Below are 115077 nucleotides of genomic sequence, written 5' to 3'. Positions count from 1 at the left end.
ATCGGGGGCAGTCGGTCGCGGCCCAGCTGATCCAATGCGCTGGCCTGCCAATAGGTTTCGGTGAGAACCACCGTCGCGGCCCGCTCGGTGGGCGCGAGCGCGTCATAGGCCGCGGTCACCTCGTCGGTCAGTTCGGGCCAGCCGAAGGAGCCGTAGGTGCCGATATTGAGCGCGGCCTCGACATCATCGCTGACCGGTGTGATGTCCTCGGGTGAGCGCCACGGGATCGCCGACCCCATGAGCAGCAGCGCCACGGCCGTGAGCAGCGCCGTGAACCCGATCAGCAGGCGTCGCCGCACCCGACTTCCGCTGCGCAGCACCGCCACCCAGCCGACCGCGCCCGCCGCGAGGACGACGCCGTACATTCCGGCGGGATAGTAGATCCGCCCGCCGGTGAGCATGAAGACCACCCACAGCAGCAGCATCGCGACGCCTAGAAAACGGTACGGCCGCAACGGCTCCCAGGCCAGGAGCGCCCATACGCCGCCGATCAGCAACAGCACGCCCAAGGGCCCGGCGATCGCTATGGACGCGGGGACGAACAGCAGGCGACCGCCCAACAGGCCCTGCTGTTCGCCGATCACCTGTCCCAGGGCCAGATACGGCCAGTCGCGCCCGGCCTGCCACACCAATTGCGGAATCGTCGTCACCACCACGACGGCTCCGCCCAGCCACAGCAGCGGCCGTCGTACCAGCTCGCGCGGTCCGCAGAGGAGGCTGGCCGCGACGGCACACAGCCAGAAGAACGGAATCAGCCACTTCACCTGCATATCGACCGCGGTGACCAGGGCGGCCGCCAGCAGCAGCCGGTCGTCGCGCACCCGCACCCAGCGCACCACCAGCCAGGTGATGATCACCCACAGGGCGGTGTCGACGGTATTGGTGGTGAGCATCGAGCCCTGCAACAGCAGGAACGGCGAGCTCGCGTACCCGCCCGCCGCCAACAGCTGCGCCGCGCGGCCGCCGCCGAATTCCCGGGCGGTCAGGGCGCACACCACGATCGCCGCCACCGTGAGCAGCACGGCGGGCAGACGCACCGCCCAGAACGAGCCCGGCGCGAGAGCGTCCATGAGCGCGGCCAGCAGCGGCACCAGCGGTCCCTGGTCGGCGTAGTCGACCGACAGTCGCCGTCCCGCCGCCAGGAAGTACAGCTCGTCGCCGAAATACCCGTAGCGCGAGGCGGAGTAGACCAGGATGCCCGCGCCGACCGCCGCGATGGCGGCGATACCGGGCCTGGCCACTGACGGTGGACCGGCCGTGCGGTGACGTTCTCGATCCAGTACCTCGGTCACAGCATTCCCCTACCGAATTCGGTCGATGGATATGCTCGAATCTAGTGCCGTGCCATCGGGTCGCGCGTCAGCCCAGAGGTCGATTCCGCACCCTCCGTGCGGCGTAGTTCAGCGCGCTGCGCGGGCCTGCACGTAGTACTCGGCCCGCAGCGCCACCAGGGCTTGGCGCACACCGAGCGGAGCCCAGCTCGCCGAGGCGTCCCGGCCCACCACGATCTCGGTGAGGGTGACGGTGCGCCCGCGGGTCTCGAAGTCGAATTTCCCGGCCGCGCGAATATTCTTGAGCCAGTCCACATCTCGGCCGTAGGTCAGGGCGATGCGGTAGCCGCCGTCGCGTTCGAAGACCGCGACCGGGGCCCGGTAGGTCCGCCCGGAATTGCGGCCGGTGTGCACCACGATCCCGAAACCCGGTGCGTAGCGCGCCATTACGCCGAGCACCGGATTGGTGACGCTTCGATTGAGTCTGGCCAGGGCCTGCGGCAGCGGCATGGCGGCGTCCTCTCCGACGAAAGCATGTGCGTCCCAGACGTTACGCCGCCGGGGCCCGCACGCGCACCCGCCACCGGCCGCGGCGATGATGGTGACGCCCAGGATGCGAGAGGAGCCCGCCATGTCGGAGATGATCGCCGTGTACGACGCCGCCGGTCACGAGGTCGGCGCGCGGGAGCGATCCGAGGTGTACGCGGAGGGCCTGTGGCATGCCAGCGCCGGGGTGCTGGTGCGCTCGGGCGACGGTTCCCGCCTCTACGTGCACCGTCGCACCGACACCAAGATGGTCTTCGCCGGAATGCACGACTGCCTCGCGGGCGGCGTGGTCGAACCCGGTGAATCCCCGGCCGAGACGGCGGTCCGGGAATTGGCCGAGGAGCTCGGCATCGTCGCCGATACCGAGCCGCGCCCCCTGTCCACGGCCTCCTGGGACGGCGAATGGGCGGGCCGCCCCATGCGCTGCCACCTGTTCGCCTACGAGGTGCGCTGGGACGGCCCGATCCGGCATCAGCCCGAGGAGATCGCCGAGGGCTGGTGGTGGACCGACGCGCGATTGCGCGCCCACCTCGACGACCCGACCTGGCCGTTCGTGCCCGACACCCGCGCGTTCATCACCGAACTGCTGCGCTGAGCAGCTTCTCGACGAGGTCGGCGGCACGCGCGGTACCGCCCTCGGCGATCGCCTCGGCCCGCAGTCGCGCCGAGCGGCGGGCGACCTCGGCATCGCCGACGAGATCCGTCAGCGCGGCGCGCAGCCGCTCGGCGGTGGCCTGGTCGGTGTCGATGCGCCGGGCCACGCCCAACTCGACCAGCCGATCGGCGTTCATGAACTGTTCGGCGGCCTGCGGTACGGCGATCATCGGCACTCCCGCCAGCAGGCCTTCGCCACAGCCTCCCATGCCCGCGTGGGTGACGAAGGCATCCGCCCGCGCCAGGATCGCGCGCTGCGGAACCCACTGGTGCACCTCGACATTGGCTGGGATATCGCCGAGTTCGCTCGGGTCGGTGTACTTGCCGATCTGGAGTACGACATGCCAGCCGGGCAGGTCGCCGTAGGCGGCCAGGCACCGGCGGTAGAACTCCGGCTGGCGGGTGTAGGCCGAACCGAGGGAAACGAGCAGGACCTTCTCCGCGTCCACCGGGCGTCTCCACTCCTCTACTCCGGCACGCGGGTCGAAGCAGGGTCCGACGAAGGTCACCACGTCGGTGTCCACACTGTCGGCCCGCGGTTGCATCGCCCGCGGAATCAGGGCGAGGGCCCGGTTGGGTACGCCGGAGAAGCTGTCCACGTCGAGCGTGGTCGCACCACAGTCGGCGAGCCACCGGGCGAACTCGGCCCGATAGGCGTCGGCTCCGGGGAGCTGTCGCAGGTGGGCGGCGACCTCCTGGTCGTAGCCGTCCCAGGCCACGAACGTCGGAGACAGTTGCAGCACAGGACGGTCCTGCGCTTCGGCGAGAGCGCGCGCGGCGTACGCGCCGATGTCGTACAGGTACAGATCCGCGCGGTCCTGGTCGTAGGCGGCGCGCAATTGCGGGAGTGCCGCCTCGGCGTCGGCGAGAAACAGGTTCATCGCGGCGATGGGGTCGTCGGGCCAGTCGTTGTCCGCGACCGGCAAACCCGAAGCGCAGGAGACGAATTCGGCCCCGGTCGCGGTGATCAGGTCGGCCACGGCCGGATCGTTGGCGTAGGTGACGCGGTGCCCACGGGCCACCAGTTCGCGAATGATCTCGAGGCTCGGCAGGACGTGACTGACGATGGGAATGCCGACCATCGCGATGTGGGCGGGATGACGAATTGGCATAGGAGTTCACTCGTTTCAGGTCGTGTGTGGTGGAGTCGGCTCACCGCCGACGGGTACGTACGCGCGCACCCACCGGCGGGCACCCAGCTCCGCGCGACGAGGCCCCTTCGGGGAGTGCGCATTCGGCGTCAGACGGTCGCGGTGGCCCGTAGGTCGAGGCGGGTTCCTGTCCAGCGCGCCCGCAGGCGGCGGTCGTGGCTGACCATGACCACCGCCCCGCGGTAGTCGGCCAACGCGGCTTCCAATTCCTCGACCACGGCGGGCGATAGATGGTTGGTGGGCTCGTCGAGCAGAAGGACATCGGCTGGTTCGGTGACGAGGCGCGCCAGGGCGAGGCGTTGACGCTGACCGGTGGACAGTTCCGCCACGCGAGTCGTGAGACGGTCGCGTCCGAACAGGCCCACCGACATCAGACGCTCGGCGTGGTGGTCCAGGGTGCCCGCGCGACCGCGCGCGAAGGCCTCCAGGAGGGTCTGCCCCGGTTGGGCGGGCGGTGGTTCCTGGGCGAGGTAACCGATTCTGCCGCAACGGGTCACGCTGCCGTGCTCGGGAGTGAGCGTGCCCGCCAGTACCCGCAGCAGGGTGGACTTGCCCGCCCCGTTCGGTCCGGTGATCAGCAGCCGATCGCCGCCCGCGACGGTGAGACTCGTCGGTTCGAGCCTGCCGGGCAGGGCGATGTCGGTGGCGTCGAGGACGGTGCCCCGAATCCGGTTGGCGCGCAGTGCGGGCGTGAACCGCAGTGGTTGCGGTGGTGCCGGTACCGGGTCCGCGAGCAGACGGCGCAGGCGTTCCTCGGCATTGCGCACCCGGCTGGCCAGGGACTGCTGCACCCGCCCTCCGGCCCGGTCGTAGGCCATCTTGTTGTTGTCCTTCATCGCCCGGCCCGGGGCGACCTGGCGGGCCGTGCTGGCGGCGGCCTCCCGCATGCGGTCGACGTCGGCGCGCCACTGCTCGTGCGCCAGCACCCACCGCTGCCGCGCGGCCGCCTTCTCGGCGAGAAATCCGTTGTAGCCGTTGCCATATCGGGTCACACACCGCCGATCGGCATCGACCTCCAGCAGGCTGGTGGCGACCCGCTCGAGGAAGGCCCGGTCATGAGAGACCGCCACCGTCGTCCCGCGACGGGCGCGCAGATGGTCCTCCAGCCAGGTCAGCGCGGCATCGTCGAGATGGTTCGTGGGCTCGTCGAGCAACAGCACCTCGGTACCGGCCGCCAGCACGGCGGCCAGCCGCAGCCGGACCTGTTCGCCGCCGGACAAGCCGCCGACCAGGCGATCGCGGGCCACCAGGCCCACGCCCAGGCCGTGCAGCGCACGCTCCACGCGGGCGTCGGCCTCGTAGCCGCCACGCAGCTCGAAAACCGTTGACAGCTCGCCGTATTCGACCAGCCCGGACTCGTCCCCGGACGCCATCGCGGCTTCGAGACGACGCATCCGCCGCTCGATCGACCGCAGCTCGCTGAGGGCTCGATCGATGACCTGTTGGACGGTCATCTCGGGCGGCAGCGGCTCGTCCTGCGCCAGATATCCGACACCGCCGTCGGCTTGTACGACGATCTCGCCGCTGTCGGGCAGCTCCCGCCCGGCGAACAGGCGCAGCAGGGTCGTCTTGCCGGAGCCGTTCTCCCCGATGATGCCGGTGCGCTCACCCGCGGCGAGCGCGCAGGTCACCTCATCGAGAACCGGACGACCGTGGAAGGACTTGGTGACCGCGAGCGCGGTGATCTGGGTTGGCATACGCACACTCCGAAGCATTCGAGGACGACACGGTCAGGGACCGCAGGGTCGGGTGAACACTTCGAATGAGCATCGGCAAACCTCACTAGTGCGACGACTGTTGCGTTAACATGGTTGCACATCTCCTCCCATCGAGCAAGAGGGACTTCCGTGAGTGCTCCATCACCGAGCGATACCCCCACACCCCGAACACGCCCGGGTGGCCGCACCGCCCGCAATCGCGAACAGGTCCTGGATGCCGTGCGCGCGGAATTGACCGAAAACGGTTACGACGCACTGACTGTCGACACGGTCGCCGCCCGCGCGGGCGTGCACCGGACCACGGTGTATCGCCGCTGGCGCGATGTCGGCGGCCTCATCGCGGACCTCTTCGCCGCCGCGCGCGATATCGACTGGCAGCCGCGTGACACCGGCACGCTGCGCGGTGACCTGGCCGCGCTCAACCACGAGATTCAGGACTCGCTCACCGAGGAGTCCTCGATCGCGATGGCGCTCATCGCGGTGTCGTTCCGCTCCGAGGAGGCCGCGCGGGCGCTGCGGCGACTATGGGAGGACCGCTACGCGCAATCCGAGATCGTGGTGGACCGGGCGATCCAACGCGGCGAACTCCCCGCCGAGACCGACGCGCGCGCTCTGCTGATCGCGGCTACCGCGCCGCTCTACCACCACGTGGTCCTGCTCCGAACCACATTCGACCCCGAGCTCCCCGATCGGGCGGCAGCCAGCGCGGCCCTCGCCGCCCAGTCCGGCGCGTTCACCCCTCAGGCGACCGCCGCCCTCTGACATCCCCCCGAATACGACAACAGCCCATCGAGCCCGCGCGACCCGATGGGCTGTAGTCGTGCAGCCCGCGACTATTTTCCGGCGCTACCGGTGAACAGTCCCTGAACGGCCTTGATCAGTACATCGGCCAGAAAATCCGAGGCGGATCCGGACACGGTTGTCTCCTCATCTTCGTAGTGTCAGACATCTGAAGCATGGCTGATTCACATTCTCGGCGAGGTTGGTTTCGGTTGTGACGCGCCTCACATTACCCCGAGGACGACGCCGAACCGATCCAGGCCGAGAACGCGCCCGGATTTCGCGTTTGCAGCAGCACCCGACCGGGGCCGACGAAGTCGAAGACGAAGCCCTCACCCGATTTGAGCGATTGCAGCGATCGACCCGAGACCGCGCGCCGGATGGTGAAGTTCATGGCGAGGTCGTAGGCGACCACATGTCCGGTGTCGATCGTGACGGGCTCGCCCGGGGCCAGGTCGATGACGTCGATGGCTCCGAAGACGCCGAGCACCACCTCGCCGTTGCCGTGCGCGCGCAGGCCGAAGCCGCCCTCGCCGCCGAAGAGATTCGCGAATCCGCCCCATTTGGCCTCGATCTCGACGCCGTGCGAATTCGCGATCCACCCGCCGCGGCTGATGAAGAACGGCCGGTCCTGGGTGATGGTGAGCGCCAGCATGTCGCCGGGCAGGGCGGGCGCGACGTCCACCCAGCCGCCCTGCTGCGGCGCGGTGAATGTGGAGACGAAGAACGATTCGCCCGCCAGGACCGACCGCTTGAGCCCCGCGAGGATGCCGCCTTCGGCCTTGGCCTGCAACGTGACTCCCGCCGAGTGCGCCACCATGGCGCCGCTCTCCACACGCATGGGCTCACCCCCGGCGAGGAAGCACCGCGCGATGGTCGACGACGGATTGTGTCGCAGTTGAACCTTCATAGCGGCGACGTTAGCAGCGAATTCGGGTGCGCCGCCCCCGATTACCGGCGCGTCCGGTACTCGGACACGCCGGTTCGGCTCCCGGCGTCACGGCTGGTGAAATCGGCTGCGGTGTACCGCTTTCCGGTCAGTAGGTGACCACCTGCCACGTTTGCAGCGAGAACGGCAGATCGCAGCTGCTCCAGGACTGCTGCGCGCCTACGGCCGGATTGCCCCAGCGCTCGTAGCTGGTCCACCAGTTCCACCACGCCCAGCAGGTGATGCGGACCTGATGGCGAATGCCGTCGCCGCACTGGGAGTAGGCCGCCGTGGCGGCGACCGGATTCACCGAACACCAATTGCCCGGTTGGGCCTGGGCGGCGGGTGCGCCCAGCAGCACACCGGCCCCGAGCAGTGCGGTGGCGGACGCGCTCACCGCCATGCGCTTCAGCATCGCGTTCATGACTACCTCCGGCGTGGGGCGTTTCGCCCCGACCCGCAACCGGCCCACGCGCTGTGATCCGAGCTCCGGCGGACGCCGTGACCAGCGGCCACCCTTACGTGAGCTACATCACCGATGCCATCGCTCCCGTTACGGCAAATGCCCAGCACATGGTCGAGACGCAACTCGCCCGAGCGGCGATGCGCCGGTAACGCGTGCATGATCGCGGTTCGATGGGTAGATCGATGCCGTACATCAAGTCGATCGGACCCGCGCGGACCGATCACCGATAGATGGGGAGCGAATGAATACGATCGCCCGAAGCGTCACCCGCATCGCCGCCACCGCCGCCGTCACCGGAGCCGCCCTCGCGCTGGGCACCGGCGTCGCCGCCGCCGACGAATGGCCGGTGCAGAATCCCAACAGCCCGGTCTCGGTCTACGAGGCCAGGGACATGCTGACCCCGACCGATCCGAACTACTGGAATCCGTTGGTGTCGCAGAACCGCCTCACCTCGCCCTACGGCAACAGCACGCGGGTCGTGTGCACCGCGTTCCACGGCGTGACCATGGAGTGCTACCAGGCCGACAAGGACGGCAACCCGCACAAGCTGAGCAGGCTGCCGTTCAACTTCCCGTCCATCACCGGCTGGAACCTGCCCGGCGGCGGGCCGAGCCACTTCGTCTGGCCGGGCTACATTCCGGGTGTGAGCTGATTCAACTCACCGCCAGCACCTCGTCGCGCGCGAGTAGATCCGCGTAGAAACCGTTGCGCGCCAACAGCTCCGGATGGGAGCCGCGTTCCACCACGCGGCCGCGATCGAGCACCACGATCTGATCCGCGGCGCGAATCGTGGAGAGCCGGTGCGCGATGGTGAGGGTGGTGCGCCCGGCGGAGAGGGTGTCGATGGCGTCCTGGACCTCGCGTTCGGTGCGGGTGTCCAGGGCGCTGGTCGCCTCGTCGAGCACCAGGATGGGCGGATTGCGCAGGATGGCGCGGGCCACCGCGAGGCGCTGTTTCTCACCGCCGGAGAACCGGTAGCCGCGCTCGCCGACGAGGGTGTCGTAGCCGTCGGGCAGGGCGGCGATGTGGTCGTGGATCTGCGCGGCCCGCGCCGCCGAGTGCAGCTCCGCGTCGGTCGCCTCGGGTTTCGCGAAGCGCAGATTGTCCGCCACCGAGGCGTGGAACAGGTACGTCTCCTGCGAGACGACACCGACGGTCGCCGACAGATCGGCGAAACTCAGGTCCCGCACATCGATGCCGTCGATGGTCACGCGCCCCGAGGTGGCGTCGTAGAGTCGGGCCACGAGGTAGCCGAGAGTCGTTTTGCCGGAACCTGTTTCACCGACGATCGCGAGACTGGTTCCCGCTGGAACGTCGATGTCGATATCGCGCAGCACCTTTCGGTCCGCGTCGTAGGCGAATCCCACATGCTCGAATCGCACCGCGCCGTTAATTCCCTTGGCGGGCAACGCGACCGGTTTCGCGGGCTCGGCGATATCCGGTCGCAGATCCAGGTATTCGAAGATGCGCGCGAACAGCGCCAGGGAACTCTGCACCTCCACACCGGTGGACAGCAGCATGACGGCGGGCCGCAGCAGCCCGGCCTGCAAGGTCGTGAACGCGACCAGGGTGCCGATGGACACCAGCGGAGTCCCCGCGGCGGACGACAATCCGGCCGCCCAGTAGACGACGGCGGGCATGGCCGCCATGACGATGGTGATGGTCGACTGCCGCCAGCGCCCGGCCATCCCGGATCGGATCTCGAGGTCGACGAGGCCGCGCGACTCCCGCGCGAAGTTCTCGACCAGCGCGGGTGAGCGACCCATGGTGCGCCCCAACAGAATTCCGCTCACCGACAGCGACTCCTCGACGATGGCCGACATCGCGGCCAACTGCTGCTGCCGCTCGCCGGTGATGCGACGCCGTTCGGAGCCGACCCGGCGGGAGATCCACACGAAGAACGGCAACATGGCCAGGGAGACCAGCGTGAGTCGCCAGTCGAGGGCGAACATGGCGATCACCGCGACCAGCACCGAGGTGAAGTTCGCGATCAGCGAGGTCGCCGTCGAGGTGACGGTGGACTGCATCCCGCCGATGTCATTGGCGATGCGCGACTGCACCTCGCCGGTGCGGGTGGCGGTGAAGAACGACAGCGGCATGGACTGTAGGCGCGCGTACACCGCGGTGCGCAGATCGTGCATGACCCGCTGGCCCACCGTGGTGGACAGGTAGGTCTGCCAGACGCCGAAGACCGAGGTCAACGCGGCCACGGCGATCATGCCGAGCGCGAGCAGCGTCAATAGACCGGTACGGCCGTACGGTAACGCGTCGTCGATGACGGCGCGCACCATGAACGGCGACGCCAATCCCACCACCGAGGACAGACCGACCAGTGCGGCGACCACCGCGAGCCGGGAACGATATGGACGAAACAGCCGGAGGATCCGGCGAAGTTCGGATCGGGCAGCCATAGGCACGCCTCCCTCCCCTCAGGAACGTCCCCTATAACTGAGCTTGGCTCACAATTGTTCCACGAAACAATGAGCTACGCTCAAAAATATGACGGAGGCCTCCGACCCCGACCTGCCCGAGCTGTTCCTGCGCACGGCCAAACGCATCCGCCGCGCCCAGCTCACCGAACTGGCCCCGCTGGGTCTCACCCCCGGTCAGGGCCGCGCCCTGCGCATTCTCGGCCACGCCGACGAACCCCTGCGTATGTCCGCTATCGCCGAGCGTCTCGGCATCGTCCCGCGCTCGGCCACCACGGTCGTCGACGCCCTGGAGTCGGCTGGCCTGATCGCCCGCACCACCGACCCGACCAATCGCCGCGCCACCCTGGTAACCCTCACCGACTCCGGCCGCGCCGCCCTCACCCGCATGGCGGAGGCCCGCCGCAAGGCGGCCCAGGACCTCTTCGCGACTCTCTCCCCCGCCCGCCGCGACCTCTTGCGCGAAATCCTCGCCGAACTCGACAGCACCCCACCCGCGCACCCGTAGACGGTGCCGCGCGCCGCTCGGACGTCAGTTCTTCTTCAGCTCCTCGGCGAGCATCACGATGATGCCGCTGGGACCGCGGACGTAGGTGAGCTTGTAGATGTCCTGATAGGTGGCCACGCCGCGCAGCGGATGGCATCCGTGTTTCGCGGCTATCTCGAGGGCTTCGTCGATGTCGTCGACGGAGAAGGCGACGCGGTGCATGCCGATCTCGTTGGGGCGAGTGGGATTCGATTCGATCGCTTCGGGATGGATGTACTCGAAGAGCTCGAGGCGACCGTGACCGTCCGGCGTTTGCAGCATCGCGATCTTGGCGTGGTTGCCATCGAGGCCGACGGCGGTGTCGGTCCACTCACCGCTCACCGTGTCGCGGCCGAGGACCGTGAGACCGAGGTCTGTGAAAAAGGAGATCGCTGCTTCGAGGTCGCGGACGGCGATGCCGACGTTCTCGAGTTTGATGGCCATGCGTCGCATGCTAGCGAGATGAGCTGGTCAGCGTCGCTGACGAGACGGAACTCGGTAGGGCACGTGGCACGCGGGCCGCGTCCGATCGGAGCCCGCGTGCGCAGGACGCGTCAGGCGGGGCCTTCGGGGCGTGGTCGGTCGGCGTCGCCGTGCGAGGTCGGGTCCTGGTCGCTGTCTGTGGCGGGACGGATTCTGCGGGGTCTGGCCATGCGCCGTCTGCCAACCGGGGCGTCGTCACCGGCTCGTTTACGGCGAGATGCGCCGAAATCGATGACATCGGCGTCGTTTCCAGTGCCCTCCGCGGCGTCCTTCGGCGTGGCGGGGCCGGGGGTGACGAGCCAGCCGGTCTCGCAGACCAGTTCCGAGCGTAGGACGGGGCGCGTGGGCGGGGGCTCGTTGATGCCTTCGGCGAGCCAGGCTTGGTGGGGACGGCGGTCGTTGACTTCTTCGGTGGTGCGGCGCGGGCGGCGGGGCAGGCGGATGAGCTTGGAGGAGCGGTCACCGGTGTCGGGCGAGCCTTCCAGTTTCCGGCGTAGGCGCTCCACCGCGTCGAAGCGGTGCCCGCCGGTGCCGGGCGCTCCCCGTCCGGGCATGTTCTGATCAGACATCGAACTCACCTGCCGACGGGCGCCGGGGCACCCGTCGGGGTCCCGGGGGCCGAGGCCCCGACTCGGTCTCTGGACTTCTTCATCGCGCCGCTCACGTCCGTATTGTCCCTTATCGCGTGGAGGGTTTGGCCGGAGCGGTCACACACCGTGCCTTCGTGTCGTCGAAGCGACCTCCGCATGCGAATTTCGACCGTTCCGGCCAACTCCCCTATTCCCCCAGCAGTCTAAGCACAACCGGCCGCGACAATGTACCCGCGACCTGCCGAGCGAGCTGGTTGGCCCCCGCACCGTCCGCATGGGCCGCTCGCAAGGCCGCCCCCAACTCTTCCCGCGCGGCATCGGCGGCAGCCTGCGCCTCCCGCAGCCGTCGAGCCGCCCGGTCCACGGCGTCCACGGGCGATTCATCCGCCACCTCGGACGAGCCGGTCAACTCATTGACCACTCCTGCGCCGTCCGTCTCCCGCCGCATCGCCGCCCGCGCGAATTCCTGCATGAACCGTTTGGTCGTGTCGGCGTCCTCGGCCGCCGCGCCCAACAGCAGCCGCGTCGTCTGCGGTACCGCGTGCGTCCAATTGGCCAGGCCACACAGCGCGAGCAATACCAAGCCCGCCCGGCGCTCGTCGACGTCGAACTGCTCCTGGGCCCGATCGAATTTGCGCACATAGTGTTCCGCGCGCCAGCCGTCGATATCGTGCGCGTCCGCGCCGCGGTGCAGGCCCTCCCACAGCAGCAGTCGCAACAACTGCGGATTGTCGTGGTGGTAGTCGAACAGCTTGCCCACGTACTCGCCGGGTTCGGTATCGGCGAGCGGCTGCACCACCTCGAAGAACTCGCTCATGGTGTCGATGAGGATGATGTCGAACAGCTTGTCCTTGCTGCCGAACAGGCCGTAGATGCGCTCCTTGTTCACCCCGGCCGCCTCCGCGATCCGGTCGACCCGCGCCCCGGCCAGACCGTACTGGGCGAATTCGTCACGGGCGGCGCACAGCAGCGCCCGCCGGGTCGCGTCGCTGCGTTTGATCGGAGCGGTCATGGCGGCGACTTTACCAGAATTTTAAACCAACTATTTGGTTGACAGTGCCGCTCGGCCGCTCGTACTGTCGTCGACATGACCACGCCGACACTCCACTCACCGGCCGCGACGCCCGTGGCGAACGCGTCGCAGCGCGCGCACACCGCACGCACCCTGCCGGTCTTCGTCCTCTCGGCGCTGTTGGCGACCGGGCAGATGTACATACCGATTCCCCTGTTCACGGCCATGCAGGCCGATTGGCACGTCGGCACCGGCGTGACCACCTGGATCATCAGCGCCTTCGCCTTCGGCTACGCGGGCGGCTTCGTGGCCTTCGGCCCGCTCTCGGACCGCTTCGGCCACCGCCGCGTCCTCATGACCGGCATGCTCGCCGCGGCGGTGGTCACACTGTTGACCGGACTCGCCCTCAGCGCGCCGATGGCCGTCGGCCTGCGCATCGTACAGGGCCTGGTCATCGGGTCGATTCCCCCCGCGATCATGGCCTACATCGGCACCCGCATCGATCCTCGCCACCGCGCGGTGGTGACCATGTCGGTGGCCACCTCGTTCCTGGCCGCCACGGTCCTCGCCCAGATCGCCTCGCAGGCGGTGGTGGCCGCGTTCCCGTGGCGCACCATGTTCCTCGGCTCCGCCGTCGCCTTCGCGGCACTGGCCTTCGCACTGCGCGCGGTCATGCGCGACGACGCTCCTACCGGCGCGGACCAACCGTTGCGGCACAGCTACGCCGCCATTCCGGCGGTGCTGCGCATCCGGCCGCTGCTGCCGATGCTCATCGCCGGTGCGCTGGCCATGTCCGTCATGGTCGGCATCTACACCGGCATCGAGATCACCGGCCTGGTGCACGGGTCCGGCGAACTGCTCACGCTGCGCGCGGGCGCGCTGCCGGTGATGCTCGCGCTGCCGCTGCTGGCCATCCCGCTCGCCCGGCTCAGCAAGCCCGGTCAGATGGTCCTCGGCGTGCTGGTGGCCGCGGTCGCCATGGTGGCCGCCACCTTCGAGGGTTCGCACATCGGCGTGCTGACCGTCCTGCTCGCCGCCCTGGTCGGCGGGCTCGGCGTCATCTCCCCCGCCGTGCTGCAGACCGCCGGTGAACTCGGCGGCGATGCCCGCGCCGCGGCCTCCTCGGTGGCCATGTTCAGCTTCTACGTCGGCGCCACCGTCGGCCCGATCGTGGCGTCTTCGGCCGCGCCGCACGGCTTTTCGGTGCTGGCGTGGACCCTGGCCGTGCTGCTGGTGCTCGCCCTCGGGCTCACTCTGTTGGGCGCACGCCTGCAACGCGCCGCGCAACCGGCCTGACAACAACGCCGAAAGGGCCGCGCTCCCAATGGAAGCGCGGCCCTTTCGCTGTGCGATTACAGGTACTGACCCGTATTCGACTCGGTGTCGATCGCCCGGCTGGCCGAGGCGTTCTTGCCGGTCACGAGCGTGCGGATGTAGACGATCCGCTCACCCTTCTTACCCGAGATCCGTGCCCAGTCATCGGGATTCGTGGTGTTGGGCAGGTCCTCGTTCTCGGAGAACTCGTCCACGATCGAATCGTAGAGATGCTGCAGGCGCAGACCCGGATTGCCGGTTTCCAGCACCGACTTGATGGCGTACTTCTTGGAGCGGTCCACGATGTTCTGGATCATGGCGCCGGAGTTGAAGTCCTTGAAGTACAGGACCTCCTTGTCACCATTGGCGTAGGTGACCTCCAGGAAGCGGTTGTCCTCGCTCTCGGCGTACATGCGCTCCACGACGTGTTCGATCATGGACTGCACGACCTTGCCGCGGTCGCCCGGGAATTCGGCCAGATCGTCGGCGTGCAGCGGCAGCGTATCGGTCAGGTACTTCGAGAAGATGTCGGCCGCCGCCTCGGCGTCCGGGCGCTCGATCTTGATCTTCACATCGAGGCGTCCGGGCCGCAGGATGGCCGGGTCGATCATGTCCTCGCGGTTGGAGGCGCCGATGACGATCACGTTCTCCAAGCCCTCGACACCGTCGATCTCCGAGAGCAGCTGCGGCACGACCGTGGTCTCCACATCGGAGGACACGCCCGAACCGCGGGTGCGGAAGATGGAATCCATCTCGTCGAAGAACACGATCACCGGGGTGCCCTCGGACGCCTTCTCGCGAGCCCGCTGGAAGATGATCCGAATGTGGCGCTCGGTCTCGCCCACGAACTTGTTGAGCAGCTCGGGGCCCTTGATGTTCAGGAAGAACGACTTGGCTTCCTTGGCATCCTCGCCACGCGCCTCGGCGATCTTCTTCGCCAGGGAGTTGGCGACGGCCTTGGCGATGAGCGTCTTACCGCAACCGGGCGGGCCGTAGAGCAGCACACCCTTCGGGGGACGCAGCGCGTATTCGCGGAACAGATCCTTGTGCAGGAAGGGCAATTCCACCGCATCGCGAATCTGCTCGATCTGGCGCGAGAGGCCGCCGATGTCCTCGTAGTCGACATCCGGCACTTCCTCGAGCACGAGATCCTCGACCTCGGCCTTGGGGATGCGCTCGAAGGCGAAGCCCGCCTTGGTGTCCACCAGCAGCGAATCACCCGGGCGCAGTTTGCGAATGGGCTGATCCGGATCCTCGAGATCGTCGACGTCGACCAGTTTGGCCAGCGGCCCGGCCAGCCAGACCACCCGCTCCTCGTCGGCGTGGCCGACCACCAACGCGCGGCGGCCGTCGTCGAGAATCTCACGCAGCGTGCCGATTTCACCGATGGATTCGAAGACCCCGGCCTCCACGACCGTCAGCGCCTCGTTGAGTCGCACGGTCTGGCCGTAGGTGAGTTCGGAGGTATCGATATTCGGCGAGCACGTCAGTCGCATCTTGCGCCCCGAAGTGAACACGTCGACCGTCTGATCCTCGTACACACCGATCAGAACGCCGTAGCCGCTCGGCGGTTGGCCGAGACGATCCACTTCCTCACGGAGAGCGACGAGTTGCTGCCGCGCCTCTTTCAAGGTGTCCATCAATTTGGTGTTGCGAATAGTCAGCGAATCCACCCGCGATTCCAATTCGCGTGTGCGATCCGGCGTGTCGGCGAGTTGCCTCCGGAGTGCAGCCGCCTCGGCGCGTACTACCTCGAGTTCCCTCCAGGCTGCCGAATCCGAATGTTCGATGGGGCTCATGATGCTGCTCCTCCCAGTCCCGGTCTATCAACGCTACCGGGCAAGACCCGTTCTCGCTTTCCGACATGGTTTCGTCGTGATCACATCTAGGCTGCGGTCAACCGGCCGGGCTGCCATGTTAGCCTGCCCTAACCTGTTTCCGGCGAGTTACCTCGCCGACCGAGCCGAAAGGGTGCAATCGATGCTCCTTCCCAGCAGTCGTACCCGTTACCAGGGCAACGCCACAAGGACGCTTCGTGTTTCCGTGGCTATCGTCGGGGCGGCCCTCGCCGTAACCGCGACCCTCGCGGGCTGCGGCTCGGAAGACAAGGATTCCACCGCCACGACGTCGTCGAGCAGTGTTTCGGCGACTACGACCACCGCGGCGGCCGCCGCCCCGGCCCCGACCGCCGAGCAGTTGCAGGCCACGCTCAACGCCTTCGCCGATCCGACCAAGCCCGCCAGCGAGAAGGCGACGCTGGTGGTCGACGGCGACAAGCGAGTGGCGCTCATCGAGCAGATGAACAAGGGCCTGGCCAACTACCAGGTCACCTTCGCGGTCAGCGATGTGCAGGCCACCGGCGACAAGGCCGATGCCAAGGTGGCGGTCACCAGCCCGCACGGCACCATGCCCAATCTGCCCATGAGCTGGCAGTACGTCGACGGCACCTGGAAGATCTCCGATGCCGCCGCGTGCTCGATTCTCGGTATGGCGCGCGCGGCCTGCCAGCCGTAAGCCGCGGCGACGCGAAACCCCTACGCTACGAACAGTTCCCGCCCACTTCCCGCACGGGAGGTGGGCGGGCTGTCTGCCGGGGATCCGCTATTCGGACTTCGCCGACACATCGGGCACCGACACCGGTTGCGAACCCTTGGCCAGTGAATCCGCGCCCGCGACGCCGACCAGCGAGGCGGCCACCGCGGCGCGCACCGGCACCAGCGGCGGCGCGCCGCGCTCGACCGTGGCGCGGAACGCCTCGAGAATGGCGACGGTGCCCTCGGCCATGCGGTCGATGGGTTCGCCATCGACCAGGTAGGGCCCCGGACTGCGGCGCGTCACGCGGGTCTGTCCGTCCGGTTGTGCCCAGCCCTCCTGGCGTACCCGGATCGACCAGGCGTGTTCGCCGGTGGCGCGGACGGATTCGGCCAGGCCGTGCGCACCGCGCACCGATACCCAGCTCCAATGGCTGTCGACCTCACCGGCGAGGAAACCGTGTCGGGTGAGGGCGAGGGTGCCGTCGGAGAGTCGGATGGTCATAACCATTGCGGCGGGCCGTGATTCGTTCGCGCCGACCGGGAAGGCCGACACCTCCACCGGCCACGCGCCGGTGAGCGCCAGCACCGGCGAGACGCTGTGGGTGCAGTACGCCGTGGGCGCGATGCGGCCGCGCCAGTGCGCCGGATCGCCGATCAACTCGGCGGTCTCCTCGGGCGAGAGGCTGTGCAGGTAGTCGGCCTCGACGAGCTCCAGGGGCCCGACCTCGCCCGCGTCGACGGCGTGGCGCAGCAGCCGCACATGCGGGTGCGCCACGTAGTTCTCCGCGAAAGAGTAGGTGGCCGTGGACCGCTCGGCGGCGTCGATGAGCCGACGGCCCTCCTCCTCGGTGACGCAGGCGGCGGTCTCGGAGAGCACGTGCACGCCGCGGTCGAGGAAGGCGATGGCCAGGGGCGCGTGCGCGTCGAAGTCGTTGGCGAGCAGCACGCCGTCGAGATCGGCGTCGAGGAGTTCGGTCCAGTCCTGCGTCACCCGCGCGGCCGGAAAGTCCGTGTGCGCGGCGGCCAGCCGGGCGGAATCACGATCACAGACCGCGACCACGTCGATACCGATACGCCGTGCCCACTCGGCCATGTACAGCCCACGCAGCAAACCCACGATTCCGATACGCATCCAGCCACACTTACGCTCGAATCCCGGGACTGGCAAACCGTTTTCAGCACATCGCAGGCCAGCGGCCGTGCGGGTCGGCCCGACCGGTATCCACCGCACGGCTCGAACGGTGGATACCCGGGGGCGTCGGAAGAGGTCAGCCCTTGGAGGGGCGGCGCTGCGGCTTCGGCGCGGTCACGCCGTCGGCGAGGCGGCGGGCGCTCACCAGGAACGCGGTGTGGCCCTGCATGCGATGCTCCGGGCGGACGGCGAGGCCGACCACGTGCCAGGGGCGGATGAGCGATTCCCAGGCGCGCGGCTCGGTCCAGCAGCCTTGGCGGCGTAGGCCTTCCACCACTTCGGAGAGCTGGGTGACGGTGGCCACGTAGACCATGAGCACGCCGCCGGGGATGAGGGCCTTCGACACCGTCTCGAGGACGTCCCAGGGCTTGAGCATGTCGAGAATGACGCGGTCGACCTGTTCGCCGGAGTATTCGGCGAGGTCGGCGACGGTGAGTTCCCAATTGGCGGGGCGTTCGCCGAAGAATTTCTCGACATTCTTGACGGCGTGCTCGGCGTGGTCGTCGCGGATCTCGTAGGAGACGACCTTGCCCTCGGGCCCGACCGCGCGCAGCAGCGAGCAGGTGAGCGCGCCCGAACCCGCGCCCGCTTCCAGCACCCGCGCGCCCGGGAAGATATCGCCCTCGTGCACGATCTGGGCGGCGTCCTTGGGGTAGATCACGGCGGCGCCGCGCGGCATGGACAGCACGTAGTCGGTGAGCAGCGGCCGCAGCGCCAGATACGGGGTGCCGTTGGCGGAGTTCACCACGCTGCCCTCGTCGGCCCCGATGAGGTCGTCGTGGGCGATCTGGCCCTTGTGGGTGTGGAACTCCTTGCCCTCCTCCAGGATCACCGTGTGCTGGCGGCCCTTGGCATCGGTCAGCTGCACCCGGTCGCCGCTGGTGAAGGGGCCGGTCCGTCTGGCCGTCATGAATCTCCCGTCTGGTTCGCCGCGAATTCGCCGCGTGGATCGTCGTGCGCACCTGTCGGTGCCTGGGTTTAGCCTGCCAGGTATGTCAGTGCCCGCGTCCACGGCCCCGGATTCGGCGGGCGGTATACCCGCGCCCGTCGAACCCTTCGTTGGGAGGCGGCTCGCGCTGTCCCCTTCGCGGGCAGTCGATTTCAAACAGTGCCCCCTCAAATACCGATTGCGGGCAATCGACCGGATACCGGAGCCACCGTCGCGAACGGCCGTGCGGGGCACCCTCGTGCACGCGGTCCTCGAGGCCCTGTTCGGGCTGCCCGCTACCGAGCGGCTACCCCAGCGGGCGGCCACGCTCATCGAGCCCGCGTGGGCCCGACTGCTCGAGGAACGGCCCGAGGTCGCCGCGCTCGTGGCCGACGGCAGTCTGCCGCGCTTCCTGGAGGAAGTACGCGCACTCGTGGGCGTGTACTTCACCCTGGAGGACCCGACCGCCGTCGATCCGGAGTCGGTGGAGTTCTTCGTCGAGGGTGAGCTGCCCGACGGTTCCCCGGTGCGCGGCATCGTCGACCGCATCGACCGGGCTCCGGACGACACGCTGCACATCGTCGACTACAAGACCGGCCGCTCGCCTGCGCCCGCGTACGAGGCGCGGGCGCTGTTCCAGCTGAAGTTCTACGCCCTCATGCTGCTGCACACCCGCGGCGTGGTCCCGGCGCAGCTGAAGTTGATCTACCTCGCCGATGCCGAGGTGCTCACCTACGAACCCGACGGCGAGGAGCTACGCCGCTTCGAACGCATTGTCTCCGCGCTGTGGACCGCGATCGAGGCGGCCACCCGGACCGGGGACTTCCCGCCCACCCGCAGCTGGCTGTGCCAGTACTGCGACTACAAGGCGCTGTGCCCCGAATTCGGCGGCACCACACCGCCGTACCCGCGCGAACCGGCGGCCGCGGCCCTCGACTCGGTCGCCGCGGACGATACCGCCGCGGCCGCCGACTCGACCGCAGCAGGCTCAGCCGCAGAAGGCATTGCCTAAGCTGTCCTCCTGTGCCCGCAGGCCGGGTGCGCAGGCCCGCACCGTCCACCGGCCGTTATCGCAGATGGCGTAGCTGGTGTAGTCCCAGATGACGGTCTGACCGAGGTCCTCGGCCGGACAGGGCACCTCCTCGGCGGCGGCGATCGGTGCGCGCACCGCGACCGAGCACAGCGCGGCGATGCCGAATCCGATTGCGAGACAGGATTTCCGCGGAATGAACATCTGGCCTCCGATGTCGTTCGAGTGGACCCGGGTGAGCAGATGACGCAGGGGAAGGCTAACAGTTGCGCCCGCCGTGGATATCCACGGCGGGCGCAACTGTTACTCGGACGTTGTTCAGAAGGCGCGGCAGGACCGGATATCGGTGGCCAGAATCGCCTTGGCCCCGAGGTCGGCGAGCCGGTCCATCAGGTCGTTGCCGTTCTTGCGCGGCACCAGCGCGCGCACCGCGACCCAGTCGGGATCGGTGAGCGGGGAGACCGTGGGCGACTCCAGGCCGGGCGTGATGCGCACGGCCTCGTCGAGCAGCGCCTTCGGGCAGTCGTAGTCCAGCATCAGGTACTGCTGGGCGAAGACCACGCCCTGCACGCGGGCGACGAGTTGGTTGCGGGCCTTGTCACGCTGGTCCGCGCCCTTGGCCTCGATGAGCACGCCCTCGGAATCGCAGAGGCTGTCGCCGAACGCGACGAGGTTGTGCTGGCGCAGCGTGCGCCCGGAGCCGACCACATCGGCGATGGCATCGGCCACGCCGAGCTGGATGGAGATCTCCACCGCGCCGTCGAGGCGAATCACCTCGGCCTCGATACCGCGGGCCTGGAGATCGGCGAGCACCAGATTCGGGTAGGAGGTGGCGATGCGCTTGTCGTAGAGATCCTCGACCTTCCATTCGCGCCCGGCGGGGGCGGCATAGCGGAAGGTGGAGCGGCCGAAGCCGAGCGCGAGGCGTTCCTGGACGGGCGCACCGGAATCCAGGGCCAGATCGCGGCCGGTGATGCCGAGGTCGAGCTCGCCGGAGCCGACGTAGATGGCGATGTCCTTGGGCCGCAGGAAGTAGAACTCGACCTGGTTGCCCGGGTCGAGGACGCTCAGTTCCCGGGAATCGGTGCGCTTGCGGTAGCCCGCCTCGGCGAGGATGGCGACGGCGGATTCGGAGAGCGCTCCCTTATTGGGGACGGCGACGCGAAGCATAGGGTGTCCTTTCCGGACGGGTGGTGGGGGGACGTGAGGACGGCGGACGGGTCGGGTTCGGCCGTACGGCGTGTACGGCGATTCGGCGCGTCACAGATGTCGGTAGACGTCCTCGAGCCGCAGTCCGCGGCCCACCATCAGCACCTGCACCCAGTACAGGAGCTGAGAAATCTCCTCGGCGAGGCTTTCATCGCTCTCGTGCTCGGCGGCCAGCCAGACTTCACCGGCCTCCTCCAGCACCTTCTTGCCCTGCGCATGCACGCCAGCGTCCAAGGCGGCGACGGTGCCCGACCCTTCGGGACGGTTGACGGCACGATCCTGCAGCTCGGCGAACAGGGCTTCGAAAGATTTCACGAGGAAACATTGTCGCAGACCGCGCGCCCCCAGCTACGCTGGCCCGCCTCTCCGCGCCTTCAGCGCCCGGCAGAGAGCCGTTGACCGTCGTATACGCGTGCCGACGGTCAGGTGCCAAAACGATCTTGGGCGTACCCGATGAGTTACCCCGAACCTTGCGAAATCAGTTGTCACGGACCTCGGTGTTGCCCGGTGGCGCGCCACCGGGCAACACCGCTCATTCCTGCGACGCGAGGAGGTTCGAGAGTTCGGTTACGGCCGACCGGAGGTTGCCCGCGAAGGTATGCATTTGCTCGGCAACGGTTTTCGGGGTGGCGAGGTAGAGGTTCCAGCGGTCGGGGAGCATGACGTAGGCGACGCCGATGCATTTCGGGCTGGTGGAGCCGAAGCCGAAGTACTGGATGTTCACCGACGGCGCGGAACTGGTGCTCAGGTAGTCGTCGCGGGTGATGCGCCAGCCGGGGCTGTCGTAGAACGGCATCGGGTCGGTCGCCCCGAGTTCCGCGCCGCGGCGACGCTGGATGAGTTGCAGTTCCCACAGGTGCTGTTCGGGGGCCTCCCCGCGCTGGCATTCCTTGGCCCGGGCCACGTGCGCGTCGGCGGCGGCGCGCACCGCACGCAGGCGCGTGGCCGCGTCGGCGTCCGGATTCTCCATGGCGGCAACGAATTCCAGGATCTCCGGAGTCACCACGCGCATGGCCTCGGTGCGGCCGTTGCGGAAATGTCGGGTGGCGATGGATTCGTAGGTGGCCCCGATCAGCCCCTTGCTGCGCTGATGGGCGAGCTGATAGCTGAGCTGCGCGAAGGCGTCCGGGGAGATGCCGAGCTGTTTGGCGCGGGTGGTGCCGAAGGTGTCGAAGGACACCGTGGAGGTCGCGGTGTCGGCGGCGTACTGCGCGAAAGAGGCGGCGGCGACGGCGACTTCGCGTTTGCGGTCGGCGTCGAGGGCGAAGACGATCGGCTCGATGGCGGGCATTCCCTGCGGTTGCGCGCCCGAGCGCGCGGCATGGTCGCCGACTGGGGTTTCCAGCAGCGTGTCGACGAAGGACAGGATGGTGGTGCCGTCCAATCCGCAGTGCTCCACATTGATTCCGGCCTGGCCGTCGGCGAAGACGATGAACGACACCGCCTTGTCGAACCACCGGTTGCCGCTGTCGCCGTGCAGCAGTTGATCACATGCGTGCAGGGTGTTGCGGGGCGCGAAATCCTCCAGACAGATGAGGAACAGCGCGGTTTCGATGGTCTCCAGCGCGGCGACATTGGCGGGAATCTCGCGCAGCGCGGTCCGAGTGGCGGCCCACTCGGCACGGGCCATGGTGGTGAGGTGCCCGGCGGAGGCGTTGATGGGGGTGCGCCGCGCGCCCGCCTTCATGACCGAGCGCAGCCCGTCGGCGATATCGCCGGGCGTGTAGGGCGCACCGGCGGAGCCGATGACGTCCATGCGGAACATATTGCCGCGGTAGCAGACCACGATGTGCCGCGCCCGCGACGGGCCGGGCCACTCGGCGCTGTAGGGCACGCGCACGGTGTCCTGCGGATCGCCCGGAATACGGGTCTCGGAGAACAGGAACTTGTTCTGCGCCATGTTCAGCCACTGGCCGCGCTGCTGGGCGGGCGGGATCTGTTCCTCGTCGAGCAGCAGTTTGTAGTTCACGGCGGCCGTGATCAGCGCGGCACTGCGCTCGGCCTGTTCCGCGCCGGTGGAGTCGGCGAGCACGGTGTCGTCGCGGAACAGGAAGAAGAAGTTGGCGTTCAACGCGATGCGGTCGCGTCGACCCAGGTAGCGCGACGGCCAGAATTCGTCCAGCCAGCTGCCCACACCCGGCTCGCTGTCGAACCGGCGCAGATCCGCGTGCAGGGTGCGGGCCGGACTGTCGGGGCGCAGCATGAGTTCCGCGGCGGCCGCGGTGGCGGCGTAGTCGTCGCTGCTGAGCAGGGGCGCGCACCAGTGCAGGAATCGCGTACAGCTGTCCTCCAGGGTGGGCAGCGGTACCCGGGGCAGCTCGTCGTCGTGCGCGAAGGTCCGTTCGCTCAAGGGGTGTCCTCGTGGTCGGTGGATAGGCGCGCCTCGGCGTCGGTGGAAAGGCGCGGGCGGGACAGGTAGAGCTGGGCGTAGAGCCATCCGTCGGATTCGTGCCCGGCGGTGTCGACACCCTGGGTCTCCAGGGTGTTCAGGACGGAGAGCCGTTCGTCGTCGGAGGCGAACCGGCGTTGCCGGAACGTCCCGGGTACGTGTTCGGTGCGGTAGCCGAGTTCACCGAGCCGCACCGCGATCGGGTCGAAGGAGAACATGCGCAGCACGAAATGCGCCATCCAGGGCAGTTTTCCGCCGTGGGCGCGGGCGACCCGCAGCAGCGTGCGGTCGGTGATGTAGCCGACGCAGCCGGTGGAGATGACCAGATCCGCGGTGGCCAGGGTGCGGCGCTGGTCCTCGGTGGGATCGGCCGCTTCCAGGTCGGCGTGCACGATATCGTGCAGCAGCCCGGCGCGCTGGGCGTAGTCGAGGGCGGGGCGGGAGGCGTCCATTCCGACGAAGCGGACCGTGGGTAGCTGGTCGGCGGCGAGCAGGGCCCGGTCGCGGGCGATGAGTTCCGCGGCGGCCTCGGCGCGCTCCGCGTCGGTCGGAGTACCGGTCTCACAATGGTTTTCGGTGTCGCCGAGGTAGTGCCTGGTCAGCTCGGGCATGGTGCGGTCGAGGCGCAGCAGGGCGGCGTTCACCCCGTAGGAGCAGCCGAGGTCGAGCACGGTGGGCGCGGCGATGCCGGTCGCGGCGCGGTAGTCGTCGATGAATTTCGCGAAATACGGTTTCGCCAGTTCCGGTATGCAGTAATCCAATTCGGCCATGCGCGCGTAGTACTCGCGCGGATCGGGCCGATGGTAGATGTCGTCGAACGAGGCTTTTCCGGTGCTGTGCAACGAAACCGGCACGTGCGCTCCTCTCAATCCAGCAATCTGTCGCCGCGCACGGCCTGGGCGCGGTCGAGGTGTTCGGGCAGGACGCGCCCGAACAATTGCCGACTTCTCTCCGCCGTACCGATGACGCCGGTGGTCTCGCTGTAGGCGAATATGGCGGTGTGCCGCTGGGTTTCGCCATGCACGGGTGACACGCGGTGCAGCGAGAACCGGCCCTGGAACAGCTGCAGATCGCCGGGGCGCAGGTCGAGGCGGCGGATCAGCCCCTCGCCTCGCCCCTCCAGCACGGCCCGCACATCGTCGAAGTTCTCCGCCTGTTTCGACCGAATGGCCGGGCAGTATTCGAAGACCCCACCCGCGTCGGGGAGTTGGGTGAGCATGCTGACGGTGAACTCGTTGGTATCGAAATGCCAGGGATGCGACATTCCGGGCGCGACGACATTGAGGCACAGGCCCGCCAGCGGATCGGTGAACTCGTGCAGTTCGGCCAGGCCGAAGCAGTCGGCGACGAACCGCTGGAACACCGTGCTCGTGTAGAGCCGTTGGATCAGCGTCTCGGCGGGAATGAGATCCCTTGCCACGAAGGCGTTTCCGCGCTCGAGCACAACGCGCCCGGGGTGGTCTTCGGGCAGTGCGGTGTCGAGGGAGATGTTGTAGGCGTTGACGCGTTCGACGGTGTAGTAGGCCCTGGGCGCGAGCGCCACACCCTCGGCGCGCAGCGTCTCCAGGGCGCTGTCGCGCAGGAATCCGCGCAGGACACAGCAGCCGTCCGCGGCCAGTTCCGCGCGTGCCCGTCGCACCGCGTCCACCCAGCGCTCACCCTCGGGCGCATCGAGCGGGTACCGCTCGGTATCCACCGCGGCGATCACCGAGTCCGCCGCGATCCCGTCACCATTGGCCGAACACGCGTCGGCACAGCCCCCTGCCACAACCATGGTGACCAATCTTGACAGGACAAGCGCCGACACGCCCGAGTTTCACAGAACGCGCGAACCTATTGATTTCCTGTGCGCCAACAGAATTCATGTGATCTTGGTGCGCGATCCGTCGGACGCAGGATAGCTGGCGCAGGATTGCGTTCGAGGGCGAATGCCGCAGGGCGCCCGGTACGCCCGCTCAGTCGGATTCGCTGGTGCGGGACAGCGCCGCCGCGACCTCCGCCGCGGAGAGGTAGTGCCCGGTCTGCTCGAAATCCCCTATGGTGTGCGCGATTCGGTCCGTGTAGCCCATGCGCAGGAAGTCGTCCCCGGCCAGTGCGTGCAGTGTCCAGTCGAACGCGGTGCGCAGGCGCGCCACGAAGGTGCGCAGGGCCAGCACGTGATAGGACCGCGCGACCACCTGCGCGGGGAAGCCGCGCAGGCCGATGCCGAGCGGGCGGGCGAGTGCGTCCCAGCCGCCGAGGTCGACGACCATGCCCATATCGCGGTGCTGGTACGGGGTGCGTTCGCGCCCGCGCAGGGTGGCGAGCAGGTTGCGGCCCAGGTGACGGCCTTGGCGGCTGGCGTGCTGGGCGGTGGGCGCGCAGAGGGCGTCACCGCCCTTGGTGAGGTCCGGGACGGCGGCGGCGTCACCGCAGGCCCATTCGCATGTCAGACCCTTGACGGTGAGGTCGGCCTCGGTGACCACCCGGCCTTTGACGGTGGTGGCTCCGAGGTGCTCGGCCAGCGGGCTCGGCGCGACCCCGGCGGACCACAGCACGGTGCGGGTCGGGATGACGCGCCCGGTGGTGAGGGTGACCGAGCGCTCGGTGACCTCGGCGGCCGAGGCTCCCGGGACGAATTCGATCTCGCGTTGCGCCAGTAGCTTTTTCGCGTTCTCAGCGAGCCGTTCGCCCAGTTCCGGCATGATGCGTTCGCCGTGCGTGATCAGATGCCAGCGCACCATCGCCGGATCGAGGCGCGGAAAGTACTGGCGCGCCGCCGCTTTGGTGAGCCGATTCAGGACAGCGGTGGTCTCGGTGCCCGCGTACCCCGCGCCGATGGCGACGAAGGTCAACCGCTCGCGGCGTTCGGCCTCGTCGTCGATGGTGGCCGCCAGATCGAGTTGCCGCAGCACGTGGTCGCGCAGATACAGGGCCTCCGCCAGCGTCTTGATCCCGAAGCCGTACTCCTTCAGCCCCGGCACGTCCATGATGCGGGTGATACTGCCCGGCGTCAGCACGAGGTGGTCGTAGTCGATGGCGTACTCGAGCCCCGACATGCGCCGCACCACACACCGGCGCGCCGCCGGGTCGACGCCCACCACCATGCCCGGCGCGATCCCGGTGCGCCGCAGCACCCGTCGCAGCGACACCGTCACCGCCCGCGCGGTCAGCACCCCGGAGGCCACCTGCGGCAGCAGCGGCAGGTACAGCGATCCGTCGTCGGGCGCGACCAGCGTCACCTCCACTTCGCCGCGCCGTGACTTGCGCTCCAGGTACCGCGCGCACTCCACCCCGGCGAATCCACTACCGACAATGACGATCTTCACGGGCGCCATGCGGCCACGGTAACAACGGCGGACACCCGGGCGTGGGAGGCGACGCTGGCGCTACCTCGCACGCGTGGCCGCGTCGCTCGAACCCTACCGTGTCGAGCGGGCGGCGAGGAGGCCGCCGAGGTCACTCACCGTCAGTCCGATGAGCGAGTCGCGGAAGGCCCGGCCCGGAGCCTCAGGGACTGGAATCTCGCACGGCACCACGAGCACCGCGCAGCCCGCGGCCTCGGCGGCGAGCGCGCCGGTGGGCGAATCCTCGATGGCCACACAGTGTTCCGGGGCCGCGCCGAGCAGTTCGGCGGCGCGGCGGTAGATATCGGGGGCGGGTTTGCCCTGCGGCACTTCGTCGGCGCAGACGGAGGCCTGGAAGTGCTGGCGGCCCAGCGTATCCAGCCCGAATTCGGTCAGCGAGCGCTTGGTATTGGTGACCAGCGCCATCGGGATCTCGGCACGGTGCAGCAGGGCGAGGGTGTCCTGTGCGCCTGGCCGCCAAGGGATCTCGCCGGTGGTGAACAGCTCGGTGACGCGGCGTTCGAGGAAGGCGGCGGCGTAGCGCAGCGCCTCGGGGGTGGGGTCGAGGCCCAGGCCGTTGAACAGGATGCGCAGCGCGTTGGGCCCGGACGCGCCGATCAGGGCGTGCCGGATGGCATCGGTCATCTCGCGGCCCAGATCGGCCGCGAGTTCCCGTACCGCCAGGTCCCAGAGCTTCTCCGAGTCCAGCAGGGTGCCGTCCATATCCCAGAGGACGGCGGCCGGGCGGGTCATCGGATAGCGCTCCTTCGTGGTCATAGGCCCGACGCGGTGATGAGCATCCGGCCGGTGCTGGAATCCACCTGGATCCAGCGGTTCTCGCTGGAGGTGGAGCCGTTCTTCAGGGTGTAGGTGAGCGAGACGACGGCCCGGTTGTCGCCCTGCGGGGTGACCGCGCCGACGCGCACGGCGGAGATCGTGCCCCAGAACTGGGCATAGGAGTTGTAGCCACCGGTCGCGGCCTGATACGACGGCGACAGCATGCCCCACGCGCCGCTGACATTGCCGGGCAGCATGCCGTAGTAGCCGTGCACGAACGAGGTGACATTGCCGGGATTCGGTGGGGCCGGGGTGGTGGGCGGCGCCGTCGTGGTGGTCGGCGGCGGGGTGGTCGTGGTGCTGCTGGGCGCGGCACTGGTCGAGGTCGGCGGTGCGGTGCTGGGCCGCCCGGTGTCCACGGGGGCTTGGGCGACAGCCGAACTCGGCGGGGTGTTGGGGTCGCCGGGCGGCGGCGCGACCACCGAGGTGCCGGTGGCATCCTGTTTCGGCTCGCCGCCACCGCGATTCATCGCCGTGGCGATGACCACCGAGACCAGCAGTACGGCGGCCACGCCGACGGCGATCAGTGCCAGCCGCCGGTTGCGATCCTTGTCACCTTGTCCCCCACCGGAATTCGGCGGGATCGGGGTGCTCGGCGTGCGCGCCGCGCTCATATCGACGTGCCGGGTGGCGTCGTCGGCATTGCCGACCGGAACGGTGCCGCGCGACTTCGACAGCACGGTGGTCTGCGCCGAGGTGTCCGCGGCGGCGGCCGCGGCCGCGGGCGGCAGGATCTTGGTCGGCGAGTGGACCAGCGGCGCGCTGCGCCCCTCGGCCACCGCCTGCAGGGCTTCCTGCGCCTGCTTCATGGTGGGCCGGGTGGTGGCGTCGGCGTCGAGCAGTTCGGTCAGCACCGGTCCGAGCGGTCCGGCCCGGCGCGGTTCGGGCACCTGTGCCCGCGCCACCGAATGCAGCACCGCGAGGGGGTTGTCGCCCTCCCCGAACGGCGGCGCACCCTCCACGGCCGCGTAGAGGGTGGAGCCGAGCGCGAAGACGTCCGAGGGCGGTTCGGGGTTCTCGCCGCGGGCCACCTCGGGCGAGAGGTAGGCGGGCGTTCCGGCCAGGAATCCGGTCGAGGTGACGGTCACATCGCCGACGGCGCGCGAGATGCCGAAGTCGGTGATCTTCACGGTGCCGTCGTCGGCGACGAGGATATTGGCGGGTTTCACATCGCGGTGCACGATTCCGGCGTCATGGGCGGCGGCCAGTGCAGCGGCCACCTTGGCCCCGATGCGGGCGACCTCGGTGGGCGGCAGATGCCCCTTCTCGCGCATGAGCGCGGCGAGGCTGGGCGCGTTGACGTACTCCATGACCAGCCAGGGCTGGCCGTCCTCCTCCGCGACGTCGAAGACGGTGACGGCGTTGACGTGGTGCAGCCGCGCGGCGATGCGCCCCTCCCTCATGGCCCGCATCCGCGCCTCGATGGCCTGGGACCGGGACAGGCCCGGCCCCAGGATCAGCTGTTTGACCGCGACCGTGCGCCGCAATCGCACATCGGTCGCACGCCACACGACTCCCATCGCACCCGTGCCGATCGGATCCCCGAGCCGATATCGTCCTGCAATCAGCCGGTCTGTCGTCATGTGGTTGTACCCCTCCTGCTGGCATCACGCCGAGCCCACCCTGCAACTCTGCGCGATAGCCCGGAAAACTCTGAAAATCCTATGCGTTGAAGTACTTCGCCTCCGGGTGCAGCAGTACGAACGCATCCGTCGACTGCTCCGGATGCAATTGCAGCTCCTCCGACAGCGTCACTCCGATTCGGCCCGCTTCCAGCAGATCCACCAGCTTGGCGCGGTCCTCGAGGTCCGGGCAGGCCCCGTAGCCGAAGGAGTAACGTGCTCCACGGTATCCGAGTTTGAAGTAGTCCAGCACATCGGCGGGATCGGACTCGGCGACCGAATGTCCTTCCAGCACAAGCTCTTCCCGAATGCGACGATGCCAGTATTCGGCCATCGCCTCGGTGAGCTGCACACCGATGCCGTGCACCTCCAGGTAGTCGCGATAGTTGTTCTCCGCGAACAGCACGTTCGCGAAATCGGCGATGGGCTGGCCCATGGTGACGAGCTGGAACGGCAGCACATCCACCTGGCCGCGGGCGCGGGCGTCCTCGCGGGACCGAATGAAGTCGGCGATGCACAGGAAGCGGTCACGCTGCTGGCGCGGGAAGGTGAACCGATAGCGCTGCGGCGCATCGGGATTCGGCTCGGTGAGAACGATCACATCGTCGCCCTCCGACACCGCGGGGAAGTACCCGTAGACCAGTGCCGCGTGCTGTAGGACACCCTCGGCGGTGAGCCGGTCGAGCCAATACCGCAGGCGCGGACGGCCTTCGGTCTCCACCAGCTCCTCGTAGGTCGGCCCGTCCCCGGCGCGCTGGCCGCGCAGACCCCACTGGCCCAGGAACAGCGCCCGCTCGTCCAGGAGACCCGAATACTCCTGCACCGACAGGCCCTTCACCACGCGGGTGCCCCAGAACGGCGGCACCGCGACGGGCAGGTCGGCGGCCACATCCGAGCGCGCGGGCACCTCGATCGGCACCTCCTTGGCGCGTCGCTCCTCGGCGATGCGCTTGGAGCGTTCGTGGCGGGCCTTGCGTTCGGCGGCCTTCTCGCGTTCGGCGATGGCCTCGGGGCTGTCGGGATCCAGGCCGCCGCCGCGCTTGCGGGTCATGATCTCGTCCATGAGCCGCAGGCCCTCGAAGGCGTCGCGGGCGTAGTGCACATCGCCCTCGTACACCTCGGTGAGGTCGTTCTCCACGTAGGCGCGGGTGAGCGCGGCGCCGCCGAGCAGGACCGGGAACTGTTCGGCTACGCCCTTGGTGTTGAGCTCCTGGAGGTTCTCCTTCATGACCACGGTGGATTTCACCAGCAGTCCGGACATGCCGATGACATCGGCCTTCTTGTCCACGGCGGCGTCGAGAATGCTCGAAATCGGTTGTTTGATACCGAGATTCACGACTTCGTAGCCGTTGTTGGACAGGATGATGTCCACCAGGTTCTTGCCGATGTCGTGCACATCCCCCTTGACGGTGGCCAGCACGATACGGCCCTTACCGCTGTCGTCGGTGGCCTCCATATGCGGTTCCAGGTGCGCGACAGCGGTTTTCATGGTCTCGGCCGATTGCAGCACGAACGGCAGCTGCATCTGTCCGGAGCCGAAGAGCTCACCGACGGTCTTCATGCCCGACAGCAGTGTCTCGTTGATGATCTGCAGCGGCGGCACCTGTTTCATGGCCTCATCGAGGTCGGCCTCCATCCCGGCCTTCTCACCGTCGACGATGCGCCGCTCCAGGCGCTCGAACAGCGGCAGCGCCGCGAGCTCCTCGGCCCGAGAGGCCTTGGACGAGGAGGCGGTGACGCCCTCGAACAGGCTCATGAGCTTCTGCAGCGGATCGTAATCCTCGGCGCGCCGGTCGTAGACCAGGTCGAGGGCGGTCTCGCGCTGCTCCTCCGGAATCCGGCTCATGGGCAGGATCTTGGAGGCGTGCACGATGGCGGAATCCAGTCCGGCCTCGACACATTCGTTCATGAAGACCGAGTTGAGCACCTGCCGCGCGGCGGCGTTGAGGCCGAAGGAGATATTCGAAAGACCCAGTGTGGTCTGCACATTCGGGTGCCGACGCTTGAGTTCACGGATGGCCTCGATGGTTTCGATGCCGTCGCGGCGCGACTCCTCCTGCCCGGTGCCGAGGGTGAAGGTGAGCGTATCGATGATGATGTCGCTCTCCAACAGGCCCCAATTGCCGGTGATATCGGCGATGAGCCGCTCGGCGATCTCCACCTTCTTCTCGGCGGTGCGTGCCTGGCCCTCTTCGTCGATGGTCAGCGCCACCACCGCGGCGCCGTGTTCGGCGACCAGCTTCATGGTCTGCTGGAACCGCGACTCCGGGCCGTCGCCGTCCTCGTAGTTCACCGAGTTGACCGCGCAACGCCCGCCCAGATGCTCCAAACCGGCTTGCAGTACCGGGGTTTCGGTGGAGTCGAGCATGATCGGCAGGGTGGAGGCGGTGGCCAGGCGCGAGGCCAGCTCCCGCATATCCTTGGTGCCGTCGCGGCCCACGTAGTCCACGCACAGGTCGAGCATGTGCGCGCCATCGCGGGTCTGGTCCTTGGCGATGTCCAGGCACTTCTGCCAGTCCTCGGCCAGCATGGCCTCACGGAAGGCCTTGGAGCCGTTGGCATTCGTGCGCTCGCCGATCATGAGCACCGAGGCGTCCTGCTCGAACGGCACCGAGGTGTATATAGAGGACACACTCGGCTCGTGTTCGGGCGTGCGCTGGGCGGGCTGGACCTCGCGCACCGCCTCGGCGACCTGGCGAATGTGCTCGGGCGTGGTGCCGCAGCAGCCGCCGACCAGTGCCAGCCCGAATTCGGAGACGAACTGCCGCATGGAGACGGCCAGCTCCTCCGGTGTCAGCGGGTACTCCGCGCCCTTGGAGCCGAGCACCGGCAGACCGGCGTTCGGCATCACCGAGACCGGCAGATTCGCGTGCTTGGACAGATGCCGCAGATGCTCGCTCATCTCGTCCGGGCCGGTGGCGCAGTTCAGGCCGATCATGTCGATACCGAGCGGCTCGATGGCCGTCAGCGCCGCGCCGATCTCGGAGCCGACCAGCATGGTGCCGGTGGTCTCCATGGTCACGTGCGTGATGATCGGAATCCGGCGGCCCGCCCGCGCCATGGCGTGCTGGCTGCCGACAATGGCGGCCTTCACCTGCAGCAGGTCCTGGCAGGTCTCGATGAGAATGGCGTCCGCGCCGCCGTCGAGCATGCCCAGCGCGGCCTCGGTGTAGGCGTCGCGCAGCGAGGCGTAGGGAGCGTGGCCCAGGGTCGGCAGTTTGGTGCCCGGACCCATGGAGCCCAGGACGTAGCGCGGGGTGCCATCGGCGGAGAGGCCCATCTCGTCGGCGACCTCGCGGGCCAGCCGGGTGCCGCGTTCGGACAGATCGCGAATGCGATCGGCGATGTCGTAGTCGGCGAGGTTGGGCAGATTGCAGCCGAAAGTATTGGTCTCGACGGCGTCGGCACCGGCCTCGTAGTAGGCGCGGTGAATGCTGCGCAGCACGTCAGGACGGGTTTCGTTGAGGATCTCGTTACAGCCCTCGAGCCCCCGGAAGTCGTCCAGGGATAAGTCCGCGGCCTGCAGCATGGTGCCCATCGCACCGTCGCCGATCACGACACGCTTGCTGAGCGTGGCGAGTAGGGTGGTGTCGAACTCGGCGCGGGGGGACACAGACATGTACTCAAGAGTAGTGGGCGCTCCCGACAATCCGGGCCTCGGTGCGGCCTGTCCACGGAGTGGGATGCGGCGTGTCGGACGCGTTGCGCGTCAATGGCGCGTCAGGTGGGCGTACGCCGTAGGCTGACCGAGTGAACGCCAGTGAACCCACGGTGCCAACCGAGTCGGACCTCCCCACCTTGCGGGATCCCATCCTCGTCGCGGCTTTCGAAGGCTGGAACGACGCCGCCGATGCCGCGAGTGGCGCGGTCGAGCACCTCGAATTGATCTGGGACGCGCAGCCGCTGGCCGAACTCGATTCCGAGGACTATTACGACTATCAGGTGAACCGTCCGACCGTCCGTCAGGTCGACGGTGTCACCCGTGAGATCCAGTGGCCGTCGGCCATGCTCTCGGTCTGTTCCCCGCCCGGCAGCGACCGCGATGTGGTGCTGCTGCGCGGTGTGGAACCGAATATGCGGTGGCGCAGTTTCTGTGACGACATTCTCGAATTCGTGGAACAGCTGAAGGTGTCCACGGTGGTGATTCTCGGCGCGTTGCTCGCCGACACCCCGCACACCCGGCCCGTTCCGGTGACCGGTACCGCGTACAACAAGGAAGCGGCGGAACGGTTCAACCTCGAACAGACCCGCTACGAGGGCCCGACCGGGATTACCGGCGTGCTGCAGGACGCCTGTGTCAAGGCGGGTGTCCCGGCGGTGTCGTTCTGGGCGGCGGTGCCGCACTACGTCTCGCAGCCGCCCAATCCGAAGGCGGTCATCGCGCTGCTGCACCGCGTCGAGGATGTGCTCGATGTGGAGGTTCCGCTCAGCGGGCTGCCCAAGCAGGCCGAGGACTGGGAGTCCACGGTCAACGAAATGACCTCGGGCGATGAGGAAATCGCGGAGTACGTGCGCTCGTTGGAGGAGCGTGGCGATGCCGAGGTGGATCTCAACGACGCCATGGCCAAGATCGACGGCGATGCCATTGCCGCCGAATTCGAGAAGTACCTGCGTCGACGCGGGCGCGGGAAGTTCGGTCTGTGAGCGGAGTTCGGCGCTACGACAGCGGGCCGTAGCGCCGGAACGAAGTTAGGGCACCTTTAGAATCGCTGGATGAGCCCACCCCGGATCGTCGCGCACCTGCGGGGCTTCGGCGAGCGGGTCGCGGTGATCCACGACGGTGCCGAAGTGCGGTACGCGCGGCTGGCCGATCTCGTCGCGGCGTCCGCGCGGCGGCTCGGCACCGGGCGGCGGCTGGTCGCGGTCGCCGCCCGCAACGACATCGATTCGCTCGTCGCGTATCTCGGCGCGCTCGAGGCCGGGTGCGTCGTGTTGCTCACCGGGACGGTCACCGAGGAGCTCGTCGCGACCTACGATCCGGATGTCGTGATCGACGGTGGCTCGCCGCCTCGGGTGCGGCGCGGCGGGTCGGCGCACACCCTGCATCCGGAATTGGCGCTACTGCTGAGCACTTCCGGCTCCACGGGGTCGCCGAAACTGGTACGGCTGTCGTATCGCAATGTGCTGTCCAATGCGACGGCCATCGCCGAGTATCTCGAGATCGACGAGAACGACCGGGCGGCTACGACTTTGCCGTTGTTCTACTGCTACGGGCTGTCGGTGGTGCACAGCCATCTGCTGTGTGGGGCCAGCCTGCTGCTGACCGACCGGTCGGTGCTCGAGCCCGAGTTCTGGCACGAATTCCAGGAGCATCGCGCCACCTCCTTCGCCGCGGTGCCCTACACCTTCGACCTGCTCGACCGCGTGGGTTTCGAGCGAATGTCCTTGCCACACCTGCGCTATGTGACGCAGGCCGGTGGCAGGCTCGCGCCCGACCACGTCCGGCACTACGCGCGGCTGAGCGAGCGCTCCGGGTGGCGCTTCTACGTCATGTACGGCCAGACCGAGGCAACCGCCCGAATGGCCTATCTGCCACCGTCTCTGGCCGCCACGCATCCCGACTGCATCGGAATCCCCATCCCGGGTGGGTCTTTCACCCTGGAGCCGGTCGACGAGGGCGACGAACTGGTTTACCACGGCCCCAACGTGATGATGGGCTACGCCCACACCCCCACCGACCTCGCCCAGGGACCAACACTGACACACCTGCGCACCGGCGACCTCGCCTGCCGCACCGACGACGGCCTGTACCGAGTGACGGGCCGCCGCAACCGCTACGCCAAGATCTTCGGCCTCCGCATAGACCTACAACGCATCGAATCCGGCCTGGCCACAGCCGGATACACGGCCTGCTGCACCGACGACGACGAAACCCTCGTGGTCGCGATCGAGGCCAGCACCCACCCAGCCGACGCGGAATGGAACCCCAGACCGTCGCCCCAACCCCGCCCTTCGCCACCAAGAGTCAACGGTCACAACACCTCCGACACAAGCGGCCTGCCCACCCCTCCGCCGACGAGACCCGCCAGTCACGATGCCTCCACCGCGACTGACGTGCCCACGGCTTCGCCAACGCACGTCGATGGCCACCGTGCCCCCAGCACGAACGGCCTACCCGTTCATTCGCCCACGCGCGTCGACAGTGCCGATACTCCCCGCGCGAACGGTCTACCCACTCCGTCGCCGACACGCGTCGACAGTCCCGGTGCCCCCGGGGCGAGCGGCCTGCCTAACCCTTCGCCAACGCACGCCAACGGTCACGGCGCCTCCAGCGCGAGCGGCCTACTTGCTCCTTGGCCAACGCGCGTCGACGGTCCTGGCGCTCCTGACGCAAGCGGTCTACCCGCTCCTTCACCGACACGCGTCGACAATCACGGCGCTCCGGAATCGAGTGGCCTGCCCGCTCCTTCACCAACGCACGTCGACAGTCACGGCGCTCCCGAAACGAGCGGCCTGCCCGCTCCTTCACAGACACGCGGCGGCAGTCACGATGCTCCAGGCGCGAGCGGTAAACCTGCCCCTTCACGCGTCGAAAGTCATGTCGCCTCCGGCTGGGGCGGCCTGCTCGTGCATGTGCTCGCCGACTTCCGGGCACGCTGTGCGGACCGTGGTCGCGCGGTGCTGTCGCCGCGATCGGGCGGGCCGGGTGCGCGATGTCGATCTGGAATCGCCGTGGCGCGGGAGGTGGCGCGGCTGTCCGGGCTGCCCGTGTCGGCGGTTCGGGTGTGTGTGGTGGCCTCGATTCCTCGGCTGCCCAATGGGAAACCGGACTATCCGGCCATTCGGCGGTTATCGGGTGTGCGGGAGGTGCAGACCGCCGATGTGCGCGCGCTTTTCGGTCAGGCGCTCGGGATCGATGCGCGGAGTATCGGCGGCAGTGCCACTTTCGCGGACCTCGGTGGCGATTCGCTTACCTACGTGGGGCTTTCGATGCGGCTGGAGCATGCGCTCGGGCAGCTGCCGGTGCAGTGGCCGACCATGACGGTCGCCGAACTCGAGGCTCTCCCCCGGCGGCACCATCGATTCGGGCGGTCGGTGGATACCGGAACCTTGTTGCGGGCGCTCGCCATCGTCGCCGTAGTCGGTTCGCATATCGGACTTTTCGTACTGTGGGGCGGCGCGCATGTGCTGCTCGCCGTGGCCGGATTCAATTTCGCGCGGTTCGCCGTCACCGCCGCACCGGCCGCGGCGCGGCTGCGGCGGACGCTGCGCAGCGTGGCGTTCATCGCCGTGCCGACCGCCCTGTGGGTGCTCGCCACGCTGCCGTTCGGTGATTACTACGGCTGGCAGAATGTGTTGTTGCTCAACAAGATTCTCGGGCCGCACGACAGCCCCACGGCGGGGCACCTCTGGTTCGTCGAGGTACTGGTGTACCTGGTGCTCGCCGCGGCGCTGCTGCTGCGCTTGCCCGTTGCCGACCGGTTGGAACGGTTGTCGCCCTTCTGGTTCGCGAGCGGGCTGCTCGCGCTCAGCCTGATTTTTCGCTACCGGTCGTTCGACTTGTATGCGCCGCAGGATGTTCCGTTCTCGCCGTTGGTCTGCTGGTTCTTCCTGCTGGGCTGGGCGGCGGCCAAGGCCACGACGGCCTGGCACCGCCTGCTGCTCAGCATCCTGGCGGTGGCGGACATTCCGGGCTACTTCAACGAAACCGACCGGGAGCTAATGATTCTCGCCGGAATCCTGCTGCTCGTCTGGTTGCCCTCGGTGCGGATGCCCGCGCTGCTCGCCGGGCCGGTGGCCCTGGTGGCGGATGCCGCGCTGTTCACCTACCTACTGCACTGGCAGGTGTATCCGCTGTTCGGACAACATCATCTGCTCGCCCTGATGGGTTCGCTGGCGGCCGGGATGGCCGCCGCGAAGGTCATGGCGTGGGCACGAGCAGCCGTGGCGAGTGCGCCGGGCTCAGCAGGCCCTGTCGACGGCCCAAATCTGAGCCTCCGCCTCCTGGGCCAATTTCGCGATCAGGATATCTCGCGGAATCGTCTGGCCAGCAAGGTGATCGAGTGACGGCACCACGACATGGTGGGCATCAGCACGCTTGAGTTCGGCGGTCAGCTCCGCGAATGCGGTGCCGTCGCCGGGGGTCGATTCATGGAACGTCGCGGCGAAGCAGAAACCCGCTGAGCTTGCCAGGCTGCACATGGCGTCCTCGAGCTCAGCACTGCGGCCATCTGCCAGATCGTCACGCACGTACCCATAGATCAACGCTTCCACCCGAACCTCCGTTGGATTGGGGATCTCGCTGTTCTGTTGTGTGCCCACTACGAACTATGGCGTTCTCGCGAATGCAATTGCAGATGTCAACCCACTGACATTCGAATGCCCTATCCGGGTCCACGCCGGGTTAACTGGTGAGATACTACAGACGTGTCCGCTTGCGACGATCGCCCCGTCTGGGCAGTCAGAATGCGTGCCGAACGCGATGCCCGGGGGTGGTCACAGGCCGATGCGGTAAGAGCGATGCGGGCCAAGTCGAGCCACAACCTCCCTACCGATTCGACCCTTTTGCGCAACTGGCGCCGATGGGAATCGGGCGAATCGCGGCCCGACGACTTCTACGCGCCGATCATCGCGGCCTCCTTCGATACCGTGACGGCGGCGTTTTTTCCCAAGTCACGGCCCAACCGCGACGATGAGATGCTCTCCGCCACCGGCATGGACACCCTGGAGTTCATCGGACGGCTGCGCATGTCCGATGTGTCGGGCTCCACGCTGGACGCCATTCGCATCACGGCCGACCGGCTGTGTTCGGAGTATCCCTACACCGATCCGCACGAGCTGCACGCGGAGGGCACGGCGTGGTTGCGGCGAATTACCTCGCTACTGGACGGTCGCCTTACTCTTGCGCAGCATCGCGAGGTACTCGTCCTGGCCGGATGGGTTGCCCTACTGGTCGGTTGCGTTGATTACGACCTGGGGTGGCGCACCGCCGCCGAGGCGACCCGGCGGGCGGGGCTGTCGTTGGGCCAAGAGGCCGACCACGCCGAAATCATCGGCTGGGGAGCGGAAATGGCGGCCTGGTTCGCCCTCACCCAGGGCAATTACCGCGGGGCCATCGATACGGCCGCGGCGGCCATGAGCTCCATCGGCGATCTCGGTGTCGGCGTGCAGCTCTCGGCCCAACGGGCCAAGGCGTGGGCCCGCATCGGCGACCGCCGCGAGGTGGAAACCGCTCTCGCCCAAGGCCGCTCGATACTCGACAAACTCGGCCATCCGGCCAATCTGGACAATCACTTCGTGGTGGATCCGCAGAAGTTCGACTTCTATGCCATGGACTGCTGCCGCGTCGCGGGCGACGACCGCCTCGCCGAAACCTATGCCCGGCAAGTGATCCGCAACTCCACCGCCCCCGACGGCACCATCCGCAAACCCATGCGGGTCTCCGAGGCCCACCTCACCCTGGCGGTGGTGGCCGTGCGCGACCGCAACCTCGAACTCGCCGTGGACGAGGGTATCCAGGCCCTCTCCGGCAAACGCCGCTCGCTGCCGTCGCTCATGTGGATCGCGGGCGAAGCGGCCCGCGAAATGATCGAACGCTACCCGGGAGACCCGCGCACCCGCTCCTACCTCGAACAGCTCCGCAGTCTCGCCGCCAGCTGACCGCGCCGCTTTCCGGCATCTCGGGCACAGGGGCGGGTAGGCCTACAGCTCGACCCGACCGCGACCGAGCCGGGCCGCTATCGAGCCAGTCGCGACAGCGCTCGCGAATGTTCAGGCGGACCACCGCAGGCATGGTTGGCCTGCTCCCGAGCCGGACACTTGCGTTCGGCCGGTCGTGACGTCGCGCTCGACTGCGGCCGAATCCAGCGTCTCGAGCGCCTCGACCCGCCCGGCGCAGCGAACCGTTCCGAGGGTTGGCTGCCGCCTCGTAATTGAAGTCCGCACCAGGCGGGCTGATCTCGTCCTGTTCTCCAGATCGCGCGCACCGGAGTAGCGCTCAGCCCCGGTAACGCGCTGGAGGCCGTGGCGAATGGTCGCGATGACGGTCGCGGCGATGAGCGGATGGCTGTGCGCACGAACGACTGATGCGTACTCGTGCGACGCTGCCCTTCGCCTCGCCCCTGTCTGAATCCCGCCGACGCGGCAACGTATACCACCGCGAATATCGCCGATCGGTCCGTCACTGCTGTGGCCGGGTTGGCGTCTCACCGCGCTCCCTAGGCTTCCTTCACAGGTGTCCCGGCCTGGCGTGCGGGTGACGAACCGACCCGTCGGTTCGTGGGCTGGGCGGGTTTCGTGTGGGCCGCGTGCCTGGGCTGCTGGCGCGGGTTCGGGGTTTACGCTCCCCCGCATGGACTTCAGCCTGTGGACCTGTGCTGGGCGGGGGCATGAGACGTACGCGCCGGAGGAAGTCGAGTTGGCGGAGCGGCTGCGGGTGGATACCGCGGCCGGGGAGGCGTGGCGGTGCCTGCGGTGCGGGGACTTCGTGATCGGGGAGCCGCGCGGGCGGGGGCGGGCCGACGACGCGCCGGAGGTGCCGCGCGGGCGGCTGCTGCGGGATCGGTACATCATGCGGCTGCTCGCGGTGGAGCGGGTGGGACGGGCCGTGGTGTTGGTGCTGTTGGCGGCCGGGGTGATGAAACTGCGTGGGTCGCAGGAGAAGTGGAAGGAGGCGTGGGAGCGGGAGTTGCCACTGTTGCAGCCGTTGGCCGATCAACTCGGGTGGAATCCGGACCACTCCAAACTGGTGCACTGGTTGGAGAAGGCGTTCACGCTGTCGTCGACCACCTTGACGTGGCTGATCGTGGCGCTGTTGGCGTATGCCGCGATTCAGGTCGTCGAGGCGGTTGGGCTGTGGCGGGTCGCGCGCTGGGGCGAGTACTTCGCGGTCATCGCCACGAGTATCTTTCTGCCACTGGAGATCTACGAGCTCACCGAGAAGGTGACGATCCTGCGGGTGGGCGCGCTGCTGGTGAATCTGGCGGCGATTGTCTGGCTGCTGTGGAGCAAGCGACTGTTCGGCCTGCATGGCGGCGCACGGGCCTACTACGCCGAACATCATTCCGAGAGCCTCATGACCGTGGAACGCGCGGCCGCGGAGGCGAACGCGTAAGGAATACGCCGCCCGATTCGGAGGTTGGCGCGCGTGTGACCGCCGCGCCCGAACCCGAAGCCCCGCCGACCCGAGGGGTCCGCCACGGCACCACCTCTCTGACGCGCGAGATCGCCGCACCCCCGCGGCGGGTATTCGCGCTGTTCGCCGATCCCGCCCTGCGCCAGCAGTGGTTTCGCATCCCCAGCGAACCCGGAAAGTCGCACTACGCCTTGGACTTCCGCGTCGGCGGCGGGGAGACCGGGGGCGGGGTGTTCGCCCCCATGGGCGAGGCGGAGCGCATCGAATACCGCTCCCGCTTCCTCGACATAGTCCCCGACACCCGCCTCGTCTACAGCTACGAGCTGTTCCTCAACGACCAACGCCGCACCATTGCCCAGGTGACGGTCGAACTCGCCCCGCAAGGCCCCGACCACACCCACCTGACCTACACCGAACAGTTCGTCCTGGTCGGCTTCGACGGCACCGGCGATCAGGACTTCGCCCACCAACGCGGCATGCTCCCCCTCATGCTCAACGGCCTCGAGGTGGTAGCCACCCACCGACCAGGTACTCACGGCGTGGCGCTCTCGCACAACGCCGCCACCAGTACCTGGTGATCATGAGGCACCCCCGCGAGGGGGAACTGGTGGCGGGGGGCTCTCGACGTTTGCCGCCACAGGTTCCCCCTGATCGGGCGTCCACCTTCGCGGAGCCAGGTGCGCCCGAGGCTGACTACGCCGAATTCGGACTTACCGCGCAATACGTCACGGCGGGTGTGGGGTTCGGCGGATTGTGGCGCGCCGAATGGTGGGCGCATTGGGGTGCGGGGGCGGGGCGGTATTAGTCTCTCCCCGGTGACCGAGACCGCTGCCGGATTGCTGCCCGACCCGCCCGGGGTCGGTGGAGGGGATCTGCCGCATGCCGATCGGCTCCGGCTGTTCTCCTTCGCGACCGCCGAGAAACGGGCCGACTACCTGTGGGTGTTGCGGGCCTTCGATACGGCGCGCGCCGCCTATGTGGTGCTGCTGCACGCCAGTGATGTGGTGGAGACGCTCGGGCGTTGCCCGGGCGCCCCGGGGCTCACCGCGACCGAGGTCGCTCCGCTGCTCGAGCAGTTGCACCAGTGGGGTGTGCTGGAGCGCAGTTACGACGGCACGCGCGCGGCGACGCTGGCCGAGTACCGGAACCGGCATTTCGTGTACCAGTTCTCGCAGGCCGGATACCAGGCGTATCGGGCGGTCTCGGATGTGCTCGACGCCCGACTCGACGAAGCGGCGTTGTCGCGCCTGGTACTGCCGGAACTGCTCGCCGATCTGCACACCCTGGCCGAGGCGAATCGAACCGGCGACGCGCCCCGCGTGTACCGGGTGCTCAACCGGCTCGACCGGGCGCTGTCGGATCTGGCGGACCGCGCCGCGCACTTCTATCTCACCCTCGGCGATCTCGTACGCACCACCGAGGTGACGCCCGAGGCGTTCCTGGTGCACAAGGACGCCCTGCTGGCGCATATGCGCGAATTCTCGATGGATCTGGCCCGCTTCGCGCCGCGCCTGGCCACCGCCATTCGCGAGGTCGAGGACACCGGCGTCGAGGAGCTCATCGAGCGCGCCGCCCGCTGCGACGAACGCGTTCTGCTCGATACCGCTGCGCGGCAAGCCGATTGGCGCGCGCGGTGGCAGGGGTTGCGCGGCTGGTTCCTGGTGCCCGCCGACGCCGAGAACGCGCTCACCGAATGCGAGCGCCTGCGCGAGGCCACCATGAGCGCCATCGCGGCGGTGCTGTCGCTGCTGCGCCGCGTCACCGAGACCCGCAAGGGCGGGGTGAGCCGCGAGTCCGCGCTGCGCCACCTGGCGGGCTGGTTCACCGCCACCCCGACCGTGGAGGCCGCGCACGCCCTCTACGACGCGGTCTTCGGCCTCGGCCGCCCCCGCCACCTGGCCATGCGCCACCCGGACGCGGATGTCATTCCGGCCATCCGATCCTGGTGGGACGCACCACCTTTGGAGATCGCCCGCACCCTCGCCGAGACGGGCCGCCCGCCCACACCGGGCGCGCCTGCCCGCCTGCAACGCAATGACGCCGGAATCCGCCGCCTGCGCGAAGCGCAACTCGACGCCCAGCGCGCCCGCGCCGAGGCCGCGCGGTCGCTGGCGGCGGCCGACCTCTACGAACGAGTCCTCGACGAGGGCGAAACCGAAGTGCTGCTGAAACTTCTGGATGCCGCGTCGACCGCGTGGGTGCCGGTGAGCGGTCGCGTCGGCGGCACCACCGGCACCGACAATGGCGTCACCCTCACGGTGAGCGAACACCAGGGCTCCACCATGGTGCGCACTTCGAAGGGCCTGCTCCACCTCAACAACCGCCGCCTCGAGGTCCGCGAGACAACCAAACGCCGTGGAGTGAAGAACAATACGGTCTCACCACGAGACACCGGGGAGTTGCGCGACTCCAGCCTGTCGCGCAACGCCGGAAAAGCCGTGGCGGGCGCAGCGCCGGGAGGTACCGGACCGGCGAGAACCGCAGCAGAAGACCCAGCGCCGAACAGTGTCGCGCCACAAGGTGCCACGCCGCCGAGGGCCGCGACCAAAAGCGCCGCACCGGAAGATGCCGCGCTGAATAGTGTTCCGTCGGAAGGCACACCGCCGCAGAGTGCCGCGGCAGAAAGCGCCGCGCCGAAGGGTGCTGGGGCAGAAAGCGCCGCGCCGAAGGGTGCTGGGGCAGAAAGCGCCGCGCCGAAGGGTGCTGCGTCGGAAAGCGCCACGCCGGAGGGTGCCGGGTACGGCGGCACGACCGGAATCTCTTCTCCGGCAACGCTGTCCGAGGCCGCTGGCGAGCCGGAGGTTCGCGACTGATGCACGCACGGTCGATCGACTCGCTCGCCCTGGACAGTTATCAGCGCGCGGCGCGGGTGGTGCTCGCCAATCACCTGATCACCCGCACCTATCCGGATCGCATTGCGCTGCCGTTGATTCGGCGGTGGGCGACCGAACTGCGCGAGGATCTCGCGGAGCTGTTCGGCTATCGCCTAGAGGTCACCGAGACCACGGCCCGATTGTTCCCTGTGCTCGACCATCTCGACGGCGGGCGGCCCGCGCGGACCGTCGCCGACCGCGTCTTCGACCGCCGCCGCTACGCCTATCTCGCGCTCGCGCTGGCCGCCTTGGGGCGCGCCGGGGACCAGATCACGCTGTCGGAGCTGGCCGAACAGGTCGCCGCCTACGCCGAACAGGTGGACGGCCTCGAACTCGCACCCGACCGCGCGGCCGACCGCGACGCCTTCGTCGATGCCGTGGGCTGGTTGGCGGCACGCGGCGCGGTGGCCCTCGCCGATGGCGACGCGGGCGGCTGGGCGGCGGATCCCGAAGCGGGAGAAGCGCTCTACGACATCGACCGGTCGGTGGTGTTCGCTTTGTTCCGGCCGTCACGCGCGCTCCAGCACTTGCACAGCGTCGAAGGTCTGCTCGGTGACGAGACGACCGCCTCCGATACCCGTTCGCCCGCAGCGGCTTTGGCGGCCCGCAGGGTGCGCCGCGCGCTGGTGGAGCTGCCGGTCGTGTACGCCGAGGACCTCGAGCCCGCCGACCGAACACTGCTCGCGCAGGAGAAGCTCGTCGCCGAGGTGGAGCTGCTCACCGGCCTGCAAGCCGAGCGCCGCGCCGAGGGTGTCGCCCTCATCGACAGCTCGGGTCGCCTGTCCGACATCCGTTTTCCGAGCACCGGCACCCTCGCCCAGGTGGCGCTGCTGCTCGCCGGGGAGATCGCCGACCTGGTCCTCGATATCGACAATCCGGTCGAGCGGCGGCCGCGCCCGGAGCGCCCGCTCACCGACCTGGTGGAACAGCTCGACAGCGCCATCCCGAGGAAGACGGTCTTCGCGCCGCTGTCGGACCCCGTCGACATCTTCGGCACGCACGAAGATATCGACGAGACGGTGGAGCAACCGGAGATCCTCGAGCACCCCTTCGTCGAGTCCTCGTGGATTCGAGAGACGGTGCGGGCGTTGACCGACCGCTACGGCGCGACCTTCGCCGCACAGTGGCAGGCCGATGTCCCCGGGCTCACCGCCGAGGTGGTGAGTCTGCTGGAACGACTGCGCCTGGTGGAGGTGATGGACGGCGGGCTGCTCATTCTGCCCGCCCTCGCCCGCTATCGCGGCGCGGTGGTGACCGTCCGCACCCGCGCCGAGACCGAACTCTTCGTGGCACCGACCGATGTGGGCGATCCGTGAGGACGTGAGAGCGGCTCCGACCCACAGCGGCAGATCCATTGCGCGGCAATCCGAAACAGAAGGGACCTGGTGACCCATGGCCGACCTCATTCACGGTGGAGTGCGATTCGTCCCCACCCGAGCGGGGATCGTCAACCTGTGGGACTACCGCGACCAGGAGTTCTGTTTCGCCGACGGGCGGCTGGTACTGCGCGGCCCCAACGGTTCCGGCAAGACCAAGGCGCTCGAGGTGCTGTTCCCGTTCGTCCTCGACGGCCGCATCGAACCCCGGCGGCTCAATCCCTTCGCCGGTGAAGAACGCACCATGAAGTCGAACCTGTTGTACCGCAAGCAGGAGTCGGCCTACTCGTATGTGTGGATGGAGTTCGCGCGCGGCCGCTGGGACGAGCCGGAGGTGGTGACCGTCGGCATCGGCATGCGCGCCACCCGCTCCTCCGACAAGGTCACCCGCTGGTACTTCGTCGCGGACGGCCGGGTGGGCGTGGACTTCTCGCTGCTCGACAAGGACGACCGCCCGCTCACCCGCAAACAGCTGGCCGAACAGATCGGCGGCGACGCCCTCTACGACCGGCCGGTGGAGTACCGCGCCGCCATCGACGCGCGCATGTTCGGCCTCGGCCAGCAGCGCTACGACCAGCTCATCAACCTCATCCTCACGCTGCGCCGCCCGCAGCTGGCGAAAAACCTCGATCCACGCGGACTTTCGCAGGCGCTCACCGATGGCCTGCGCCCGCTGGACGAGCAGCTCATCCTCGACGCGGCGCGCTCGTTCAGCGATATGGAGGAGGTCGGCCGCACCCTCGAGGGCCTTGTGCAGGCCGATACCGCCACCCGCGCCTTCGTCGGCGTGTACCGCAAATACCTTGCCGTGCAGGCGAAGACCGATATCGACCAGGTGCGCACCCGCCTCGACGCGGTGACCCACGCCGCCACCGCCCTGCACGCCGCCTCGGCCCTGCGGCAACGCCGCGACGCCGAACGCGCCGCCGCCGAAACCCGCGCCGACGATGCCGACCGCGCCTACGAACAGGCGCTCGCCGACCGCGAAACCCTCCAGCGCTCCAGCGCCTACGAGGGCAAACAGCAACTCGACGACCTCGCCGACGCCGTGCGCCGTCTGGAGACCTCTAGTGCCGTACACCGCGACAAGGCCACCAAGGCCAGCCAGACCGTCGACCAGCGCGCCGAGGAGTCCGAACGCGCCCAGGCCGCGGTCCGCAATGCCGCCTCGGCCTTGGCTCGCGGTGAGGACGAATTGCGTTCCGCCGCCGAGGAAGCCGGAATCGAATGGGCGGCGCTGCCCGAGCAGGCCCGCGCCGACCAGCTCACCACCACCGTCCGCAGCCACGCCGAGGAGCGCGACGCCGACGTCCGCGCCGTCCGCCGTGCCCTGACCCTGGTCGACACCGCCGCCACCGAACGCACCCGGGCGGAACGGGCTTCGCAACGCGCGGTGGAGCTGCGCGACGCCGCCGCGGCGGAGCTCGCCCAGGCCGAGGCCGCCGTCTCCCTCGCACGCTCCAATACCGCCGCCGCCCTGCATGATTGGTGGGACAACCACCGCGAGGTGTACTCCCCCGTCCGCGACGGACTGTTCGCGGCACTCAATGACGCGGTCGCCCACGCCGGGACCGAGCACGGCACCGCGCTCGCCCCGTCGATACCCGGCAAAGCGGCAAAGTCAGCGCGCGGCAAGGGTGGATCAGCCACGAGCGCAGCCGATTCGGAGACCGACGAGTCGGGTGCGGCCGTATCCGGCCATGCCGAAACCCCTGCCGCCACACCGGCGGAAGTCCTCGCGGAGTGGACCGAACCGCTCACCGAGGATATCCGCGCGCGCCGCCATCAGGCCCGCGCCCAGGCCGAGCAGGCCCAAGCCCAAGCCGCCGAGCTGCGCGCCGAACATGCACGGGTCGCGGCCGAACGCGATGACGCGCCTGCGGCTTTCGCGGCGCGCACCGATGACCGCTCCGGTCGACCCGGCGCGCCGCTGTGGCGATTGGTGCGCTTCGCCGACGGTGTCACACCGGAATCGGCGGCCGGTATCGAAGCGGCCTTGCAGGCGGCGAATCTGCTCGACGGGTGGGTGTGCGCGGAAACCGATCTGCCAGAACATCGTTCGGAACAGTTCCTGATCCCGCTGCCCGCGGCGCAGCGACCCTCCGGCCGCACGCTCGCCGATGTCCTGGTGGTCGAGGACGACACCGAATCTCTGTCGGTGCCACGGCAACTGGTCGCCGACGTGCTGGCCTCCATCGCCCTGCCCGATGCGGGCGCGGCGCACTTCACTGGCAAGTCCGGGAAGTCTGCCGACACACTGCCCGCACTGACCGCCGAGGGCGGGGTCGCCGTCGCCGACGACGGCCGGTACCGGCAGGGCGTGCAAGTCGGCCGCCACGTCAAGGCCGACGCCGAATTCATCGGCACCACGGCGCGGGCGCGTCGCCGCGAACTGCGGCTGGCGGAGCTGACCGAAGCCATCGAGGCGGCCGAGCAGGCCATCGAGACCGCACGGGCAGAGGAGGCGGCCGCCACCGCCGAGCTGGCCCGAATCTCCGCCGCCGCCAAGGCGCTTCCCCGCACCACCGCCGTCACCGCCGCACTGCGCGCGGTCTCCGAGGCGGCGGGCATGCTGCGCTCGCGCTCGGAGGCCGCCACCCAGACCGAGCGCGACCTCGACCAAGCGGTGGCGGAATTCTCCGCCGCCGACAAGAAGGTGCGGGCCATCGCGGCCGACCACCGCGCACCCCGTGACCCCGCGGAGCTGGATGCCCTCGCCGCCGCCGTACGGCACTTCGAGAATGCCGGGACCGCGCTGCTGCGGCTGCGCGGCGACCATCAGCGCGAGACCGAACGCGCCCGCGAAGCCAGCGACCGGCTGCTCGAATCCCGGGATCTGGCAGAGGCTTTCGCGGAGGAGGCCGAAGCCGCCAAGACCGGATACGACGAGCAGCTGCGCAAACTGGAGACGCTGCGCGAGGCCCTCGGTGCCGGTGCGGCCGATATCGACCGCGAACTCGAGACGGCGCGCGAACGCATCGACGCCGCCCGCGCCGAGCAGAAGGCGGCCCGCAAGGCAGCGCACGAGGCCATCGAGGGCGTCGGCAGCGCCGAGGGCGCGCACCGCGCCGCCCACGACGCCCTCGGTACCGCGCTCACCGAATTGCTCGCGGATGTGCGGACTCTCGCGCCCTACGCGCGCCCGGACCTGCTCACTTTGCTCGGTGCGTCACCCGAAAGCCGGTGGCCCAGTAGCGATGCCGCATGGTCGACCCCCGAGCAGCTGCTCTACCGCATCGAGAACGGCGAGCCCGAGCAGGTACCGCAGGTGCTGCCCGAGGAGGTCGCCGAACTCTTCGAGAATCTCGCCGCCGCGACGACTTCGGTGCGCGCGGGCGAGGCGGCCCGCAAATCCACCCGCAGTGCAGTCACGACCGCGCTGCAGGAGTTCGACGCCGCCCTCGCCGCCTCCCGCCAGGACTACCGCCTGCACTGGGATGCCGCCGACGGCCTCACCGTGGTGCAGGTGCACGACGATCACGGCCTGTCGTCGCTGGCCGACTTCTCCGAGCGTATCGCCGGGGCCCGCCGCGACCAGGAACTGCTGCTCACCGACTCCGAACGCCGCATTCTCGAGGACGCGCTGCTCACCGGACTCGCCCAGCAGATTCACGAACGCACCAGCGACGCACGCGATCTCATCGCCAAGATGGGGACCGAGATGAAGCAGCGCCGCATGTCCTCCGGCAATACGATCGGCGTGCACTGGGTCCTCGCCGATACGCTCTCCGAACCGGCGCGCGCGGTCTGCAAGATTCTCGACCGCGATTCCTCGGAGCTGACCGCCGACGAATTGTCCACCATCCGAGCGCATTTCGCCGCCGAGATCCGGGCCGCCCGCGCGGCCCACCCGGAGCGCTCCTTCCCCGAGATCCTCGCCGCCACCCTGGATTACCGCACCTGGCGGGTGTTCTCGTTCACCATCATCACCGCCGACGGCACCGAGGACCGCCTCACCGTGGCCCGCCACAGCGCCCTGTCGGGCGGCGAACAGTCGGTGTCGCTGCACCTTCCGCTCTTCGCCGCGGCACACGTCATGCTCGACTCCGCCGACCCCCAGGCCCCGCGCCTGCTCGCCCTGGACGAGGCCTTCGCCGGTGTCGACGACAACGGCCGCAGCGAATTGCTCGGCCTCTCCGTGCAATTCGACCTCGACCTGTTCATGACCGGCTACGACCTGTGGATCACCTACCCCCACGTCCCCGCCTGCGCCCACTACGACCTGGCGCACTCGGCCGCCGAGAACACCGTCAGCGGCACCCTGCTCGTCTGGGACTCCGGCGACCTGCTCGCCGAACACGACGGCACCGACCTCACCACCGCCCTCGGCTCCCCCAACCGCCGCCGCACACCGCATTCCATCGAGGGCGGCATCACCCTGGACGAGGCACTCCTCGCCGACGCGTGAAACACCCTGCCGTGGACGGACTTCCGGTCCGCCACGGCAGGGTCAGTAGTCCAAACGCTCCCCCGCCGCGTTCCAACTGCGCATCCGCGCGGTGCTGTAGTTGACGACGATCTCGTCCGAGAGATACTCCACCGACCCCACGAACGCACCGGGTTCACGCGGCTCGTCCCACTCGACGACGATCTGCGTGTTCGCCGCCAGCGGATACTCCATCCCGGACGGCTCGAACCGCAGCGTGACCGCGTGGTCGGGGGCGGTGACCACGACTCTCATACCGATCGGCTCGGCTCGCTGCCGACCGGCGCACGGTGGAGGAACTCCGCCAGTGGCGCGAGTTCGGGTACACCCTCGGCCTCGGTCAGCGCCGCTTCGAGAACGCGATCATGGGTCGGCTTGGCGCGCTCGTACAGCTCGCGCCCCTTCTCGGTGACCTCGGTGTAGATCCCGCGCCGATCATCCGGGCACAGCACGCGCACCAGCAGACCGCGGTCCTCGAGGCGATTCACCAGGCGGGTCGTGGCGCTCGGCGAGAGCGCGGCCGCACGAGCCAGCTGCGAGATGCGCATATGCCAGCCGTCCTGGCGCGAGAGTGCGTCGAGGACGGTGAACTCGACCACGGACAGTTCGTGCTCACGCACCAGCTCCCGCTCCAGCGCGGTCTCGATCAACCCGTGCAGCGCGGCGAGGATGCGCCAGCCCGTGGCCCGGACCTCGATCGCGTCATCGGCAATACCCATGCACCCATATTAGCGGCGACTTGCAATAGTCGGCGTGTGCAACTACTTTGATGCACACGCATTTAGTTGCACACGCGCTATATCGGCGCACGCTCACTCAGGGCGCGCGCTGGCACAGGAAGGGAAGCGTTGACATGCCGCTCGGTCTCATCGCCCTCGCGCTCGGGGGCTTCGGCATCGGACTCACGGAGTTCGTCATTGCCGGTCTGCTGTCGTCGGTCGCCGACGATATGGGCGTCTCGGTGCCCACGGCCGGGTACCTCATCTCCGGGTACGCGCTCGCGGTGGTGGTCGGCGCGCTCGCGCTCACCCCGATCGTGAATCGCTGGGAGTCCAAGCGGGCGCTGCAAGTGCTGATGGTGCTGTTCACGGTCGGCAATGCCGCCTCGGCGCTGGCTCCGGGCTATGCGGCCCTGCTCGGCGGGCGGGTGCTCGCGGCGCTCGCGCACGGCGCGTTCTTCGGCATCGGCGCGGTGCTCGCCTCCTCCCTCGTTTCGGCGGAGAAGAAGGCCGGTGCCATCTCGATCATGTTCGGCGGCTTGACCCTTGCCAATGTGCTCGGTGTTCCGCTGGGCACCATCATCGGGCAGCAGTGGGGGTGGCGCGCCACCTTCGCGGTCATCACCGTGGTCGGTGTGATCGCGCTCGCCGGGATCACCGCGCTGGTGCCCGCGACTCCCGCCGAGACCGCCGCGCGGCCCAGCCTGCGCACCGAACTCGCCGCGTTCCGCAATCGCCAGGTCTGGTACTCGCTGCTCATGACGGTGCTCGTCTTCGGCGGCATGTTCGGTGCGTTCATGTACATCGAACCGCTGCTGACCCGCGTGACCGGCTACTCCGACGGCGCGATCCCCTGGCTGCTGGTGCTCTTCGGCGTGGGCCTGTTCGCGGGCAATCTGGTCGGCGGGCGCTGGGCGGATCGGGGTCTCACCCGCACGCTGGTCGGGATGACCCTCGCTCTCGGCATCGCCCTGGTGGCCTTCGCGCTGTTGTCCGACAACAAGATCGCGTCCGCGGCGCTGCTGCTGGCCATGGGCTTCTTTGGTTTCGGCGCGACGCCCGGCCTGCAAATGCGCGTGCTCGACCATGCCGCCGAGGCCCCCACCATGGCCTCCTCGGCCAATATCGCCGCCTTCAATGTCGGCAATTTCCTGGGTGTCTGGCTCTCCGGCCTGGCCATCTCCGCTGGATTCGGGTGGGTCTCACCGCTGTGGGTGGGTGCGGGGTTCGCCGCGACCGGTCTGGTGGTGTTGCTGCTGGCTAGCCGCGGCGTCCGGGCCGTGGATGCCAGCGACGTCCGGTCGGCCGAACCGCAGCTGATCGCCTCCTGAGGCGCAGCGCACGCACACAGGACGCCCGGGCGGAACTCAGATCCGCTCGGGCGTCGCACTGGACGAGATGTGCTGAGATGCAGCTGGATTGCGGGCGACCGCACCAGCCCTCGCGGGTGCCCACCCCCGAGCAGGGTTCCGAGGCCTCCGCCGATTCCTCGCGTGGGCAGTGGCTTTCGACCGTCACGCGGTCAGCGACTCCCGGGATGCGAGGGCGTTTCGACGGGTACGACCACGGCTGGGCGGGGTTGGCTGGGTCCACTGGGGTGAGCGTAGCCGAGCCATCCGGTGCCGATGAACACGGCCAGCAGGATGGCGGTGGGCAGTTCCAGGAGTAGCCAGCTGGCGGGGTAGAGCGGTTCTCTGGCGGGTGGGCGGCGGCGCAGCGGCGGGCGTTGGTGACCGGTGCTGGAATGTGTTGTGCGGCTGCCGCCGTGGTTGCCGTGCCTGACCACCCGAACCTCCCGAATCGGCCCCACTGGGGCGCGTACCTACCTGTTCGACCAATTGCCCGTCGTGGCGTGACGGAGTGCTGGCACCTGCACCAGCGCCACAGTAATGCCCAACGACCTGCTCTTACACGGGGTGAAAGGGCGGACAACCCCGTGTCCGCAGGTGCGTTCAGCGTTGGCTGGCGTCGGGTAGTCGCGGCGGGCAGGGCGCGCCGGGGAGCGTGGCGATCTCGAAATGCCACCATTCGTTGTCGTAGATCCGGCACAGCCCCCAGCGGTTGCCGTTGGCCTCCAGCCACGCCGCACCGGCCTGCGGGCCGACATCGATGGCCTGGCCGGAGACGTGGGTGGACTCCTCGGGCGGCAGCACCCAGCGGCGCGCGGCGTCGGGGCTGCCGTAGGTGGCGATACCGTCCTCCCACATGGCCTGCTGCTCCCCGGGGGTGCGGTAGCCGGAGGTGATCGACAGCGGTACGCCCTGGGCGTGCGCTTCGGCGGCGGCCATGTCGTAGGCGAGGGCGAGCAGCGGATCGAGCCCGCTGGTGTCGGCGGCCACGGCCTGTCCGGACGGCACCGTGCCCTGGGAAATCAGCCGCGCCGCAAAGGTTTCCGTCCGGGTGCCGCCGAAGACGAGCAGTGCGGTGATGTCGCCGTCGGGTCTCGCGCCGGGCGTCCGCGCACCGCCGAACAGGGCATCCATCGGCGTCGGTGCGGAAATCGGCTGACCGGCGCCGGATTCGGTGACCGTCGCGGGAACGCCGGGAGTGGGATCGGCGGTAGCCGAGGGTGCGGCGACACCTGCGACAGCGGTACCCGCCAGCAGCGCGACGGCGGCATACCGCCGCACTCCGCGCCCGCTCTCGGCACCGCGAGAACCCCACTCGCCCTTGTTCATCCGCATCGGCTCACCTCCACGTATTCGTTCGGACACGCTGTTTGGATCGGATCAGCACCCGAACTCCGCGTGGGCCTGCTGATTCCACCGACACCGCCGGTGGGCCGCGGCGAGCCTCCGACCTCGATACTCACACCGCGTACGTCTCGGGCATCCTATCGGTTCGGACCACCGCCGATGTTTCATCCCGCGTCGCCCCGGTGCGCCGACCTGGCCTTCGGGAGGTCGGCCTGTGGGTCGGCCGACACCGCCGCGGCACTGTGACCGCCCCCACCGTGGTCATGCGACCACGCCCACCACCAACCGAACGGGCCCCACCCGGCTCAGCACCGCAACGCGCCGCGCGCCTCACGACGCGACGGAATTCGACCAGTTCAGATGGCGCACCGACCGGAGGCACAGATCGCACACACGCTGAGTCTGTTCCGCGCGTTCCCACAATTCAGCGCGGGGTGGCGGGCGATGCCGTTGGCGGCGGATGCGCCCGGCCGGGTGATGCAGCTGCTCCACGTGCCACCGCCGCCCGGATCGCGCACAGAGTCCGGCGAGGCCGCGTAACCTCGGCCGATGCGCTGGGCGGAGCCTGGATCAACAGCGCGACGCGGGGATTCGTGCGGAAGTGGGTATTCGCGTGTCATGGGTTTCGAACCTCGGGCCGAGACGACATCCCTGACGCGCCGTTTCCTGCTGCGGGCCGGGGTCGGCGCGGCCGCCACCCTGGCTTGCGCGCGGGTCGGCAGGTCGGCGGACGCGAAGCCGCGTTCCGACCTGCCGCCCGATGCCGCGTGGGGCGCACTGCGGGGGCGGCTGCGCGGTCGTCTCCTGACCGTTGGCGACGCCGAATATGCCTCCGCCAAACGCGTTTTCGACCCGGACTTCGATGCGCGAATGCCCGCGGCGGTGCTCGAGGCCGCGACCGTCGATGATGTGCGGTCCGGGCTGGTGTTCGCTCGCGAGCATGGGCTGGCCGTGGCGGCGCGGGCCGGTGGACATTCGTACGTCGGCGCTTCCACCACCTCCGATGCGCTGGTCGTCGATGTGCGGCGGCTGTCGGAGGTCGCGGTGGACGGGGACCTGGTGCGGATCGGCGCGGGCGCGACCCTTTTTCCGGTGCTGCGAGCACTGGACCGCATCGGCCGCGCGCTCCCGCTCGGCTCCTGCCCGACCGTGGGTGTGGCGGGCTTGGCCTTGGGCGGCGGTATCGGTGTCGATTCCCGCGCTCACGGCATGACCTGCGACCGGCTCGTCGAGGCCGATCTGGTCCTGCCGAACGGCACCGTGCGCACCGCCTCGGAAACCCGTGCGGCGGACCTGTTCTGGGCGCTGCGCGGTGCGGGGGCCGTGGGCGTGGTCACGTCGATGGCCTTCCGCACCCATGCCGCGACAGCCAGAGACGCTGTGACGCTGAACTTTCCAGGTTCGGCCCGGTCCATCACCGGTTGGGCACGGTGGATGCCCACCGCCGACCGTTCCAGCTGGGCGAATCTCACCGTCTCCGCCGAGGGCGGCGAGACGACGTGCCGGGTGCGGCTGTTCTGCGCGAAGGGTGCGGGCGAGACCGCCGCCGCCGAACTCACGGCCGCCGTGGGTCTTTCAGCATCCGCCAAGGAGGTGCGCACACTGTCCAACCTCGACACGGCCCTCGTACTGGCCGGTGGTTCGGACACCACCCCGCGCTCCACCAAGGTGGCCGGTTCCGATGTGGTCACCGATATCGCCGCTGTCGCCGACACCGTCCTCGCCCATATCGCGGCCGGATCCCGTTCGGGCATACCGGGATACGTCATCCTCGACCCGCTCGACGGAGCCGTCCGCGACCTCGCGCCGGAGGCCACCGCGTTCCCGTGGCGTCGCCACGCCGCGACCCTGCAATGGCTGGTGGACTCCCCCACCGATCCGGCCGCGGCCCGCCGGTGGGTCACCGACGCGCACCGCGCACTGGGCGCCGCCAGCGCGGGTGCGTACGCCAACTACGTCGAACCCGACACCGATCCCGGCCGCTACTTCGCCGGGAACCTGCGCAGGCTGCGCATCATTCGCCGCGTGGTCGACCCGGACAACCGGCTGCGCACCGGCCTCGCCCTGTGACCACGCGGCCGTTCGTGCCTAGACCCGTTCCTTGGAGCGCGTGCGCACCCGCAGCGCGATCGGCTTCTGCGTTTCGGCGAAGAAGTCGTTGCCCTTGTCGTCGACGACGATGAAGGCCGGGAAGTCCTCGACCTCGATCTTCCACACCGCTTCCATACCCAGCTCCGGGTACTCGAGCACCTCGACGGACTTGATGCAGTCCAGCGCCAGCCGCGCGGCGGGCCCGCCGATGGAGCCGAGGTAGAAGCCGCCGTGCTCCTTGCACGCCTTGGTGACCTGCGCGGAGCGATTGCCCTTGGCCAGCATGACGAACGAGCCGCCCGCGGCCTGGAACTGGTCGACGTAGGAGTCCATCCGGCCCGCGGTGGTGGGGCCGAAGGAACCCGAGGCGTAGCCGTCCGGGGTCTTGGCGGGACCGGCGTAGTACACGGCCATATCGCGCAGGTACTCCGGCATCGGCTCGCCCGCGTCGAGGCGCTCCTTGATCTTGGCGTGGGCGATGTCACGCGCCACCACCAGCGGACCGGTGAGCGAAAGCCGGGTCTTCACCGGGTATTTCGACAGTTCCGCGCGGATCTCCGACATCGGCCGGTTGAGGTCGATCTTCACCACGTCACCGCCGAGGATCTCGTCGGTCTGCTCCGGGAGGTACTGCGCCGGTTCGCGTTCCAGCTGTTCGAGGAACACGCCCTCGGGGGTGATCTTGGCCCGGGCCTGCCGGTCCGCCGAGCACGACACCGCGATGGCCACCGGCAGTGACGCGCCGTGGCGCGGCAGCCGGATGACCCGCACGTCGTGGCAGAAGTACTTGCCGCCGAACTGCGCGCCGATGCCGAAGGACTGGGTGAGCTTGAACACCTGCTCCTCGAGCTCCAGATCCCGGAAGCCGTGCGCGGCAAGCGAACCCTCGGTCGGCATGTTGTCCAGGTAGTGCGCGGAGGCGTATTTGGCGGTCTTCAACGCGAATTCCGCACTGGTGCCGCCGATCACGACCGCCAGGTGGTACGGCGGGCACGCCGCGGTGCCGAGCGAGCGGATCTTCTCGTCCAGGAACTCCAGCATCCGGTCCGGGTTCAGGATGGCCTTGGTCTCCTGGAACAGGAACGACTTGTTGGCCGAGCCGCCGCCCTTGGCCATGAACAGGAACTTGTAGGCCGGATGCGCGGGATCGCCCGCGTCGGAGTACAACTCGACCTGCGCGGGCAGATTCGAACCGGTGTTCTTCTCCTCCCACATGGTCATGGGCGCGAGCTGGGAGTAGCGCAGGTTCAGCTTGGTGTAGGCGTCGAACACGCCGCGCGAGATCCATTCGGCGTCATCGGCTCCGGTGAGCACGCCCTCGGACTTCTTGCCCATGACGATGGCGGTGCCGGTGTCCTGGCACATGGGCAGGATGCCGCCCGCCGAGATGTTCACGTTCTTGAGCAGGTCAAGGGCCACGAACCGGTCGTTGCCGCTGGACTCGGGATCGTCGATGATCTTGCGCAGCTGCCGCAGATGCGCGGGCCGCAGGTAGTGGCTGATGTCGTGCATGGCCTCCTGGGTCAGCATGCGCAGCACCTCGGGCTCGACCTGGAGGAAGGTGCGCCCACCCGCCTCGAAGGTGCTGACGCCCTCGGTGGTGAGCAACCGATAGGGCGTGTCGTCGACACCCGTCGGCAGCAGATCCGAGTACAGGAAGTCAGGCGCGGTCACGAATCTCGCACTCCTCGAGCAGGGCTGGACAGGACCAGCGGCGTGTTGAGCACCGGAAAGCCTAGCCAGCCACCGCATGTGCCCCGAGCTGAGGCAAGCCTTATCTGCCTCGGACGTCGCCCGGCGGTTTGCCCGAAACCGACCGAGACTTGTGCGAACCAGCGGATTTCTACGCATACCTGCGCGAACTATGCGAATCGTCAGAGGTTGCACCTTCAACCCCCACGGTGTTACCTGTCCATCATGCGGTTGTCTGCGGTGGGGAGGGAATAGCATGACAAGTGAACCCGGGAGTGGAACCGTGACCGAACCCCGTTGGCTCGACGATGTCGAGCGGCGCGCCTGGTTGGGATACGTGTTCACCCGCGACCTCATCGCCGCCGCCGTCGGCCGCGACTCCCTGCGCGAATCCGACCTCACCTACGTCGAATACACCGTGCTGGCCCGTCTCGCTGACGCCCCCGACCACCGCCGCAGCTTCGCCGAACTCGCCGCCGTGCTGGAGTGGTCGCAAAGTCGTCTGTCACATCAGATCACCCGGATGGAGAAGCGCGGCCTGGTCGCGCGCGAGTCCATCCCCGACGATGCCCGCCGCACCGCCGCCGTGCTCACCGAGCGCGGCGAGCAGGTCCTCGAATCCGCCGCACCGGCCCATGTGCAGAGCGTGCGCAGGCACATGATCGACGTCCTGGACCGTAGCCAGCTGGATGCCCTGGCTGATATCTACGACACACTGCTGGAGCATCACCGAAGACCTCCGGCGCAGCAACAGCAGCGGAATCGCCATTCCGCCTGACAATTTCCACGCCCGACCCCGTGTTTGGTTTCGTACCCACTGGGTATTGGGTAAGACTAGGCTCGGCAACGGCTGCTCTGTCCCGCGTTCGCACGCAGACTGTCGGCAACCGAGCGCACAGAGAGCATCCGAACCTGGCCTTAGCGAAAGGGGCAGGAGTTTCCATGTCCGACGTGTCCATCGGCCTTTCGCCGGACTCGCTGCCCGCGGGTTCCGTCGACAATCTGCTCCCGCAGTTGGTCGAACACCTGCGGCAGAACCGCACCGAACTGCGCGAGGAGTGGGCGCGTCGCATTACGGACGCCCAGCTGCTGACCGCCATGACACCGGAGGAGATCTTCTCCGAGGCGACCTCGATCTTCGACAACTACGTCGAGGTGCTCGAGACCGGTAGCGTCGAGGCGCTGCAGGCCTACGCCCGTGACCTCTCCGAGCGCATCATTCCGAGAGGAGTCGAGACCGACGAGGTCCTCGGCATCGTGCTGCTGCTGCGAGATGTGTTGGCCCGCTCGCTGTTCGAGAAGTACCAGTCGAACTTCGAACTGCTCAACCAGGTGCTCGACGCCTACGAACCGGCGGCCAACCGCATCGCCAACACCGTGGGCGTGTCGTTCGTGCAGGAGCGCGAGCGCGTCATCCGCCAACAGCAGGAAGCCATTCGCGAGCTCTCCACCCCGGTGCTCCAGGTGCGTGAGCAGCTGCTCATCCTCCCGATCATCGGCGTGCTGGACTCGCAGCGCGCGCGTCAGCTGACCGAGCAGTTGCTACGGGCGATTCGCGCCAATCGCGCGAAGGTGGTCGTCATCGACATCACCGGTGTGCCCGCCATCGACTCCACGGTGGCCAACCACCTGGTGCAGACCGTGGACGCCTCGGGGCTCATGGGCGCCAACGTCATCATCACCGGCCTCTCCTCGGAGATCGCGCTCACCCTGGTCACCATCGGTCTGGACCTGTCCAAGATGAACGCGGTCGGCGACCTGCAGGGCGGTATCGAAGAGGCGGAACGACTGCTGGGCTACGAAGTTTCGCGCGTCACCGACCGCGACAGCGGAAGGTAGACCGGGGCAGGCCCATGCCGGTACCCATTCTGAAACAAGGCACCTACCTGATCGCCTCGGTGCAATCGGCGCTGACCGACGCCGATACCGAGCGCTTGCAAGACGATCTGATGAAGTACGTCAGCAAGTATCGCGCCCAGGGCATCATCGTCGATGTCACGGCAATCGACGTGATGGACTCCTTCGCGGCCAGATCGCTGCGTACCATCGCCCACATGACCAAGCTTCGGGGAGCTGAGACGGTCATCGTCGGCTTGCAGCCCGAGGTCGCCTTCGCCATGGTTCAGCTCGGCCTCACTTTCGAGGACATGCACACCGCCCTCGATCTGGAGGAAGGTCTTGCTTGGTTGAACCACAAACTCGATACCCGCCGCCAGCGAGACGGTCGTGATCGTGGCCGCTGACTATGTGGTGATCGCGGTGAAGGAATCGAACGACATCGTCACCGCACGACAGGCCGGGCGGGAACTCGCGTTGGAGCACGGGTTCTCCCTGACCGATATCACCATGATCTCCACGGCCATCTCCGAGGTCGCGCGCAACATCACCAGTTATGCGGGCAGCGGCGAGATTCGGCTGTCGGTCACCGAGAAGGAGGGCCGTCGCGCACTGGTGGTGCAGGCGCAGGATCAGGGGCCCGGCATTCTCGATATCCCGCGCGCGTTGGAGGACGGCTACTCCACCGGCCGCGGACTCGGGCTGGGGTTGCCCGGGGCGCGCCGATTGATGGACAAGCTGATCATCGATTCGACGCCGGGGCACGGCACGCTAGTGGAGATGTGGAAGTGGGTACCCACCGGTGCATGAGGATGGATTCATCGGTGCGGTGGAATGGGCGGTCGCCGGGCGTGCGCTACCGGGACAACGGGTTTCGGGCGATCGGTCCGTGGTGCTCGACGCGGGCGGCGGCTCGGTGCTCTTCGCGGTGCTCGACGGGCTCGGCCACGGCGCGGCGGCGGCGGACGCGGCCGACCGGGCGGCCCAGGTGTTGTCGGAGAACCGCGCCGAACCACTCGATGTGCTGATGCTGCTGTGTCATCGCGCCATGGCCGACACCCGAGGTGCGGCGGTCTCGCTGGCCCTGTTCTCCGCCAGCGACAAGGTGCAGTGGCTCGGGGTCGGCAATGTCGAATCCCGGGTGGTGGCAGCGGCTCCCGGCAAACCGGCCATTCGCGCCTCCGCACTGTTGGTGGGCGGGATCGTCGGCTATCTGCTGCCGCCGAACCTACAGTCGCAGACCGTGCCGGTGCGCCCGGGAGACCTGTTGCTCATGTCGACCGACGGCATCGTCCCCGACTACGCGGACGGCATCGACCTGGCGAAGCCGACTTCCGAGATCACCGCCGACATCCTCGCCAAACACGCCAAGGACACCGACGACGCGCTGGTCCTAGCGGCGCGACACCGCGGGCACCCGGGACCTACGGCATGACCGCGCGGCGTGCAACGGCGGACGCCCGCGATCTCACCCTCCAGCTCGCCCGCTCGACACCTGCCGGGTCCGGCGCGCGATCCGCGGCCACCACAACGGTTTTCGGCGAGGGGAACGCTTCATGAGCGCGGTGCTGGCGGCATTCCGGGACGCGTACACCGGTGCGCTGCGGTCGCATCTGCGCGCACCCACCCAGAACACGCTCAACGAGGGCTACGAGCTCGGGCGGCGGGCGCTGGTGGAGGGCGTGAGCATTCTCGACCTCACCGAACACCACTTCCGGATACTCGAGGCCGACGGGCTGCTGCCGCCGGTGGACGACGAACGCTCCGATGCCGCACTGGAATTCCTGCTCCAGACCATGGCGGCGCTCGATGTGGCCACCCGCGGCTTCCTCGACGGCGCGCGACGCTACGAGGAACAGCGCACGCGCGCCGACGATCTCGCCGGACGCGACACCTTCCGCACCGCGCTGGTGGAGTCGTTGCAGGACGGCTTCTTCGTCGTCGACTCCAATGGCACGCTCGTGGAGGTGAATTCGGCCTTCGGCGCGCTCACCGGATACGGGCCCGACGGGGTGCCGTATCCGCTGCCGCATCCCTGGTCGGTGCCCGAGGGGGCGCGCTATCCGGATCTGGGCACCGACGCGGCGCGGTTCGTCATGCCGGTGCAGCACCGCGACGGGCGGCGGCTGTGGCTGGCCGTGAGCACCTCCTCGCTGGTGAAACCCGAAGACGGGGAACGGATCTTCGTCGGCACCATTCGCGATGTCACCGCCGAACACGATGCTCAGGCCCGCGACCAGGCCGTCTCGCGCCTGGCCACGGCGGTCGGCGCGGCCACCAGCGTGGTGGAGGTGCTCGCCGTCGGGCTCGAGGAGCTGCGCCACACCATCGGCGCGGAATCCGCTGTCGTCTCGGTGTGGCCGAACCGCCATACCGGGCCGGAACTGTATGTGTCCGAGGACAATCCGCGCCGGGGTGAATCCCGCCGGGTGCTCGACGCGCGAGCGCGGGCGCTGCTGGACCGGGCGCGGCTGCGGCCCGGGCGCACCATGTTCGCCATCCCGGAGGGCGCGTCCAGCTCCGAGGGCATTGTCGCGCCGCTCGGCGAGACCGGCGATTCGGCGCTGTGGCTGCGCTTCGCCGCGCCGCGCGCCATCAGCCCCGGCGACTGGGCACTGTTCTCGCTGCTGGTCGGGCATTTGAGCCTGGCCGTACAGCGGGCGCGAAACTTCGACCAGGCCCGCTCCACCTCGCTCACCCTGCAACGCGCCATGCTCGGCCCGATCGAGCTGCCGCCGAGGTTCTCGGTGCACTACGAGCCCGCGCTGCCGCCGCTGGAGATCGGCGGCGACTGGTACGACGTGGTGCGGCTCGAGGACGGCACCATGGGCGTGGTGGTCGGCGACTGCGTCGGCCGTGGCCTCTCCGCCGCCGTGGTCATGGGCCAATTGCGCACGGCCGCACGGGCATTGCTGCTGCGCGGGGCCGGGCCCGCCCAGCTGCTGGCCGAACTCGACACCGTCGCCGCGCGGATTCCCGGTGCCATGTGCACCACGGTGTGCGCGGCCATCCTCGATCCGGAACGCGGGCTGGTGCGCTACTCCAGCGCCGGACACATGCCGCCCGTGCTGGCCGAACCGGGAACCAAGGGAAGGCTTTTGGAGGGCGGGCGCGCCGTACCGCTGGCTACCTTCGATCCCGCGCGCCGCCCGGAGGCGACGACGCCCATGGCACCCGGATCCACCCTGGTGCTGTTCACCGACGGCCTGGTCGAGCAGCGCGGTGTGGATATCGACGAGCGCTTCGTCGAGCTGGCCGACGAATTGGCCGGGGCCACCGAGCAATTGCCGCGCGAGGTGGCCGACGCGGTGCTCTCGCGGCTGCGCCCGGCCGGTGGCTACGACGACGACGTCGCCATGGTGGTGTACCGGCAGCCGCCGAAACCGCTGCGCCTCGACATTCCGGCCGTCGCCGATCAGCTGGCCGGTATTCGGCGTGAGCTCAAGTCCTGGCTCGCCGCCGCCGCGGTGCCGCACGATGTGGCCACCGATATCATCGCCGCCGCCAACGAGGCGTGCAGCAACAGCATCGAACACGCCTACCTCGAAGGCGTGCCCGCGCGGGTGGAGCTCACCGCGGAATCCGATATCGACACCGTCACCATCGAGGTGATCGATACCGGGGTGTGGCGGCCGCTGCCCGCCGATCCTGGACCGCGCGGACGCGGTATCGCCATGATGCGGGCGCTCACCGATCAGCTCGATATCGACCACGCGGGGCCGGGAACACGAGTACGAATGGAGATACGGCTCCCGGCGGTATCGGTCTCCGCGGCGAGCCGAGTGTGAGCGGCCGGTCGTGAACGCGCGCGACGCAACAGGTGTGAGCAGCGGCGAGTCGTGTCTGGCACCCTACGACACGATTGCGCCACCGGATTTCGGTTTAGTCGCCGAATTACTGTGGTAGCTGGGATTTTCACGAATCCCGCAGCTACCGAATCGATGCCAATGTGGCTGACGATGCAGCGCGAAAGGACGGTTCATGGCAGATTGTTCTGATGTGACCAACACATCCGGAGACGCGTATCCCCTCGCCGACACGATGACCACCACGGTCTCCGTGCGCGACGAAGCGACCGTGCTCACCGTGGCAGGCGAGGTCGATCTGGCAACCGCCCCCGCGCTCGAGAACGCGATCGACTCGACCCTCGGTGGCAAACCCGCCGCACTCGTGATCGATCTGTCCGAAGTCAGCTTTCTCGCCTCGGCGGGAATGGCGGCCCTGGTGGGCGCGCATCAGCGTGCCGGTGACACTCGCATCGCGGTCGTCGCCGACGGCCCGGCCACCAGCCGCCAATTGAAAATGACCAATCTGGATCAGGTCTTCGCCCTGCACCCCACGCTCGACGAGGCCCTCGCCGCCCTGCGCGGCAACTGACCCGACGCGGGCCGCGGCGACCGAGCCGTCGCGGTGCGGCCTGTATCGCCGTCCGACAGACTTTCGGCCGGGTTCCGCCACCAGTGTGGCGGGACCCGGCCGAAGACGTGTCAGACCGAACTCAGACCAGTTCGCGCAGCTGCTCGATGAGCTTCACGCGCTCGGCGGGCGTACCCGCCAGCGGCACCACGTTGAGCACGGTGACGCCCGCTTCCTTGAACGCGGCGACGCGTTCCTTCACGAAGCCGGGGCTGCCGATCAGGCTGATGTCGCGGACCAGATCGTCGGGCACCACCTTGACGGCCTCGTCCTTCTTGCCCGCCAGGTAGAGCTCCTGAATGCGGTCGGCCTCCGCGCCGTAGCCGTACTTGGTGGCCAGCGCGTGGTAGAAGTTCTTGCCCTTGGCGCCCATACCGCCGATGTAGAGCGCCAGATGCGGTTTGACGAATTCGCGCAGCGGCTCCACATTGTCGCCGATGGCCAGCGCGGGACCCGCGTACACGTCGAGGTCGCCGAGGGCCGGATCGCGTTTGGCCAGACCGGCTTTCACCGATTCGCCCCACACCTCGTCGGCCTTCTCCGGCAGGAAGAAGATCGGCTGCCAGCCTTCGGCGACCTCGGCGGCGAGCTCCACGTTCTTGGGGCCCAGCGCCGCCAGCAATACCGGAATGCGGTCGCGCACAGGGTGATTGATGAGCTTGAGCGGCTTGCCCAGTCCGGTGCCCTTACCTTCGGGCAGCGGGATCGTGTAGTACTTGCCCTGGTACTCCAGGCGTTCGCGCTTCCACACCTTGCGGCAGATCTCGAGCACCTCGCGGGTGCGCCCGATCGGGGCGTCGTAGGGCAGGCCGTGGAAGCCCTCGATCACCTGCGGTCCGGACGCGCCGAGACCGAGCACGTAGCGACCGTCGGAGACGTAGTCCAGCCCGGCGGCGGTCATGGCGGTCAGGGTGGGCGTGCGGGTGTAGAGCTGCAGAATGCCCGAGGCCAACTGCACCCGCTCGGTCTTGGCCGCCAGGTACCCCAGCCCGCTCACGGCGTCGAACGAATACGCCTCGGGAACGAACACGATATCGAGTCCGGCTCGTTCGAGATCGGCGACCTCCGCCGCCACCTCTTTGAACCCATCGGTGTAATTGATCGACAAACCAATACGCATGTCTCGGACCATACCGAGTACGTGATCCCCAGGTGTGAGCCGGTACCGTGATCGGCGAATCCATTCGCACGAATCCCTCGGGAGGGCATCGCTCATGACTCAGGACACCGCGCCGGATCTCACCACCTTCGGTGACTCGACGCTGCAGGGGTACCTGGATCAACTGGCCGCGAAGGTACCCGCTCCCGGTGGTGGGGCGGTCGCGGCGCTGCATGCCGCCCAGGGTGCGGCGCTGGTGGCGATGGTGGCGCGCTACACCACGCGCGCCAAGGACGCCGACAATCGGCCGGTGGCGGACCGGATCATCGCGGCCGCTGACGCCGCCCGGGAGCGGGCGCTGCATCTGGCCGACGCCGATGCCGCCGCCTTCACCGCGGTGGGCAATGCCTACAAGCTGCCCAAGGAGACCGAGGAGGAGCAGGCCGCGCGCAACGAGGCCATTACCGCCGCGCTGCTCGGCGCGGCCCGCGTTCCGGCGGCCGTGGTCGCGGCCGCCGACGAAATCGTCTCCCTGGCAACCGAACTCCTGCCCATCGGCAACCCCAATGTGGTGACCGATATCGGCGCGGCCGCCGATTGCGCCCGCGCGGCAGCGGCCTCGTCGCAGCTGAACATCGCCATCAATGTCGCCTCCCTGGGCTCGGGTGCGGGCGCGGAGTTCGAACCGGTCCTCACCGGCATCGACGAGATCATCGCCCGCGCCGACGCCCTGCACGACGAAGTGGTCGCCGCCATCACGAAGTAACCCGTCCGCGAGGCAGGATCATGCTGCTGACCTCGCGTTTTCCTCTCCTCCGCCCGGCGATGGTTCTTATCATCGCCGGGCTTTCGTGTTAATCCCACACGCCGCTGGGTAGGTCACGAAGAGAGAACTTTTCTCATGGGTCTTGATCATGAAGTCCTAGGCTGAATGCTCGAGAACACACCATCCTCGAAAGGGGTGGAATTATGCGGAACGCGATTCGCTACCTGTTCGTCGCGACCGTGGTCGCGGCGCTGGCCACTTTCGGGTCGGGGATCGCCGCCGCGGCGATCATCGAACCCACTTTCCCGGCGGTGCAGTCGATTTCGCCGGGGCCGGGGCAAACCGTCGGCATCGCCGCGCCGGTGCGCGTGCAGTTCGCCGAACCTGTCGAGAACCGAACGCGCGCAGAACAATCGGTGAGCATTCGCGCCGGAACGGAGCTGGCCGGAACGTTCTCGTGGACCGGTGATCGGGAACTGACCTGGACGCCAACCGGTTTCCTGCCCGCCTCCACACCCATCGAGGTGACCGCGGCCGGTGCGCGGACCGAATTCAACACCAATGGTGGCGTGACCGCCGACGGCGATATGTCGAACCACACCTTCACCGTGAGTATCGGCGGTGTTCCGGTGCGGACCATGCCCGCCTCCTACGGCAAACCCGGCTGGGAGACGCCGAGCGGCACCTTCCCGGTGCTCGAGAAGTTCTCGAGTATCACCTTCGATTCCCGGACCATCGGCATTCCGCTCAGCTCGCCGGAGGGTTACCTCATCGAGGGCAAGTGGGCCGAGCGGCTGACCTGGGGCGGTGTGTTCGTGCACTCCGCGCCGTGGTCGGTGGATTCCCAGGGCAATGCGAATGTCAGCCACGGCTGCATCAACCTCGCGCCCGATGACGCCGAGTGGTTCTACAGCAATGTGAGCATCGGCGACCCGGTCACCCTGCATTGGTGACATAACCCGAACTCGCGCACTCCCCACCGAGAGGAGTGCGCGAGTCGCTGTGTGAAAAGCGAAGTCAGCGAGCGTTTTCCGCGGCCTGGACCACGTGGCGCATGAGCAGCGCGGTGGTGACCGGGCCGACGCCGCCGGGCACGGGGCTCAGTGCGGCGGCCTTGCCGGTGACCGACGCGGAATCCACATCGCCGGTGATATTGCCGTCCTCGCCCTCATTGGTGCCCACGTCGATGACGACCGCGCCCTCGCGCACGTGCTCGGCCGTGATGAGACCGGCCCGGCCGACGGCCGCGACCACGATATCGGCGGCGGAGGTCACCGAGGGCAGGTCGGTGGTGCGGGAGTGACACACCGTGACGGTGGCGTTCTCGGCCAGCAGCAGCTGCGCGAGCGGCTTGCCGACCACATTCGAGCGGCCCACCACCGCGACATGCTTGCCGGAGAGCGCGACCGCGTGCGCCTTGGCCAGCTCCACCACGGCCTCGGCGGTGGCGGGCGGGAAGCCGGGCAGCCCGGTGGCGAGCAGGCCCAGCGACAGGGGGCTCACGCCGTCGACGTCCTTGGCGGCGGTGATGGCCAGGCTGACATCGTCGAGGCCGACGCCCTTGGGCAGCGGGGTCTGCAACATGATGGCGTCCACGCTGGCGTCCTCGGACAGCTCGGCCAACTTGGCGCGAATATCGGCCGCGCTCGCCTCGACGCCGAGATCGACGGTGTCGCAGGTGATTCCATTGCGCTCGGCGGCGCGGTTGAGCGACTTCACGTACCAGATGCTGGCCGGATCGTCATTGGCGACCACCAGCACCAGGCGCGGGGCGGCGCCGTGCTCGGCGAGCGCGGCGGCGCGCTGCTTGGTGTCGGCGTTGATGGCGGCGGCGAGGTCCTTGCCGGTCAGCGAAGTCGTATCCACGGGTGCACAGCCTAACGCGCACGCACATCCCCAATCGGGAGCGGGCCGAAACTGGGAATCTCACAACGGCAAATCCCGGATCGGCGCACTGTCCGGTCGTATCGTGTCCCCATTCGGCTTGGAACCAGTAACGACAGCAAGCATGTGCGTGACCCCCGTTCGTTCGCGGAAAGGTGTCGATTGCGGTGCAGATAGTCAGGCGATTTCCAACGTTGGTCGCGGCCGCCGCGGCCGCGCTCACCCTCTTCGGATCCCCGGCCGCGGTGGCCGATCCGGTCCCGCTCTACAACTCGGCTCAGGACAATTTCGTCAATGGCGATGATCAGGCCGGTCTCGAGGATCTACGGCGGCTGCTCGCCGAAGCGCCCGATGATTCCGAGGCCCTCGCGCTGCAGGCCGTCTGGTCCGATTACGCCGGTGATCTCGTGACCCGCGAGGCCGCGCTGGCCCGGTTGAACACCCTGAATCCGCGCATGGCCGACGGTGTGCGCACCATCTTCCGCGCGGTCGGCGCGGCGGTGGGCACCCTGCCCAATCCGATTCCGGCGATCGCGGGACCGCAGACCGGTATCGCGGTGCTCGGCTACGGCCTGCTGCCCGACGGCACCATGCGGCCGGAGCTGGTGAATCGCCTGCAGGCGGCCTGGTTGCAGGCCATCGCCTCACCGCTGTCGCCGATCGTGGTGACGGGCGGCAATCCGCGCAATGGCATCACCGAGGCGGCCGCCATGCAGGGCTGGCTGGTGAGCCACGGTATTCCGGCCAGCCGGGTGCTGGCCGAACACCAGGCCGGTTCGACGGTCGGCAATGCCCTCAATGCCACCGATATGCTGCGCGACGCGGGGGCGACCAGCGTCATCGTGGTCACCTCGCCGAACCATATTCGTCGGGCCGTCGCCGATTTCATCGTGGCGGGACTGCCGGTGGTCGGTGCGACGACCTCGCTGGAACAGCTTGTCTCCCAGCTTCCCCCGCCGAGCCGCCCGAGTCAGCGCGGTATCTATCTCGACGCGACCCGCACGCTGCTGTTGCCCGCGGAGCGGTAACTTCTCTCCTCCTCGGCCGCCGGGCTGGTGTCCGGCGGCCGAGCCGCGTTCGGAGCCGGGTGCGCGGCCTTGCACAATGGTCGAGATGACCACCCTGGATTTCGCTGCCCTCGTCCCGCGCTTGCGCGCCGCGGGCTGCGTATTCGCCGAGGAGGAGGCCGAACTCCTGCTGGCGGCGGCGACCGATGCGCGGATGCTGGAGTCTCTTGTCGCGCAACGCGTTTCCGGGGCTCCTCTGGAAGTTCTGTTGGGTTGGACGGAATTTCGCGGACTGCGGGTGAGCATCGACCCCGGCGTCTTCGTTCCTCGGCAGCGCACCGGGTTCTTGGTCGAACGGGCCGTCGCTCTGGCCAGCGCTCTCGGTCGCCGCGTGGTCGCGCTCGATATGTGTTGCGGCAGTGGCGCTCTCGGGCTGGCCTTCGCCACCGAGATGACCGCCGTGGGTGTGGACGTGCAGCTCACCGCCGCGGATATCGAACCGGCGGCGGTGGCTTGCGCGCGCCGCAATCTCGCACCGCTCGCGGCGCGGGTGTACGAGGGCGACCTGTTCGACCCTCTCCCGATGGACCTGCGCGGACGCGTCGACATCCTGCTGTCCAATACGCCCTATGTGCCGTCCGAGGCCATCGCGCACATGCCGCCGGAGGCGCGCGACCACGAGCCGCTCGTCACCCTCGACGGCGGCGCGGACGGACTGGATATCTTCCGACGCGTCGCCGCGGCCGCCCCGACGTGGCTCGCCCCCGGCGGCTGGGTCCTGGTCGAGACCAGCGAAGGGCAAGCCCCCGTCGCGACCGATATCCTGACTCGCCACGGCCTGGACCCGCAGGTCGCGGTGTGCGACGAACTCGGTGCGACCGTGGTGATCGGCCGTCGGTAACCTCGATGTGTGACGGTTCGCGGCATCCTGTTCGATATCGATGACACCCTCATCGACTATTCGGGCGCGGCGCGCGTCGGCCTGCTCCGCCACCTGGAAGCCGAGGGCCTCCTCGATCGCTTCGAATCCCCGGACTCCGCGGTCGCGCTCTGGAAGGCCCTCGAAGAGCACGAATACGTCCGCTACCTGCACGGCGAACTCACCTTCCCCGAACAGCAGATCGTCCGCACCGAACGCTTCCTCACGCAGGTGAACGTCACGACCGACAACCCTCGGGCCTGGTTCGATCGCTATGTGGCGCACCGCAACTCCACCTGGTCGGCCTTCCCCGACGCCCCACCCCTCCTGCACAGCCTGACAGGCCGCACCGCCCTCGGCGTGGTCTCGAATTCCGCACTGGCACACCAGGTCTACAAACTCGACGCGGTCGGCCTGCTCCCCCACTTCGGCGACGCCGTGCTCTGCTCCCAGGAACACGGCGCACCCAAACCCGACCCGAGCATCTTCCTGGCAGGCTGCGCCCTCCTCGGCCTCCCCGCGCACGAAGTCGCCTACGTAGGCGACCGCTACGACGTCGACGGCCTCGGCGCCCGCGACGCTGGCCTGCGCGCCTACTGGCTGGACCGCACCGCCACCGCGACCACCGACCTCGACGGCGTCACCGTGATCGGCTCACTCGCCGAACTGCGTCACGCCGTGGCGTAGCAGCCCGCCACCGTGTCGAACGCCTCCTTCGGCTCCCACCGAACGGAATCCGTTGCCCCGCCCTCGATTACCTTGACCACGCCGTATCCGGCCAGATCCAGGTCCGCGCGGGCACCGGGCCGATGCGGCAGATGGAAATTCGCGAAGGTGTAGACGAACGCGCTGTCGACGCCCGCTTCGTCCATGGTGTGCAGCAAGTCCCGCAGCGCTTCTGCTTGCCCCTGCTCGTCCCGACGGTACTCGCCGTCCAAGCCGACCGGCACGCGCCCGTCGTACTCCACGATCTCCATGGCGCGCGCACCGCGTTCGGCCGCACCGGCGTAGGTCGCACAGCCGAATTCCGTGATGGCGACCGGCTTTCCGGTCGAGACCAGCCGCCGGAGACCATCCGCGAATCCATCGGCGACTTCCGGGGTGCGGTACACATCCGACGCGATGAAGTCGAATGCCTCCCAGTCCACGCCCTCGTAGTGGATCGACGCATAGGTGACCGGTCCACGGAACCGCGACCGCACGACTCGCACTGCGGCGGAGAGGAATTCATTGATACGCGCCGACACTCCCGCCAGCAGCTCCGGCCGCTGATCCGGCGTGGCGGTGAACAGCGCGCCGAGGCGCTCGCCGGAGGTCGCGCCGGGCAGGAACCCGGGCGTGAACATGCTCAGCTCCGCGCCGGTCACGAGCACCACGTCGGCCCCCTCGCACCGAAGCCGCTCGGCCCGCTCCGCCAGATCCGCGAGCAGCTCCAGGAGTTCGTCGATGGGCAGCTCGAGGGTGAACGGCGAAATCCAGACCTCGAGCCCGACCTCGGCGGCGCATCGGGCGGCGATCTCCAGACGGTCGGCGTCGTCGCCGGTCACCCGCACCGCCGTGCAGTGCAGGTCGTCGCGGATCACCCCCATATCGGCCGCGACGGCCTTTGGGTCGAAGTCGGGATGGGTGTTCGCACCGAAATTGATGATTCCGGCGTCGTAGTTGATGCCTTTGGCTCGCATACCCCGAGGCTACACAAAGTTGCGTGCACGCAAAATTGCGCGGGCGCATTTTTTGCTAGGGTAAGTCTCGTGGCGAGTACAAGAGGCGGTGGGCTGCGCGAACGCAAGAAGCAGGCCACGCGGGAGGCACTGAGCGCGGCGGCACTGCGGCTGGCCCTCGAACACGGGCCGGAGAACGTGCGGGTCGACGACATCGCCGACGCCGCCGGGGTATCGACGCGGACCTACAACAACTACTTCGCGAGTCGCGAGCAGGCGATTGTCGCCGCGGTGAACGCGGCCCGGGAATCGGGGATCGCCGAGGCGCTGGCAGCGCGGCCCGCCGGGGAATCACTGGCCGATGCCGTCGAGGCGGCGGTCGTGGCGCAGTTCGAGGGTGGGGACCCCGAGCGTGACGCCGTCCTGCTGATTACGACGACACCCGCCCTGCGCGCCGAATTCCTTGGTACGGCATGGGCTTTCGAACAGCCTCTGACCATGGCCTTGGCCGAGCGCGGCGTCGAGGAACTCTCGGCACGAGTGATGGCCGCGGCGATCGCCGCGGCCATCAGAATCGCCATCGAGGGATGGATGAGTCCGGCCGCGCCCGGCTCCACGCTGGTGGTGGTGCCGAATTCGCCGCTGCCCGACCATATTCGGGCAGCGCTGCGGCCATTGCGTCCGGCGCTACTTGCGGCCGCGGAATTCGTCCATGGAGTGGTAGACGCCGACGGTGTTGAGGTAGAAGTCGCGGACCTTGAGCGGGAGCAGGCCGGAGATGGCGCGGTTGAGGCGGGACGTCCAGGGTAGGACGACCAGCGGGGAGCCCTTCTTCATCTCGGCCCAGGAGGTGTCGACGACCGCTTCCTGTTCCAGGATCGGGGTGAACCAGAAACCCTTGGCCCCGTCGAACATTCCGGTGTTGATGTAGGTCGGGCAGACCGTGGTGATCTTGACGTGGTCGTTGCCGGACTGTTCCAGCTCCAGGCGCACGGAATCGGACCAGCCGAGCGCGGCCCACTTGGAGGCGGCGTAGACGCTCATGCGCGGGTTGGATACCAGGGCCGCGGAGGACGCGATGTTCAACACCCGCGCCTCCGTGCCGGTGCTCGCCACCATGGCGGGCAGGAATTCGAGGGTGATGTACATGGGCGCAAGCGAATTGATCGCCATGGTCTTGTCGATATCGGCGCGGTTCTCGGTCTCCCAGAAGTAGCCGTTGCCGCGCACGATGCCCGCGTTGTTGACCAGCACGTCGATGCCGCCCACCTCGGCGCGCACCGAAGCGCCCGCGTCGGCGATGGCCTGCTTGTCGGAGACGTCGACCACATAGTGGTGAATGCGGCTGCCGCCCAAGGCCGCCAGCTCGGCCGCGGTCTCCTTGAGGGCGGCCTCGTTGACATCCCACAGCACCACATCCGCGGCGCGCTCGGCGACCGCGCGCTGGGCGAACGATTTGCCCAGCCCCATCGCGGCGCCGGTGACAAGGACCTTCTTGCCCGCTACGTCCTTCATACCCTCGTGTACCCCTTCATCGGTGTGTGCGGATCACTTCTGCCGCAAGGTCTTCATGGCGCCCAGGAACAGCGTCATGGTCTTGGCCCACAGCTGCTCGGACATGCCGGGCAGCGGCGCGATGGGCAGGCCGCGCTGTACCGCGATGGTCTGCGTATCCACGTATTTCAGCAGGCCCTCGGGTCCGTGCCGACGCCCGGTGCCCGAAATGCCCAGTCCGCCGGAGGGTGCGGCGACCGAACCCCAGGCGGCGATGAAGCCCTCGTTCACATTCACCGATCCGGCGTTGACGCGGGCGGCCACCGCGCGACCACGCGCGGTATCACGGCTCCACACACTGGCATTGAGGCCGTAGGCGGTGTCGTTGGCCTGCGCCACGGCCTCGTCGTCGCTGCCGACGCGGTACACCGACACCACCGGGCCGAAGGTCTCCTCGCGGTAGACCGTCATCCCCTCGCGCACGCCTTCGAGAATGGTGGGCTCGTAGAAGTACGGGCCGAGGTCGGGGCGGGCCTTGCCACCGGCGAGCACGGTCGCGCCCTTGGCGACGGCGTCGTCGACATGCGCTGCGACGGTGTCGATCTGGCGTTGGAAGGTGAGCGAGCCGATCTCGTAGGAGAAGTCGCGGTCCTTACCGAGGGTGAGTTTGCGTGTGTTCTCGGTGAATTCGGCGACGAAACGGTCGTACACGCTGTCGTGCACATAGATTCGCTCGATGGATTCGCACAGCTGCCCCGCCGAGGCGAAGCAGGCCCGCACCGCGATCTTGGCGGCCGCGGAGATATCGGCGTCGTCGAGCACCAGCAGCGGGTTCTTGCCGCCCAGTTCCAGGGAGTACCCGATGAGCCGCTCCCCCGCCTGCTGGGCGATGGTGCGGCCGGTGGCGCTGGAACCGGTGTAGTCGACGTAGTCGGCTCGCTCGATGACCTTGCCGCCGATCTCGCGCCCGCGCCCGAGCACGGCCTGCCAGAGGCCCTTCGGCAGCCCGGCCCGCTCGGCGATATCGATGGCCCACAGCGCGGTGAGCGCGGTCTGGTTGTCCGGTCGCGCGATGACGGCGTTTCCGGCCATGAGCGCGGGCAACGCGTCGGAGGCGGCCAGCGCCAACGGGTAGTTCCACGGCGAGATCACCGCGACCACGCCCTTGGGCCGGTTCAGCACCTCCACCTGGGTGAGCACCGGCATGACACCGCGCGGCGTGCGCGGCGCGAGCAGCTTCTTGGCCTCGGCCGCGTAGTAGCGCGCGTTCACCGCCACATCGCTGACCTCGTCGAACGCGTGTACCCGCGACTTACCGGTCTCGGTCTGCACGATATCGAGAATCACGTCCTGCTCGGCGAGGACCAGATCGTGCATGCGCCGCAGCACCGCCACCCGCTCCGTGATCGGCGTCGTCGCCCACTGCCGCTGCGCCTCGCGCGCGGTCGCGAAGGCCGCGTCGATATCGGCGACGGAGGACTGCGGCAGATCCGCGATCTTGGCGCCGGTGGCGGGCGCGAACACCTCCACCGACGGCGCACCGCCCGCCCGCGCATGGGTCAGCAACCGCCGCACGAGGTCGTAGGGAAGCGCGTCGGCAGCGGCGAGCTGCGGGGCAGTCGTCATTGGTCGCCCTCTCAGGGTGATTCGCGGGCGCGCCCGCTATTTGCTGAACACCAGTGTTACGTGAACACTAGTGTTAGATTAATAGACGTGACGCACCTCATGTCAAGCGATTCGCGAGGCACTGTGAAATGACACAGCTTTCGACCACCGGTTCTCGGCGTGGGCGGCCGCCGCAGACGGAGCAGCAGGCCGATCAGGTGCGGGCGCGGATTGTGCTCGCCACTTCCGAGGTGTTCGCCGAGCACGGGTCGCGGGGGTTGAACGTGGCCCGGGTGATCGAGAAGGCGGGCTTGGCGCGGCCTACCTTCTACCGGTATTTCGCGAACGCCACCGAGCCGCTGCACGCGTTGCTCACGCTCTCCAACGACGATCTCGTGGGCGGGGTGCGCTCCGCGCTGGAGCGCAGCGAGGAGCCGGTGCAGTTGGGCATCAATATGATCGAGGCCTATCTGTACTGGGCCAGCGGCCATGGGCCGATGCTGGGTCCACTCTTCGCCGAACTGCACGATCCGGGGTCGCCGGTGTCGGCGTATCGGGAACGGGCACTCGATGACATTCGGGTCCTGGTGCGCGCCAAGTTCGCCGAGTTGGGGCGGCCCGCGCCCAGCGATCTGAATCTCGATACGGCGCTGCAGATCTGCGAGTTCGTGGTGTTCCGGATTTCGGCGGGTGCGCCGCACGGCGAACCGGAACCGGCGGCGATCGCGGAGGCTCGCCTGACGATGATTCGCGGAGTGCTGGTCACCTTGGGTCGGCGCGAGGATGTGGAACTCGCGCTCGGGATTGCGGGGGTGTTCGACCCGATGGAGTGAGTCCGGCGGTCAGCCCAGTATCGGGTCGGCGAGGACATGCACCACGACGTCCATATCGCCTGCGCGCCAACGGTATCCGCGGGCGTTCTCCAGGGCGGTGAGTAGTTCGTCCCACTGCCGGTGCGCGAGGACGGTGCTGAACCCGTCCTCGAAAATGGTGGTGGCGGGTGTTTCGCCGACCTGGAGGATCATGAAGTTTCCGGCGATGAGCGGGAGGCCGCGCGGCGGGTTGCCGATGGTGGCCGGGAGGAAGCCCGAGGTCCACAGGTAGCGCTGGGTGGCGACGCTGTGCGTGGCCGAGGGCAGGATGGCGACGCCGGGGCCGTAGACCCGCAGGCCCGCGGCGAGGGTGCCCGCCGCGGCGGCGGGGACCGAGATCCGCACCTCGCTGGGATTGCCCGCCACTTCGACCACGGGTGCGTGCAGAACCGGGCGTTGCGCCAAAGTCGTTTCGCCCCAGGCATCGTCGATGCGGAAGACCGGATTGCGGCGACGGTCGAAGTAGGCGGGGAACGGGTAGACGCGGGCCTGCGCGCCGAGCCGGGTGAGGACGCGGGCCGCGCCGAAGCTGTAGACCGCCCGAGTCTCGTCGGCGAGCAGCGGGATGGCGATGACCGGGGGCACCGGCATGGCCGGGTACAGCCCGGCGCCCGCACCGAACTCCTCGTAGACCAGCCCGGTGATACCCGACTCCCACGGGTCCGCGAGCGCGGTGTGCGCGCCCGGGTCCACGAAGATGCCCCCGTCCACCTGCCGATACGCCTCGCGGATCACGCGCAGTGCCAGATCGAACGGCCAGGCGGCGTCCGGCCCGTCGACGGGTTCGCGCAGGACGCTCAGCACGACTTCCCGCTGGCCGATGCGCGCCAGTCCGCTGCTGGCGAAGGTCCAGATGGGCCGCCCGGTGGGCGTCGCCCATCCTTCGAAGAGATTGACGGACACGGTATTCGGAATCAGATCCGCGGACCTGAGCCAGGTGAGCCCCGCCATTTCCCCTCCGAGCGGTCAGTGGGCGGCGCGCGCCGGTTCGTCTTCGCGGGCCCGTTCGAACACCATGGCGGCGTCGGTCACCTTGCCGTAGCGCAGTTTCGGCAGATCGCGCAGATAGTTCATGTGCAGCTTCCACGGTGCGCGGTCGCCCTGTTTGGGGAGATGATCGAGGGCGCGCAGCACGTAGCCGGGTTCGAAGTTCAGGAACGGCGCGGTGCCGACGGACGGATCGCGTACCGGCGTGGCCTTGGCGTAGCCGTGCGCGTCCATGTGCGCGAGTAGTCGAACCACGTACTCGCACACCAGATCCGCCTTCAGGGTCCAGGAGGCGTTGGTGTAGCCGATGATGTAGGCGAAGTTCGGCACATCGGAGAGCATCATGGCCTTGTAGGCCATGGCATCCGGCAGGGAGACGTCGCGACCATCCACGACCAGGTCGATGCCGCCGAAGACGAGCAGGTTCAAACCCGTTGCGGTGATGACGATATCGGCGTCGAGGGTGCGGCCGGACTCCAGCCGCAGACCGGTGCCGGTGAAGGTGTCGATTCGGTCGGTGACCATCTCGAGTTGACCCTTGCGGATCGCCCGGAACAGGTCGCCGTTGGGCACCAGGCACAGGCGCTGATCCCACGGGTTGTAGGTCGGGTTGAAGTGTGTGTCGATATCGTAGCCCGCGGGCAGCCAGCGCTCCTGCATGCCGCGGATCCAGCCGCGCATGCGCTGCGGATAGCGTTGGCACAGTTGGTAGATGGCGGTGCTGAAGGCGACGTTCTTGGCGCGGGCCAGAGCGTAGGCGGCGCGGGCGGGCAGCACGCGGCGCAGCCGCTCGGCGACGGCGTCGCGCTCGGGCAGCGACAGAATGTAGGACGGCGACCGCTGCAGCATGGTGACGTGCGCGCCCTGTTTCACCAGCGCCGGGCCGAGGGTGACGGCGGTGGCTCCCGATCCGATGATGACGACCTTCTTGTCCGCCACGTCGAGCTGTTCGGGCCAGTGCTGCGGATGCACGATCTGCCCGCCGAAGCGTTCGGTGCCCGCGAATTCCGGGGTGTAGCCCTCGTCGTAGCGGTAGTAGCCGGAGCAGCAGAACAGGAAGTTCGCGGTCACGGTGACGGTATCGCCGTCATGGTCGGCGGTGACGGTCCACCGGTTCTCCTCGGAGGACCATTCGGCGCGAATCACCTTGTGCCGGTACCGGATGTTCTTGTCGATGCCGTTCTCGGCGGCGGTGTCGCGCACATAGGTGAGAATCGACGCGCCGTCGGCGATGGCCTTGTCGCCGAGCCACGGCCGGAACCGGTAGCCGAGGGTGAACATATCCGAATCGGAGCGAATGCCGGGGTAGCGGAACAGATCCCAGGTGCCGCCGATGGCGTCGCGCGCCTCCAGAATCAGGTAGCTGCGCTTCGGGAACGCCCGCTGGAGGTGGTAGGCGGCTCCGATTCCGGAGAGTCCGGCCCCCACAATGAGCACATCGACGTGCTCCGGCGCACTGCTCATCGCTCAGTCCTCACGATCCGCGCGAACCCGGCGTCCTCGCCGGTCGGTGCCCCACGCACCCGACCCCAGGGTATCCATTCGGCGGCAGCTACGGTTCCGGACGCGCGGCTTCGCACGCTTTGTTGGGTTCGCGCGCTTCAGACCTGCGCATTCGGGAGATTCGCCAGCAGGCCGTCGACGAAGTGCGCCACCGCCGTCCGCGCACTGTAGTGCTCGCGCACCGCCGCCCACTCCGGCAGCAGCCGCGCCACCTCCGGGAATTCGTCCAACTCCTCGGGGCGCAGGAAATCGGTCCAGCGCGGGCGCGGTTCGTCCGCGGCGGCGCGCTCGGCCTCGGCGCGCAGCATCAGCAGCTCGCCGAGCACGAAGCGCCACAGCGCGGAGTACATGTACGAGGCGTAGTGGTCGCTCGCGCCGAGTTCGCGTGCGGTCCTGATGAATTCGTCGAGGATCCACAGCGCGGCACGCCCGAAGGATTCGCCGCCGACGAGCAGCTCCGCCACCCAGGGCAGTTCGCGCAGGACCTCGATGAGATAGGAGATCAGCGCGACGAGTCGCTCGCGCGGGTCCTCGGGCAGGTCGGGTGGCGGCAACTGTTCGGCGCGGGCGCTCAGTACCGCGATGAACAGCTGGGCGCGCGCCGGAAAGTGGTGGTACACGGCCGCGGTGCTGACCCCGAGCTCCTCGGCGAGTTTGCGCATGCTGAACGCGTCCGCGCCGCCGTCGGCGAGCATGCGGGTGGTCGCGGCGACCACCTCGTCGCGGGTCACTCGCACCGGACGCCCGCGTCGCCGAGGCGCTGTCGCACTGCCTGCCATACCCCTCATTCTGCGATTTCCACCCCCTCGACACCGAGGTTAGGCTGTGCTAACCATATTAAACACACGCGTTATTTAATTATGGAGGTTGCCGTGGCGGACCGTTCCGACGGCCGGGCGGGCTGGACGCTCGCCGTCGTTTTCACCGTGATGTTCCTGGTCTCCCTGGACCTGTCGATAGTCAATGTGGCGCTGCCCGATATCGATGCCGACCTGCACTTCTCCGGGTCGGGGCTGAGTTGGGTGATCAACGCCTACCTGCTCACCTTCGCGGGCTTGATGCTGTTGGGCGGTCGGCTCGCCGATTTCGTCGGCCGCCGCACACTGCTGCTGGCAAGCCTGGCGTTGTTCGCCGTCGCCAGCGGCTGGGGTGGGCTCGCGCAGACGAGTTGGGAGCTGCTCGCCGCGCGGGCGGTGCAGGGTGTGGCGGCGGCCGTGCTCGCACCCATGTCGCTGGCCTTGGTCACCGCCGAATTCGCCGAGGGCACAGCGCGTTCCAAGGCCATGGCGGTGTGGGGCGGGGCGGGCGCGGCGGGCGGCGCGGCCGGGGTGGTGCTGAGTGGGCTGCTCACCGAGTACGTGGGGTGGCGTGCGGTGATGTGGGTGAATGTGGTCTTCGCGGCGGTGGCCGCGGCGGCGGTGTCGCGGGCGATCGACAATCGGGTGGCCGGAATTCGCGGGAGTGTGGATCTGCCGGGGGCGGTGCTGTCGACCGCCGGTGTCACGGCGCTGGTGGTGGCGGTCATCTCCACCGAGGGGCACGGCTGGACGTCTCCGCGCGTGCTCGGTTGGGCGCTGGTCGGCGTGGTCGCGCTCGCGGCGTTCGTCGTGGTCGAGGCGCGCACGCCGAATCCGCTGGTGCCCTTGGAGTTTCTGCGTCGCCGCTCCCTGATCGGGGCGACGGCCTTCGGATTCATGCTCGCCTCGGCGCAGTTCGCGAGCTTCTACTTCGTATCCCTGCTGATGCAGCGGGTGTTGGGGTATTCCTCCGTGGTGACCGGCCTGGCGTTCCTGCCGTTCTGTGTCGGGGTCGTCCTGGGTCTGCGGGTCGCGATGACACTCACCCCCGCCTACGGTCCGAGCCCGGTGCTCGCGGTGGGCGGTCTGCTCGGCGCGGCGGGCCTGCTGTGGTTCGGATTCGCCGGTCCCACATCCTCTTTCGTGACCGCGGTGCTGGGCCCGTCGCTGGTGGCGAGTGCGGGGATCGGCGCGGCCACGGTGGCGATGGGTGTGGCCGCCGTCGCCGGTGTACCCGCCGAACGGTCCGGGCTGGCCTCCGGAATCCTCAACAGCGCACGGCAACTCGGCGGTTCGCTCGGATTGGCGGTGCTGGCGACGGTTGCCGCGACGGTGATCGACGGGAGCGGTGAGCCCGCGGTACTGGCGGACGGCTACGACACCGCGTTGCGGCTGGGCGCGGGCCTGTTGGCCGCGGGCGCGATCGCGGCGGCCGTGATTCTGCGCGATCCGCGGGTGACGCGCGCCCGCACGAGCGAGGGCGATCTCGACGACGTGCTCGGCTGAGCCCGCTTCCCTCCATCGGGGGAGATCGGATTACCTCTCGCGGCCGACGTCGCGGGGCCTGCGCGGCCGTAGCGTCGGTGCTCCCGGGGCTGGGCCGAATGCCCTGTACCGCACCGACGTTCAGCAGGAGGATCTGTGCTTTCCGCCCTTGTACCGGCTGTGCGGAATCCGGAGTTGCGGCGCAAGATCCTGTTCACGCTCGGCCTGATCGGGCTGTATCGAATGGGCGCGGCGCTGCCGTCGCCGGGCGTCGACTACCGCGCCGTGCGCAGCTGCGTCGAGCTGGTGTCCGGTGGGGAGACGGCGGGCATCTACCAGTTGATCGATCTGTTCTCCGGTGGCGCGATGCTGCAACTGTCGGTGTTCGCGATCGGCATCGTCCCGTTCATCACCGCCAGCATCATCACTCAGCTGTTGACGGTGGTGATTCCGCGCTTCGAGGAGCTGCGCCGGGAGGGGCAGTCCGGGCAGGCCAAGATCACGCAGTACACCCGGTATCTGGCGATGGCGCTGGCGGTGTTGCAGGCTTCGGCGCTGGTGGCGTTGGCGGTGAACAAGCAGCTGTTGCGCGGCTGCCCGCACGATGTGCTGGCCGATACCTCGATCTTCGCGGTGGTGATCGTGGTGGTGGTCATGACGGCGGGTGCGGCGCTGGTCATGTGGTTCGGCGAGCAGATCACCGAACGCGGGGTGGGCAATGGGATCTCGCTGCTCATCTTCGCGGGGATCGCGGCGCAGGCGCCCGCGCAGGGCAGGCAGCTCTACGACAGCCGAGGGTGGATGGTCACCGTGCTGGTGGGTGTCGCCGCTGTGGCGGTGATCGTCGCGGTCATCTTCGTGGAGCAGGGCCAGCGCCGGATTCCGGTGCAGTACGCCAAGCGGGTCGTCGGCCGGAAGATGTACGGGGGTTCGTCGACCTACCTGCCGTTGAAGGTGAATCAGGCGGGCGTTATCCCGGTCATCTTCGCGTCGTCGCTGCTGTATCTGCCGAATCTGTTGACGCAGTTGAGCTCCGGTGGTTCCGCGAGGTGGCGGGAGCTGATTCAGCAGTACTTGGTCGATCCGAACAATCCGGTCTATATGGGTGTGTATTTCGCGCTGATCGTGTTCTTCACCTACTTCTATGTGGCGATCACGTTCGATCCGGCCGAGCGCGCCGACGAGATGAAGAAGTTCGGCGGTTTCATTCCCGGCTATCGCCCCGGTAGGCCGACCGCGGACTACCTGAGTTTCGTGCTGAGCCGAATCACCCTGCCCGGCTCGCTGTACCTCGGGGTCGTCGCGGTGCTGCCGAATCTGCTGTTGAGCTCCGGTGGCGCGGCACCGACGTTGGCATTCGGCGGGACGGCTGTGCTGATCGTGGTGACGGTCGGCCTGGATACGGTCAAGCAGCTCGAGAGCCAACTGATGACCAAGAACTACACCGGATTCCTGCGCTGAAGCAGACTGTCGGTATGGCCTCGACCACCTCGACCCGCCCGCTGCTGCTGCGGCTGGTGTCCACGCTGGTACTCGCGATCAGCGCCACCATGCTGTCGGCGGGCACCGCGCATGCCGTCACGCCGACCGTCGGCCGCAGCGACACCACCGGCTTCGATTCCTCGGATGCCGTTGCCGCGCCCCGGAATTCGTCCATCTCGGTGTTGCTCGCGAACGAACATGTCGTCTTCCGTTCGGGGCTGCGGGCGGTCATCGAGACCCAGCCGGATCTGCGCTGCGTCGCCGAGGTCGGCGACGGGCCCGCCGCTCTGCGCGACCTGCGTCGGCTGCGACCCGATATAGCCATCCTCGATCTCGATATGCCCGGCCTCGCCGACCCCGCCACCATCGAGTCCGTCGCGCGATCGGGGAGTGCCACCCGCATTCTCACCCTCGCCACCGAGGACACCGACCAAAACCTCTACCGCGCACTGCGTCTCGGCGCGAGCGCCTTCCTCGTCAAAACGCTCCCCGCGGCCGACCTGGTAACCGCCATCCGCACCGCCGCGCATCGCACCGCCCTCATCGACCCGCACCGCACCCGCACCCTGATCACCCGCCTCACCCACGGCATCGACCCCTTCCCCGCCGCCCCCGAACTGGCCGCCCTCCCCCCGCGCGAACATCAGGTGCTACTCCTGATGGCCAAGGCCCACACCAACCCCGAAATAGCCGAAATCCTCGGCGTCGGCGAACAAACCGTGAAAACTCACGTCTCGAACGTCCTCGCGAAACTCGGCGTCCGCGATCGCGTCCAAGCCGTCGTCTACGCCCACACCCGCCGCATCGTCCCCGACGACTCGGCTCCACGCGTGGTGTAGTCGCGGAAGGTGCTGGGTCGAATGTCGCGGTGCTGGGTCGAATGTCGCGGTGCTGTGCCATTCTGGCGAGGTGAGTGAGCGGGTGGGAACGGATATGGCTTCGGGGCACAATTCAGCGGGTGGGGACGGCTCGAGCGAGCATCGACGGTCGGATGCGGCCTCGATCGCCGGGGTCGCGCTGCTGCCGATGCTGTTGCTCCTCTTGACGGTGGGCGCGGCGGAAGCGCTGGACGAGCCCGCCACGAGAATCGGCAAGATCCTGGAGCTGTGCCTCTTCATCGGCGTAGCCGCGCAGGTCCCGCTCGCCATGTTCACAGTGGCTTCGCTCATTGGCGCGATCGCGTTGGCCCGGAGCAACTTCCGCGTTGGCCACTGGTTCGCGAGGGTGGGGGCAGGGGCTTCCGCCGTAATCTGCGGGCTCTTCGTCGCGATCATTCTCACCGACGCGCTCGACCCCGGCACCCGCACCGAATGGCATCCCCTGAACTCCGTTCCCGCCGCCCTGCTCGCGCTGTCACCGACTCTCGTGGCCGGGTTCGCCAATGTCTATATCCTCGTCCGACTTTCGAAACGCGGCGCAGCGACGATCTGACCGTCGAGGGCCGCGGCTAATGTCGGGGCGGTGGGTAACCATTTCAGCGCCGATGCGGTGGGCTTGGACGTCTACATGACGAATGGCGGCACCGATGTGTTCTGCGATGTGCTCGCCTTGGCCGGTTCGCCCGTGGCGCGCACTCCGTGGCAGCGACATCTGGTGCTGCACTTCTGCGATATGGCACGGTACGCCCGCGGGATGAGCGGGTTCGATCTGGCCGAACTGCCGTGGACCCGGGACCATCGGCGGGAACAGGACTTCTTTCTCGAACTCGTCGAGCGGGCGAAGCGCCGAATCGGCTGGGAGAAGCTGCATTACACTCCGGCGGTCGACTATAGCCTCGAGGCATTCGCGCATATGCTCACGGTGTTCCGCGCCAGCGAGACGGTCAATGCCGACTTCGGGGATTGGACCGTCGCGCCGAATCCGTATTACGTGGACAGGTGCGTTCGACACGGAATCTTTCAGGGCGAGTTCGAATGTCGTCTGTGTGATCCCTCGATCCAGCCGGTCGACGCACCCAAGATATGGGAGATGACCAGCGCCCGTTACGACAATGGCGTGCTCGGCTATCGCGAGAAACGCCGAATCCCAGACGTCGTCGTCACTCGTATTCTCGCGATTGTCGGCGCTCCCGAGCACGCGTCGGTGCGAATCGAAGGACCCGACCTCGAAAAGGTCTCGGCCCTAGTCGAATCGACCCTGGACGCCCGATTCGACCATTGGCTGACCAAGGTCACCGCCTGATTGTCACGGTCGCTCCGGCGCTCCGTGAGTGTCGCCGAGGACGCTGATGCACATGTGGGCACATTCGGCGGCCAGCTCGGCGGCGGTCATGGCCTCGGGGTCGTCGAGCCACTGTTCGATGAGCTGGTTGACCCCGCCGGTAATGAACAGTGCCGCGCGCCGCAGCCGATCCGGAGCGGGGGTGATCGCGAGCGCGGCGGGGGCGTGGTCGACCACCAGGTCCGCGATCAGGGTGAGCACATCGTGGCGGCGCTGCCGCAATGCCGGGATATCGCCTGGATCGCTGGCGACGATGCGGTGGATGTGCCGATCGCTCGCGACCGCTTCGAGAAAAGCTCGCAGCGCGGCGCGCAGCCGGTGCTCGGCAGATCCAGCGCTCGATACTCCGGCGTGTACGAGGGTCGCGAGCAGTTGGTCGCGCACTTCGTCGGCGACCGCGGCCAGGAGGTCTTCGCGATTGGCGAAGTGCTCGTAGAAGTAGCGGTCGGTGAGTCCGGCCGATTTGCATACCCCGCGCACCGTCACCGCGGCGATGCCGGACTCTCCCCATGCGGTGCGCGCGGCGGCGATCAGCCGGGCGCGACGGTCGGCGCGGCGGTCCGCGGCGCTGACACCGCCATAGCTGCGCAGGGCCTGGTTCGTCATTGACAACACTCTAGGCGCACTCCTACATTTGCAGACATACGTCATCAGATGACAGTCGTCATCAGATTAGCGGTTCAAAGGAGAATCCAGATGACCAGCACCCGCGTCGAGACCGCCGCCTATCGCCAAGTCACCGCGCCCCTGCTCGACGAGTTCGACTACCGCGTCGACCAGATCGACGGGCGGCTGCCCAAGGAGCTGCGCGGCACGCTGTATCGGATCGGGCCGGGGAAGCACCAAGTCGGTCGCAGCCTGCTGCACAATGTGTTCGATGGCGACGGCATGGTTTCCCAGTTCGTGCTGGACGGCTCCGGGGTCCGATTCCGTAACCGCTATGTCCGCACACGGCACTTCGAGCACGGTCGGCATTCGGATCGGATTCGGTATCGCGGTGTGGGAGACCAGATTCCGGGCGGCCCGCTGGCCAATATCGGGCGGCCCCCGGCCAATGTGGCCAATACCAATATCGTGAACTACGACGGTGGGCTGCTGGCGCTGTGGGAGATGGGCAATCCGCATCGCATCGATCCCGATACCCTGGACACGTTGGGCCCCACCGACTTCGGCGGGCGGCTGGGGTTTCTGGGCGCGTTCTCCGCGCATCCGAAATGGGATCCCGTTACCGGCGACATGTACAACTTCGGTCTCGACCTGCTGCCCACGCCCCGCATCCGCACCTACCGCGTCGACCGCGGCGGCCGTCTGCACCGGCTCGCGACGATTCCGATGCTGGATCTGCCGTGGAACCACGATTTCGCGCTCACCGCACGGTATATGGTCTTCGTCCTGGACCCGATCCTGCCGAATATCGCCAAAATGGCGCTGGCCACACATTCGTTCATCGACTCCCTCGACTTCCACCGCGCCAAGGGCACCCGATTCCTGCTGGTCCCCAAGAACGGCGGCCGCCCACGCGTCGTCGAGCACGAGGCCCTCCTGCACGTGCATCTCACCAACGCCTACGACGACGGCGAGGACACAGTCGTCGAACTGGTCCGCCTGGACACCGAATGGGCCGACTTCCGCCGCATGACCGGCATGGTCAACACCACCGGCCCGCAGGCGCCGCAATTCCCCGACTCGCGCCTGATGCGGTATCGAATCACCAAGGGCGGCACCGTGATCGAACAGGAACTCACCGACCGTTCCGGAGAGTTCCCGCAATACGATTGGCGCCGTGGCACCCGCCGCCACCGCTACAGCTACCTCGCCGGTGCGGGCGGCCCGGCCGGAGTCTTCAACTCCCTCATCAAGGTCGACCACGACACCGCCACGGTGACCAGCTGCGACCTAGGATCCAGCTCGGTCGGCGAACCACTGTTCGTCCCCCGCACCCGCGACGCCGCCGAAGACGACGGCTGGCTCCTGGCCATCAACCACAACCTCACCGAAAACCGCTCCCAACTCCTGATTTTCGACGCCCGAGCCCTGGACCGCGGCCCCCTCGCCACCGCCTGGCTCGACCACCACATCCCCTGGGGCTTCCACGGCACCTTCACCCACCGCCTAGCCCAACCCACCGCCCCCAGCGTGCGTTGAGGCATGCCGACCAGAGTGTCGGTGCCGACTCATAAGGTGGCGTGGTCGAGTCAGGAGGGGCGGGTCTTCATGGGTGACACCATTACGGGGCTGACAGAAGACGATGGGCGAACCATCGGATTCGTGGTGAGCTGTTGGTACAACGGTGTGATCGAACTAGCCGAGCTTCGCAAGTGGTGCGAGCACGTGATCATCACGAACGAGATGCAGGACATCCCCCAGTACATGTTCGACCTGATTGACGTCGCCGCACCCGGAGAAATTCTGGATACCATCGGATTTCTGCCCGAGGAGCTCACCCGACAAGAAGATCGCGCGTTGTACGGCATCGCATTCGGACGAGGCCGAGATGTTTCCGACCCTCCGCTCACCCCCGCGGCGGCGAAGCGAGCCTTGCAGATGAGGCCGGATGTCCTACGACGGTTCCGAGAGGTCTTCCCGTTCATCGAGCTGAGCACGTAACCGGCGGCAACGCACTGCTCTGCCGCGAGCCGCGGCAGAGCAATCGCCCGAGTCGCCTCCCTCAGGCGACCATGATCAGCGCCGGGAGGAAGGCCACTATCGCGCAGAGGACGACCAGCAGCACGATTCCGATGACCACCGAGGAGTAGAACAGCACCGCGAAGGGGCGAGGGTTCCGGGGAGCCGATGGACGAATCCCGCCCCTTTTCCGGGAGGCGATGTCCACCCCGACGACACGTCCCTCGTTGGCCGCAATCCTCGCGATGATCGCTTCGATCCCGCTGCCACGCCCAGCCTGTTCACTCTCACGCACGCCTCAGGATGCCACAGAACACGACAACGGGCAGCCGCTGGCGGGCGCACTCGCCAGAACACTCTTGCGCGAAGAGAACTCGGTCGGCCACGGTCGCCGTTGTGTCATGATGACGCGGTGATTTACAGCGGGGGGCGGCGGAGTGCCGATGTCGGGCCAGTGGATTATCTTGGTGCGGAGGGAGATTCGCGCTTCCCTTCGCCACGGCGACTACGCAGTGTTATCGCCACGCTTGTTGATCTGGCTCTGTTCGCGGCATTGACGATCAGCGTCATCATGCTGCAGATGTTCGTCTTCGGGCTTCAAAACAGTCCGGCGATGCTGGTGGTTTACGCCTGCCTGCTGGTGGCGGCGTTCATTCAGTACTTTCTACTCCCGGCGTGGGCCGGAGGCACTGTGGGCCAATTGATCTGCGGCCTGACCCTCGTTCGCTGCCGCGACGCCGCGCGACCGCGCATTCGCGACATCACTCGCGCGATGGGGAAGAGTTCGGCGCGGTTGCGGGTTCGGGGCATTCACGCGTTGGCTCCGCATCTCGTGGTGGTCCGCCGCTGTGACCTCGCCCGAGCCGCTGTCCTGACGCGGTAGCAGCAGAACGGTCCGGCGTGTCGGCGCGGTGAGTCGATTGCGCTGGGTAGCGTTCGCACCGACTGTTCGAGCTGCTGTCGCGTCGAGGGAGTAGGAGCGGGATGGCTGGGATCGGATTGCCCGAGGATTCCTGTCTGGACGACCTGTTGTCGCGGGTGCCGGAGTTCATTCGCCCAGCCATGAGTATCAATGTGGTGCGTGCGTTGGCGCGTTCGCCGGAATTGGCTATCGCGTTCACTCAGGTGGGGGCGGTGCTGTTCAAATCCGGCGCGCTGTGCGCGGTTGATCGGGAGTTGGCGATTCTGGCGTGTGGCGCTTGTTATGACGCGCCGTATGAAACCGCGCAGCACGGGCCGATTTCGCGGTCGGTGGGGGTGAGTGAGGAGCAGCGGGCGGCGGTGGCGGCGCGGCGGTGGGGTGATCCGGCCTTCAGTGTGGAGCAGCGGGCGTTGTTGCGTTTTGTCGCCGCGGCCGCCGCCTCGCCGACGGTGCCGTCGCATGTTTTCGACAGCGTGACAGAGCATTACGACGATCGCCAGGTCGTGGAAGCCGTGTTCGTGACGGGCTACTACTTCCTGCTCGCGCGTCTGACCACCGTGCTGAACATTCCTATCGACCCGCCGCCGGATGACCGCGTGCTGCGTGCGATGTTGGGCTCGGAGCAACCCGACAACTGACGCCCCGGCCGTCAAGCCAAATCCCGCACGCACCAGACGTTTACTTACCCCCGCATCCGGCTGAGCAAGCCCAGCTCCGAGGCGAGCGCACCGTCCTGCCCGAGCGCGAGGAAATCCTCCTCCACGTCGGCCAGTGCGAGCTTGCCCGCCCGCACCGCGCCGTAACGCACGATGGACCACAGGAAGACGTCGAGGTTGTCGAACCGTGTGTCGCCCTCGAGGACCTCCTCCTCGTGGAACCACAGGGCCACTTGGCCGTTGGTGAGCACACAGTAGAGGTTCCCGCCGCCGTCCGCGCCGATCGAATAGACGTCATCGTCGTCCAACTCGGTTTCGTAATCCGAATCGACTATGCCGCAATCGTTCTCGGCGAAGTCGAAGCCATAGGACCAGTCGAAGATATCGAGGAACTGCGGCAGCCGCCCAGAGCGCACCCGGAGATCCAGCGCTGCCAACGCCGCAGCGTCCGCGGGTGCCAAGCGCCCGAGGAACGCCGCGACCGGACGGGTCTCGTCCGGTACCTCGACCGGCTCGGCATCGGAGAACCAGCGCGCGAGATCGGCGTCGAGGTCACGGTCGGTGTAGCCGAGCAGGTCGGCAGCGGTGATGCTCACGACGCGCATCGTATCCGGATACGTTGCGCCGCAGCGCGTCAGAGGATGTAGGCGTGCCAGACGACAGGCTGGTACAGCGACTCCCCTCGCGACGAGCAGTAGACGTAAGAAGTGGTGCCCGGGGTCGCCATTTCACCCTGCACCAGTTGACCGTCCCCGCACTGGGCTGAGCTGATGAATGGTCGATCGCCGGAGCACCGGATACCGGCGGTGTTCTCGTCGTTCCAATCGAGCCAGCAGTTCGGCGGTTGATCCGCATACGCCGGAGCCGCTGCCAGCGGTGCCGCCACCATACCCGCGGCAATCAGAATCGAGCGAAACACGTTGCGCAACTTGATCATGCCTTGGCATGGTAATTGCGGCGCGCGTTGAACTGATCACCCCAGTTTCAGGGGATTCACCGCCTGCGACGGCGGGTGCGACGCCAACCGAAGGGACCCGGCAGGTTCATCGACGTGGTTTCCCGACCGGTAGTGCTGGTGGTGTGCCGCGGACCGCCGCGTCCACCGGTGGTGATCGACATGGAACCCCGATTGATGTTCAGGCGCACGCCAGGGAAGATCTTGAAGCTCTTACGGAAGGTGAAAGGCATTCGAGCCTCCTTTCTCGAAGGGCGAATACCCGCACCAGACCGAGTGAACCTCGAGCCTCGACGGTCACGACACCGCGACCGGGTACACCTGGGGATCGGCCGATAGCTGCGCTGCCCCAAAGCATTGCGGGACGGCGAAAGGCACGGCTGACCGCTCCCAGCGGCCTGTGTCACGTGCGCAGGCCGCTGGCTCGCAGAACTCGGCGGGAGATGGCGGACCGGATGGAGTCTTCCGTGCCGATGATGCGGACGTGGCGGCGGGCTCGGGTTATGGCGGTGTAGAGGAGTTCTCGGGTGAGGAGGGTGGATTCGGGGCCGGGGAGGACTACCGAGACGGTGTCGTATTGGCTGCCTTGGCTGCGGTGGATGGTCATGGCGTAGACCGTTGTCACACCGGGGAATTGGGTGGGGTGGACGAGGTAGGGGTCGGTGCCGCGTTGGAGGGCGGCGCGGAGGGTGCCGTCGGGGGCGCGGACTATGACGCCGGTGTCGCCGTTGTAGATACGGGCCTCGTGGTCGTTGGCGGTGACCAGCAGCGGTTGGCCCGGATACCACTGTCCGGCACCGGGATCGGTGGCGATACCGGCGGCGGTGACCCAGGTGGCGGCGAGGCGGTCCCAGCGTTCGACGCCGTAGGGGCCCTGGCGGTGGGCGCAGAGCAGGCGGTGCGATTCCAGGGCGGTGAGGGCGGCGGTGGCGTCGCCGGTGAGGGCGGCGGTGGTGGCGTCCTGGGCGGCGCGCAGTACGTCGGCGCGGACGTCGGCGATGTCCTCGGGGGCGTACAGGGACAGTTCGTGGCCGCCGTCGGCGAGTAGGGCGAGGGCGGCGTCGGCGTCTCCGGCGCGGACCGCGACGGCGAGTTCGGCGATGCGTCCGCCGAAGCGGCGGCCGCGGGTGAGGCGGACGATACCGCCGCGCAGGCGTTCTCGTTCCCGACCGGACAGCGCGTCGGGATGGGCGACGGTGGCGGACAATTCGCCGCCCAGCACCCGATCCAAGGCCGGATTCGACTGTCCCAGTACGGGTCCGGCGACCAGGTCGGCGAGGACCGCGCCCGCGTCCACGGACGCCAGCTGATCCGGGTCGCCGACGAGCACCAGGCGCGCGTCGGGCCGCACGGCGGGCAGCAGGCGGCTCATCATGGTGAGCGAGACCATGGAGGTTTCGTCGACCACGATGACGTCGTAGGGCAGCCGGTTGAATTCGTTGTGGCGGAACCGCGACGCACCACCGCGCTGCCAACCGAGCAGGCGGTGCAGGGTGGCGGCGGTGAGTTCGGGCAGTCCGATGTCACCCGCCTGCTCGCGCACCGATTCCTGAAGGCGCGCAGCGGCTTTGCCGGTCGGCGCTGCAAGCGCGATCCGCAGCGCGGGTGCGCCGGGTACCGCATCCTGGTGTGCGACAAGCAGAGCCAGGATCCGCGCGATGGTGTGCGTCTTACCGGTGCCGGGTCCACCGGCCACGACGGTGGTCCACTGGGTGGCGGCCAAGGCGGCCGCGAGCCGCTGCCGGTCGGGTGGCTCGCCCGGTCCGGCGGAGTCCGGGAACAGCCGATCCAGTTCGCGCCGAACGAGTTCCGCGTCCACCATGGGGTGCGTGGCGGCGCGCTGCGTGAGCGCCTCTCGAATGGTCTCTTCCTGCCGGAAGTAGCGGTCCAGGTAGAGCAACGGCCCGGCATCGGATCCGGCGGGGGCGTCGATGAGCCGCAGTGGCTTCAGCGGTCCGGCGGGACTGCCGGTGATCAGCGGGCTCACGCGCAGCGCGGCGATCACGGCCTCCACATCCGGCCACGGCAGCGTCGCCGGATCGATGGCGGATTCCTCGGTACCCTCCGCGTCGACGCCGATCTCGTGCATCCTGGTGAGCTCCAGGCACACCGAGCCCGACCGCACCGCGCGCACCGCCAAGGCCGTCGCGAACAGCACCAGCGGCGATTCCTCTCGCCCGAGCCGCCCGAGCCGCACGGCCACATGGACATCCGCGGCGGAGAGCACACCGGCTTCGTTGAAGATGCGCAGCGGACCGGTTCCACGCTGCGCCACCGAGATCGACGTCATGCGCGCACCCCCTCGCCGACGCGTTCGCCCGCGAGCAGTGCCGACAACTCCACGACGAGCTGGGCGGGCGGTTCCCAATCGAAAACGCCTGCGCCATTCGGGGTGTCGGGGCCGATCATGCCGCGCACGAACAGGTAGCGGATGCCGCCCAGGTGGCGGCTGGGATCGTAGTCGGGCATGCGCCACCGCAGATAGCGGTGCAGGGCAACCGAATACAGGATCGCCTGGAGCGGGTAGTGCGAGCGCATCATCTCGGCGGCCATGCGCTCGTGCGTGTAGTGGGCGACGGTGAGGTCACCGGTGCCGAGCCGATTCGTCTTGTAGTCCACGATCACAAAACGCGGTCCGGGGATGCGCAGGACGGCGTCGATACTGCCGGTGAGGTAGCCGCGCAACGGGGTGGGATCGAGGTCGGCGAGCTGATCGGCGTAGGCCGCCAAGGGATCCCCGGGTGGCAGGTGGCGGCGCAGCAGCGTCGCGATGTGCGGCACCGTCACGCGTTCGAACGCGGGCGTGTCACCACCCGCGAGGGGCAGCTCGAAATCGAGTTCACTGAGCCGGTCTCGCGCGGAAATGTCCGCGAGGCAACCGAATCCGATGGGAGTGCGCATCACCGCCAGCAGTGAAGCGGCCAGCACCTCGGGATCGGCGTCGAACATCTGCTCGGCGAGGGCGTGGTCGCAGCGCGCGCGAATCTCGGCGGCCAGATCGGGCGCGTCGGTGTCGACGTACTCGAGGACCTCGTGCACGAGTGTGCCGAACTCCGCACCGTAGGGCAGCGAATTCATCAGCGAGGGTGCGGCATCGGTGAGCGCGGATTCATCGTCGAGCACCGATGGGCCGTCGGGTTCGTCGCCGACCCCACTGTCATCGGGTTCGACGGCGGGGGCGTGGTCGTGGGCTCCGGCGGTGAGCGCCGAGTAGGAGGTGCGCCGCCAGTCGTGATCGAGCACCCGATCGAAGCGGGCGGCGGCGAGTTCGATCGCCTTGTCCTCGTCGCGGACGGCACGCAGTTTCGCCGCGTGCACCTTGTCGACAGGTTCCACGGCGATCACGCCGTCCCCGGCGAGACTCGCCCACGTGGTGATCTGTTCCAGCGCAACCCGATCCGCGGGCACGGTCACCTTGTCGGCAACCTCGGCCTCACCCGCCCGACGACCCAGCAGCATGCGGTGCAGAGGTCCGGTGGCAGTGTTGTAGCTCGGTGCCCACCAGGCCACCACCTGCGCTCCGGCGCGCGTGAGCGCCACGTACAGCAGCCGCAGCTCCTCCCCCGCCGCTTCGCCGTCGGCGCGCATCTTGCGGGCGGCGTGGCCGGGGGCGTCCGGGCCGCCGACATCGAGGACGCGACGGTCCTGGTCGTCGTGGAACAGCAGCGCCGCGTTCTTGGGCAGCATCATGGAGTCCCAGGCGAAAGGCAGGTAGACGACCGGGAATTCGAGTCCCTTGCTGGCGTGCACCGTGGCGATCTGCACCGAGCGCGCGTCACGGTCCAGACGGCGGCTACGGCCGCTGACCGCGCCGGAGGCCGGGTCGCGGACGCGGTCGGCGAGCCAGCGGGTGAGCGCGGTCAGGCCGAGGGATTCACGCAGGGCCGCCTCGTCCAGGAGCTGGGCGATGTGGCGCAGGTCGGTGAGGCGACGCTCACCGCCGTCGAGGGAGAGCAGACGCGGGGCCAATTCCTTTTCGGCGGAGAGTTTTTCGAAAACGGCGGCGAATCCGGCACGGGCGAACAGGCGAGCGGAATCGCGCAGCTGGGCACTGAGCTGGCCGACGAGATCCGCTCCGCCGGTGTCAATTTCGGTGGCGGAGATGCCGAACAAGGCGGTGCCCGCGGCGAGACGGACACGGTCGCCGCGGTGCGGCTGTTCGAGGGCGCGCAGCACCCACAGCCAGTCGAGGGCGGCCTCGGTGCCGAAAACACTTGCCCCGCCGGTGAGTACGGAGGGCACGCCCGCCTTCTCCAGGGCGGCGCGCACCAGGTTCAGCTGGGTGTGGGTGCGTACCAGCACCGCGATATCGCCCGCGTCCAAGTCCCTTTCGCCCTGGGACGTGGTGATGGTGACCTTCGATTCCAGCAACCGAACGATATCTGCGGCGACATCGGTGGCCACGCGCTCACGCTGTTTGCCGACGGTCGGGAAACCCGATTTGTTCAGCGGCCCCGCGCCGCTGCGCGGCAGGCAGCGCAGGCGCATGGGTGTGATGACCTCCGGCGGCCCCGACAACCGTGTCCACGGCCGGGTGGCGGCCACCGGGTGCACGGCGATCTCCTTGTGCCCCAACGCCGCACCACTCTGCACGTGCGCGAGGGCCTGGAGCAGCCCCGCGTCACTGCGCCAGTTGACGGTGAGTTCGCGCCGGTCGTCGGCGACGGCCACCGCGGTCAGGTAGCTGAGCACTTCAGCGCCGCGGAAGGCGTAGATGGCCTGTTTCGGGTCGCCGACCAACACCAGCGTGGCGTGCCCGTGGAAGGCGCGGCGCAGAATGTCCCACTGCAACGGGTCGGTGTCCTGGAACTCATCGACCAGCGCCACCCGGAAGCGGTCCCGAATCCGACGGCACGCCCGCTCCCCGTGCTCCTCGTCGGCCAGCACCCGATGCAGCAGCACGAGCAGGTCGTCGAAGTCGCGAATGCCCGAAAGCTGTTTGCGCCGTGCGACTTCGGCGCGCACCGCGTTGGCGAAGGCCACGCGCTCGGCGGAGGGATCCTCTTCGAATTCGGCCTGCGGCACCAGAATCGCCTGCCGGTCGTTCACCGCCGACACCGCGAGTTCGTGGGCCTCCGACGGTGAGAACGGCGCGCCCTCGCGCGCGTAGCGGCTCACATACAGGTCGTCGGCCACGGTGGAGACGAGATCCTCGATGCTCTCGACCAGCCGCGCCCCCGGATCGCGCTCCCCCGCCAAACCGAGCTCGTCGAGCATGCGCTGACAGAAGCTGTGCGTCGTGGCAATAGACCCGGCGTCGAAATCCGACAGCGCCGCCAGCAGCCGCTCGCGACGAGCCGCGACTTCCGCCGAATCCGCTTGTGCCAGTAGACGAACCAGTTCGTCGCGCGAGGTTCGCGCCGCCTCGGAATCGGCCAGCCCGGCCGCGACCTCCACGAACCGATTCCGCGTCCGCTCCCGCAATTCCTGCGTCGCCGCGCGGCTGAACGTCACCAGCAACAGCTGCGAGATATCGACCCCGGCCTCGGCCACATACCGAACCGCCAGCCCGACAATGGCATACGTCTTACCGGTCCCGGCGCTGGCCTCCAACACCATGGTCCCCGACGGCAGCGGCCCGAACAGATCGAACCGCGATTCCGACGCCCCACCCACGAGCGCCGCATCCGATTCGTCCACCGCCCAATCATCAGCCGCTGCCGCCGAGGATTCGCGCACATCGTTCGCGGGCGCGTCGCCTACTCGGCGCGTCTCCGACATCGGCTCGGCGGCGCTGAAGGGACTGTCATCAGGATGAGCGCTCCCGGCCGACGATTCGAGCGGCAGGGCAGGGGTATCGGCCGGAGCCGACCCCGCGTTGCGAGTTCGGATACTCGGTGCCGACGCGTCCTCCGCTGTCGCCGACCGCGGCGTTGCGGCGGCACCCGCGCCAGCGGGCTCTGTCACCAGATCCAGGGGAATGGCCAATGGTTCGGCCTTGTCCCGTCCGCCTGACCCCTCCGCTGGCGCGACCGGCTCGGCCCGGGAGTCGGTGTCGCGCGACGTGGCCGAGCGCGTGTCCACGGACGAGCGCGCCCGGCGGCGGGCGGGTGCGGGTGTGGGCTCCGCCGCCACCTCGGCGAGGGAGAACAGTTCGTCACTCATCGGCGGTGCGGGTGGTCACGGGCGTCCTTGAGTTTCGTTGGCGAGCAACGGGTTCCACAGGTTTCGGGCCAGCTCGCCGAAGCGGGACTGTTCCTCGCCGCTCTGCGCGGGCGGGTCGGTGAGGTCGGCGAAGCGCAGGTTCGCACCCCAGACCTGGCGCAGGTAGCGGTCGTTGTGTTCACCGTACGCGCCGCTGAATTCCTGTTCCGCCGAGAGGGTGGCGTCCTCCACGGACGCACCCTTGCAGCGGCGGTCGGCGTAGACGGCCGAGGCGGCGGGGGCTATCGGCAACGCCTCGCTGAGTCCGGCGTCGCGCAGGTGCGCGAGTTGACGCAGGATGGCGCGGCAGGTGGCGGCGTCGGGGGCGGTGAGCGTGGACTGCCAGACCGGGTTGCGGAACTGACCGCGACCGAGGGTGATGGCGCGCCAGCTCTGATGCGAGCCGGTGGCCGCCAGGGCCAGCAGGCGCACCCAGGCGGCGATGCGGTGTTTGGCCGCCAGGCGCGAGTAGGTGGCGCGCAGCAGCGCGTCGTCGTGGACGTCGGAGACGGTGCCGGTGAGGCGGCGGCCGTCGCCGAGGTCCACCGCGATATCGATGGTGCGACCGGGTATCTCGTGCATCGGCCGGGCGACGCGCACCAACTGGTCGACGGTGCTCTCGATATCGTCGAGGACCGCCGCGCCCATGCGCGCGGGCGGCAGTGTGCCGCGCCGCCATTCGGCCGCGCGCAGTACATCGGCCTCCACGCCATTGAGCCGTGCGGCGAGCATGCGCTCGCCCATCCCCCATTTGGTGAGCCCGTCGAGCGCGATCGGCAGCCGGTCGTCGATCTCCTCCTCTTCCTCGGGAACACGAATTCCCAAGCGCTGCCACAGAAATGCCCGCACCGGATGTTCCACGAACGCGACGAGATCGGTGAGCTCCACATCGCCGGGCGTGGCCGGTTCCAAGGGCGCGGCGAGGAAGACCGGGCGCGGCCGCTGCGGCTGCCGCGCCGCCACCGCACCCGCCAACGCCACCGGATCGAAGCTGAACGGCCGTGCCGCATCGAAGTTCGCGGCATCGAAGGGCTGCAAGGGATGTCGGGTGACGATCGCGTCCATGGCGTCGCGGCCCACATGCCCGCGCACCGTGTCGAGGAGTTCGGCGAGTGGGATCGCGGGCGGGCGATGCGCACCGCTCACCGGGTCGGATCCGGTGTGCAGCAGGATGATTCGCTCCCCCGCCGCCATGATCGCGTCCAAGAGCAGCTGGCGGTCCTCGCTGCGCGGATCGCGGTCGCCGGGACAGCGGTGTCGCGCCAGCACATCGTCGCCGTCGATACCGCCCGAGCGCGGGAACACTTCGTCGTCGAGACCGAGCAGCACCACCACCCGATGCGGCACCGAACGCATGGGCACCATGGTGCACACGGTCAGCTCGCCGGTGCGGAAGTTGGCGCGCGAGGCCCGCCCGGCCAGCCGCGCCGAGAGCAGCGCCGCGATATCGGGCAACCGCAGCGGCACCGTTCCGGCGTACTCCAGCGCGGCCGCGATCTCACGCCGCGCCTGCACGCCCATCCACCCCTGGCTCATGGGCAGATCGGTGAGCAGGTCCAGGGCCCGCCCGAGCACGCCCGCCCATTCGTTCGCGGGCCGCTCGGCTCCCGCCGGTTCGGTCAGCGTCGGCCCGCGCAGGTCCCGCAGGCAGACCGCGAGCCGGTCCACGAACTCCGCGAACCGCCCCGCGAGATCGATGTCATTGCTGTCCACATCGTCGAGGGGCAGCGCCAAATCCAGCCAGTCCTCACTGGATTCACCCGCCGCCACCCCGAGCAGAATGCGATCCACCGCCGCGTTCACGGTGTTCTGCGCGAAATCCCCCAGCCCGAACGCCTGCCGCTGCCGCTGCCCGATCCCCCATCGCGCGCCGGTCTCGGCGGCCCATTCGCGCAGCCGCTCGATATCGTCGTCGTCGAATCCGCACCGGTAGCGCACCGGTTCGGCCGCGGCGAGATCCAGGACCTCGGTGACGGTGACGCGCGCATCGGCCAAGTCGAGCAGTGTGGCGATCACTCCGAGCATGGGGTTCACCGACCGCTGTGCGCGATCGGCCAGCCGCACCCGCAGCGCGTGCGCCGGATGCCCCGGTTCGGAGCTGTCCAGGGACCACTGCCCGAACGCGGCCCGCACCAAGGGCGCGTAGCTCTCCACATCCGGGCACATGACGATCACATCGCGCGGTTGCAGCGTCGGATCGTCGGCGAAGACCCGCAGCAGCGCATCGCGCATGACCTCGACCTGCCGCGCGGGCCCGTGACAGGAGTGCACGGTCACCGTGCCGTCGGCCGCGAGCGCCGCATCCGGCTCGGGCGGCCACCGGTCCTCCTTGATGGCGCACTGCAATTCGGACAACAGGGTGCGGCGCACCGCGCGCCCGTCGTCCACCGCGCCCCCGACGCTCGCGCAGCTCACCGCGCCCGCGTCCCGAACCGGCGATTCGTGATACGTCTCGCGCAGCTCGTACTCCCACAGCCGCTGCTGCAATTCCCGCACATCGCGACTCAGCGCCGAGAGCAGCGGATGCCGCACCCGCACAACGGAATCCGACGTTTCGCCTATCTCGGACATCGAGAATGATTCCGGCGCAGCAGAATCCGACCGGTCGGCCGAATTGCCCTGGCTGCCACGACCGGTCGGCGACCCCAGCCGTTCCCACAGCACCGGACTGGGGTGCACCAACCACAAATGCACCTCCCGCCCCACCGACAACGCGGACAACACTTCCAACTGATCGGTCGTCAAACGCGTCACGCCGAACAGCGAAATCCGTTCGGACAGCGATACACAACCCGGCTCCGCGCGCAACCGCGCACACGCCGCGTGCAGCCGCTCCGCCGGACTCGGCACCCCCACCTCGGCCCGCAACTTGCGCCACAACTGCGGCTGCCACCGCAAATCCTCCGGAAGATCCCGACCGGTTCCGTCGGTATCAGCCCCACTCGCCCACGCCGTCACCATGCCCGGCCGCTGCGTCCCATAGCTGTCGAACAGGTCCGCGATCCGCGATGCCGTGGCATAACGCCGCCCCACCCGATGCCCGCTCGGGTCACCCTGTCCGAGATGTCGCGACAGCACCGAACACCACGACTCGCCCAAGACGGCGTCCAGCACCGGCAGCAGCGTCCACACCAAACGCTCTGGAGCCCAAGGATCCTCGTCCGGCGTCAACCCGGTGGCCTCGGCCAACACCGCACCCACCAGGCTCGCCGGATCCGGGAACGCGATATTCGCCGCGATGCCATCGCCGCTGGTCACCGCCTCGCCCGCACCCCCGCGGCCGAGCACCGTCGCCAACCGCTGGTTCAGCCAGCGCTCGATCCCCTTGGCCGGAACCGCCACCACTTCGGCGGTGAACGGGTCGTCAAGAGGGGTGGCGAGCAGCTGGGCCAGCGCGTCGGCGAGCGCGTCCGCTCGTTCCGCCCGGTGAATGTGCACGACCTGTGTCTATACAGTCGGCGAACCACATGCAAACACCGAGTGCCGCGCGTTGCTCGGTGACACGCGCCACATGCCGCCGATTTGCTCGGGCGCGTCACACGGGATTTCTACTGTGGTATGCGACAGTGCTTTTCGGGGAGGTTGGGAGTAGGTACGGAAAGGCTGGTTCGCGACGATGTCCGCCATGGTGATTCCCCTGGTGCCCCCGTCCGGGTTCACGGTCCGCCGCGTCGGAGACCGCTGGGAGTTGATCAACTCGCGCCACTACGGCCGCGGCATCGTCCTACAGAGCTGGCCGCGCGATCGCCACACCGAAGCCTTCGAACACTGCTACCGACTCAACGGCCGCAGCGTCGAGGAATTGACCGCCGCTTTCCGCTGAACAGCGCCGACGAACGAAAGCCGCTGCGGCGAACGGTGATTCGATAGCATATGTAACGGTTCAGCTCAAGACGTGCATAGCGGACACCACAGTGTCTATTGTGATCCACCGTGCGTTCTCCGAAGGCCCGACGCTCCCGCGTGGCCGCATCCGCCTGCGTCCTGACGGCCGCCGCCCTGATCCCCACCGCGCCCGCGTTCGCCCCGGGCTCCGGTCTGTCCGCGCCGACCGCCTCCGCGTTACCGCTGCGCACCGAGATATCGGGTTTCGACTCCGATATGAGCAGCCGCATCAGCGCGGTCGACAACTATCTGCGTTCGCGCCCCGGAGTCGTGGGATACGTGGTGCGCGACCGGGTTACCGGCGGCATCTACCGAAATGACAATGCGGGCACCATGTTCTGGACCGCCTCCACCATCAAGCTGGCGATCGCCGAGGATCTGCTGAATCGTGCCCGGGTGGGCGCCATCACCCTCGACCCGGGCGACCGTGGCCTGCTGGAATCCATGCTGGCAACCTCCAACGACACCGCCGCCGACATCCTCTGGAACAAGTACGCGGGCCTGGATCGCATGGCTTTCCAGAACGCCTTCCGCGCCAATGGCATGGGCAGCCTGCTCCCGCTGCCGCCCACCAGCTCCATGGCCCAGACCAAGCTGTTCCCCGACTGGGGCTTCCAGCAGTGCACCCCCGACGACCTCGACCGCCTCATGGACAGCGTGCTCACCAGCATGCACCCCGACGACCGCGACTACCTCGTGGACCGCATGCGCCAGGTCGACACCAACCAGCACTGGGGCGTGTGGGGCGCGGGCTCGGCCATGCGCCCGGGCCTCAAGAACGGCTGGTCCGACGAACAGGGCGGCTGGGTGGTCAACTCGGTCGGCTTCGCCGGACCCGGCGAGCGCTACACCCTCGCCATCATGAACTCCCTGGGCGGCGACGGCGGCTACGCCGACGGCGCGCAGACCACCACCCGGGTAGCGGAAATCCTGTTCAAGGGCCGCTGATCGACGACCGCGCCGCCGCGCTCAGCGGCGGCGCAGGGTGACCGGTGCGCCGTCGCGAGGGAACGGGATGGTGGAGAAGCCCCAGGGCATGAGGTAGTCGCCCGGATAGTGCCATTCGTAGTCGCGGAGCAGGGCCGCGAGGATGGTTTTCACCTCGAAGACGCCGAAGTGCATGCCGATGCACTTGTGCGCGCCCGCCCCGAAGGGCAGCCAGGCCAGGCGGTGCGCGCGGTCCTCGCGGCGGTGCTCGGCGAAGCGTTCCGGGTCGAAAAGTTCGGGGCGCGTCCAGAATTCGGGCAGCATGTGGTTGACGCCGTGGGCGATGTCGACCTGGGTGCCCTCGGGGACGAAGTGTCCGGCGATCTCGGTGTCGCGGACGGCACGGCGGACCAGGCCGGGCACCGGCGGCATGAGGCGCAGGCTTTCGCGAATGACGAGGTCGAGATCGTGCAGGCGGTCGAGATCGGCGATGGTGGGCGACGCGCCGTCCAGGTCGGCGTGGAGGGCGAGGGCTTCGGCGCGTACTCGCTCCTGCCATTGCGGATGCCGACCCAGGTAGTAGGCGGTGGTGGTGACCGTGGTCGTGGTGGTGTCGTGGGCGGCCATGATCAGAAAGATCATGTGGTTGACCACATCCGCGTCGCTGAAGACCTCGCCGTCCTCGGTGCGCGCGTGGCACAGCGCGGAGAAGAAATCCGGTCCGGGGTTGCGGCGCTTCTCCGGAATCATGCGAGTGAAGTACTGCTCCAGGACTTTTCGGCCCTGAAGTCCAGCGCGCCAGTTGCCGAAGGGCACGGAGAACCGCAGCAGGGCCAGCGCTGCATGCGTGCATTGCAGGAACGCTTTGCCCAGGCGCTCACGCTCGGCACCCGAATCGACCGCCATGAAGACATCGGTGGCGATGCGCAGCGTCAACTCCTTGAAGGCCGGATACAGCGGCAACCGCCGCTCCCCCTCCGGCACCCACCGGTCCACCGCACTGCCCACCACGGTGTTCAGCTCGAACAGGTGCTCCTGCAAGCGGTCTCGAGTGAATGCCTGCTGCATGATCCGGCGGTGGAACATGTGCTCGTCGAAGGAGAGCAGCAGCAATCCGCGGTGGAAGAAGGGGCCGATGAACCAATCCCACCCCGAGCCGAAATCCTGGCGGCGCTTGCCGAGCACCTCGTCGATGGCCTCCGGCCCGGCGACCAGCACCCGCCGCGCGCCCAGCGCACAGTTGAACGAGACCGGTCCGTATTTCCGATAGCGGTCCATCATCTCGGCCGGACCCCAGCGCAGATATTGCAGACTCCGCCCCAGATACGGCAGCCCGGCATCACCGCGCACCGGCAGCAGACCGCTGCCCTCGGGCGGTTCGGCGAGCACCCGCTCGCGCACCGGCAGCCGCGACAACGCCCGGTCGACCGGTCCTTCGCGCGGAATCTCCATCAGCGACAGGTTCTCCGCCTCGGCGGGGACCCGACCGGCCACGGCGACCATGGCAATCCTCCCTGAACGACTGCCCATATTGTATTTTCGAGCGAGCAGTGGTGTCCGAGGCTTTTCCCGATGTGTCCTGATTGGTCGACCACCCTCACGCCGTACTACCGTTGGGCGTGAAGTGTCGTAGCAATACCGTCTGCCTAGGGAGCAGGACTAGATGAGCACCGATTCTGTCGTTACGCAACGCCATCGCGTGGTGGTGATCGGGTCCGGGTTCGGTGGCTTGTTCGCCTGCAAGCACCTGAAGAAGGCCGATGTCGACATCACCCTGATCTCCAAGACCTCGACGCACCTGTTCCAGCCGCTGCTGTACCAGGTCGCCACCGGCATCCTCTCCGTCGGCGAAATCGCGCCCGCCACCCGCATCGTGCTGCGCAAGCAGAAGAACGTGCAGGTCATCATGGGCGATGTGCACGATGTCGATCTGGAGAACAAGATCGTCACCTCCCGGCTGCTGAACCAGGACCACCAGACCAGGTTCGATTCCCTCATCGTCGCCACCGGCGCGCAGCAGTCGTACTTCGGCAACGACCACTTCGCCACCTACGCCCCCGGCATGAAGACCATCGACGACGCGCTCGAACTACGCGCGCGCATCCTCGGCAGCTTCGAGGAGGCCGAATTGGCCTCCAGCCAGGAGATGCGCGACCGCTTCATGACCTTCGTGGTGGTCGGCGCGGGCCCCACCGGCGTCGAATTGGCCGGGCAGATCGCCGAACTCTCCGACCGCACCCTCATGGGCACCTTCCGCAATATCGACCCGCGCGATGCGCGCGTCATCCTGGTCGAGGGCGCGGACGCCGTGCTCAAGCCGATGGGCCCCAAGCTCGGCGGCAAGGCGCACAAGCGCCTCGAGAAGATGGGCGTGGAGATTCAGCTCAACGCCATGGTCACCAATGTCGACGCGGGCGGGGTGACCATCAAGGACAAGGACGGCAGCGAACGCCGCATCGAATCCGCCTGCAAGGTCTGGTCCGCCGGTGTGCAGGCCAGCGAACTGGGCAAGCAGCTCGCCGAACGCTCCGACGGCACCGAGGTGGACCGGGCCGGGCGCGTGATCGTGGAACCGGATCTCACCATCAAGGGCCACCCGAACGTCTTCGTGGTCGGCGACCTCATGGCCGTGCCGGGCGTGCCGGGGCAGGCGCAGGGCGCGATCCAGGGCGGCACCTACGCGGCCAAGGCCATCAAGGCGGGGTTGGCGGGCCATCAGCCCTCGGAGCGAAAGCCGTTCAAGTACTTCGACAAGGGCTCCATGGCCACCATCTCGCGCTTCAGCGCGGTGTGTCAGGTGGGCAAGCTGGAGTTCGGCGGGTTCATCGCCTGGCTGGCGTGGCTGGCGCTGCACCTGTGGTACCTGGTCGGCTTCCGCAGCCGGTTCGTCACCGTCTTCGAATGGTTCGTCTCCTTCCTCGGACGCCATCGCGGACAGATGGCCGCCACCGAGCAGTGGGTGTTCGCGCGCCTGGCCCTGGAGGCCGTGAACGCCGCCGACGAAGAGGCGCGCGAGGCCGTGCGACCCTTCGACGGTGAATCCGCAACGGGTAACGGCAAATCCGTGGCGAACGAAAAGGCCGAGCCGTCGGGCGACCGCCGGGTGGGCTGATCCCCTAACGCCGAGCGGGGGGACTTTCCGACCAATCCGCCCTAATGACCGGATCCGAATGTTCGACAGCCATGAACATTCACGAGAAAGGTCATTCGTGGGCAAACGCCAACAGGTAGATCGTCTTTCGCCTCGACGACGGTGGGGTTCGCTCGCCGTCGTCGGGGCGCTGCCCTTCACCCTCGCGCTCGCCGGAACGGCCGCGGCCGACCCGGCGGCCCCGCAGGACGCGCCCGCCGCGCAGGCGCAGGAGGCCCCGCAGCCGCTCCTGGTCGAGTCACCGTTCGGTGAGTTGGCCGTGCCCGTGCCGGAGGGGCTCGACGAGGGCGTGCGGGAATTCCTGGACACCTCGCCGACCGCCGGGTCGGAAGAGACGGCGGCACTGGACAATTCGGTCGAACCGGCCGCGGCCGCCGATGCTCCGGGGGTGCGGGTGAGCCGCAACTCCCCCGTGGGCGTGCGCGATATTCCGGGCGGATCCCTCGCGGCGGTGAATCCGCACGAGCTGCGGATGCCGAATCCGGCCGCGGCGCCCGAGGTCGCGGTGATCGCCGCGCCCGAGGGCAAGTTGCGCTTCGGCGACACCCAGGTCGACATTCCGACCTGGCTGACGCCCGAGCAGGCCGATCAGGTCAACGAGATCGTCGGCACCGCCGAGGCGGAGTTGGCGCGCACCCTCGATTCGGCCGGGTTCGAGCCAAGCCGCTCCGACCGCATCGCGGCGCAGACCGTCGGCACCGCCGCGGTCGGCGCGGCCGTGGGTGTCGGCGTGGCCGCGCCGGTCGAGGTCGCGGCCGGGGCCATGGGCGGTTTCGTCGGCGCCATGGCGGGGACGCCGTTCGCACCGGCCGGGTGGGTCTTCGGCCCGGCCGTGGGCGCGACCGCCGGGGTCGCCCTCGTCGCGGTTCCGGCGGCCACCGTCGGCGCGACCATCGGTGCCGCGGTGGGCGCGGTGAACGGGTACCTGGCTCCCGCCACGGAGGCCGCCCCGATGGACGAGGGCACCGCTCCGATCGATGCGGCAACGGCCGAGTAACAGCCGATTTGCCCGAAGGCCGGAATCCTGAACAAGGTTCCGGCCTTCTTGCCGTGTGCTCGATTCACATTCAGCTAACACATGGCAACACAAAGGATTTCGACACGTCCGATTCCGCCACCCATCCACACGACCGATGGGTCCGAATGTCGGGCGTCGATGTTCACCTGGAAGAAAGGTCGTGTATGGCCGCAGGCAAGCACAGAGCCCTCAACCCGCATCGCAATCGAGTCGGCAATGTGGTGGCGGCAGGCGCGGTACCGCTAGTCTTGGCGATCGTCGGTTCCGGTCAGGCCAATGCCACACCGGCAGAGCCGAATCCGGTAACGCATCATGACGAGGCCCCCACGTGGCCCGCCGCCGACGCGCCGAATGTCATGCCGTACGAGGGCCTGCAGATCCCGGATGAGACCCGCAGCTCGATCCAGTGGTCGCGTCCGGCTCCGGACAAGAGCTACCTCGCCCCCGTGGGCGTGCTGCACCCGCCCGTCCCCGTGGCGCCGGTGCCGCCGATCGCCCCGCCGCCGGGCAAGTTCCGGTTCGGGGATGTGCAGGTGGACGCGCCGAACTGGATCGACAAGGAACAAGCGATCCAGATCAATGACAATGCCGCGCAGATCGAGGCGAATCTCGCCACCTTCCTCGATTCCATCGGCATGGAGCGCAGCCGCTCCGACCGCATCGCCGGACAGACCGTCGGCACCGCGGCCATGGGTGCGGTGGCCGGAGCCGCGACAGCGGCGCCGTTCGCGCTCACCTCGGCCACGGTCGGCGGCGCGCTCGGGCTGGTGGCCGGTCTGGCCTTCGTGCCGGTCGGAATCGTCGCCGGACCGGTCCTCGGTGCGGCGGCCGGTGCGGCCGTCATCACCGTTCCCGCGGCGGCGCTCGGCGCGGCGGCGGGTGCGGCGGTCGGTGCGGTGAACTCGTTCAACGCCCCACCGCGCGTCATGGGCGACTAGTCGCCGAGACGGTTGACCGAGGGCAGTACCCGCGTCACGGCTTTACCGGATGCGGCGGGAACCGAGGGTGAGGTTCGGTTCCCGTCGCACCCGGCATTTTTTCGCGTTCCGCCCAGAGTGGGCGATTCACTGCGCGGCTGGCCCGCGCAGCAGCCGGATCGCCAACGCCACCACCCACAGCCCTCCGGCGAAGATCCCGATTCGCTCGATGAGCCCCGCCGGTCCCCCGTCCCACAGCTTCGCGATGAGAGCGAAGGCGACGTACGAGATGGCGACCACCAGCGCGGTGGTGACCGAATACCATCTCCAGCCACGCTTTTCGAGCGCCCCGTCGTACCGCGCCAGGACGAAACACGCCACCGTCAGCGATGTGAACTGCACCAGACCCAAGAGACTGTGCACCGCACCGTGAACGGTCAGCTCGGTCGGTTCTCCGGGCGGGTACCCCAGCGATGGGTCGGGCAGGATGGGTCCGATGGCGACGAAGGTGAGCCCATAGATGCCGAGAAGGATTGGCCCCCAGGTGGATCCGCGTCCGGTACGCAGACGCTGCCGCACCCCGAGCGCGAAGGCGAGCAGCAGCACGCCGGTCACGATGTAGTTGGTGATCTGCATCCACCCGCCCGGCCCCAGCTCGAGATTGCTGTCGGGGACCACCCACGGGTTGTAGTCGGGGCGTATGGCCCCAAGGGTGAGAACCACAACGATATTGAGCAGCGGCGCGATGACACCGCCAGCCAGCAACAGTCTCGATACCGCCGACCGCTCGCCGGTACTTCGAGATGGTCGGGCGGGCCGTTCGCGCTGTCGCCGCGCGGGGTCGAGGGTATCGGTCACGACAGGTGTCCTCTCGTCGATCGGGTGCGGACTCGAGTGGATTCGACTCAGCGATCACACTCGAGGTGGCACCACTATCGACCGATCGGACACCGCGAAGATTGGAAAAATGTTCCCCAGGCCCGGTGCCGGTTCAGGGCGAGTGCGGGCAGCTTGTCCGCGCGCAGGGCATCAGGCTACGTAAACGCGAATCCGAGTGTCCGCGTGCCGGTCAGCTGCGCGGCACCCGGATGGTGCGCCCGACACCCTCGGGGTAACCGGCCTTGCTCTGTTCGGCGGCGAACTGCGAGAGCCGCGTCAGGACATCGACTTTGCCGAACTTCGTACTTCGGACGTAGTCGTCGCCCAGCCCCAGGAGGTCGGTGAACGTGGCGTGCGCGCGATAGACCACGATCCCGTAATACTGGGCATTCATGTGATCGTTGATATCGATCCAGGTGGGGTCGACATCGCATTCGAATGTTCGTACACCGCCAGCTTCTACGTTCATGACCGTTCCTCTCGAAACAGGTGGGTCGTCGTCGCTTACGCCCGGACAACCGGTGCGTTCGCGGATCGCCTTGGCAACAAACAAGATCGAGCTTGTGCTCGACGTTACATAACCCAGCTATGCGTCGGGCCGTCGAGCGGGTGAGATGATCGCCTCACCGAGATAGTCACCGGCACAGTTTGTTTCCCGAGGGGGGCCGTTCACGCGCCGATCCTGTACCTTCCGATCCGTGAGTGGGGAGGACGAGATGGCGACGATCTATCGTCAGAACAGACCGGTAGCGCTGGCGGAGACCGCGATATGCGGTGTGGGGTTCACACTGAGTGTGCTGTCGTTTCAACTCGGGATCATCGATTTGAAGTGGCAGATCGGCGGGATCGCGATCTGCGGACTGTTGACCATTGTCTTTGCTGTGCAATTGATCCGGCGACAACCCGAACTCGTCCTCACCGACGACGGGATTCAGGTAGTGCGATACGGCCACATCGCGTGGACGGAAATTCACTCCGCCCAGCTGCTGAGCCGATCCGGCGAGGAGAATCTCTATCGCGCGGAGTTCGTGCTCCGCGATGTCGACGCGACCCTGGCGCACGTACCGCGATTCGTCCGATGGTGCATGCACCCAGCCCGCGACAGTCCGAAGCATCACATCATCGACGCCGAGTTCTCCGGTATTCCGGTCACAGCTCAGGCGCTTACCCAGGCCCTGCTCCAGCGGCGACCAACCCTGTCGGTGACTCAGGTGGCCGGATGACTAACCGACCACGGCCGGTCGGGCGCTCCACATCGGGTTGGTGCTCGGTGTCGAGACCAGTTCGGAACCTGTTCGTGTGAACAAGGTTCCGCCCGCGGCGAGAGGGAGCAGCGCGGCATCCATGCCGTGTGTTTCGGCGGGGCGGTCGTCTGGGTAGCGCAGCACGCTCTCCAGTGCGCGCGGGGCCGACAGCGCGTCATCGGTGAGCGCGTCGGTGCCCAGATCGAGGCGGTGGCGCAGCAGCGGCAGGTCGCCGAGGTCGGCATGCAGCTCGCCGCTCCACCAGCCGTGGTCCTCGCCGGTGCGGCCGATCTGAACCCGTTCGCGCAGAGTCAGTTTCGCGCCCTCCGCCAGGCGGACCGTGGTGATCGTGTCGTGCTCCGCGCCACCGGCGACCACCGTGGGTTCGGGGTCGAAATCCAGTTCGCCGCCCGGCTCGACCTCGATATGCCAGCGCGCCACCGACTTTCGGGTCGCGCGGCCCGGCAGGGCGATGGTGGCGGCGACCGAACGCACGGCCAGCCGCGCGCCCGGCCCGACCAGGATGGTGATGTCGAGTTCGTCGCCGCCCAGCGGGGTGGCGGCGGTGCCGATGAGGTGGACGACGTCGGGCGCGGTGCGCCGCCCGGCCAACCCGCCTACCGCGTGAATGCGCGGCAACGCGTCGGCCGAGGCGACGATTCGCAGCTCAGTGCGCACGGCACACCGACCCGGTACATGTCGGTGCCGACTCACGCCGCGTCACCGCACGACGCCTGGACAGCGCCGCGCGACCCGTCGTTCCCATCTCGATGAGCACCGGTTCGGCTCAGTGCTGATGCGCGGGCGAAACACCCGCCGCCGCATCGTGTTCCGCGGCAATGCGCAGCTGCTCCCGCACCCAGTTCAGTACCGGAGTCGCCGCCGGGTCCTCGGTGAGCGAGGTGAACACGAAGGGGCGGCCCTCGCGCACCTTGGACGAATCACGATCCATTACCGCGAGATCCGCGCCCACCATCGGCGCGAGATCGGTCTTGTTGATCACCAGCAGATCCGAGAAGGTCACGCCCGGGCCGCCCTTGCGCGGCACCTTGTCGCCACCGGCGACGTCGACCACGAAGATCTGCGCGTCGATCAGACCGGACGAGAACGTCGCGGTGAGATTGTCGCCGCCGGATTCCACCAGGATCAGATCCAGCGGCGGATTGGCCTCGATCAGATCGTCGATGGCATCCAGGTTCGCGGTGATGTCGTCGCGGATCGCGGTGTGCGGGCAGCCGCCGGTCTGCACGGCGGTGATCCGCTCATCGGGCAGGACCGCGTGGCGGCGCAGGAAGTCCGCGTCCTCGGTGGTGTAGATGTCATTGGTCAGGACCGCGAGCGAGAGCTCCTCGCGCAGCTGCCGACACAGTGCCGCCACGAGCGCCGTCTTACCCGATCCGACCGGCCCGCCGATGCCGATCCGTACCGGCTCCCCCGCCGTCCGCTCCCGCTTCGGGCGGTCGTGGTGGTCGTGCGGTTCTCCGTCGATGAAATGAGGTGGCATGAACCCCATCCTTACCGACGCGTGTAAACCCGGTGTTACCCGGCCGCCCGGGGCAGCGGCGACGTCCAGGAGGGGGTGAACCCCGCGGGCCACCGTGTCGTGTCGTCGTAGACCGCCCACGGCTCCGGCCGGGTCGCGCACGTCTCCCGGGAGAAGTCGTCGAGCACGCACAGGTACTGCTCGCCACCGAAGTCCGCGCCGGTCAGGGTCGCGCCCGTCAGATCCGCGCCGCGCAGGTCCGCGCCGCCGAGGTGGGCATCGGTCAGGTCGGCCCCGCGCATGGAGGCGCCGACGAAACTCACTTCGCGCAATTGCGCGCCGACGAAGCGCGTATCGTCCAGCAGCGCGCGCCCGAAGTCCGAGCCCATCAGGAATACGCCGCTCATATCGGCCTTCGACCAGTGCGTATCCGTCGCGTTCGTGTCGGGCATGCTGGCGTCGCGCAGGATCGCTCCGGTCAGGAAGGCTTCGTGGAAGTCCGCCATTCGGAAGCTCGCACCGCTGAGGTCGGCACCGCTCAGGAACGCCGCGCTCAGATCCACCACCACGGAGTCCAACGCGACATCGCTGTTCGGAACAACGACATCGTCGGCGTCGACCCCGCGCAGGTCCGCGCCGCGTAGGTCCGCCCAGTGCAGATTCGCGCCCGTCAACCGGGCGCGGGCCAGCACGGAACCGTCGAGCAGCGCGTCCGACAGCTGTGCTCCCCGAAGATCGGCACCCGCCAAACACGTATGCGCGATATCGATTTCATGGCCGATCGACCCGGTGCGGCGGCCGATGATCGTCAACGCGGCCTGCACTTCGACGGGTGCGCGCGGAGGCTTGGCTTCCGGGTCGATCTGGATGTCCGCCGCGCACGGGGCCTTCCGCAACGACGCGGTATCGCGCACGAATGCCCCGATCACCTCGAATGATTCGCGTCGATAACGCTCCGAATCGCGGGCCAGCTGTTCGAGCAGGTACAGCCCGCCCATCCGCACGTGGCTGCTGTCGTCGCCGAGCATCTCCCCCGCCCTGGTGAACCGCTCCGCGACCTGGCCCTGCGCGGCGAGTCGCTGCTGTTCGGCACTCACCCGCAGCGAGGCGTTGGTGAACACCAGTGCCCCGATCGCGGCGACTGCGGTCGCCAGCGCGCCCACCTTCGCCCAGCCGTCCCAGGTGAACAGGGCTTGCACCGGCCGGAGCAGGCGACGACGGCGCGGACCCGGATTCGGGCGCAAGCGAATCCGCCGGGTCCGGCTCGGTGCCGCCATGGGGACACGACGTAGACGATGCGCGGCCTCGCTACCCGGGGGCATAGGACTATGGTCGCAGCTAATCTCCAGCAGCATCGACGGTTCGGTCGAATTGGGCCGTGCGGAACGAATCCTCGTGCGCCGCTCGAGTTTTCGGAGTTGCTAGGACGCGAAGAGCGGCATATCGCGGAGGAGGTGCCGTTCGGCGAGGACGTCCTGGAGGGGGTCGGAGAGGGCGGCGAGGCCGGTGGTCGCCTCGCGGGCGGTGCGGTCGCACACCTCGGAGAGGCGGATGGTGCAGGCGGCGACGGCTGCCGGGTCGAGGGCGAGCAGGCGTTGGGCGGCGGTGGCGGCACCGGTCATGGTGGTGTAGACGACTACCGAGGCGATCTCCTCCGGGCTCGCGTCGGCGACGCGGCCGACGAGGCCGAAGAGGGTGGACAGATGCGGGCGCGGGCCGAGGCCGCTCCAATCCGCTTGCGGCCATACCTGTTTCGCCAACCGCAGCAGTCCGCGACCTTGAGCCCGTGAGGCCGTGCGTGCCGCCGGGGAGGGTGTACGAGCATCGGCCTCGGCTTCCGCCCGCGCCGGATCGAGCGCCCCGGCGCATACGGCGGCCGCCAGCGACGCCGACACCAGACCGGAGGTCCGAATCCGCCGCCGCAGGTACAACTCGACCGAGCGCACATCCCGCACCAGCCCCGAGCTGACCGCCTCCTCCACGCCCCCGGAGTGCACATGCCCGCCGATCGGCAACCGCGAGTCCGCCAGATTCAGCAGCATCGCGAGGCTCATCGACGCACTCCCAGGTTCCGCATCGCTCGATCCTAAACAGCGCGGGGGTGAGCCTATGCCTTCCCCCGCTTGAAGGCGCGTGCCATGAACCGGTGCGCGGAGCCGCGGGCCACATCGCTGAAGGCTTGGATGGGGCCGGTCCACCACGGGGTGATCTCGTGGGGGCGGTCGGTGACGGCGTGGCCGATGAGGTCGGCGGCCTCGGCGGTGGTGAGGCCGGGGACGCCCGAGAAGTCGGTGGGGGCGCTCATGCGGGTGTGCACGAGGGGCATGTAGATGGTGGTCGTGGTGACGTTGTCGGCCCCGATTTCGGTTGCCACGGAACGCAACCAGCAGTCGAAGGCGCCTTTGGAGGCGTAGTACGCGGACCAGCGGGGTGCGGGTGGGATGCGCAGGCCCCAGGTGGAGATATTGACGATATGGCCGCTGCGGCGCTCGCGCATGCTAGGCAGCAGGGTCAGCAGCAGGCGCACCGGGCCGAGGTAGTTGACGTCCATCGTCCGGGTGTAGTCGTGGAAACGGTCGTAGGACTGCGCGATCGAGCGGCGAATCGATTTGCCCGCGTTGTTGACGACGATGTCGATATGGCCGTGTTCGTCGAGCAGCTTGCGGCCCAGCCGCTCGACCGCGTCGAAATCCGTGATGTCCAGCGGATAGGTGTGCGCGGTGCCGCCCGCCGCGCGGATATCGGCGGCGACCGCCTCCAGATCCTCCGCGGAGCGGGCGACCAGCAACATGATCGCGCCCGCCGCCCCGAGCTTGCGCGCACTCGCCTTGCCGATGCCGTGCGAGGCCCCGGTCACCAGGACGATCTGCCCGGCCACCGCGTCGTGCAGCGATTTCTCGCGCGGCCGCGAGGTCGGATACAGCAGGCGGGTGGCCACTCGTTCCGAGAGCGGGCGGCCGTTGCGGGTGGGCGCGGTCTCGTTCACAGCACCGAATGTATTGCGCTCCCGGCCGCCTCGCTTCGGTTGAGCCGAAATCCGCCGGTCAGCGCGTGGTGGCGTCGCGTTTGGCGAAGGCCGCGACGAGGGCCATGCCGAGCAGCAGCACCGCGCCCGCCGTGGTGGCGACGTGCATGCCGTTCACGAAGGCGGTCCGCGCCGACTCGACGAGTTCGGCATTGTCGCCCGCGCGGGCGATGGTCTCACCGAGCGTCGGCGCGAAATCACCGCCATTGCGGAACACCAGCGCCGCCAGCGAACCCAACAGCGCCAACCCCAGACCGTTGCCGAGTTCGAAACTGGTCTCCGAGATACCGACGGCCGACCCCGCGCGCTCCGACGGCACCGAGGAGACCGCCACCTCCGACACCAGCGTGAACATGGTGCCCAGGCCTGCGCCCGCCACCACGGAACCCGCGATGTACCAACCGATTCCGCCGTGCACGCCCACGCCGAGCAACATGAGATTGCCGATCGCCGCGGCGATGGACGACACCACGAACGCCGAGCGCACGCCGAGCAGATGGCCGATGCGTCCGCCGCCCATGGAGTAGGCGAACACCACGATGGCCATCGGGATACCGAGCAGCGCGGCCTGCAAGGCGTCACGCCCGGTCACCGACTGGAGATAGACGCTGGTCAGATAGCTCATCCCGGCCAGTGCGAGCATGCCGACGGTGCTGGAGCCGACGGCCACCGAGAACAGTCCACGCCGGAACAGTCCCAGGTCCAGCAGCGGTTCGGCCAGGGTCTTCTGACGGCGAATGAACGCCACCAGCAGCGCCAGCCCGATCAGCCCGATCACCACCGCGTAGGCGTCCACGCCCTCGGCCGCGAAATGCTTGATCGCGTACACCACCGGCAGAATGCCGCCGATGGACAGCGCCACACTCACCAGATCCAGTGGCCCGCGCCCGGCCGACTTGTGCTCGGGCAGCAGCAGCGGCCCGAAGACCAACAGCACCAACACCACCGGCGCGTTGATCAAGAAGACCGAACCCCACCAGAAGTGGTGCAGCAGTACGCCGCCGATAATCGGCCCCATGGCCGACCCGCCCGCGAAGAACGCCGTCCAGATACCGATGGCCATGGTGCGGTCGCGATCGCGCGGGAACAGGCTCGAGATCAGTGCCAGACTCGACGGCAGCAGCGTCGCGCCACCGATACCCATCAGCGCCCGCGCCGCGATCAACACCTCCGGGCTGGGCGCGAAAGCCGCCACCGCCGAAGCGATTCCGAATATCGCGGCGCCCGCCAGGAGGATATTGCGTCGCCCGATCCGATCGCCGAGATTGCCCATGGTGATGAGCAGACCCGCGATCATGAACCCGTAGATGTCCAGAATCCACAGCTGTTCGGTCGCCGACGGATCCAGATGCGCGGTGAGCGTCGGCATGGCCAGATACAGCACCGACATATCCATCGACACCAACAGCACGGGCAGGATGAGAACGCCCAGACCGAGCCAGGCGCGACGAGGTGCGGAGGTGCTTCGCGTCGCGTCCGAGCGCGCGAGAGTGCCTGTCATTGCCGATACCCTTCGGAAGCTTGATTCGAATCGAGTCGTGCGTACGACGTACGCCGGAGCCGGGTACAGTGTACGCATCCCGGAACGGGAAAGGAAAGCGAGATATTCCTATGAGCGAGGCCAAGCTCACTCGGGCCGCCATCATCGACACCGCGATCGCGCTGGCCGACGAATCCGGCCTCGACGCGCTGTCCATGCGCCGCATCGCCGAACGCATGGGGGCCGGGGCCATGTCGCTGTACCGGCACATCCCGAACAAGGACACCTTGCTGGCCGCGATGACCGACGAGGTGTCCCGCCGCAACCCCTACCCCTCTCCCGAAGGTCAGCAGTGGACCTGGCGCGACCGCGTCCGCATCGCCGCCGAAGTGGATTGGCGCTTGTACCAAGAACACCCGTGGGTCCTGTTCACCTTCGCCGTCCCCCGCTACAACTTCGGCGAACACAGCCTCATCGTGCTCAGCTGGCTCGTCGAGGGCTTCCGCGAACTCGACGTCGACACCCGCGAAGCCACCCGCATGTCCCTGTCCGTCTGGAGCTACATCGCAGGCGTAGCCCTCCAACAGGTCAGCACCCGCCTACTCATCCGCAAAGACAACGAACCCAACGAACGCTCCGGCCTCACCGCCCTCCTCGACGGCGACCCCTTCTGGCCCACACCCCCCGCCCTGGCCCCCCTCGAAGGCACCGGCCCCGGCGACCTCCTCGACCCCGAACGCCTCCTCCACACCGGCCTCACCGCCCTCTGCGACGGCTTCGCCACCACCCACCGCTGAATCCCGCTCTGAACAGCGATTCTCCCGAGCGGCGATGAATTCGCGTGGCTCGCATCGTCTGTACGTTTGCATGGGGTGCAGCCCTGCGTGGTTTGCGCGCGTGCGTGGAATGTCCCGTTCTACGAGGAGATGAGCACTATGGCTTTTGCTGCTGGTACACCCTGTTGGTTCGATGCCACCGCGCCTGATATCGGCGCCGCGGCGGATTTTTATCGGGGGTTGTTCGGGTGGGGTGCTGAGGATATGGGTCCGGAGGCGGGCCATTACACCGTGTTGACGCAGGAGGGGGCGCAGGTCGCGGGGATCGCGTCGGCTACCGATCCGGAGGGGGGTGTGAAACCGGCGGCGTGGCTGCCGTATTTCGCGGTGGAGAGTGCGGCGGCGGCCACGGCTGTGGCTCAGGATTCGGGGGCGGGGGTGTTCGTGGAGCCTACGGATGTGTTCGGCACGTTGGAGTTCGCGTTGCTGACCGATCCGGATGGGGCGCCTTATGGGGTGTGCCAGTTGAAGTCGCATCCGGGGACCGAGCGGTGGGGCGAGGTCGGGAATCCGTGTTGGGTGCAGTACGCGGCGGTGCGGGCGCCTGCCGAGGCCATGGCGCATTACGCGAAGGTGCTGGGGTGGACGTATCGGAATGCCGGGTGGGAGACCGCGACGGTGAATCCGTATCAGGCGCTGTCGGTGTCGGGCGGGCGTGAGTTCGGTGGGGCGGCGTTGGCCGCGCCGGGCGCGCCGGGGCCGTTCTGGTCGATGACCATTCGGGTGAGCGATACCGAGGAGATCGCGGCGCGGGCCGAGAAGCTCGGCGGCAGCGTGTTGCAGGCTCCGCAGGACATGCCCGGACCGTCCAGTGTCGGTGTGCTGAACGATCCGTTCGGGGCGGCGTTCGCGATCATGTCGTTCGGGAACTGATCAGGCTCGGATATCGCCGTCGAGGTAGACCCACGCGCCGTCGTGGCGGCGGAAGTGGCTGTTCTCGTGCAGCTGTCCGGGCTGGCCGTGCGCACGATAGTGCGCACGGAACTCGACGGTGCCCTCGGTGTGGAACGGGCCGCCGCCGGTGGCGCCGAGGATTTCCAGTCGCTCCCATCGCACTCCGGGTTCGAAGGCCACTTCGTCGGGCCGGGTCTCGGGGGCCCAGCTGTGCAACAGGTAGTCCTCGTCCCCGACGGCGAAGGCGCTGAACCGCGACCGCATCAGTAGCTCGGCGGTCGCGGCCCGGGCCTCGCCGCGGTGTAGCCGTCCACAGCAGTCCTGGTACTTCGCGGGCAGCCCGCACGGGCACTGCTCGGGAACCCGATCGGACTTGCGGTGTTTGGCCATGGGCTCAATCCTCGCCGAGGACTACGGCATACGCGAAACCGTCCCAGCCCTTGCTGCCGACGGTTTGCACGGCGGTGGCGTCCAGGCGCGGTTCGGCGGCGAGCAGTTCGAGCACCTCGCGGCTGGCCCGAATCGCCGGATCGGTCGAATCCGCGTCGGCCACACCGCCATTGCGCACCACATTGTCGACAATGATCACCGAGCCCGGCCGGGTCAGCCGCAACGCCCACTGCACATAGTTCGAATTGTTGACCTTGTCGGCATCGATGAACACGAGGTCGAACGGCTCCGGCTGTTCCTCCGCCAGCACCGGCAGCGTGTCCAGCGCCGCGCCGACGCGAATGTCCACGCGCTCACCGATACCCGCGCGATCCAGGTTCTCCCGAGCCACCCGTGCGTGCTCCGGCGCGTACTCGAAGGTGACGACCTGGCCTTCCTTGCCGACGGCGCGCGCCAGCTGAATCGTGCTGTACCCGCCGAGGGTGCCGATCTCCAGCACCCGCCGCGCACCGATCGACAGCGCGATGAGGTACAGGAATTTCCCCTGTGGCGGTGAGACATCGATGGCGGGCAGCCCGGCGGCGGCATTCGCCTCCAATACGCCCGAATCCTGATGTCCCACCAGGGTGTCCACGAGATAGCGATCGACGTGCGCCCAGTCTGCGGTCATAGTCGCAGTCTGCCACCGATGCCGGATCAGAACAGGAAGTACCGCTGCGCCATGGGCAATTCCGCGGCGGGCTCCTCCGCCCACACCTCGCCGTCGATGCGCACGGTGAAGGTGTCGGGATCGACGTCGATCCGCGGCATGGCGTCGTTGTTGGGCATATCCGCCTTGGTGCGCCGCCGCACATTGGCCACCGGCGCCAGCCTCCGATTCACCCGCAGCCGATCCGCGAGCCCGTCCTCGACGGCCTGCTCGGCGACGAAGTGCAGCGAGGTCCCCGCCGCCACCACCGGCGCGGCCCCGAACATGGGGCGCGGCAGCACCGGCTGCGGTGTCGGAATGGAGGCATTGGCGTCGCCCATGGCCGCCCAGGCGATGGCCCCGCCCTTGAGCACGGCATGCGGGCGCACCCCGAAGAACGCGGGCTCCCACAGCACCAGATCGGCGAGCTTGCCCACCTCGACCGACCCGATCTCGTGATCGATGCCGTTCGCGACCGCCGGGCAGATGGTGTACTTCGCGACGTAGCGCTGGACCCGATTGTTGTCGGCCGGGCCGTCCCCGGGCAGCGCGCCGCGACGGCGTTTCATGACGTGCGCGGTCTGCCAGGTGCGCATGACCACCTCCCCGATGCGGCCCATGGCCTGGGCGTCGCTGCCGATCATGGAGATGGCCCCGAGATCGTGCAGCAGATCCTCGGCGGCGATGGTCGAGGGCCGAATCCGGCTCTCCGCGAAGGCCAGATCCTCCGGAATCGACGGGCTCAGGTGATGGCAGACCATGAGCATGTCGAGATGCTCGTCCAGGGTGTTGACGGTGTGCGGCCGCGTCGGATTGGTGGACGAGGGCAGCACATTGAGATGCGAAGCGACAGTGATGATGTCGGGCGCGTGCCCGCCACCGGCGCCCTCGGTGTGATACGAGTGAATCGCCCGCCCCGCGATGGCCGCGAGGGTGTCCTCCACGAACCCGGCCTCGTTGAGCGTGTCCGAGTGCAACGCCACCTGCACACCGGAGGCGTCGGCGACCGACAGGCACGCGTCGATGGCGGCCGGAGTGGTTCC

General features: G+C 68.3%; 101 protein-coding genes and 3 pseudogenes (2 of these 104 running past the window's edge). 49 read left to right on the top strand and 55 right to left on the bottom strand.

The genetic code is table 11. The features are described 5' to 3' along the window. Window positions 1-1292: the 5' portion of a glycosyltransferase family 39 protein gene (locus ACIBH2_RS01055; protein WP_397112064.1), read on the bottom strand. Its footprint begins 238 nt before the window's first position; only the first 1292 of its 1530 coding nucleotides appear in the window; the start codon lies at window positions 1290-1292; its stop codon lies beyond the left edge, outside the window. 108 nt (window positions 1293-1400) lie between these two features. Further along, a complete protein-coding gene (locus ACIBH2_RS01050; protein ID WP_397112062.1) occupies window positions 1401-1904 on the bottom strand; it encodes a nitroreductase family deazaflavin-dependent oxidoreductase in 504 nt (167 codons plus the stop codon). Window positions 1905-1911: 7 nt separating this feature from the next. Between ACIBH2_RS01050 and ACIBH2_RS01045 the strand changes: the two genes are divergently transcribed. Beyond that, window positions 1912-2412, top strand: a complete 501-nt coding sequence (locus ACIBH2_RS01045; protein WP_397116741.1) for an NUDIX domain-containing protein — start codon at window positions 1912-1914, stop codon at window positions 2410-2412. Here the strand turns inward: ACIBH2_RS01045 and ACIBH2_RS01040 are convergent. Then, window positions 2393-3583, bottom strand: a complete 1191-nt coding sequence (locus ACIBH2_RS01040) for a macrolide family glycosyltransferase (RefSeq protein ID WP_397112060.1) — start codon at window positions 3581-3583, stop codon at window positions 2393-2395. The two genes, ACIBH2_RS01045 and ACIBH2_RS01040, sit on opposite strands and share 20 nt — an antisense overlap. 128 nt (window positions 3584-3711) lie before the next feature. Further along, window positions 3712-5319, bottom strand: coding sequence for a ribosomal protection-like ABC-F family protein (gene abc-f, locus ACIBH2_RS01035; RefSeq protein ID WP_397112058.1), 1608 nt, complete (start codon window positions 5317-5319; stop codon window positions 3712-3714). A 150-nt stretch (window positions 5320-5469) separates the two neighbouring features. Here abc-f and ACIBH2_RS01030 point away from each other — a divergent pair, with 150 nt between their 5' ends. After that, window positions 5470-6102 carry a TetR/AcrR family transcriptional regulator gene (locus tag ACIBH2_RS01030; RefSeq protein WP_397112056.1) on the top strand — a complete coding sequence of 211 codons (633 nt, stop codon included), beginning with the start codon at window positions 5470-5472 and terminating at the stop codon, window positions 6100-6102. Between the two features lie 247 nt (window positions 6103-6349). Here ACIBH2_RS01030 and ACIBH2_RS01025 read toward each other — a convergent pair whose 3' ends face one another. Then, window positions 6350-7030 carry a TIGR00266 family protein gene (locus tag ACIBH2_RS01025; RefSeq protein ID WP_397112054.1) on the bottom strand — a complete coding sequence of 227 codons (681 nt, stop codon included), beginning with the start codon at window positions 7028-7030 and terminating at the stop codon, window positions 6350-6352. Between the two features lie 127 nt (window positions 7031-7157). Further along, the gene (locus ACIBH2_RS01020) at window positions 7158-7472 is read right to left on the bottom strand and encodes a DUF3168 domain-containing protein (RefSeq protein ID WP_397112052.1); all 315 of its coding nucleotides are present in this window, start codon (window positions 7470-7472) and stop codon (window positions 7158-7160) included. A 283-nt stretch (window positions 7473-7755) separates the two neighbouring features. Between ACIBH2_RS01020 and ACIBH2_RS01015 the strand changes: the two genes are divergently transcribed. After that, window positions 7756-8166, top strand: coding sequence for a hypothetical protein (locus ACIBH2_RS01015; RefSeq protein ID WP_397112050.1), 411 nt, complete (start codon window positions 7756-7758; stop codon window positions 8164-8166). Between the two features lies 1 nt (window position 8167). Here the strand turns inward: ACIBH2_RS01015 and ACIBH2_RS01010 are convergent, their stop codons facing one another. Then, window positions 8168-9925 (bottom strand): ABC transporter ATP-binding protein, encoded by a 1758-nt coding sequence (locus ACIBH2_RS01010; protein WP_397112048.1) that lies wholly within the window; start codon window positions 9923-9925, stop codon window positions 8168-8170. Window positions 9926-10013: 88 nt separating this feature from the next. Here ACIBH2_RS01010 and ACIBH2_RS01005 point away from each other — a divergent pair, with 88 nt between their 5' ends. Next, on the top strand, window positions 10014-10451 hold the full coding sequence (locus ACIBH2_RS01005) for a MarR family winged helix-turn-helix transcriptional regulator (protein ID WP_397112045.1): 438 nt from the start codon (window positions 10014-10016) through the stop codon (window positions 10449-10451). Between the two features lie 24 nt (window positions 10452-10475). Here ACIBH2_RS01005 and ACIBH2_RS01000 read toward each other — a convergent pair whose 3' ends face one another. The 3 genes from ACIBH2_RS01000 to ACIBH2_RS00990 all read right to left on the bottom strand — a co-directional run bounded on the left by ACIBH2_RS01000 (window position 10476) and on the right by ACIBH2_RS00990 (window position 12554). Next, window positions 10476-10913, bottom strand: coding sequence for a VOC family protein (locus tag ACIBH2_RS01000; RefSeq protein ID WP_397112043.1), 438 nt, complete (start codon window positions 10911-10913; stop codon window positions 10476-10478). Window positions 10914-11023: 110 nt separating this feature from the next. Next, entirely contained in the window at window positions 11024-11521 is a 498-nt protein-coding gene (locus tag ACIBH2_RS00995; RefSeq protein WP_397112041.1) for a hypothetical protein, read from the bottom strand. A 208-nt stretch (window positions 11522-11729) separates the two neighbouring features. Next, entirely contained in the window at window positions 11730-12554 is an 825-nt protein-coding gene (locus ACIBH2_RS00990; RefSeq protein ID WP_397112039.1) for a TetR/AcrR family transcriptional regulator, read from the bottom strand. 75 nt (window positions 12555-12629) lie between these two features. Here ACIBH2_RS00990 and ACIBH2_RS00985 point away from each other — a divergent pair, with 75 nt between their 5' ends. After that, a complete protein-coding gene (locus ACIBH2_RS00985; RefSeq protein ID WP_397112037.1) occupies window positions 12630-13850 on the top strand; it encodes an MFS transporter in 1221 nt (406 codons plus the stop codon). A gap of 56 nt (window positions 13851-13906) precedes the next feature. On the opposite strand, the gene arc is transcribed toward ACIBH2_RS00985, so the two are convergent. Continuing rightward, a complete protein-coding gene (gene arc / locus ACIBH2_RS00980) occupies window positions 13907-15667 on the bottom strand; it encodes a proteasome ATPase (protein ID WP_397112035.1) in 1761 nt (586 codons plus the stop codon). A 244-nt stretch (window positions 15668-15911) separates the two neighbouring features. On the opposite strand from arc, the gene ACIBH2_RS00975 reads away from it, so the two are divergent. Continuing rightward, entirely contained in the window at window positions 15912-16382 is a 471-nt protein-coding gene (locus ACIBH2_RS00975) for a hypothetical protein (protein WP_397112033.1), read from the top strand. An 87-nt stretch (window positions 16383-16469) separates the two neighbouring features. Here ACIBH2_RS00975 and ACIBH2_RS00970 read toward each other — a convergent pair whose 3' ends face one another. Continuing rightward, window positions 16470-17534, bottom strand: a complete 1065-nt coding sequence (locus ACIBH2_RS00970) for a Gfo/Idh/MocA family protein (protein WP_397112031.1) — start codon at window positions 17532-17534, stop codon at window positions 16470-16472. A gap of 136 nt (window positions 17535-17670) precedes the next feature. Next, a complete protein-coding gene (locus ACIBH2_RS00965; RefSeq protein WP_397112029.1) occupies window positions 17671-18504 on the bottom strand; it encodes a tRNA (adenine-N1)-methyltransferase in 834 nt (277 codons plus the stop codon). An 82-nt stretch (window positions 18505-18586) separates the two neighbouring features. Between ACIBH2_RS00965 and ACIBH2_RS00960 the strand changes: the two genes are divergently transcribed. Continuing rightward, window positions 18587-19534 (top strand): RecB family exonuclease, encoded by a 948-nt coding sequence (locus ACIBH2_RS00960; RefSeq protein ID WP_397112027.1) that lies wholly within the window; start codon window positions 18587-18589, stop codon window positions 19532-19534. Here ACIBH2_RS00960 and ACIBH2_RS00955 read toward each other — a convergent pair. From ACIBH2_RS00955 to metH, 10 genes are all read right to left on the bottom strand, one after another. Then, entirely contained in the window at window positions 19511-19756 is a 246-nt protein-coding gene (locus ACIBH2_RS00955; protein WP_397112025.1) for a hypothetical protein, read from the bottom strand. The two genes, ACIBH2_RS00960 and ACIBH2_RS00955, sit on opposite strands and share 24 nt — an antisense overlap. A 114-nt stretch (window positions 19757-19870) precedes the next feature. Then, window positions 19871-20722 (bottom strand): ATP phosphoribosyltransferase, encoded by an 852-nt coding sequence (gene hisG, locus ACIBH2_RS00950; RefSeq protein WP_397112023.1) that lies wholly within the window; start codon window positions 20720-20722, stop codon window positions 19871-19873. A 90-nt stretch (window positions 20723-20812) separates the two neighbouring features. After that, window positions 20813-21094, bottom strand: a complete 282-nt coding sequence (locus ACIBH2_RS00945; protein WP_397116739.1) for a phosphoribosyl-ATP diphosphatase — start codon at window positions 21092-21094, stop codon at window positions 20813-20815. A gap of 199 nt (window positions 21095-21293) precedes the next feature. Further along, complete coding sequence (locus tag ACIBH2_RS00940; protein WP_397112021.1) at window positions 21294-23111, bottom strand: choline/carnitine O-acyltransferase; 1818 nt, start codon at window positions 23109-23111, stop codon at window positions 21294-21296. After that, a complete protein-coding gene (locus ACIBH2_RS00935) occupies window positions 23108-24004 on the bottom strand; it encodes a class I SAM-dependent methyltransferase (RefSeq protein ID WP_397112019.1) in 897 nt (298 codons plus the stop codon). The genes ACIBH2_RS00940 and ACIBH2_RS00935 overlap by 4 nt, the downstream gene beginning before the upstream one ends. 11 nt (window positions 24005-24015) lie before the next feature. Further along, window positions 24016-24924, bottom strand: coding sequence for an arpA protein (locus ACIBH2_RS00930; protein ID WP_397112017.1), 909 nt, complete (start codon window positions 24922-24924; stop codon window positions 24016-24018). A gap of 181 nt (window positions 24925-25105) precedes the next feature. After that, the gene (locus ACIBH2_RS00925; RefSeq protein ID WP_397112015.1) at window positions 25106-26467 is read right to left on the bottom strand and encodes an NAD(P)/FAD-dependent oxidoreductase; all 1362 of its coding nucleotides are present in this window, start codon (window positions 26465-26467) and stop codon (window positions 25106-25108) included. A gap of 84 nt (window positions 26468-26551) precedes the next feature. Then, the gene (locus tag ACIBH2_RS00920) at window positions 26552-27253 is read right to left on the bottom strand and encodes an HAD family hydrolase (protein ID WP_397112013.1); all 702 of its coding nucleotides are present in this window, start codon (window positions 27251-27253) and stop codon (window positions 26552-26554) included. Next, window positions 27250-28896, bottom strand: coding sequence for a serine/threonine-protein kinase (locus ACIBH2_RS00915; RefSeq protein ID WP_397112011.1), 1647 nt, complete (start codon window positions 28894-28896; stop codon window positions 27250-27252). The genes ACIBH2_RS00920 and ACIBH2_RS00915 overlap by 4 nt, the downstream gene beginning before the upstream one ends. 79 nt (window positions 28897-28975) lie before the next feature. Further along, entirely contained in the window at window positions 28976-32554 is a 3579-nt protein-coding gene (metH, locus tag ACIBH2_RS00910) for a methionine synthase (protein WP_397112009.1), read from the bottom strand. Between the two features lie 131 nt (window positions 32555-32685). Here metH and ACIBH2_RS00905 point away from each other — a divergent pair, with 131 nt between their 5' ends. The 9 genes and pseudogenes from ACIBH2_RS00905 (at window position 32686) to ACIBH2_RS00865 (ending at window position 48666) form a co-directional block, all read left to right on the top strand. Then, on the top strand, window positions 32686-33579 hold the full coding sequence (locus ACIBH2_RS00905; protein WP_397112007.1) for a PAC2 family protein: 894 nt from the start codon (window positions 32686-32688) through the stop codon (window positions 33577-33579). Window positions 33580-33648: 69 nt separating this feature from the next. Then, window positions 33649-34833, top strand: a pseudogene (locus ACIBH2_RS00900) (AMP-binding protein); the annotation flags it as partial. Next, window positions 34813-36942, top strand: a complete 2130-nt coding sequence (locus ACIBH2_RS00895; protein ID WP_397116737.1) for a phosphopantetheine-binding protein — start codon at window positions 34813-34815, stop codon at window positions 36940-36942. The pseudogene ACIBH2_RS00900 and the gene ACIBH2_RS00895, both read left to right, overlap by 21 nt. A gap of 498 nt (window positions 36943-37440) precedes the next feature. Continuing rightward, window positions 37441-38535 (top strand): XRE family transcriptional regulator, encoded by a 1095-nt coding sequence (locus ACIBH2_RS00890; protein WP_397112005.1) that lies wholly within the window; start codon window positions 37441-37443, stop codon window positions 38533-38535. Between the two features lie 691 nt (window positions 38536-39226). Next, on the top strand, window positions 39227-39988 hold the full coding sequence (locus tag ACIBH2_RS00885; RefSeq protein ID WP_397112003.1) for a DUF2127 domain-containing protein: 762 nt from the start codon (window positions 39227-39229) through the stop codon (window positions 39986-39988). A gap of 35 nt (window positions 39989-40023) precedes the next feature. Beyond that, the gene (locus ACIBH2_RS00880) at window positions 40024-40587 is read left to right on the top strand and encodes an SRPBCC domain-containing protein (RefSeq protein WP_397112001.1); all 564 of its coding nucleotides are present in this window, start codon (window positions 40024-40026) and stop codon (window positions 40585-40587) included. Window positions 40588-40845: 258 nt separating this feature from the next. Then, window positions 40846-42348, top strand: a pseudogene (locus ACIBH2_RS00875) (TIGR02677 family protein); the annotation flags it as partial. 473 nt (window positions 42349-42821) lie between these two features. Continuing rightward, complete coding sequence (locus tag ACIBH2_RS00870) at window positions 42822-44198, top strand: TIGR02678 family protein (RefSeq protein ID WP_397111998.1); 1377 nt, start codon at window positions 42822-42824, stop codon at window positions 44196-44198. A 76-nt stretch (window positions 44199-44274) separates the two neighbouring features. Next, a complete protein-coding gene (locus ACIBH2_RS00865; RefSeq protein WP_397111996.1) occupies window positions 44275-48666 on the top strand; it encodes a TIGR02680 family protein in 4392 nt (1463 codons plus the stop codon). 42 nt (window positions 48667-48708) lie between these two features. Here ACIBH2_RS00865 and ACIBH2_RS00860 read toward each other — a convergent pair whose 3' ends face one another. Together ACIBH2_RS00860 and ACIBH2_RS00855 are read right to left on the bottom strand one after the other, a co-directional pair. Continuing rightward, a complete protein-coding gene (locus ACIBH2_RS00860; protein WP_397111994.1) occupies window positions 48709-48939 on the bottom strand; it encodes a hypothetical protein in 231 nt (76 codons plus the stop codon). Then, a complete protein-coding gene (locus tag ACIBH2_RS00855) occupies window positions 48936-49403 on the bottom strand; it encodes a MarR family winged helix-turn-helix transcriptional regulator (protein ID WP_397111992.1) in 468 nt (155 codons plus the stop codon). The genes ACIBH2_RS00860 and ACIBH2_RS00855 overlap by 4 nt, the downstream gene beginning before the upstream one ends. A gap of 134 nt (window positions 49404-49537) precedes the next feature. On the opposite strand from ACIBH2_RS00855, the gene ACIBH2_RS00850 reads away from it, so the two are divergent. Next, a complete protein-coding gene (locus ACIBH2_RS00850) occupies window positions 49538-50734 on the top strand; it encodes an MFS transporter (protein ID WP_397111990.1) in 1197 nt (398 codons plus the stop codon). A gap of 191 nt (window positions 50735-50925) precedes the next feature. Here the strand turns inward: ACIBH2_RS00850 and ACIBH2_RS00845 are convergent, their stop codons facing one another. Continuing rightward, the gene (locus ACIBH2_RS00845) at window positions 50926-51189 is read right to left on the bottom strand and encodes a hypothetical protein (RefSeq protein ID WP_397111988.1); all 264 of its coding nucleotides are present in this window, start codon (window positions 51187-51189) and stop codon (window positions 50926-50928) included. A 166-nt stretch (window positions 51190-51355) separates the two neighbouring features. Next, the gene (locus ACIBH2_RS00840; RefSeq protein ID WP_397116735.1) at window positions 51356-51886 is read right to left on the bottom strand and encodes a M15 family metallopeptidase; all 531 of its coding nucleotides are present in this window, start codon (window positions 51884-51886) and stop codon (window positions 51356-51358) included. Between the two features lie 831 nt (window positions 51887-52717). Between ACIBH2_RS00840 and ACIBH2_RS00835 the strand changes: the two genes are divergently transcribed. Beyond that, window positions 52718-54169: an FAD-dependent oxidoreductase gene (locus ACIBH2_RS00835; RefSeq protein ID WP_397111986.1), complete on the top strand. Its 1452-nt coding sequence runs from the start codon at window positions 52718-52720 to the stop codon at window positions 54167-54169. Between the two features lie 18 nt (window positions 54170-54187). Here the strand turns inward: ACIBH2_RS00835 and ACIBH2_RS00830 are convergent, their stop codons facing one another. Beyond that, window positions 54188-55864, bottom strand: coding sequence for a fumarate hydratase (locus tag ACIBH2_RS00830; protein WP_397111984.1), 1677 nt, complete (start codon window positions 55862-55864; stop codon window positions 54188-54190). A gap of 301 nt (window positions 55865-56165) precedes the next feature. Between ACIBH2_RS00830 and ACIBH2_RS00825 the strand changes: the two genes are divergently transcribed. From ACIBH2_RS00825 to ACIBH2_RS00795, 7 genes are all read left to right on the top strand, one after another. Beyond that, window positions 56166-56660 carry a MarR family winged helix-turn-helix transcriptional regulator gene (locus tag ACIBH2_RS00825; protein ID WP_397111982.1) on the top strand — a complete coding sequence of 165 codons (495 nt, stop codon included), beginning with the start codon at window positions 56166-56168 and terminating at the stop codon, window positions 56658-56660. Window positions 56661-56824: 164 nt separating this feature from the next. Beyond that, complete coding sequence (locus tag ACIBH2_RS00820) at window positions 56825-57721, top strand: STAS domain-containing protein (protein WP_397111980.1); 897 nt, start codon at window positions 56825-56827, stop codon at window positions 57719-57721. 14 nt (window positions 57722-57735) lie between these two features. Then, window positions 57736-58125, top strand: a complete 390-nt coding sequence (locus ACIBH2_RS00815; protein ID WP_067526289.1) for an STAS domain-containing protein — start codon at window positions 57736-57738, stop codon at window positions 58123-58125. After that, on the top strand, window positions 58115-58528 hold the full coding sequence (locus tag ACIBH2_RS00810) for an ATP-binding protein (protein WP_397111977.1): 414 nt from the start codon (window positions 58115-58117) through the stop codon (window positions 58526-58528). Before ACIBH2_RS00815 ends, ACIBH2_RS00810 begins: the two co-directional genes overlap by 11 nt. Then, window positions 58521-59153 (top strand): SpoIIE family protein phosphatase, encoded by a 633-nt coding sequence (locus ACIBH2_RS00805; protein ID WP_397111975.1) that lies wholly within the window; start codon window positions 58521-58523, stop codon window positions 59151-59153. The genes ACIBH2_RS00810 and ACIBH2_RS00805 overlap by 8 nt, the downstream gene beginning before the upstream one ends. A 121-nt stretch (window positions 59154-59274) precedes the next feature. Then, the gene (locus ACIBH2_RS00800) at window positions 59275-61506 is read left to right on the top strand and encodes a SpoIIE family protein phosphatase (protein WP_397111973.1); all 2232 of its coding nucleotides are present in this window, start codon (window positions 59275-59277) and stop codon (window positions 61504-61506) included. 253 nt (window positions 61507-61759) lie between these two features. Then, the gene (locus tag ACIBH2_RS00795; RefSeq protein WP_397116733.1) at window positions 61760-62095 is read left to right on the top strand and encodes an STAS domain-containing protein; all 336 of its coding nucleotides are present in this window, start codon (window positions 61760-61762) and stop codon (window positions 62093-62095) included. A gap of 121 nt (window positions 62096-62216) precedes the next feature. Here the strand turns inward: ACIBH2_RS00795 and ACIBH2_RS00790 are convergent, their stop codons facing one another. Next, window positions 62217-63254 (bottom strand): LLM class F420-dependent oxidoreductase, encoded by a 1038-nt coding sequence (locus tag ACIBH2_RS00790; protein ID WP_397111971.1) that lies wholly within the window; start codon window positions 63252-63254, stop codon window positions 62217-62219. A 94-nt stretch (window positions 63255-63348) separates the two neighbouring features. Between ACIBH2_RS00790 and ACIBH2_RS00785 the strand changes: the two genes are divergently transcribed. After that, window positions 63349-63999: a cyclodeaminase/cyclohydrolase family protein gene (locus tag ACIBH2_RS00785; RefSeq protein WP_397111969.1), complete on the top strand. Its 651-nt coding sequence runs from the start codon at window positions 63349-63351 to the stop codon at window positions 63997-63999. Between the two features lie 203 nt (window positions 64000-64202). Beyond that, the gene (locus tag ACIBH2_RS00780; RefSeq protein WP_397111966.1) at window positions 64203-64952 is read left to right on the top strand and encodes a L,D-transpeptidase family protein; all 750 of its coding nucleotides are present in this window, start codon (window positions 64203-64205) and stop codon (window positions 64950-64952) included. 64 nt (window positions 64953-65016) lie between these two features. On the opposite strand, the gene ACIBH2_RS00775 is transcribed toward ACIBH2_RS00780, so the two are convergent. Continuing rightward, window positions 65017-65865 carry a bifunctional 5,10-methylenetetrahydrofolate dehydrogenase/5,10-methenyltetrahydrofolate cyclohydrolase gene (locus ACIBH2_RS00775; protein ID WP_397111964.1) on the bottom strand — a complete coding sequence of 283 codons (849 nt, stop codon included), beginning with the start codon at window positions 65863-65865 and terminating at the stop codon, window positions 65017-65019. Window positions 65866-66050: 185 nt separating this feature from the next. On the opposite strand from ACIBH2_RS00775, the gene ACIBH2_RS00770 reads away from it, so the two are divergent. The 3 genes from ACIBH2_RS00770 (at window position 66051) to ACIBH2_RS00760 (ending at window position 68496) form a co-directional block, all read left to right on the top strand. Continuing rightward, complete coding sequence (locus ACIBH2_RS00770) at window positions 66051-66911, top strand: YdcF family protein (RefSeq protein ID WP_397111962.1); 861 nt, start codon at window positions 66051-66053, stop codon at window positions 66909-66911. An 85-nt stretch (window positions 66912-66996) separates the two neighbouring features. Beyond that, window positions 66997-67791, top strand: coding sequence for a putative protein N(5)-glutamine methyltransferase (locus tag ACIBH2_RS00765; protein ID WP_397111960.1), 795 nt, complete (start codon window positions 66997-66999; stop codon window positions 67789-67791). Between the two features lie 9 nt (window positions 67792-67800). Beyond that, on the top strand, window positions 67801-68496 hold the full coding sequence (locus ACIBH2_RS00760) for an HAD family hydrolase (RefSeq protein ID WP_397111958.1): 696 nt from the start codon (window positions 67801-67803) through the stop codon (window positions 68494-68496). Here ACIBH2_RS00760 and ACIBH2_RS00755 read toward each other — a convergent pair. Next, a complete protein-coding gene (locus ACIBH2_RS00755) occupies window positions 68481-69491 on the bottom strand; it encodes a hypothetical protein (RefSeq protein ID WP_397111956.1) in 1011 nt (336 codons plus the stop codon). The genes ACIBH2_RS00760 and ACIBH2_RS00755 overlap by 16 nt on opposite strands. On the opposite strand from ACIBH2_RS00755, the pseudogene ACIBH2_RS00750 reads away from it, so the two are divergent. Beyond that, window positions 69432-69734: pseudogene (locus ACIBH2_RS00750) on the top strand (TetR family transcriptional regulator); the annotation flags it as partial. The gene ACIBH2_RS00755 and the pseudogene ACIBH2_RS00750 sit on opposite strands and share 60 nt — an antisense overlap. Window positions 69735-70157: 423 nt before the next feature. Here ACIBH2_RS00750 and ACIBH2_RS00745 read toward each other — a convergent pair. Together ACIBH2_RS00745 and ACIBH2_RS00740 are read right to left on the bottom strand one after the other, a co-directional pair. Next, complete coding sequence (locus tag ACIBH2_RS00745; RefSeq protein ID WP_397111954.1) at window positions 70158-70985, bottom strand: SDR family NAD(P)-dependent oxidoreductase; 828 nt, start codon at window positions 70983-70985, stop codon at window positions 70158-70160. Window positions 70986-71018: 33 nt separating this feature from the next. Next, window positions 71019-72590: a succinic semialdehyde dehydrogenase gene (locus ACIBH2_RS00740; protein WP_397111952.1), complete on the bottom strand. Its 1572-nt coding sequence runs from the start codon at window positions 72588-72590 to the stop codon at window positions 71019-71021. 128 nt (window positions 72591-72718) lie between these two features. On the opposite strand from ACIBH2_RS00740, the gene ACIBH2_RS00735 reads away from it, so the two are divergent. After that, the gene (locus ACIBH2_RS00735; protein ID WP_397111950.1) at window positions 72719-73402 is read left to right on the top strand and encodes a TetR/AcrR family transcriptional regulator; all 684 of its coding nucleotides are present in this window, start codon (window positions 72719-72721) and stop codon (window positions 73400-73402) included. Window positions 73403-73411: 9 nt separating this feature from the next. Here ACIBH2_RS00735 and ACIBH2_RS00730 read toward each other — a convergent pair whose 3' ends face one another. The 3 genes from ACIBH2_RS00730 to ACIBH2_RS00720 form a co-directional block, all read right to left on the bottom strand. After that, complete coding sequence (locus ACIBH2_RS00730) at window positions 73412-74392, bottom strand: hypothetical protein (protein ID WP_397111948.1); 981 nt, start codon at window positions 74390-74392, stop codon at window positions 73412-73414. Between the two features lie 15 nt (window positions 74393-74407). Continuing rightward, a complete protein-coding gene (locus ACIBH2_RS00725; protein WP_397111946.1) occupies window positions 74408-75892 on the bottom strand; it encodes a flavin-containing monooxygenase in 1485 nt (494 codons plus the stop codon). Between the two features lie 137 nt (window positions 75893-76029). Continuing rightward, complete coding sequence (locus ACIBH2_RS00720) at window positions 76030-76710, bottom strand: TetR/AcrR family transcriptional regulator (protein WP_397111944.1); 681 nt, start codon at window positions 76708-76710, stop codon at window positions 76030-76032. 93 nt (window positions 76711-76803) lie between these two features. On the opposite strand from ACIBH2_RS00720, the gene ACIBH2_RS00715 reads away from it, so the two are divergent. The 5 genes from ACIBH2_RS00715 (at window position 76804) to ACIBH2_RS00695 (ending at window position 81876) form a co-directional block, all read left to right on the top strand. After that, the gene (locus ACIBH2_RS00715; RefSeq protein WP_397111942.1) at window positions 76804-78234 is read left to right on the top strand and encodes an MFS transporter; all 1431 of its coding nucleotides are present in this window, start codon (window positions 76804-76806) and stop codon (window positions 78232-78234) included. A gap of 135 nt (window positions 78235-78369) precedes the next feature. After that, window positions 78370-79674, top strand: a complete 1305-nt coding sequence (secY, locus tag ACIBH2_RS00710; protein WP_397111940.1) for a preprotein translocase subunit SecY — start codon at window positions 78370-78372, stop codon at window positions 79672-79674. A 14-nt stretch (window positions 79675-79688) separates the two neighbouring features. Further along, entirely contained in the window at window positions 79689-80534 is an 846-nt protein-coding gene (locus ACIBH2_RS00705) for a LuxR C-terminal-related transcriptional regulator (protein WP_397111938.1), read from the top strand. A gap of 70 nt (window positions 80535-80604) precedes the next feature. Beyond that, entirely contained in the window at window positions 80605-81126 is a 522-nt protein-coding gene (locus ACIBH2_RS00700; RefSeq protein WP_397111936.1) for a hypothetical protein, read from the top strand. Between the two features lie 30 nt (window positions 81127-81156). After that, window positions 81157-81876, top strand: coding sequence for a hypothetical protein (locus ACIBH2_RS00695; RefSeq protein ID WP_397111934.1), 720 nt, complete (start codon window positions 81157-81159; stop codon window positions 81874-81876). A gap of 3 nt (window positions 81877-81879) precedes the next feature. Here ACIBH2_RS00695 and ACIBH2_RS00690 read toward each other — a convergent pair whose 3' ends face one another. Further along, the gene (locus ACIBH2_RS00690) at window positions 81880-82521 is read right to left on the bottom strand and encodes a TetR/AcrR family transcriptional regulator (protein WP_397111932.1); all 642 of its coding nucleotides are present in this window, start codon (window positions 82519-82521) and stop codon (window positions 81880-81882) included. Window positions 82522-82611: 90 nt separating this feature from the next. On the opposite strand from ACIBH2_RS00690, the gene ACIBH2_RS00685 reads away from it, so the two are divergent. The 4 genes from ACIBH2_RS00685 to ACIBH2_RS00670 all read left to right on the top strand — a co-directional run bounded on the left by ACIBH2_RS00685 (window position 82612) and on the right by ACIBH2_RS00670 (window position 86100). Beyond that, window positions 82612-84060: a carotenoid oxygenase family protein gene (locus ACIBH2_RS00685; protein ID WP_397111930.1), complete on the top strand. Its 1449-nt coding sequence runs from the start codon at window positions 82612-82614 to the stop codon at window positions 84058-84060. 69 nt (window positions 84061-84129) lie between these two features. Next, window positions 84130-84522 carry a hypothetical protein gene (locus tag ACIBH2_RS00680; protein WP_397111928.1) on the top strand — a complete coding sequence of 131 codons (393 nt, stop codon included), beginning with the start codon at window positions 84130-84132 and terminating at the stop codon, window positions 84520-84522. Between the two features lie 472 nt (window positions 84523-84994). Next, on the top strand, window positions 84995-85423 hold the full coding sequence (locus tag ACIBH2_RS00675; protein ID WP_397111926.1) for an RDD family protein: 429 nt from the start codon (window positions 84995-84997) through the stop codon (window positions 85421-85423). Between the two features lie 191 nt (window positions 85424-85614). After that, a complete protein-coding gene (locus ACIBH2_RS00670; RefSeq protein WP_397111924.1) occupies window positions 85615-86100 on the top strand; it encodes a carboxymuconolactone decarboxylase family protein in 486 nt (161 codons plus the stop codon). A 44-nt stretch (window positions 86101-86144) separates the two neighbouring features. Here ACIBH2_RS00670 and ACIBH2_RS00665 read toward each other — a convergent pair whose 3' ends face one another. From ACIBH2_RS00665 to recC, 6 genes are all read right to left on the bottom strand, one after another. Then, complete coding sequence (locus ACIBH2_RS00665) at window positions 86145-86714, bottom strand: hypothetical protein (protein ID WP_397111922.1); 570 nt, start codon at window positions 86712-86714, stop codon at window positions 86145-86147. A 38-nt stretch (window positions 86715-86752) separates the two neighbouring features. Further along, window positions 86753-87055, bottom strand: coding sequence for a hypothetical protein (locus ACIBH2_RS00660; RefSeq protein WP_397111920.1), 303 nt, complete (start codon window positions 87053-87055; stop codon window positions 86753-86755). Window positions 87056-87111: 56 nt separating this feature from the next. Then, a complete protein-coding gene (locus tag ACIBH2_RS00655; protein ID WP_397111918.1) occupies window positions 87112-87306 on the bottom strand; it encodes a DUF4236 domain-containing protein in 195 nt (64 codons plus the stop codon). Window positions 87307-87476: 170 nt separating this feature from the next. Next, a complete protein-coding gene (gene recD / locus ACIBH2_RS00650; RefSeq protein WP_397111915.1) occupies window positions 87477-89363 on the bottom strand; it encodes an exodeoxyribonuclease V subunit alpha in 1887 nt (628 codons plus the stop codon). After that, the gene (locus ACIBH2_RS00645; RefSeq protein ID WP_397111913.1) at window positions 89360-93178 is read right to left on the bottom strand and encodes a UvrD-helicase domain-containing protein; all 3819 of its coding nucleotides are present in this window, start codon (window positions 93176-93178) and stop codon (window positions 89360-89362) included. Before ACIBH2_RS00645 ends, recD begins: the two co-directional genes overlap by 4 nt. A gap of 15 nt (window positions 93179-93193) precedes the next feature. Next, window positions 93194-96655 carry an exodeoxyribonuclease V subunit gamma gene (gene recC, locus ACIBH2_RS00640; protein WP_397111911.1) on the bottom strand — a complete coding sequence of 1154 codons (3462 nt, stop codon included), beginning with the start codon at window positions 96653-96655 and terminating at the stop codon, window positions 93194-93196. A gap of 187 nt (window positions 96656-96842) precedes the next feature. On the opposite strand from recC, the gene ACIBH2_RS00635 reads away from it, so the two are divergent. Further along, complete coding sequence (locus tag ACIBH2_RS00635; RefSeq protein ID WP_397111909.1) at window positions 96843-97040, top strand: hypothetical protein; 198 nt, start codon at window positions 96843-96845, stop codon at window positions 97038-97040. 110 nt (window positions 97041-97150) lie between these two features. Next, on the top strand, window positions 97151-98050 hold the full coding sequence (locus tag ACIBH2_RS00630; RefSeq protein WP_397111907.1) for a tat pathway signal sequence: 900 nt from the start codon (window positions 97151-97153) through the stop codon (window positions 98048-98050). Window positions 98051-98071: 21 nt separating this feature from the next. Here the strand turns inward: ACIBH2_RS00630 and ACIBH2_RS00625 are convergent, their stop codons facing one another. Then, window positions 98072-99532, bottom strand: a complete 1461-nt coding sequence (locus ACIBH2_RS00625) for a cytochrome P450 (RefSeq protein WP_397111905.1) — start codon at window positions 99530-99532, stop codon at window positions 98072-98074. A gap of 160 nt (window positions 99533-99692) precedes the next feature. Between ACIBH2_RS00625 and ACIBH2_RS00620 the strand changes: the two genes are divergently transcribed. The 3 genes from ACIBH2_RS00620 (at window position 99693) to ACIBH2_RS00610 (ending at window position 103136) form a co-directional block, all read left to right on the top strand. Then, window positions 99693-101141, top strand: coding sequence for an NAD(P)/FAD-dependent oxidoreductase (locus ACIBH2_RS00620; protein WP_397111903.1), 1449 nt, complete (start codon window positions 99693-99695; stop codon window positions 101139-101141). Between the two features lie 97 nt (window positions 101142-101238). Beyond that, complete coding sequence (locus ACIBH2_RS00615) at window positions 101239-102177, top strand: hypothetical protein (RefSeq protein ID WP_397111901.1); 939 nt, start codon at window positions 101239-101241, stop codon at window positions 102175-102177. A 185-nt stretch (window positions 102178-102362) separates the two neighbouring features. Continuing rightward, a complete protein-coding gene (locus ACIBH2_RS00610) occupies window positions 102363-103136 on the top strand; it encodes a hypothetical protein (protein WP_397111899.1) in 774 nt (257 codons plus the stop codon). A gap of 126 nt (window positions 103137-103262) precedes the next feature. Here the strand turns inward: ACIBH2_RS00610 and ACIBH2_RS00605 are convergent, their stop codons facing one another. Both ACIBH2_RS00605 and ACIBH2_RS00600 read right to left on the bottom strand, forming a co-directional pair. Further along, window positions 103263-103973, bottom strand: coding sequence for a DUF998 domain-containing protein (locus ACIBH2_RS00605; RefSeq protein ID WP_397111897.1), 711 nt, complete (start codon window positions 103971-103973; stop codon window positions 103263-103265). A gap of 211 nt (window positions 103974-104184) precedes the next feature. Continuing rightward, entirely contained in the window at window positions 104185-104463 is a 279-nt protein-coding gene (locus tag ACIBH2_RS00600; RefSeq protein ID WP_397111894.1) for a hypothetical protein, read from the bottom strand. Window positions 104464-104692: 229 nt separating this feature from the next. Here ACIBH2_RS00600 and ACIBH2_RS00595 point away from each other — a divergent pair, with 229 nt between their 5' ends. Beyond that, window positions 104693-105217, top strand: a complete 525-nt coding sequence (locus ACIBH2_RS00595) for a hypothetical protein (protein WP_397111891.1) — start codon at window positions 104693-104695, stop codon at window positions 105215-105217. Here the strand turns inward: ACIBH2_RS00595 and ACIBH2_RS00590 are convergent, their stop codons facing one another. The 6 genes from ACIBH2_RS00590 to ACIBH2_RS00565 form a co-directional block, all read right to left on the bottom strand. Further along, window positions 105218-105916, bottom strand: coding sequence for an urease accessory protein UreD (locus tag ACIBH2_RS00590; protein ID WP_397111889.1), 699 nt, complete (start codon window positions 105914-105916; stop codon window positions 105218-105220). It lies immediately after the preceding gene. A 109-nt stretch (window positions 105917-106025) separates the two neighbouring features. Continuing rightward, window positions 106026-106742 carry an urease accessory protein UreG gene (gene ureG, locus ACIBH2_RS00585; RefSeq protein ID WP_397111886.1) on the bottom strand — a complete coding sequence of 239 codons (717 nt, stop codon included), beginning with the start codon at window positions 106740-106742 and terminating at the stop codon, window positions 106026-106028. A gap of 35 nt (window positions 106743-106777) precedes the next feature. Beyond that, complete coding sequence (locus ACIBH2_RS00580) at window positions 106778-108043, bottom strand: pentapeptide repeat-containing protein (RefSeq protein ID WP_397111884.1); 1266 nt, start codon at window positions 108041-108043, stop codon at window positions 106778-106780. Window positions 108044-108142: 99 nt separating this feature from the next. Next, window positions 108143-108775: an urease accessory protein UreF gene (locus tag ACIBH2_RS00575; RefSeq protein WP_397111881.1), complete on the bottom strand. Its 633-nt coding sequence runs from the start codon at window positions 108773-108775 to the stop codon at window positions 108143-108145. A 53-nt stretch (window positions 108776-108828) separates the two neighbouring features. After that, window positions 108829-109707, bottom strand: a complete 879-nt coding sequence (locus tag ACIBH2_RS00570; protein ID WP_397111879.1) for an SDR family NAD(P)-dependent oxidoreductase — start codon at window positions 109705-109707, stop codon at window positions 108829-108831. Between the two features lie 58 nt (window positions 109708-109765). After that, a complete protein-coding gene (locus ACIBH2_RS00565) occupies window positions 109766-111247 on the bottom strand; it encodes an MFS transporter (RefSeq protein ID WP_397111876.1) in 1482 nt (493 codons plus the stop codon). Window positions 111248-111357: 110 nt separating this feature from the next. Here ACIBH2_RS00565 and ACIBH2_RS00560 point away from each other — a divergent pair, with 110 nt between their 5' ends. Both ACIBH2_RS00560 and ACIBH2_RS00555 read left to right on the top strand, forming a co-directional pair. Then, complete coding sequence (locus ACIBH2_RS00560; protein ID WP_397111874.1) at window positions 111358-112023, top strand: TetR/AcrR family transcriptional regulator; 666 nt, start codon at window positions 111358-111360, stop codon at window positions 112021-112023. A gap of 129 nt (window positions 112024-112152) precedes the next feature. Continuing rightward, window positions 112153-112935 carry a VOC family protein gene (locus ACIBH2_RS00555; RefSeq protein ID WP_397111871.1) on the top strand — a complete coding sequence of 261 codons (783 nt, stop codon included), beginning with the start codon at window positions 112153-112155 and terminating at the stop codon, window positions 112933-112935. On the opposite strand, the gene ACIBH2_RS00550 is transcribed toward ACIBH2_RS00555, so the two are convergent. The 3 genes in view from ACIBH2_RS00550 to ACIBH2_RS00540 are tightly spaced (at most 26 nt apart) and all read right to left on the bottom strand, a layout consistent with a single transcriptional unit that may run on beyond the window. Next, entirely contained in the window at window positions 112936-113346 is a 411-nt protein-coding gene (locus ACIBH2_RS00550) for a YchJ family protein (protein ID WP_397111869.1), read from the bottom strand. 4 nt (window positions 113347-113350) lie between these two features. Next, window positions 113351-114016 (bottom strand): O-methyltransferase, encoded by a 666-nt coding sequence (locus ACIBH2_RS00545; protein ID WP_397111867.1) that lies wholly within the window; start codon window positions 114014-114016, stop codon window positions 113351-113353. A gap of 26 nt (window positions 114017-114042) precedes the next feature. Continuing rightward, a protein-coding gene (locus ACIBH2_RS00540) for an urease subunit alpha (RefSeq protein WP_397111864.1) crosses the window boundary here: on the bottom strand, window positions 114043-115077 show its 3' portion. The gene runs 687 nt beyond the window's last position; 1035 of the gene's 1722 nt are visible here — the last part of the coding sequence; its start codon lies beyond the right edge, outside the window; the stop codon is at window positions 114043-114045.

The sequence above is a fragment of the Nocardia sp. NPDC050406 genome (assembly GCF_044459025.1).
In the GTDB taxonomy this organism is placed as follows: Bacteria; Actinomycetota; Actinomycetes; order Mycobacteriales; family Mycobacteriaceae; genus Nocardia.
The sequence above is the reverse complement of the archived record's forward strand: the minus strand, read 5'-3'. Positions and strand labels throughout refer to the sequence as shown.

Excerpts from the sequence above, each read along its gene's own strand:
- ACIBH2_RS00990 (WP_397112039.1), bottom strand. The coding sequence starts at position 12,554 with ATGACCGCTCCGATCAAACGCAGCGACGCGACCCGGCGGGCGCTGCTG.
- ACIBH2_RS00930 (WP_397112017.1), bottom strand. The coding sequence starts at position 24,924 with ATGGTTGTGGCAGGGGGCTGTGCCGACGCGTGTTCGGCCAATGGTGAC.
- ACIBH2_RS00720 (WP_397111944.1), bottom strand. The coding sequence starts at position 76,710 with ATGGCAGGCAGTGCGACAGCGCCTCGGCGACGCGGGCGTCCGGTGCGA.
- hisG (WP_397112023.1), bottom strand. The coding sequence starts at position 20,722 with ATGCTTCGCGTCGCCGTCCCCAATAAGGGAGCGCTCTCCGAATCCGCC.
- ACIBH2_RS00920 (WP_397112013.1), bottom strand. The coding sequence starts at position 27,253 with ATGACCACGAAGGAGCGCTATCCGATGACCCGCCCGGCCGCCGTCCTC.
- ACIBH2_RS01020 (WP_397112052.1), bottom strand. The coding sequence starts at position 7,472 with ATGAACGCGATGCTGAAGCGCATGGCGGTGAGCGCGTCCGCCACCGCA.
- ACIBH2_RS00645 (WP_397111913.1), bottom strand. The coding sequence starts at position 93,178 with ATGAGTGACGAACTGTTCTCCCTCGCCGAGGTGGCGGCGGAGCCCACA.
- ACIBH2_RS00730 (WP_397111948.1), bottom strand. The coding sequence starts at position 74,392 with ATGGCGGGGCTCACCTGGCTCAGGTCCGCGGATCTGATTCCGAATACC.
- ACIBH2_RS01025 (WP_397112054.1), bottom strand. The coding sequence starts at position 7,030 with ATGAAGGTTCAACTGCGACACAATCCGTCGTCGACCATCGCGCGGTGC.
- ACIBH2_RS00860 (WP_397111994.1), bottom strand. The coding sequence starts at position 48,939 with ATGAGAGTCGTGGTCACCGCCCCCGACCACGCGGTCACGCTGCGGTTC.
- ACIBH2_RS00745 (WP_397111954.1), bottom strand. The coding sequence starts at position 70,985 with ATGAAGGACGTAGCGGGCAAGAAGGTCCTTGTCACCGGCGCCGCGATG.
- ACIBH2_RS00550 (WP_397111869.1), bottom strand. The coding sequence starts at position 113,346 with ATGGCCAAACACCGCAAGTCCGATCGGGTTCCCGAGCAGTGCCCGTGC.
- ACIBH2_RS00545 (WP_397111867.1), bottom strand. The coding sequence starts at position 114,016 with ATGACCGCAGACTGGGCGCACGTCGATCGCTATCTCGTGGACACCCTG.
- ACIBH2_RS00655 (WP_397111918.1), bottom strand. The coding sequence starts at position 87,306 with ATGCCTTTCACCTTCCGTAAGAGCTTCAAGATCTTCCCTGGCGTGCGC.
- ACIBH2_RS00755 (WP_397111956.1), bottom strand. The coding sequence starts at position 69,491 with ATGCGAGCCAAAGGCATCAACTACGACGCCGGAATCATCAATTTCGGT.
- ACIBH2_RS00685 (WP_397111930.1), top strand. The coding sequence starts at position 82,612 with ATGACCAGCACCCGCGTCGAGACCGCCGCCTATCGCCAAGTCACCGCG.
- ACIBH2_RS00925 (WP_397112015.1), bottom strand. The coding sequence starts at position 26,467 with ATGGCGCCCGTGAAGATCGTCATTGTCGGTAGTGGATTCGCCGGGGTG.
- ACIBH2_RS00680 (WP_397111928.1), top strand. The coding sequence starts at position 84,130 with ATGGGTGACACCATTACGGGGCTGACAGAAGACGATGGGCGAACCATC.
- ACIBH2_RS00915 (WP_397112011.1), bottom strand. The coding sequence starts at position 28,896 with ATGACGACAGACCGGCTGATTGCAGGACGATATCGGCTCGGGGATCCG.
- ACIBH2_RS00815 (WP_067526289.1), top strand. The coding sequence starts at position 57,736 with ATGCCGGTACCCATTCTGAAACAAGGCACCTACCTGATCGCCTCGGTG.
- ACIBH2_RS00995 (WP_397112041.1), bottom strand. The coding sequence starts at position 11,521 with ATGTCTGATCAGAACATGCCCGGACGGGGAGCGCCCGGCACCGGCGGG.
- ACIBH2_RS00690 (WP_397111932.1), bottom strand. The coding sequence starts at position 82,521 with ATGACGAACCAGGCCCTGCGCAGCTATGGCGGTGTCAGCGCCGCGGAC.
- ACIBH2_RS00800 (WP_397111973.1), top strand. The coding sequence starts at position 59,275 with ATGAGCGCGGTGCTGGCGGCATTCCGGGACGCGTACACCGGTGCGCTG.
- ACIBH2_RS00780 (WP_397111966.1), top strand. The coding sequence starts at position 64,203 with ATGCGGAACGCGATTCGCTACCTGTTCGTCGCGACCGTGGTCGCGGCG.
- ACIBH2_RS00820 (WP_397111980.1), top strand. The coding sequence starts at position 56,825 with ATGTCCGACGTGTCCATCGGCCTTTCGCCGGACTCGCTGCCCGCGGGT.
- ACIBH2_RS00870 (WP_397111998.1), top strand. The coding sequence starts at position 42,822 with ATGCACGCACGGTCGATCGACTCGCTCGCCCTGGACAGTTATCAGCGC.
- ACIBH2_RS00785 (WP_397111969.1), top strand. The coding sequence starts at position 63,349 with ATGACTCAGGACACCGCGCCGGATCTCACCACCTTCGGTGACTCGACG.
- ACIBH2_RS00740 (WP_397111952.1), bottom strand. The coding sequence starts at position 72,590 with ATGACGACTGCCCCGCAGCTCGCCGCTGCCGACGCGCTTCCCTACGAC.
- ACIBH2_RS01040 (WP_397112060.1), bottom strand. The coding sequence starts at position 3,583 with ATGCCAATTCGTCATCCCGCCCACATCGCGATGGTCGGCATTCCCATC.
- ACIBH2_RS00790 (WP_397111971.1), bottom strand. The coding sequence starts at position 63,254 with ATGCGTATTGGTTTGTCGATCAATTACACCGATGGGTTCAAAGAGGTG.
- ACIBH2_RS00610 (WP_397111899.1), top strand. The coding sequence starts at position 102,363 with ATGGCCGCAGGCAAGCACAGAGCCCTCAACCCGCATCGCAATCGAGTC.
- ACIBH2_RS00985 (WP_397112037.1), top strand. The coding sequence starts at position 12,630 with ATGACCACGCCGACACTCCACTCACCGGCCGCGACGCCCGTGGCGAAC.
- ACIBH2_RS00735 (WP_397111950.1), top strand. The coding sequence starts at position 72,719 with ATGACACAGCTTTCGACCACCGGTTCTCGGCGTGGGCGGCCGCCGCAG.
- ACIBH2_RS01015 (WP_397112050.1), top strand. The coding sequence starts at position 7,756 with ATGAATACGATCGCCCGAAGCGTCACCCGCATCGCCGCCACCGCCGCC.
- recD (WP_397111915.1), bottom strand. The coding sequence starts at position 89,363 with ATGACGTCGATCTCGGTGGCGCAGCGTGGAACCGGTCCGCTGCGCATC.
- abc-f (WP_397112058.1), bottom strand. The coding sequence starts at position 5,319 with ATGCCAACCCAGATCACCGCGCTCGCGGTCACCAAGTCCTTCCACGGT.
- ACIBH2_RS00795 (WP_397116733.1), top strand. The coding sequence starts at position 61,760 with ATGACCACCACGGTCTCCGTGCGCGACGAAGCGACCGTGCTCACCGTG.
- ACIBH2_RS00965 (WP_397112029.1), bottom strand. The coding sequence starts at position 18,504 with ATGACGGCCAGACGGACCGGCCCCTTCACCAGCGGCGACCGGGTGCAG.
- ACIBH2_RS01000 (WP_397112043.1), bottom strand. The coding sequence starts at position 10,913 with ATGGCCATCAAACTCGAGAACGTCGGCATCGCCGTCCGCGACCTCGAA.
- ACIBH2_RS00960 (WP_397112027.1), top strand. The coding sequence starts at position 18,587 with ATGTCAGTGCCCGCGTCCACGGCCCCGGATTCGGCGGGCGGTATACCC.
- ACIBH2_RS00855 (WP_397111992.1), bottom strand. The coding sequence starts at position 49,403 with ATGGGTATTGCCGATGACGCGATCGAGGTCCGGGCCACGGGCTGGCGC.
- ACIBH2_RS00725 (WP_397111946.1), bottom strand. The coding sequence starts at position 75,892 with ATGAGCAGTGCGCCGGAGCACGTCGATGTGCTCATTGTGGGGGCCGGA.
- ACIBH2_RS00620 (WP_397111903.1), top strand. The coding sequence starts at position 99,693 with ATGAGCACCGATTCTGTCGTTACGCAACGCCATCGCGTGGTGGTGATC.
- ACIBH2_RS00600 (WP_397111894.1), bottom strand. The coding sequence starts at position 104,463 with ATGAACGTAGAAGCTGGCGGTGTACGAACATTCGAATGCGATGTCGAC.
- ACIBH2_RS00705 (WP_397111938.1), top strand. The coding sequence starts at position 79,689 with ATGGCCTCGACCACCTCGACCCGCCCGCTGCTGCTGCGGCTGGTGTCC.
- ACIBH2_RS01050 (WP_397112062.1), bottom strand. The coding sequence starts at position 1,904 with ATGGCGGGCTCCTCTCGCATCCTGGGCGTCACCATCATCGCCGCGGCC.
- ACIBH2_RS00560 (WP_397111874.1), top strand. The coding sequence starts at position 111,358 with ATGAGCGAGGCCAAGCTCACTCGGGCCGCCATCATCGACACCGCGATC.
- ACIBH2_RS00625 (WP_397111905.1), bottom strand. The coding sequence starts at position 99,532 with ATGGTCGCCGTGGCCGGTCGGGTCCCCGCCGAGGCGGAGAACCTGTCG.
- ACIBH2_RS01045 (WP_397116741.1), top strand. The coding sequence starts at position 1,912 with ATGATCGCCGTGTACGACGCCGCCGGTCACGAGGTCGGCGCGCGGGAG.
- ACIBH2_RS00555 (WP_397111871.1), top strand. The coding sequence starts at position 112,153 with ATGAGCACTATGGCTTTTGCTGCTGGTACACCCTGTTGGTTCGATGCC.
- ACIBH2_RS00635 (WP_397111909.1), top strand. The coding sequence starts at position 96,843 with ATGGTGATTCCCCTGGTGCCCCCGTCCGGGTTCACGGTCCGCCGCGTC.
- ACIBH2_RS00565 (WP_397111876.1), bottom strand. The coding sequence starts at position 111,247 with ATGACAGGCACTCTCGCGCGCTCGGACGCGACGCGAAGCACCTCCGCA.
- ACIBH2_RS00660 (WP_397111920.1), bottom strand. The coding sequence starts at position 87,055 with ATGATCAAGTTGCGCAACGTGTTTCGCTCGATTCTGATTGCCGCGGGT.
- ACIBH2_RS00955 (WP_397112025.1), bottom strand. The coding sequence starts at position 19,756 with ATGTTCATTCCGCGGAAATCCTGTCTCGCAATCGGATTCGGCATCGCC.
- ACIBH2_RS00840 (WP_397116735.1), bottom strand. The coding sequence starts at position 51,886 with ATGGATGCCCTGTTCGGCGGTGCGCGGACGCCCGGCGCGAGACCCGAC.
- ACIBH2_RS00865 (WP_397111996.1), top strand. The coding sequence starts at position 44,275 with ATGGCCGACCTCATTCACGGTGGAGTGCGATTCGTCCCCACCCGAGCG.
- ACIBH2_RS00850 (WP_397111990.1), top strand. The coding sequence starts at position 49,538 with ATGCCGCTCGGTCTCATCGCCCTCGCGCTCGGGGGCTTCGGCATCGGA.
- ACIBH2_RS00885 (WP_397112003.1), top strand. The coding sequence starts at position 39,227 with ATGGACTTCAGCCTGTGGACCTGTGCTGGGCGGGGGCATGAGACGTAC.
- arc (WP_397112035.1), bottom strand. The coding sequence starts at position 15,667 with ATGAGCCCCATCGAACATTCGGATTCGGCAGCCTGGAGGGAACTCGAG.
- ACIBH2_RS01005 (WP_397112045.1), top strand. The coding sequence starts at position 10,014 with ATGACGGAGGCCTCCGACCCCGACCTGCCCGAGCTGTTCCTGCGCACG.
- ACIBH2_RS00835 (WP_397111986.1), top strand. The coding sequence starts at position 52,718 with ATGGGTTTCGAACCTCGGGCCGAGACGACATCCCTGACGCGCCGTTTC.
- ACIBH2_RS00765 (WP_397111960.1), top strand. The coding sequence starts at position 66,997 with ATGACCACCCTGGATTTCGCTGCCCTCGTCCCGCGCTTGCGCGCCGCG.
- ACIBH2_RS01010 (WP_397112048.1), bottom strand. The coding sequence starts at position 9,925 with ATGGCTGCCCGATCCGAACTTCGCCGGATCCTCCGGCTGTTTCGTCCA.
- ACIBH2_RS00580 (WP_397111884.1), bottom strand. The coding sequence starts at position 108,043 with ATGCCCCCGGGTAGCGAGGCCGCGCATCGTCTACGTCGTGTCCCCATG.
- ACIBH2_RS00970 (WP_397112031.1), bottom strand. The coding sequence starts at position 17,534 with ATGCGTATCGGAATCGTGGGTTTGCTGCGTGGGCTGTACATGGCCGAG.
- metH (WP_397112009.1), bottom strand. The coding sequence starts at position 32,554 with ATGTCTGTGTCCCCCCGCGCCGAGTTCGACACCACCCTACTCGCCACG.
- ACIBH2_RS00575 (WP_397111881.1), bottom strand. The coding sequence starts at position 108,775 with ATGAGCCTCGCGATGCTGCTGAATCTGGCGGACTCGCGGTTGCCGATC.
- ureG (WP_397111886.1), bottom strand. The coding sequence starts at position 106,742 with ATGCCACCTCATTTCATCGACGGAGAACCGCACGACCACCACGACCGC.